At 58.7% G+C, this 84,658-nt stretch carries 69 protein-coding genes, 2 tRNA genes and 1 pseudogene; 36 read left to right on the top strand and 36 right to left on the bottom strand.

The features are described 5' to 3' along the window. Positions 1 to 194 precede the first annotated feature (194 nt). Together GGQ85_RS11660 and GGQ85_RS11655 are read left to right on the top strand one after the other, a co-directional pair. Positions 195 to 539: a hypothetical protein gene (locus GGQ85_RS11660; RefSeq protein WP_139372867.1), complete on the top strand. Its 345-nt coding sequence runs from the start codon at positions 195 to 197 to the stop codon at positions 537 to 539. A gap of 76 nt (positions 540 to 615) precedes the next feature. Beyond that, a complete protein-coding gene (locus tag GGQ85_RS11655) occupies positions 616 to 1,242 on the top strand; it encodes a helix-turn-helix domain-containing protein (RefSeq protein ID WP_079446613.1) in 627 nt (208 codons plus the stop codon). 110 nt (positions 1,243 to 1,352) lie between these two features. On the opposite strand, the gene GGQ85_RS11650 is transcribed toward GGQ85_RS11655, so the two are convergent. The 4 genes from GGQ85_RS11650 to GGQ85_RS11635 all read right to left on the bottom strand — a co-directional run bounded on the left by GGQ85_RS11650 (position 1,353) and on the right by GGQ85_RS11635 (position 5,025). Next, positions 1,353 to 1,667 carry a hypothetical protein gene (locus tag GGQ85_RS11650; RefSeq protein ID WP_309774645.1) on the bottom strand — a complete coding sequence of 105 codons (315 nt, stop codon included), beginning with the start codon at positions 1,665 to 1,667 and terminating at the stop codon, positions 1,353 to 1,355. A gap of 227 nt (positions 1,668 to 1,894) precedes the next feature. After that, a complete protein-coding gene (locus GGQ85_RS11645) occupies positions 1,895 to 2,443 on the bottom strand; it encodes a dihydrofolate reductase family protein (protein ID WP_079446592.1) in 549 nt (182 codons plus the stop codon). A 23-nt stretch (positions 2,444 to 2,466) separates the two neighbouring features. After that, positions 2,467 to 3,396, bottom strand: coding sequence for a polysaccharide deacetylase family protein (locus GGQ85_RS11640; protein ID WP_309774644.1), 930 nt, complete (start codon positions 3,394 to 3,396; stop codon positions 2,467 to 2,469). Between the two features lie 180 nt (positions 3,397 to 3,576). Continuing rightward, positions 3,577 to 5,025, bottom strand: a complete 1,449-nt coding sequence (locus GGQ85_RS11635) for a L,D-transpeptidase (protein WP_309774643.1) — start codon at positions 5,023 to 5,025, stop codon at positions 3,577 to 3,579. 202 nt (positions 5,026 to 5,227) lie between these two features. Between GGQ85_RS11635 and GGQ85_RS11630 the strand changes: the two genes are divergently transcribed. Next, a complete protein-coding gene (locus GGQ85_RS11630; RefSeq protein ID WP_079446591.1) occupies positions 5,228 to 5,788 on the top strand; it encodes a CreA family protein in 561 nt (186 codons plus the stop codon). A 42-nt stretch (positions 5,789 to 5,830) separates the two neighbouring features. Here the strand turns inward: GGQ85_RS11630 and GGQ85_RS11625 are convergent, their stop codons facing one another. The 6 genes from GGQ85_RS11625 to yghU form a co-directional block, all read right to left on the bottom strand. Beyond that, a complete protein-coding gene (locus GGQ85_RS11625; RefSeq protein ID WP_079446590.1) occupies positions 5,831 to 6,076 on the bottom strand; it encodes a DUF6719 family protein in 246 nt (81 codons plus the stop codon). A 127-nt stretch (positions 6,077 to 6,203) separates the two neighbouring features. Then, positions 6,204 to 6,503: a hypothetical protein gene (locus GGQ85_RS11620; protein WP_079446589.1), complete on the bottom strand. Its 300-nt coding sequence runs from the start codon at positions 6,501 to 6,503 to the stop codon at positions 6,204 to 6,206. 337 nt (positions 6,504 to 6,840) lie between these two features. Next, positions 6,841 to 7,518, bottom strand: coding sequence for a DUF2161 domain-containing phosphodiesterase (locus GGQ85_RS11615; RefSeq protein ID WP_079446588.1), 678 nt, complete (start codon positions 7,516 to 7,518; stop codon positions 6,841 to 6,843). Positions 7,519 to 7,567: 49 nt separating this feature from the next. Beyond that, complete coding sequence (gene fabA / locus GGQ85_RS11610; protein ID WP_309774642.1) at positions 7,568 to 8,095, bottom strand: bifunctional 3-hydroxydecanoyl-ACP dehydratase/trans-2-decenoyl-ACP isomerase; 528 nt, start codon at positions 8,093 to 8,095, stop codon at positions 7,568 to 7,570. A 164-nt stretch (positions 8,096 to 8,259) separates the two neighbouring features. Beyond that, positions 8,260 to 8,940 (bottom strand): 3-oxoacyl-ACP reductase FabG, encoded by a 681-nt coding sequence (gene fabG / locus GGQ85_RS11605; RefSeq protein WP_309774641.1) that lies wholly within the window; start codon positions 8,938 to 8,940, stop codon positions 8,260 to 8,262. 48 nt (positions 8,941 to 8,988) lie between these two features. After that, the gene (gene yghU / locus GGQ85_RS11600; RefSeq protein ID WP_309774639.1) at positions 8,989 to 9,861 is read right to left on the bottom strand and encodes a glutathione-dependent disulfide-bond oxidoreductase; all 873 of its coding nucleotides are present in this window, start codon (positions 9,859 to 9,861) and stop codon (positions 8,989 to 8,991) included. 172 nt (positions 9,862 to 10,033) lie between these two features. Here yghU and GGQ85_RS11595 point away from each other — a divergent pair. From GGQ85_RS11595 to GGQ85_RS11585, 3 genes and pseudogenes are all read left to right on the top strand, one after another. Then, positions 10,034 to 10,705 (top strand): annotated as a pseudogene (locus tag GGQ85_RS11595) (ROK family protein); the annotation flags it as partial. A gap of 194 nt (positions 10,706 to 10,899) precedes the next feature. Further along, positions 10,900 to 11,259 carry a hypothetical protein gene (locus GGQ85_RS11590; protein WP_309774638.1) on the top strand — a complete coding sequence of 120 codons (360 nt, stop codon included), beginning with the start codon at positions 10,900 to 10,902 and terminating at the stop codon, positions 11,257 to 11,259. Between the two features lie 162 nt (positions 11,260 to 11,421). Next, positions 11,422 to 11,577 (top strand): hypothetical protein, encoded by a 156-nt coding sequence (locus GGQ85_RS11585; protein ID WP_309774637.1) that lies wholly within the window; start codon positions 11,422 to 11,424, stop codon positions 11,575 to 11,577. Between the two features lie 160 nt (positions 11,578 to 11,737). Here GGQ85_RS11585 and GGQ85_RS11580 read toward each other — a convergent pair whose 3' ends face one another. From GGQ85_RS11580 to GGQ85_RS11555, 6 genes are all read right to left on the bottom strand, one after another. Further along, positions 11,738 to 12,271 carry a hypothetical protein gene (locus GGQ85_RS11580; RefSeq protein WP_309774636.1) on the bottom strand — a complete coding sequence of 178 codons (534 nt, stop codon included), beginning with the start codon at positions 12,269 to 12,271 and terminating at the stop codon, positions 11,738 to 11,740. A gap of 9 nt (positions 12,272 to 12,280) precedes the next feature. Then, the gene (locus GGQ85_RS11575) at positions 12,281 to 13,063 is read right to left on the bottom strand and encodes an LAPAL motif-containing putative phage structural protein (RefSeq protein ID WP_309774635.1); all 783 of its coding nucleotides are present in this window, start codon (positions 13,061 to 13,063) and stop codon (positions 12,281 to 12,283) included. A 179-nt stretch (positions 13,064 to 13,242) separates the two neighbouring features. Beyond that, entirely contained in the window at positions 13,243 to 16,986 is a 3,744-nt protein-coding gene (locus tag GGQ85_RS11570) for a vitamin B12-dependent ribonucleotide reductase (protein WP_309774634.1), read from the bottom strand. A gap of 709 nt (positions 16,987 to 17,695) precedes the next feature. After that, positions 17,696 to 18,247 (bottom strand): BA14K family protein, encoded by a 552-nt coding sequence (locus GGQ85_RS11565; protein ID WP_309774633.1) that lies wholly within the window; start codon positions 18,245 to 18,247, stop codon positions 17,696 to 17,698. Between the two features lie 218 nt (positions 18,248 to 18,465). Next, positions 18,466 to 21,441 carry an excinuclease ABC subunit UvrA gene (uvrA, locus tag GGQ85_RS11560; RefSeq protein ID WP_309774647.1) on the bottom strand — a complete coding sequence of 992 codons (2,976 nt, stop codon included), beginning with the start codon at positions 21,439 to 21,441 and terminating at the stop codon, positions 18,466 to 18,468. Between the two features lie 278 nt (positions 21,442 to 21,719). Then, the gene (locus GGQ85_RS11555; protein ID WP_079446576.1) at positions 21,720 to 22,490 is read right to left on the bottom strand and encodes an outer membrane protein; all 771 of its coding nucleotides are present in this window, start codon (positions 22,488 to 22,490) and stop codon (positions 21,720 to 21,722) included. Between the two features lie 385 nt (positions 22,491 to 22,875). Between GGQ85_RS11555 and GGQ85_RS11550 the strand changes: the two genes are divergently transcribed. Then, on the top strand, positions 22,876 to 23,367 hold the full coding sequence (locus GGQ85_RS11550) for a single-stranded DNA-binding protein (protein WP_309774632.1): 492 nt from the start codon (positions 22,876 to 22,878) through the stop codon (positions 23,365 to 23,367). 37 nt (positions 23,368 to 23,404) lie between these two features. On the opposite strand, the gene GGQ85_RS11545 is transcribed toward GGQ85_RS11550, so the two are convergent. Then, positions 23,405 to 23,481 (bottom strand) — tRNA-Arg (locus tag GGQ85_RS11545). A 475-nt stretch (positions 23,482 to 23,956) separates the two neighbouring features. Between GGQ85_RS11545 and GGQ85_RS11540 the strand changes: the two genes are divergently transcribed. The 5 genes from GGQ85_RS11540 to GGQ85_RS11520 all read left to right on the top strand — a co-directional run bounded on the left by GGQ85_RS11540 (position 23,957) and on the right by GGQ85_RS11520 (position 34,471). Further along, positions 23,957 to 29,179 carry an alpha-2-macroglobulin family protein gene (locus tag GGQ85_RS11540; protein ID WP_309774631.1) on the top strand — a complete coding sequence of 1,741 codons (5,223 nt, stop codon included), beginning with the start codon at positions 23,957 to 23,959 and terminating at the stop codon, positions 29,177 to 29,179. Further along, positions 29,176 to 31,299, top strand: coding sequence for a penicillin-binding protein 1C (pbpC, locus tag GGQ85_RS11535; protein ID WP_309774630.1), 2,124 nt, complete (start codon positions 29,176 to 29,178; stop codon positions 31,297 to 31,299). Before GGQ85_RS11540 ends, pbpC begins: the two co-directional genes overlap by 4 nt. Positions 31,300 to 31,351: 52 nt before the next feature. Further along, a complete protein-coding gene (locus GGQ85_RS11530; RefSeq protein ID WP_309774629.1) occupies positions 31,352 to 33,094 on the top strand; it encodes an ArnT family glycosyltransferase in 1,743 nt (580 codons plus the stop codon). A gap of 299 nt (positions 33,095 to 33,393) precedes the next feature. Beyond that, entirely contained in the window at positions 33,394 to 34,155 is a 762-nt protein-coding gene (locus tag GGQ85_RS11525; RefSeq protein ID WP_309774628.1) for a glycosyltransferase family 2 protein, read from the top strand. Then, a complete protein-coding gene (locus GGQ85_RS11520) occupies positions 34,148 to 34,471 on the top strand; it encodes a lipid-A-disaccharide synthase N-terminal domain-containing protein (protein ID WP_309774627.1) in 324 nt (107 codons plus the stop codon). Before GGQ85_RS11525 ends, GGQ85_RS11520 begins: the two co-directional genes overlap by 8 nt. 29 nt (positions 34,472 to 34,500) lie before the next feature. Here GGQ85_RS11520 and metC read toward each other — a convergent pair whose 3' ends face one another. Beyond that, complete coding sequence (metC, locus tag GGQ85_RS11515) at positions 34,501 to 35,697, bottom strand: cystathionine beta-lyase (protein ID WP_079446569.1); 1,197 nt, start codon at positions 35,695 to 35,697, stop codon at positions 34,501 to 34,503. Positions 35,698 to 36,122: 425 nt separating this feature from the next. Here metC and GGQ85_RS11510 point away from each other — a divergent pair, with 425 nt between their 5' ends. Genes GGQ85_RS11510 through GGQ85_RS11495 form a run of 4 tightly spaced genes read left to right on the top strand, consistent with a single transcriptional unit; the run spans position 36,123 to position 40,653 of the window. Next, positions 36,123 to 37,157 (top strand): amino acid ABC transporter substrate-binding protein, encoded by a 1,035-nt coding sequence (locus tag GGQ85_RS11510; RefSeq protein WP_079446568.1) that lies wholly within the window; start codon positions 36,123 to 36,125, stop codon positions 37,155 to 37,157. Between the two features lie 14 nt (positions 37,158 to 37,171). Further along, positions 37,172 to 38,377 (top strand): amino acid ABC transporter permease, encoded by a 1,206-nt coding sequence (locus GGQ85_RS11505; RefSeq protein WP_079446567.1) that lies wholly within the window; start codon positions 37,172 to 37,174, stop codon positions 38,375 to 38,377. Continuing rightward, on the top strand, positions 38,374 to 39,894 hold the full coding sequence (locus tag GGQ85_RS11500) for an amino acid ABC transporter permease (RefSeq protein ID WP_079446566.1): 1,521 nt from the start codon (positions 38,374 to 38,376) through the stop codon (positions 39,892 to 39,894). The genes GGQ85_RS11505 and GGQ85_RS11500 overlap by 4 nt, the downstream gene beginning before the upstream one ends. A gap of 15 nt (positions 39,895 to 39,909) precedes the next feature. After that, positions 39,910 to 40,653 carry an amino acid ABC transporter ATP-binding protein gene (locus GGQ85_RS11495; RefSeq protein ID WP_079446565.1) on the top strand — a complete coding sequence of 248 codons (744 nt, stop codon included), beginning with the start codon at positions 39,910 to 39,912 and terminating at the stop codon, positions 40,651 to 40,653. 13 nt (positions 40,654 to 40,666) lie between these two features. Here the strand turns inward: GGQ85_RS11495 and GGQ85_RS11490 are convergent, their stop codons facing one another. Continuing rightward, entirely contained in the window at positions 40,667 to 41,707 is a 1,041-nt protein-coding gene (locus GGQ85_RS11490; protein ID WP_309774626.1) for a cysteine synthase A, read from the bottom strand. 516 nt (positions 41,708 to 42,223) lie between these two features. On the opposite strand from GGQ85_RS11490, the gene GGQ85_RS11485 reads away from it, so the two are divergent. The 6 genes from GGQ85_RS11485 (at position 42,224) to GGQ85_RS11460 (ending at position 52,185) form a co-directional block, all read left to right on the top strand. Beyond that, positions 42,224 to 43,639: an efflux transporter outer membrane subunit gene (locus GGQ85_RS11485; protein WP_309774625.1), complete on the top strand. Its 1,416-nt coding sequence runs from the start codon at positions 42,224 to 42,226 to the stop codon at positions 43,637 to 43,639. Beyond that, complete coding sequence (locus GGQ85_RS11480; RefSeq protein WP_309774624.1) at positions 43,629 to 44,954, top strand: efflux RND transporter periplasmic adaptor subunit; 1,326 nt, start codon at positions 43,629 to 43,631, stop codon at positions 44,952 to 44,954. The genes GGQ85_RS11485 and GGQ85_RS11480 overlap by 11 nt, the downstream gene beginning before the upstream one ends. 64 nt (positions 44,955 to 45,018) lie before the next feature. Next, positions 45,019 to 48,141, top strand: a complete 3,123-nt coding sequence (locus GGQ85_RS11475) for an efflux RND transporter permease subunit (RefSeq protein ID WP_309774623.1) — start codon at positions 45,019 to 45,021, stop codon at positions 48,139 to 48,141. Next, complete coding sequence (locus GGQ85_RS11470; RefSeq protein WP_079446560.1) at positions 48,141 to 51,236, top strand: efflux RND transporter permease subunit; 3,096 nt, start codon at positions 48,141 to 48,143, stop codon at positions 51,234 to 51,236. Before GGQ85_RS11475 ends, GGQ85_RS11470 begins: the two co-directional genes overlap by 1 nt. A gap of 48 nt (positions 51,237 to 51,284) precedes the next feature. Next, positions 51,285 to 52,010 carry a tRNA-uridine aminocarboxypropyltransferase gene (locus GGQ85_RS11465; RefSeq protein WP_309774621.1) on the top strand — a complete coding sequence of 242 codons (726 nt, stop codon included), beginning with the start codon at positions 51,285 to 51,287 and terminating at the stop codon, positions 52,008 to 52,010. Positions 52,011 to 52,111: 101 nt separating this feature from the next. Next, positions 52,112 to 52,185, top strand: a tRNA-Cys gene (locus GGQ85_RS11460). Between the two features lie 1,580 nt (positions 52,186 to 53,765). Here the strand turns inward: GGQ85_RS11460 and GGQ85_RS11455 are convergent. After that, positions 53,766 to 53,969: a cold-shock protein gene (locus GGQ85_RS11455; RefSeq protein WP_309774620.1), complete on the bottom strand. Its 204-nt coding sequence runs from the start codon at positions 53,967 to 53,969 to the stop codon at positions 53,766 to 53,768. A gap of 224 nt (positions 53,970 to 54,193) precedes the next feature. Here GGQ85_RS11455 and GGQ85_RS11450 point away from each other — a divergent pair, with 224 nt between their 5' ends. Next, complete coding sequence (locus GGQ85_RS11450; protein WP_079446557.1) at positions 54,194 to 54,412, top strand: hypothetical protein; 219 nt, start codon at positions 54,194 to 54,196, stop codon at positions 54,410 to 54,412. Positions 54,413 to 54,474: 62 nt separating this feature from the next. Continuing rightward, positions 54,475 to 54,681, top strand: a complete 207-nt coding sequence (locus tag GGQ85_RS20855; protein ID WP_374708879.1) for a GCG_CRPN prefix-to-repeats domain-containing protein — start codon at positions 54,475 to 54,477, stop codon at positions 54,679 to 54,681. A 97-nt stretch (positions 54,682 to 54,778) separates the two neighbouring features. On the opposite strand, the gene GGQ85_RS11445 is transcribed toward GGQ85_RS20855, so the two are convergent. The 3 genes from GGQ85_RS11445 to GGQ85_RS11440 form a co-directional block, all read right to left on the bottom strand. Further along, on the bottom strand, positions 54,779 to 55,171 hold the full coding sequence (locus GGQ85_RS11445; RefSeq protein WP_309774619.1) for a hypothetical protein: 393 nt from the start codon (positions 55,169 to 55,171) through the stop codon (positions 54,779 to 54,781). Positions 55,172 to 55,465: 294 nt separating this feature from the next. Beyond that, a complete protein-coding gene (locus GGQ85_RS20850) occupies positions 55,466 to 55,897 on the bottom strand; it encodes a tyrosine-type recombinase/integrase (RefSeq protein ID WP_374708880.1) in 432 nt (143 codons plus the stop codon). Between the two features lie 556 nt (positions 55,898 to 56,453). Further along, a complete protein-coding gene (locus GGQ85_RS11440) occupies positions 56,454 to 56,639 on the bottom strand; it encodes a hypothetical protein (protein WP_079446552.1) in 186 nt (61 codons plus the stop codon). Between the two features lie 426 nt (positions 56,640 to 57,065). Between GGQ85_RS11440 and glmS the strand changes: the two genes are divergently transcribed. Together glmS and GGQ85_RS11430 are read left to right on the top strand one after the other, a co-directional pair. Further along, positions 57,066 to 58,892, top strand: coding sequence for a glutamine--fructose-6-phosphate transaminase (isomerizing) (glmS, locus tag GGQ85_RS11435; RefSeq protein ID WP_309774618.1), 1,827 nt, complete (start codon positions 57,066 to 57,068; stop codon positions 58,890 to 58,892). A 104-nt stretch (positions 58,893 to 58,996) separates the two neighbouring features. After that, complete coding sequence (locus GGQ85_RS11430) at positions 58,997 to 59,770, top strand: DUF502 domain-containing protein (RefSeq protein ID WP_079446550.1); 774 nt, start codon at positions 58,997 to 58,999, stop codon at positions 59,768 to 59,770. A 107-nt stretch (positions 59,771 to 59,877) separates the two neighbouring features. Here GGQ85_RS11430 and recG read toward each other — a convergent pair whose 3' ends face one another. After that, positions 59,878 to 61,977, bottom strand: a complete 2,100-nt coding sequence (gene recG / locus GGQ85_RS11425; protein WP_309774617.1) for an ATP-dependent DNA helicase RecG — start codon at positions 61,975 to 61,977, stop codon at positions 59,878 to 59,880. A gap of 158 nt (positions 61,978 to 62,135) precedes the next feature. On the opposite strand from recG, the gene GGQ85_RS11420 reads away from it, so the two are divergent. Continuing rightward, a complete protein-coding gene (locus tag GGQ85_RS11420) occupies positions 62,136 to 62,423 on the top strand; it encodes an FAD assembly factor SdhE (protein WP_079446548.1) in 288 nt (95 codons plus the stop codon). Next, entirely contained in the window at positions 62,420 to 65,944 is a 3,525-nt protein-coding gene (gene mfd / locus GGQ85_RS11415) for a transcription-repair coupling factor (RefSeq protein WP_309774616.1), read from the top strand. The genes GGQ85_RS11420 and mfd overlap by 4 nt, the downstream gene beginning before the upstream one ends. Positions 65,945 to 65,950: 6 nt before the next feature. Here mfd and GGQ85_RS11410 read toward each other — a convergent pair whose 3' ends face one another. From GGQ85_RS11410 to GGQ85_RS11400, 3 genes are all read right to left on the bottom strand, one after another. Beyond that, positions 65,951 to 67,180 (bottom strand): GGDEF domain-containing protein, encoded by a 1,230-nt coding sequence (locus GGQ85_RS11410; RefSeq protein ID WP_309774614.1) that lies wholly within the window; start codon positions 67,178 to 67,180, stop codon positions 65,951 to 65,953. 85 nt (positions 67,181 to 67,265) lie between these two features. Next, positions 67,266 to 68,768: an AMP-binding protein gene (locus tag GGQ85_RS11405; RefSeq protein WP_309774613.1), complete on the bottom strand. Its 1,503-nt coding sequence runs from the start codon at positions 68,766 to 68,768 to the stop codon at positions 67,266 to 67,268. A gap of 4 nt (positions 68,769 to 68,772) precedes the next feature. Beyond that, positions 68,773 to 70,488, bottom strand: coding sequence for an extracellular solute-binding protein (locus GGQ85_RS11400; protein ID WP_309774646.1), 1,716 nt, complete (start codon positions 70,486 to 70,488; stop codon positions 68,773 to 68,775). 531 nt (positions 70,489 to 71,019) lie between these two features. Here GGQ85_RS11400 and GGQ85_RS11395 point away from each other — a divergent pair. Continuing rightward, positions 71,020 to 71,793, top strand: a complete 774-nt coding sequence (locus GGQ85_RS11395) for an invasion associated locus B family protein (RefSeq protein ID WP_079446543.1) — start codon at positions 71,020 to 71,022, stop codon at positions 71,791 to 71,793. Between the two features lie 71 nt (positions 71,794 to 71,864). Here the strand turns inward: GGQ85_RS11395 and hspQ are convergent, their stop codons facing one another. Further along, positions 71,865 to 72,197: a heat shock protein HspQ gene (gene hspQ / locus GGQ85_RS11390; protein ID WP_079446542.1), complete on the bottom strand. Its 333-nt coding sequence runs from the start codon at positions 72,195 to 72,197 to the stop codon at positions 71,865 to 71,867. A 90-nt stretch (positions 72,198 to 72,287) separates the two neighbouring features. Then, positions 72,288 to 73,514, bottom strand: a complete 1,227-nt coding sequence (locus GGQ85_RS11385; protein WP_309774612.1) for a UbiH/UbiF family hydroxylase — start codon at positions 73,512 to 73,514, stop codon at positions 72,288 to 72,290. A gap of 150 nt (positions 73,515 to 73,664) precedes the next feature. Here GGQ85_RS11385 and pcsA point away from each other — a divergent pair, with 150 nt between their 5' ends. From pcsA to GGQ85_RS11365, 4 genes are all read left to right on the top strand, one after another. Then, on the top strand, positions 73,665 to 74,402 hold the full coding sequence (pcsA, locus tag GGQ85_RS11380) for a phosphatidylcholine synthase (RefSeq protein ID WP_309774611.1): 738 nt from the start codon (positions 73,665 to 73,667) through the stop codon (positions 74,400 to 74,402). Next, positions 74,395 to 75,120: a TerC family protein gene (locus GGQ85_RS11375; RefSeq protein ID WP_309774610.1), complete on the top strand. Its 726-nt coding sequence runs from the start codon at positions 74,395 to 74,397 to the stop codon at positions 75,118 to 75,120. Before pcsA ends, GGQ85_RS11375 begins: the two co-directional genes overlap by 8 nt. A gap of 79 nt (positions 75,121 to 75,199) precedes the next feature. Next, on the top strand, positions 75,200 to 76,174 hold the full coding sequence (locus tag GGQ85_RS11370; protein WP_309774609.1) for a quinone oxidoreductase family protein: 975 nt from the start codon (positions 75,200 to 75,202) through the stop codon (positions 76,172 to 76,174). Between the two features lie 185 nt (positions 76,175 to 76,359). After that, positions 76,360 to 76,515: a hypothetical protein gene (locus GGQ85_RS11365; RefSeq protein WP_309774608.1), complete on the top strand. Its 156-nt coding sequence runs from the start codon at positions 76,360 to 76,362 to the stop codon at positions 76,513 to 76,515. Positions 76,516 to 76,523: 8 nt separating this feature from the next. Here GGQ85_RS11365 and GGQ85_RS11360 read toward each other — a convergent pair whose 3' ends face one another. From GGQ85_RS11360 to pxpB, 3 genes are read right to left on the bottom strand one after another with little or no spacing between them, the layout of a single operon-like run. Beyond that, positions 76,524 to 77,291, bottom strand: a complete 768-nt coding sequence (locus GGQ85_RS11360) for a LamB/YcsF family protein (RefSeq protein WP_309774607.1) — start codon at positions 77,289 to 77,291, stop codon at positions 76,524 to 76,526. A 30-nt stretch (positions 77,292 to 77,321) separates the two neighbouring features. Beyond that, complete coding sequence (locus tag GGQ85_RS11355) at positions 77,322 to 78,359, bottom strand: 5-oxoprolinase subunit C family protein (protein ID WP_309774606.1); 1,038 nt, start codon at positions 78,357 to 78,359, stop codon at positions 77,322 to 77,324. Continuing rightward, positions 78,356 to 79,087, bottom strand: coding sequence for a 5-oxoprolinase subunit PxpB (pxpB, locus tag GGQ85_RS11350; RefSeq protein WP_079446535.1), 732 nt, complete (start codon positions 79,085 to 79,087; stop codon positions 78,356 to 78,358). The genes GGQ85_RS11355 and pxpB overlap by 4 nt, the downstream gene beginning before the upstream one ends. Before the next feature lie 191 nt (positions 79,088 to 79,278). Between pxpB and GGQ85_RS11345 the strand changes: the two genes are divergently transcribed. Further along, complete coding sequence (locus GGQ85_RS11345) at positions 79,279 to 79,689, top strand: (R)-mandelonitrile lyase (protein WP_309774604.1); 411 nt, start codon at positions 79,279 to 79,281, stop codon at positions 79,687 to 79,689. 266 nt (positions 79,690 to 79,955) lie between these two features. On the opposite strand, the gene GGQ85_RS11340 is transcribed toward GGQ85_RS11345, so the two are convergent. Next, entirely contained in the window at positions 79,956 to 80,408 is a 453-nt protein-coding gene (locus GGQ85_RS11340; RefSeq protein WP_309774603.1) for a hypothetical protein, read from the bottom strand. A 745-nt stretch (positions 80,409 to 81,153) separates the two neighbouring features. On the opposite strand from GGQ85_RS11340, the gene GGQ85_RS11335 reads away from it, so the two are divergent. Further along, positions 81,154 to 81,591, top strand: a complete 438-nt coding sequence (locus tag GGQ85_RS11335; protein ID WP_309774602.1) for a hypothetical protein — start codon at positions 81,154 to 81,156, stop codon at positions 81,589 to 81,591. Between the two features lie 291 nt (positions 81,592 to 81,882). Here the strand turns inward: GGQ85_RS11335 and GGQ85_RS11330 are convergent, their stop codons facing one another. Then, positions 81,883 to 82,302 (bottom strand): PRC-barrel domain-containing protein, encoded by a 420-nt coding sequence (locus tag GGQ85_RS11330; protein ID WP_244553465.1) that lies wholly within the window; start codon positions 82,300 to 82,302, stop codon positions 81,883 to 81,885. 364 nt (positions 82,303 to 82,666) lie between these two features. Between GGQ85_RS11330 and GGQ85_RS11325 the strand changes: the two genes are divergently transcribed. Next, on the top strand, positions 82,667 to 82,933 hold the full coding sequence (locus GGQ85_RS11325) for a BolA/IbaG family iron-sulfur metabolism protein (RefSeq protein ID WP_079446531.1): 267 nt from the start codon (positions 82,667 to 82,669) through the stop codon (positions 82,931 to 82,933). 354 nt (positions 82,934 to 83,287) lie between these two features. Here the strand turns inward: GGQ85_RS11325 and GGQ85_RS11320 are convergent, their stop codons facing one another. Further along, a complete protein-coding gene (locus tag GGQ85_RS11320) occupies positions 83,288 to 84,028 on the bottom strand; it encodes a carbonic anhydrase family protein (RefSeq protein ID WP_309774601.1) in 741 nt (246 codons plus the stop codon). A gap of 38 nt (positions 84,029 to 84,066) precedes the next feature. Beyond that, on the bottom strand, positions 84,067 to 84,327 hold the full coding sequence (locus GGQ85_RS11315) for a hypothetical protein (protein WP_309774600.1): 261 nt from the start codon (positions 84,325 to 84,327) through the stop codon (positions 84,067 to 84,069). Positions 84,328 to 84,658 lie beyond the last annotated feature (331 nt).

Here is an 84,658-nt window from a genome sequence, read left to right as displayed (position 1 = left end):
TCCGGCTTCGCTGCTTGCGTGTCCACATCCCAAGTGTGAATCATATTCGCTGCGATACCGGAATCCCCGCCTAGCCCAATTTTCAAACAGGCTCTTAGGTGTGTGCGTTAAGCGGTTTAATCCGAGGAGGATGAGGTTGCGAAGCTTCAGTATTCCCGGAGAGGCCAGATGACCGCCACACGAATGCGAGCGGAATGCTCATTTGTGCCGCCCGTTCGTGTGTGCTGACGTGGGTGATATTAACTTCTACGGTTGCATTGCTCAGAATGACTCTGTCGCAAGACGGTGCATTCTGCGAAGTTTATCGTTTTCTTTTGCTGCCGATTGTGAGGATCACTCCGCTTCGCCAACATATGGTGAAACGACTCTCGATCAATGCATTTGAAATGGTGAAGCCGTGGGAAAAAGCAGTGCCGCTATCATTGATTTTCAACCTTATCTGGAGCGGCGCAGGCGCGCAGCGAAATCCGGAGAGGCTTGTGGTCTGTCATCGGCCAGCCAATTCAACATCCCGTTCGTTCTTCCGTTTATGTGGCTGACGGTGCCTGTCGTCTTCGTTGGGTTCCAAACATGGATATCAAGGCCCAGATCTACGGAGTCCAGCCCGATCATCGCATGAGCAAACTAGACACGAGCCAGATTTACCATCAAGGCGATGGAGGCGGTCTGGATTGCATTGAACTGCCGGTGATTGTCGGAAAGAATCTGCGCCGCATCCGGTTACGGCAAGGCTTGTCGCTTGAGCGGTTGGCCAAGCAATCGGGCGTGAGCCGCGCTATGCTTGGCCAGATCGAAACGGGCAAGAGCACGCCGACCATCGGTCTGCTTTGGAAAATATGCACCTCGCTCACCGTTCCGTTCGCTAGCCTGATCGCCATTGGCAATCCCGAAGGAATCATCGTTCTGCGGCGCGATGGATCGAAACTGTTGTCATCCAATCAGGGACAGTTCACCTCCCGGGCTCTGTTTCCGTTCGATAGCGAACGACGAACTGAGTTCTATGAACTCCGGCTCGCTCCACTCTATTGCGAAAACGCCGAAGCTCATGCGGCAGGGACACGCGAGAATCTGGTCGTTGCCAAAGGGTCTGTCGAAATCGCCGTCGGATCGGCGCGGCCAACGACTCTGAGAGAGGGAGACGCCATGCTGTTCGAGGCGGACGTTCCGCACGCATACCGCAATCTCGGCACAGACGAGGCAGTTCTGTATCTCGTGATGACCTATGCGCAGATGATCGGCTGACGCTGGCACAACCCCGCGATATTTACGGCCACCACTCGCCCAGTCTGAAACAAAAACAAGGGCAGGATCAGCCAGCCCTTGTTCGAACTCAACCGGATCGTTCGATATCGTCAGGCTGCCTTGGCCGGCATGACGCACATCATCGCCATCCCGCCGCAACACATCATCATGGGCATGCCGTTGTTCGCCATGTTCATCATGTTTTGGCAGCACTGCATGAACATGTTCTTCATCGACGCGTCCATGGGCGTCATCTCGCAAGTCATGCCATTGGCCGTCATTGTGCAAGTCATCTGGCACATCATGGTCGGCATCGCCATCATACCGTTCATTGGCATCATGCCGCCCATCGGCGTCATGCCATTCATCATCATGGGCGCCGCGCCGCCCATCATGGGCATCATCATCTGCATGGCTGGATTCATTTTCTATCCCTTCAAGAGGCGAATGATCTCTAACTATCGAGCCAGATGGTAGATAATCCTAACTTGAGCCTCAATTAGAGATTGTTCGCGCTGTTCGCTTTCCTCCAATAAGGTGCCGGACTCTCCAATACAGTAGCCGGGTCCGCTGTGATAACGGCAGTTCCTCCGTAATGTTAGACAAGCCCGGCCACTGAGAGGATGAAGCGTCTTGCGGGAAATCTAATCTGTCAAACGCGGCGCCATGCTGTAACGCGAACGTCGTTCTCCGCATCGAGAATCCGGACCTCGCTAGGCTGAAGTCCATGTGCCGCCAACACAGCTTGCGGAGAACTATCGGGGACGCCAGGAAAGCAGCCTTCGCCTCCGGGTAACCTCACATGCGGAGCTTCCGACAGCCAGAACGTATCATAACGATCGAGAAACATTTCGAATACTGAAGGTCCACCGATGATCGCGGCCACTCCATCGCGCACTCCGGCATGAGCGCAGGCGTCCTCGAACGACGCGCCAGCGGGATTCCATAAGGTAGCCTTTTCGTTTTCGGGATCACGTTCAAGAGCGGCTACACGGCGGGTTAGTCTAACCCTTTTGCGCAGCGGCGAGTTGGGCTGATCCTCGAACGAATTGCGTCCATGAACGACGACGTCCGCATGATCCAGTCCTGCGGTGAAAAACTCAAGATCGCCTCTGAATTTCAGCGCTTGCGGCATCACATGGCTCGCATCGGCGAGCATTCCGTCCGCCGACACGATGACATAGCCCTCGATGCGAAGCATAAGCCTTTCCGGATCGTCGCGCGTTATTCGGAGATCGTCTGGACGACGCTGTTGACCGGCCGGGAACTCACGGTCGGCAGCTTGGTATCCTTCTTCAATTCCTCGTCGTATTGCGCGAGCGTCTCGATCGGCGCCTTTGCCTTCATCTGCACGACTTTGTATCCACCGGCCTTCAGCCTGCGCAAAACCTCGGGCAGCGCCTCGGCGGTATGCTTCTGGAAGTCGTGCATCAAAATGATACCCTTGCCGACCTTGTCGAGCTTCTTGAAGATGTTGTCGACCACCTGTTGAGCCTTGTGCGACTTGAAGTCGAATGAGTCGACGTCGCAGGAAAAGATCGCGATATTGCGCTCGCCAAGGTAGGTCACCATCTCCGGCGGATGCTGTAGCGCAGGGAAACGGAAAAACGGGGCAGGAGCAGCCTCAAGCGCCCATTTGACGGCGCTGAATCCCTTCTCGATCTCGTCCTTGCGCTGCGCCTCGGACAGCTTCTTGTTGTTGAGATTAGCGTGCGACCATGTGTGCGAGCCGACCGTGTGTCCGGCGGCGGCGACATTCCGCAGGATCTCGGGATGGTAGGTCGCGTGCTTGCCGATCGAGAAGAAGATTCCGGTGGTGCACTGATCGGCAAGCGCCTTCAGCACGGCAGGCGTATTTCCGGGCCACGGACCATCATCAAACGTCAGCACCACTTCCTTGTCGCGCAGGAAATCGAGTTGCTTGAAATGCTCGAATCCGAAGCCAGGACCACCGGTCGTATCAATTTGGACCACGCGGGCAACACCGAGTGCGTCGGGGCTTCCGTTACAGGCGACCTGCGCTCCGCTTGCCCGCGCGGGAACCGGCGCGGCCGCATTCTGGACTCCCTTGGGTGCGGGCGTCTGCGACCAGGCGACCGTGGTCGCACACAACGAAACCGCGCCTGCAAAGATCAGCCCTGTCGTCATGCGCATCTCGATCACCTCAAAGGTTATCGCGGTTGAATCGCCCGCTTTCTCATTCTAGCGCAGCTACAGACGACCCCTTCCACGGAAACGGCATTTATCCCCAGTTGGGCTGCTTCCTCTGATACCGCCGTGTGCGCGACCATGGCAATAGCGCCGAGCGAAAGCCCGAGCAATTGAACCGCCACTTTATCGCAGCCCGACGATGAAGTCGGTGCCTTCACCGGTTTCGCTGCCTGCAATACTCTGATCGGAGACAATGATGGAGTCTCCCGTTGAAAAGGCAATAGCGATTTGCGCCATGACGTTCTCCGGGATGGAGATGCGGTTCAACGCGTCGGTGGCGCTATCCGGAACAGGGGTCGGCCTGACCGTTGCGTTGACCACGGTCGTTTTCTGGCCGGACCGACCTTTGAGAACGTGAACTCGGTCGGCGCGACGCTCCAGCGCCGGGAGCGACACGACCGACCAGCGGAAGTCAGCCTTGCTGTCCTTGGCGACTTCCGCGGTGAACACGTGTGTTCCCAAAGGCCGATCGCTCGCGGCGATCGTGATGGGAGCATCGAATATCGGCGTAAAGTTCTGCCGCACATAGATCTTGCTGTCCTTGCCGCTGACAAAGACCGCGATCCGTCCGCTCCGCTTCAGTGCGGAGATCGCCGCGAGCTCAGCCTTCTCCGCGCTCGCAGGAGGGGTTTGCGGTTGATCCTCCGACCCTGCGGGGATTTCGGCGGGGGAAACCACCGTATCGCTGACAGGGTTGGCCGCCGCCGTTACCGTGACGTCGGCGTCCCCCGTGTTGCCTGAATCTGCCTTGATTGGCTCGGCGGCCGCCACCTCAGGCGTCGCAGTGATGGATCCGCCGGTCGCAGGCAAACCGGATGTAAGCGATGAAACTTTGACTTGCGACATCGCGGCGCTGGCGTCGGCTTTCACCTCGGCCGGCACGGGCTCTGGCCGACGGCTTATCAGCACAGGGTGCGAAAAATCAGCGGGTGTCACCTCGCCAGGAGTAATGATGACTCGAGCGCCGATCCTGGTCCAATTCCACATCTTCACCGCGAAGTCCAAGGGCATTCGGATGCATCCGTGCGACGCAGGATAACCTGGAAGCGCGCCCGCGTGCATCGCGATGCCAGACCAGGTGATGCGTTGCATGTAGGGCATTGGCGCGCCGCTGTAGATATTCGAGCGATGCCATTTTTGCTTTTGAATGACGCTGAAAACACCCATTGGAGTTCCGTGGCCGCTCATTCCAGTCGACACCGGGGTTTCGGCGAAAAAGCCGTTGGCGTCATAGACCTTGAGCATTTGCCGCCGGATTGAAATGGCAATGATGATGGGGCCATTTGGCTTCCGCGTGACTTTAGCCGCCGATTCTGGCTTTGGGAGCCGGCGATGTTTAGCTCCATGCGCCTGCGGCCTCGTGACGGGCGGCGGGGGAGATCCTTCGTTAAAAAAGTCCGGATAATCGTCCTGCCAGAAGATCTGGCTGCGCGCGGGTGATCCAAGTCCGGTCAGGACGGCGATCAGCAGTCCAATCCCGAGGCGTACCGACCAAGGATATGTACCCACGCAAACCGAGGGAACATTGGCGGTCCACCGCATCGTGCGCAGGAAGGACAGATATTCACTCACGCCTTTGTCCTCGAATCATGGTTCAGATTTAGCGCTTCCGACTTCACTTCCTACCGGTCTGTGTCGGTTTTCCGGCTGGCTTCCTTTAAATAATGCAAAATCCTTCACACGAATCTAATTCTCGGCTCGCTCGGCGGTCGAGATCTTTTCTCGGGAACTTGAAGAACTTACATAGGTCGGACTCAGCAAACGGAGCTACCTGATGACATTTCGAGCTCAGATTCATGATGAGAAGCGCCGAACGGCTCGGACCTTTTTGGCCTTCATCGTCCTTACGGTGGCGGTGTTCGCCGGAACATACGCCCATGCAGCAGACGAGCCCGACCTGATCTTTCGTCGCTCGACGGTTTTCAAGCTGCTGACACCGAATGACAAGCTTGCGACGTATGGCGTCGATGATCCTGAGATCGAAGGCGTTGCTTGCCATTTCACGTTACCCGAGAAGGGCGGCATCAAGGGGTGGCTTGGAGTGGCGGAGGAAGTCTCGGATATTTCGCTGTCGTGTCGCCAGATGGGGCCGATTCGCTTCAAGGAAAAGATGAAGCAGGGCGAAGACATGTTCCGGCAGCGGCGCTCGCTGCTGTTCAAGAAGATGCAGATCGTGCGGGGCTGTGACGCAAAACGAAACGTGCTGGTCTATATGGTTTATTCCGACCGAGTGATCGAGGGCTCGCCACAGAATTCGACGTCCTCAGTACCGATCATGCCCTGGGGCGCTTCGGACACCACCATCCAGAAATGCGGGGATTTCATTTCCGATTAGAGTCACGTTCGAAGGCGATGTTAATGCGACGGAGGTACGCATTCACCGCTTTGAGCCGACCCGCGATATGCACTTGCGTGCCGGAACAACGCCGGCCGGGGTCAGTTTCGTACCGGAGATTTCCTTAATCTGCCCCGCCGGACAAGATCCATCATCGACAAGAATGCGTTCGCCCAGCCGCAGATTGACGACGTCGGTCTCTCGCGCAACTTGCGAAGCGTGTGCGGCGGGCGCCGCAATGCTCAGTGTGACAACTATCAAAAAAAGCAGGTCGCAACTTTTCGGCATCTGGTATCCTTCGTAGCAGCGACAATTCGCATTCTCGTAGCACGATTTTCAGCGCTGCGAAGAACGTCAGCAGGCAGTCGGAAGAATAGTGCGGTTTGCAGCTAAGCTAATCTCGACTCGACTCGCGTCATAATCGCCTGTCGTTGGCAAATCTGCGAACTACGCGGCGCTCGACCACGACCGAGCGCAACGCGCCCTGCTCACCCGCAATCACGCGCGTCGTAGGCGACCGCGTAACAGCACGAGCGGTCTTCTTGACCTCTGCGTGAACGACATCGAACGGCATTCCAATCAGCGATGCCGCAATCTCCGCCTGCGAGTCGAGATCGTCGGTGATCCCCATGGCCGCGAAGATGGCTTCCTCCAACGTGGGAGGATCGTGGCGAACCCGCCGGATGCCAAATTTTGTGTGCCAGCCTTCGCTCATCGTTCGCCTCAATGGTTGGGCAAACTCAGCCCATGAAAATTGACGTGAAACGCCTCAACGCGACATGACCGTGGTCGTTCAAAGAACGACGGTTCTTCGAACCATTGTCTCCGGCATCCGCACTTTTCGATTCAAAAAGAAGCGGAAAGTACAATCAAACCTCATCCTGCTTTAGGTCAGGAGACTCGGTATGCACCTCATACGGGATCCAAAGTGGCAAAACAGCTATGCATTTTGACGCGCTTTGCACATTGCCAAGTCGCGCATAAAGCAACATGCGACATGCAGCCGCGCTTTGCCTTAAAGACCCTGCATGGGGGTCAGACTTGTCCGGGGGTTATTCGGCGATCGGTACTACTTCGGATGGCCCCTGAGGCCATCGCTTCAGCGCGGTTCTGCCGGCGTCGGTCAAGGCATAAATTCCACGCTCAATGCGGTCGAACCATCCATAGACATTGTGAAGGAGGATTTTTCCGGCATCCGGAGCTTCCACTCTGAGATCCCGCACGCGGCATGGACCGGTAGCCATTGCGGCTGCGCAAACCAGTGCCTGCTGGCGATACGCTGTCATGATCGGCGTCCGCGTGCTGCCGCCGGCAACTGGATCGCCCTTGCGGCGTTGGTGCTCTATGACCAGCCGAGAGCGCTTCTTGGGATTGCGGCGCGGACTGACAGCGGAGGGCGCCACCAGCACTTCAACGCTCCCTTGGTGTGTCACCCCGAGCATTCCGAACCCTAGCCGCCGGCACAGGTTCCGATAGCGCGCGTCGCTCTCGCGTCCCTTGCCGTTCATCGACAGCCTGGCGGCAAGCCAGACCTCATCGCATGCGCCCGCGCGCTCGACGCCTTGAAGGATGAGTTCCAGATTGAAACTCAGCTTCAGCTCGCCGATCACGACGATCGGCGGATCATCGCCGCTGAGCGCAACAAGATCGCAGCCACCGACTTCGCCCTTAACAGTGAAGCCAAGGCTTTCAAGATGACGTTTGACCGGAAGATAAAGCGAGGTTTCCACGTTGCACGCTCAGGCCGACTCAACGGCCCGGATCTTATCAGTCGGTCGGCTAAGTCGGCGACCCTGGAAGGCTCTTGAACAGGCCGAGCCGAAGATCTTTGGCACAATAGATCATATCGCCGTCAACGCTTACCGTGCCGTCGGCAATTGCCATCACCAGCCTCGAACGCCTCACCCGTTTGATGTCCACCGTGTAGGAAAGCCTGCGCGCATGCGGCAGAATCTGACCTGCAAATTTCAAATCGCCGAGACCGAGGGCACGAGCTTTCACATTCCGGTCGCGGCCAAGCCAGACCAGATAAAATCCCACCATCTGCCAAAGCCCATCGAGACCAAGACAGCCGGGCATCACCGGATCGTTCTGAAAGTGGCATTGGAAGAACCAGAGGTCCGGTTTGATGTCGAGCTCAGCGCGCACCAGTCCGCGCCCGTATTTTCCGCCGCCTTCCGTGATTTCCGTGATGCGATCGAACATCAGCATCGGCGGTAATGGCAGTTTGGGTTCGTCAGGACCGAACATCTCGCCACGGCCGCAAGCCAGCAAATCCTCGTAGGAATAGCTGCTGCGGCCAGGCATCTGCTGATCCCTGTAGAAAACCCTAAGGCTGGGAACTTCTTATCGTCGCTACCATAGATAGCATAAATACCATAATTACACGCTACAAGAGAAATGCAAGAGTCGAAGAACCGTAGGTTACTAAAAACCCGGTTAGACCGTTTGCAAGAGGAGAAGGTCGCGTTTCAGACGCGTCCACGCACCGGTATTAGCGCGCCGGTAACTCCGGTTGCCGCATCGCTTGCCAGAAACAGAATGACATTCGCTAGTTCCTGCGCCGTCACCCACGTCGCGAAATCCGCTTTGGGCATGTCCCTGCGGTTGGCTGGCGTGTCGATCGTCGAGGGCAGGACGGCATTGACGGTCACCTTGCCTTTCAACTCGGAGGCAAGCGCTTCGGTCAGCCGATGCACGGCCGCTTTCGACGCAGCATAGGCGCCCATGCCAGCGCCGGCCTGTAATGCTCCGGTCGCGCCGATGTTGACGATACGTCCGGCGCCGGATGCAACCAGATGCGGGATCGCGGCCCGCGAGGTGTTTAGCGCGGTCGTCACGTTGATCGCATAGAGGTGCTGCCATGTTTTGGAGTCGCCGTCCGCGATAGTTTCGAACGCGAATGCACCGGCGATATTGACGAGGGCATCGAGCCGGCCGAAATGCGCAGCCGCCGCATCCACGGCCCGCAAGGCTTGTTCTGAGTCGGTCAAATCGACGCCGTCGAATTCGATCCGGTCAGCGGTAGCACCGCCGTTTACAGCAGCGCGGTCGATGCCGGCCACCTTGGCGCCGCGCGCGATGGCGGCGTCCGCGACGACCTTGCCAAGTGCGCCGGAGCATCCAGTGATGACGATGACCTTTCCATGCATTGAAGGAGCCTCCAGCTCGGATTGGCTGTAAATGAGGAGGGCAGGGCGTCAACCCTGCTTCACGAGCTTGTCTTGCGTCCGGGTGGCGAAGTCGGAGGCGTCGTGACGCTCGTGAAGCTGGCTTGCGGGATCACCGGATGTGCGGTTGACGATGCGGCCGCGCTTCACTGCAGGCCGAGCGGCGATCTGCGCGGTCCAGCGTTGCACGTTCTTGTAGCTTTGGACGTCGAGGAAGGTGGCGCTGTCGCCGTAGAGCCTGCCCTCGGCCAAGCCGCCATACCATGGCCACACCGCGATGTCGGCGATCGTATATTCAGTACCGGCAAGATATTCATTGTCCTTGAGCCGCCGGTCCAGCACGTCCATTTGCCGCTTCGTTTCCATCGCGAAGCGATTGATGGCGTATTCGATTTTCTCCGGCGCATAGTTGTAGAAATGCCCGAAGCCGCCGCCGAGATAGGGCGCGCTGCCCATCTGCCAGAATAGCCAGGACAGGCATTCCGCGCGCGCCGCCGTTGCCCTCGGAATGAAATCGCGGAACTTTTCCGCAAGATGTAGGAGGATCGCGCCGGACTCGAACACGCGGAGCGGCTCGGGTCTCGAGCGGTCAATCAGGGCCGGTATCTTCGAATTCGGATTGACCTCGACAAAGCCCGAGCCGAACTGCTCACCGTCGATCTGGATCAGCCACGCGTCATATTCCGCGCCGGGATGGCCGCGCGCGAGCAGCTCCTCGAACATGATCGTGACCTTCTGGCCATTCGGCGTTCCCCGCGAATAAAGTTGAAAGGGGTGTTTGCCGACGGGCAGCACCTTTTCGTGAGTCGCGCCTGCGGTCGGACGGTTGACGGACGCGAATCTGCCGCCATTCTCCTTGTCAAAGGTCCAGACTTTGGGCGGCGTGTAGGGGGCGTCGGTCATCAAGAGGCACTCCGGAAGAGCGAGTATGCTAAGGAAAAAGGCAGGATACCGCAGCTAGTTAGGCCCGAATGCGAACGGCCGCAAGCGGTGGACGCAACCGGAAAGCTCTGTCGCATTTGATCGGCATCCTGGAAGGAACGCTGGCGTGCATCAGGTGTTTTGAGGACGAACAATGAAATCAGCACGCTCCAGCCAGATGAACCGAGCCATTCTCGCGATCGACATCGGGGGGTCCCACGTCAAAATGATGACCAGCAAGGACCGCATCAAACGCGAATTCGAATCTGGCCCCGATCTCACGGCAAAGCAGATGGTGCGCAAGATCAAGGCGCTGACGAAGGATTGGTCCTACAACGTCATTTCGATCGGCTATCCCGGCCCGATCTGCGGCAATCGCCCGCTGCGCGAGCCCTTCAATCTCGGCGAGGGGTGGAAGGGCTTCGACTTTCAAAAGGCGTTCGGCAAACCGGCCAAGGTCGTCAACGACGCGCTGATGCAGGCGCTCGGCGGATATCGCGGCGGGCGGATGCTGTTTCTGGGGCTCGGCACCGGGCTTGGCTCGGCGATGATTGTAGATGGCGAACTGGAGCCGATGGAATTGGGCCACCTGCCATATCGCAAAGGAAAGACCTACGAGGACTACGCGGGCGAGGCCGGACGGCAACGCCGCGGCAACAAGAAATGGCGCAAGCACGTCACCGATATCGTGATGCAACTCACGGCCGCGCTCGAACCAGACGAGGTGCTGATCGGCGGCGGCAATGTCGCGCATCTCGACAAGCTGCCGCCGAAATCGCGCCGTGGCGACAATGCCGATGCGTTCGAGGGCGGGTTCAGGCTGTGGGGAGAGAATGACAAGGGCCACACCCGCCGCGCATCCGAAGACGATCGCAATATAAAATCAAAAGCAACAAGACCGGTCGCATCGCAGCCCGCAAGGGCAGCGCGCTTGAGCACGCGGGCAGGTGAGGGGGTGCAGCGGCGCGGCGTTCGAGGATTTGAATGGTTACGCCGCCGCCGAATGCTTATGATCGGCTCATGTCGCGCCTCCTGTGTTTATCGATTGTCATCCTCCTTCTGCCGCTGCCGTGGGTTTCCGCGGAGGCGGCGCACCGACAGGGAAAACACCCGCATCCCCCGCACACCTACGGCTTTCTGCCGGGGTATCATCAGCCGCTGAACAACGCGGCTCCGCTGTTCAAGCAGGAGGCATCGGTGCTACGCAATGCGCGCCGTGAGCAGCGTCATTGGTATATCGGGCCAACGCCACACTATTACTGGTATGGCACACCGTATTATTTCGGCCGGCCCGGATTCTATCGCGGCCGCTACAACGGCGGCAGCATCGGCCCGTGCTGGACGCAGACGCCGATCGGACCGGTGTGGACCTGCGGGTGAGTGTGCGCTAGAGCATGATCCCGAAAAGTGGAAACCGGTTTTCGGAAAAGATCATGCTCAAACAAAAAGATAAGCGAAGAGTCTGATTCAACGCAGTTGAAACAGACTCTAGGCGCTGACGATGCATGGGGCTTACGGGCCGAGACAACAAAGGTACGAACAATGAATGATTTTCGGGAATGGCGCAGCTCGACGCGAGAATACAACGGGGCGCCGAATATGAGCAACCGCCGCAAGAACATCTACGTGATAGGCGGCGCAGTACTGTTGATTGCTTTTTTCGCCGGACTGGTGGTTATCAAACAGCTCGGCATTTGATGAGGCTGCTGGGTATTCTGCTCGTCGAGGGAGGAAGCGCGACGGATTACCCTGCGCTAATCCGCCCTACGGGCTAAACGATCATGGAGCAGTCTTGCTGATCCGACGCATACGGTCGGTGGAAGGGCAGAGTAGAAAAGCCAAAAGCTTGTAATGGACATCAAGCCATGTCGTTCTCATCGTTCTCTGCAAATAGCTTTGATGCTCCATTACAATCGCGGTGATAGATTATAATGGAAATTAGGGCTGCCAAAATATAGAGATGGCCTTCCTCCATCTCATCAAAATGTCTTTGCTCGCGGTCCAATGCAGCATGTACACGACCAGCTGCGGCAGCTATCAGGTTTCTCTGATCTAAATCGTCAAATGATCCTTGCTCAAGGATTGTGGGATAGTCTCCTCCGATCCAACGTCCTCCTCTTTTTTGAATAGGCCATTTCAGTTCCCGCACGACACGTTCGGCGAGCACATCTTCATGTTCATGATATTTCAGGGGTCTAGGACAGATCGCAATAAGATCGATTACTTCATTGAGGTCTTCGGCAAAACTATCCGGCTCGGGTTGATATCGCTTTTCATCGTGGTTCCAACGCACTTCCCAATTTCCAGCGATATGACTTAATGGCCGAAGCACCATATGATCAAGCCAACCGCTCCAAGCAAAGAAGTTACGAACGTCGCCGGTTGAATGCATAGGGGTTAACTATACGCGCTCGATAACTTTAGTGATGAAGTGCTTTGTTGTAATTTTATCTCCAAGGTTTTCTTGAACAGTTTTGAGCTTGGCCTGTAATCGGTCGCCATGACTAAAGCTCTCCGTGCCAACTAAGACACGTTGCTTGTAGTCCTCGTCGACCAATTTGGCCGTTATAGACATGCGACCATATTTGAACCGCCACATGCCCTGTCCTTCCAAGACAGGAGCAACAACTTCAAGTATTACCTCGATTTCGCTCTCAAGCGGTTTGTCTTTGGGTTTGATTGCTCGGAAGTTTGATAAGTCGGCCGCGTCATAAGAGCCGATTTTTCGCCTACCCTGTTTCAATTCGAGTTTTTTTGCGCCATGTCGAATCGGTAGTTCGAGCTTTTCAGCATCGCCGCCAATCCCGTTCAGAATAAATGTGTTGTAGACATTCCCGTTTATTATGGTGCTTTGCCCAGTCACGTTTTCAATTTGAAGAGCGTTTCCATTCGTGACATTTTGGACTTTTTGCGGCGGCTGCCCCTTGAGGAACTTCAGAAGATCGAGCCACGCTTTGATAAGGCCCGTAACATCCTTGATCCCAAAGGATAGGGCGGGCAGAGCTGCGAAGGCCGTTTGAGCAGTTGCGGCGACCTCGCATATCCACTGAAGATCAATGGAGCCGGGTTGAACTCGTTCAATACGAACAGAGGCTTTTTTGATTGAACCGTGGTAAGCGCGATTCGCTTTGGTTGTTATTCGTGTGAAGGCGCTTAGAACTTGAATAAGCTCTTTCGCCTCCATCGTTCCAGGATGTGCATGCCTGTGTAGTAGAGTGATAGGCTTTTATTTTCAGCCATGTAGTCCCGCCCCCGCTGCTACACGCTTAGGTTGTCATAACATGATTATTTAGACTAGAAAAAAAGAGGCAGATTCTAGCTGCCTCTTTTTCTGTTGCTCACCCAGATATTAAATTCTGAAATTTACGAACACCCCGTCGTTGAGCCACACGTATCGCACTTCATGCAGGTGCCGTTGCGCACCAAGGTGAAGTTGCCGCACTCGGAGCACATCTCGCCCTCATAACCTCTTGCTTTCGCTTCGGCGCGGCGTTCGGCCTTGGTCGGTGCGGTTGCATGCGCGGCAGCGGCCTTGCTTCTTTGCTGCTGTTCCAGCCGCTCGGTCGGCGAGAGGTCGTGCTCAGTCTCCTGCTTCAGCGCGGTTGCGCCTTCGAGCGTGTCGCCCACGCGCGAGGAGGAGAGGGCGGTGACGTTGGCCCCTCCGCTCCGACTCTCTCCCGCAAGGGAAGAGGGTGAACCCCCGCGCATGACGACAAGATTGTCGGTGCGCGAGCGCGTCAGGCCCTTCGACACGTAGCGGGTGGCATGCTGGCCTTCCGGCGTCTTGCCTTCGGCCACACCCTTGCCGAGTGCGTCAAAGCCGGTCTCCGACGGATCGACGTGGGCGAGGTCGTAGCGGCTCATGTAGCTGACCGCGAGTTCGCGGAACACGTAGTCGAGGATCGAGGTCGCGTACTTGATCGAGTCGTTGCCCTGCACTGGTCCCGCCGGCTCGAAGCGAGTGAAAGTGAAGGCGTCGACATATTCCTCCAGCGGAACGCCGTATTGCAGGCCGAGCGAAACCGCGATGGCGAAGTTATTGATGAAGGAGCGTAGGGCCGCACCTTCCTTGTGCATGTCGATGAAGATTTCGCCCAGGCGGCCGTCGTCATATTCGCCGGTGCGCAAATAGACCTTATGCCCGCCGACGACAGCCTTCTGGGTGTAGCCCTTGCGGCGGTCCGGCATCTTCTCGCGCTCGCGCAGTACGACGATGCGCTCCACCAATTTCTCGACGACCTTCTCCGCCACCTGCGTGGCGCGCGCGGCCATCGGCTTGTCCATCAGCGCCTCGATCGCGTCGTCGTCACCGTCGTCATCGGCGATGAGCTGCGAGTTGAGCGGCTGGGACAGTTTCGATCCGTCGCGATAGAGCGCATTGGCCTTCAGCGCGAGCTTCCACGAGAGCAGGTAGGCCGATTTGCAGTCCTCTACCGTGGCGTCGTTCGGCATGTTGATGGTTTTCGAGATCGCGCCCGAGATGAACGGTTGCGAGGCCGCCATCATGCGGATGTGGCTTTCGACCGAGAGATAGCGCTTGCCGATCTTGCCGCAGGGGTTGGCGCAGTCGAACACCGGATAGTGTTCGGCCCTGAGGTGCGGCGCGCCTTCCACCGTCATCGCGCCGCAGATGTGCACGTTGGCGGCTTCAATTTCGCGCCTGCTGAAACCGATCGCCGTGAGCAGGTCGTAGGTCGGCGAGGCGAGGGCGTCGGTATCAACGCCGAGCGTGTCACGGATGAAGTCTTCGCCAAACGTCCATTTATTAAAGGCGAATTTGATGTCGAACGCGGTCGGCAGCGCCTTCTCCACTTTCGCAATGGCCTCGTCGGTGAAACCCTTGGCCTTCAGGGTGGAAACGTTGATGCCCGGCGCGTTGGACAGCGAGCCGTGACCAACCGCATAGGCCTCGATCTCGGCGATCTCGCTCTCGCGATAGCCGAGCGCGCGCAGCGCCTCCGGCACAGCGCGGTTGATGATCTTCCAGTAGCCGCCGCCGGCAAGCTTCTTGAATTTCACCAGCGCGAAGTCGGGCTCGATACCGGTGGTATCGCAGTCCATGACCAGACCGATCGTGCCGGTCGGCGCCACCACGGTGACTTGCGCGTTGCGGTAACCGTGCTGCTCGCCGAGCGCGAGCGCATCGTCCCACGCCCTGGTCGCGTGGGCGATCAGGTTCGCTTGCGGGCAGGAGGCATGGTCGAGCGGCACCGGATTCACCGCGAGCGCTTCATAGCCGTTGGATTGACCGTGCGCGGCGCGGCGGTGATTACGGATGACGCGCAGCATGTGGCCGGCGTTCTTCTTGTGGCCGGGAAAGACGCCGAGCTCGCCGGCCATCTCGGCGGAGGTCTTGTAGGCGATGCCGGTCATGATCGCGGTCAGCGCGCCGCACAGCGCGCGGCCTTCCTTCGAGTCATAGGACAGGCCCATGGTCATCAGGAGGCCGCCGATGTTGGCGAAGCCGAGACCCAGCGTGCGGAATTCGTAAGACAGCTCCGCGATCGCCTTGGACGGGAACTGCGCCATCAGCACCGAGATTTCCAGCACGACAGTCCAGAGACGAACGGTGTGCTCATAGGCATCGACGTCGAACTGCTTCGAGGCGGTGTCGTGGAACGTCATCAGGTTGGCGGAGGCGAGGTTGCAGGCGGTATCGTCGAGAAACATGTATTCCGAGCACGGATTCGATGCACGGATATCGCCGGATGCCTTGCAGGTGTGCCAGTCGTTCATCGTGGTGTTGAAGTGCAGGCCGGGATCGGCCGAGGCCCATGCGGCGAAGCCGATCTTCTCCCAGAGGTCGCGCGCCTTCAGCGTCTTCGTCACTTTTCCGGTGGTGCGGCCGATCAGATTCCAGTCGCCGTCGGTCTCGACCGCGCGCAGGAAGTTGTCCTTCAGCGACACCGAGTTGTTGGAATTCTGGCCGGAGACGGTGAGATAAGCCTCCGAATCCCAGTCGGTGTCAAAGACCGGGAAGTCGATCTCCTTGTAGCCTTGTCGCGCGAACTGAATGACGCGCTTGATGTAATTGTCAGGGACCAACGCGCGGCGGGCGAGCTTGATCTCACGGCGCAGCGCCGGGTTCTTCTCCGGCACGAAGCAATCGTCACCCGAGCCCTCGCAGTTGACGCAGGCGCGCATCACCGCCTTGAGGTGCTTCTGGTTGATCCTGGAGCCGGTGACGAGAGCGGCGACCTTCTGCTCCTCTTTCACCTTCCAATCGATATACTGCTCGATGTCCGGATGATCGGCGTCGACCACCACCATCTTGGCGGCGCGGCGCGTGGTGCCGCCGCTCTTGATGGCGCCCGCGGCGCGGTCGCCGATCTTGAGGAAACTCATCAGGCCGCTGGAACGGCCGCCGCCCGAGAGACGTTCGCCTTCGCCGCGCAGGCGCGAGAAGTTGGAGCCGGTGCCGGAGCCGTATTTGAACAGGCGCGCCTCGCGCACCCACAGGTCCATAATGCCGCCTTCGTTGACGAGGTCATCCTCGATGCCCTGGATGAAGCAGGCATGCGGCTGCGGGTGCTCGTATGACGACTTCGACTTGGTCAGCTTGCCGGTCTTGAAGTCGACATAGTAGTGGCCCTGGCCGGGGCCGTCGATGCCATACGCCCAGTGCAGGCCGGTGTTGAACCACTGCGGCGAGTTCGGCGCCACCATCTGGCGCGCCAGCATGTAGCGCAGTTCGTCGTTGAAGGCACGCGCATCTTCTTCAGAGGTGAAGTAACCGCCCTTCCAGCCCCAATAGGTCCAACATCCACTGAGCCGATCGAACACCTGCTTGGCCGAGGTTTCACCGACGATGCGTTCATTCTCGGGGAGGGCGGCGAGCGCGTCGGTATCAGGGACCGAACGCCACAGCCATGAAGGGACCGTTTCCTCCTCGACCTTCTTGAGGCGCGCCGCGACGCCGGCTTTCCTGAAATATTTCTGCGCCAGCACATCGGAAGCGACCTGCGACCACGGTTCCGGCACCTCCACATTCTCGAGGCGAAACACCACGGAGCCATCCGGATTACGGATCTCGCTCGTGGTCAGCCGGAAATCGATCCCGGCATAGGGTGATTGACCGTCCCTGGTATAGCGCCGTTCGAATCGCATTGTTTCGTGCCCCGTAACTGTCCGTCACCGCTTCGGCGGCGTTGGCGGTTTCCATTCGCGGACTCTTGCGCCCGCAGTTCGGCCAGTGGTTCCGGCCCTGTTTGGAAGTCCGATTCCAACCAGAGGACCTGCGGCCCGTGGCTATCTCGGACTCAACGCCTCACATCCCCATTTGCGCCAGTTTCGATCTGGTTTTTGGTGTTCCTGACACCTCGGCTCAGAGCAGACACGTCCGCGCTCCGCTGCCCAAACCGGCGGACGAAGTGCCCATTCTGGAACCTTTCAGGAGCGACCGGCGGAACCCGAAACATACTCGCGCCAACCGAAATCTAAGCTAGGACGACTCCCTTGCGCACGTCAAGGACTAGTGCAGATTCTTGAATCAAATACTAAATATGGTGGAAAGAAGGGAAAACCAAGGGTCGAATCGCGCCTTGGATGACTTCAAGTATCGGTGAGTGTTCACGGATTCCGAAACGGAAAAAGTCTCTGATGTCGTCCCACCGACGAATTTCGCCCGCTGTTCACAAGACAGCTATTTATTGCACGCGAGGGGTTGCTTCAGAGACGCGACTCGCTACGCGCGACCAACCGTTCAGCGGATAAATAGCTAAGGTGTGCCGGGAACGGCAAAGCGAAGAAGATAAAAGAAAAAGGAGCGGTGCTTTTGGCACCGCTCCTGACGAGGCCCATGAAGGGGGCAAGCTAGTTACGGACAGCGATGGCGTTTGCCGTCGTGACCCAAATAGGTTCCGGAACGCACATCGTATGATTTGAACCGTTGCTGGCAGTAGGAGGCATCCCTGCCAGAGCCGTTGCTTTGGACCGCGGTGGGACCATCATCGTAATAATCGTCATCGCCGTAATATGGGGAGCCGTAGTAGGGGGAAGAGTACGAGTAATAAGGCGATCCCCAACCACCGCCCCAACCCCAACCTCCACCCCAACCCCACGGGCCGCCCAGCAAGCCGCCACCAATAAAGCCGGGATAAAACCCGCCACCCCAACCTCCACGCCACCCGCGGCCGGCCCAGCCAATACCGCCGCCGCGCCAGCCTCCACCCATGCCCATGTGATGCCCGCCACGCCAGCCGCCACCGCCCATGTGTCGGCCACCTCCGCCCATACCAATGTGTCCGCTGCCACCGGCGAATCCTTGAGCCTTTGTTCCCAATCCTTGTGCATAGCTTGGCGACGCAATGGCCAGCGGTGCTGCAACCGCCAGGACGGCCGCCACCAGTACTGGTTTGAAACTAAACATCTTCACAACTCCATGTCGGATTCGAATTTAGGCTTTCGCTCACGAACAAAACGTGGCGATAGGTGGCGAGTTCCGCAACGGGGCTTTCGGAAATGTTCCATCACCGGAACAGGCATCCATCACAACAAAAACTGACTGAAAAATATCGTTTTGTATCATATACATAAGAACAAATCCTTATAGATGAATTTATCGTTCACAAGTTTGCATCTTGTGCGTCATTCAGCCGCTTCGCTCGCGTTATGTCGCTTCGGCTTTCCTGCCTTCTTCAGCACCGGCTTCAAAAAATTTCCGGTATGACTGCGCGGCGCTTTCACAATGTCTTCCGGTGGTCCCCAGGCAACGATCTCACCGCCACCGTCCCCACCATCGGGGCCAAGGTCGATCACCCAATCCGCGGTCTTGATGACTTCAAGATTGTGTTCGATCACCACAACTGTATTGCCCTGCGCGACCAGCTCGTGCAGCACTTCAAGAAGCTTCTTTACGTCATGGAAGTGCAGACCAGTTGTCGGCTCGTCCAGAATGTAGAGTGTGCGGCCGGTCGCGCGTTTCGACAGTTCCTTCGCGAGTTTGACGCGCTGCGCCTCGCCGCCAGACAACGTGGTGGCCTGTTGCCCCACATGAATGTAGTCGAGGCCGACGCGATGCAGCGTCTTGAAGGTTTCGCGAACGCGCGGTACCGCCTTGAAAAATTCGGCCGCTTCCTCGACCGTCATGTCGAGCACGTCGGAAATCGACTTGCCTTTGAATACCACCTCGAGCGTCTCGCGATTGTAGCGCTTGCCCTTGCAGGTGTCGCAGGTGACGTAAACATCGGGGAGGAAGTGCATCTCGATCTTGATGACTCCATCGCCCTGGCAGGCCTCGCAGCGCCCACCTTTGACGTTGAAGGAGAAGCGGCCTGGCGCATAACCGCGAGCCTTGGCTTCCGGCAGGCCGGCGAACCACTCACGGATCGGCGTAAAGGCGCCGGTGTAGGTCGCAGGATTCGAGCGCGGTGTACGCCCGATTGGCGACTGGTCGATGTCGATGATCTTGTCGATGTGCTCCAGACCCTCGATGCGGTCGTGGGGCGCGGGGGGATCGCTCGCATTGTTCAGCTTCCGCGCGATCGCCTTGTAAAGCGTGTCGATCAGCAGTGTCGACTTCCCGCCACCGGAAACACCCGTGATGCAGGTGAACAGACCGAGCGGAACTTCCGCGGTGACGTTCTTGAGGTTGTTGCCGCGCGCATTGACCACCTTGATGGTGCGGCGATGGTTGGGCGGCCGCCGATCCGGCACCTCGACCGCCAGTTCGCCGGTGAGATACTTGCCGGTCAGCGACTTCGGGTTGCGCATGATATCGGCCGGCGTGCCCTGCGCGACGATATGGCCGCCATGAACGCCGGCGCCGGGTCCGATATCGAGCACATGGTCGGCGAGGCGGATGGCATCCTCATCGTGCTCTACGACGATCACCGTGTTGCCAAGATTGCGAAGCCGCTTCAGAGTTTCAAGCAGGCGGGCGTTGTCGCGCTGGTGCAAGCCGATGGAAGGCTCGTCCAGCACATACAGTACGCCGGTCAGGCCTGAACCGATCTGCGAAGCAAGCCGAATGCGCTGGCTCTCGCCGCCTGACAGCGTGCCGGAAGCGCGTGACAGCGTAAGATAATTAAGGCCAACGTCGAGCAGAAACGACAGTCGCTCGCGGATCTCCTTGAGTACGCGGCCGGCAATTTCGTTCTGCTGCACCGAGAGCACTGTCGGAACGGTCTCGAACCATTCGCCGGCAAGACGAACAGACAGTTCGCTGATCTCGCCGATGTGCTTGCCCCCGATCTTGACGCACAGTGCCTCCTGCTTGAGCCGATAGCCCTTGCAGGAATCGCACGGCACGTCGGAGAAATATTTTCCAAGCTCCTCGCGCGCCCATTCGCTTTCGGTTTCGCGATAACGACGATCGATGTTGGGGATAATGCCTTCGAATGGCTTCCTGGTTTCGTAGGAGCGCACGCCGTCTTCATAGGAGAACTTGATCTCACTGTCGCCCGAGCCATGCAAAAGCGCGGCCTGCGTCTTCTTCGGCAAGTCCTTCCATTTGGTATCCAGAGCGAATTTGTAAAATTTGCCAAGCGCGGTGAGGGTCTGCAAGTAGTATGGTGACGACGATTTTGCCCACGGTGCGATCGCGCCTTTGCGCAGCGTCAATTCCCTGTTCGGGATGACGAGATCTTCATCGACGTGCTGCTCGATACCGAGACCACCGCATTTCGGGCAGGCGCCGTAGGGATTATTGAACGAGAACAGCCGCGGTTCGATCTCAGGAAGTGTGAAGCCGGACACGGGGCACGCGAACTTTTCCGAGAACAGGATGCGTTCAGGACCGCTCTTGTCGTGGATCTTCGCGATTTTCTTCTTTTCGCCCTCTCCGGCGAGAGGTGAAGGAGGCGCGTCCGCATATTCGATCACCGCCAGCCCCTCTGCGAGCTTCAAAGCAGTCTCGAATGACTCAGCCAGCCGCTGGCCCAGATCCGGCCTTACAACGATGCGGTCGACTACCACGTCGATATCGTGCGGAAACTTTTTATCCAGAGTGGGAGCATCGGCAAGTTCGTAAAAAGCTCCGTCGATCTTGACGCGCTGAAAACCCTTTTTGAGATACTCTGCCAGTTCTTTTCGATACTCGCCCTTTCGGCCGCGAACGACCGGCGCCAGCAGATAGAGCCGCGTGCCATCGGGCAGCGCCAATACCCGGTCGACCATCTGCGACACCGTCTGGCTTTCGATCGGCAGGCCGGTTGCGGGCGAATAGGGCACGCCGACGCGCGCCCACAATAGCCGCATGTAATCGTAGATCTCGGTCACGGTCCCCACGGTCGAGCGCGGATTCTTCGAAGTCGTTTTCTGCTCGATGGAGATCGCCGGCGACAGCCCGTCGATCTGATCGACGTCGGGCTTCTGCATCATCTCCAGAAACTGGCGCGCGTAAGCCGACAGGGACTCGACATAGCGGCGCTGACCCTCGGCATAGATGGTGTCAAACGCCAGCGAGGACTTGCCAGAGCCGGAGAGGCCGGTGAACACCACGAGTTTGTCGCGTGGGATTTCCAGATCGACATTCTTGAGGTTGTGTTCGCGAGCGCCGCGAATCGTGATGGCGCGACTCGCGGGACTCAATTGTTGCCGCTTCGCCTTGATGACTTCGTCCATGACAGGCTTTTCCGGATGCAGAAGCCGCACCGCGTTTGGGCGCGCCCCGCCGGGCAATCCCCGGAGTGGCGCCATCTGTAGCAGTCTGTGGAACGTAGATAGAACAGCGGGCGATTTCCAGAGGGCGTCAGCGATCATCCCCGATTTCATCGGGAGGAGCAGCACGGCGTATCAGTAGGCTGCCCGTTGGCGGGGTTGCCTGCGACCCTTGGCTCAAACAAAAAGGCCGGCAAAAAGCCGGCCTTTCAAGTTTTCCAAGAACGTCGGATCAGACGCGATCAGTACCGTGCAATGGCTGGGCCACCCCAGCGGTAATTGATGCGCGCCGTGACGAGATCCACGTCCTGGCCGATATTGTCGGTTCCAAACAGCGTACCGGCGGCCCCTGCAACACCATTGTTGATGAAGGTATATCTGTTGCTACCCATAAAGATGTGATCGTACTCGAATCCGAGCGACCAGTTTGGCGCAAATCCATATTCGAGGCCGACGCCGACCGTAGCGCCCCAGTCGGTATTATTGACGTTGTTGGTCACCTGAACGCCAGTCAGGGTGCCAAGGCTCCGGTATCGGTTAGAGGTCACGGCGGCGCCGCCCTTCACGTAAAGCAACGTGGCATCCCAAGCATACCCGACCTGGCCAGTGAACAGGCCGAACGCACCCAGATGGCTGTCGTTGGTGAAGGCAGGGAAGGCGAGGCTGGCACGGCGACCACTTATATCGGCCCAGTTACCCTGAGCTTCCAGCCCGAACACCCAATTGCTGCTCTGCCAGCGATAGCCGATCTGACCACCGGCCGTGCCGCCGGTTGCGTCATGGCAACCTTCACGCGCCACGACAACCCCTGCGGGCGTCGTGAAGTCCCAGCAATTGCGGCTCGATCCCCAGCCACCGTTCGCGCCGATGTAGAAGCCGCTCCAATCGTAAATCGCGGCCACCATCGGAGGGGCCTTCGTATATGGACGCGGGGCAAGGTCGGCCGCAGTGGCGGGCGCGGCACCAAGGCCAATAGCGAGAGCACCGACGGCCCCAATCAGAAACTTGTTCATTTCAATCCCCGGATTTTTGCTTTAATTTCAACAACTAAAGCGCGAGCGCTGCTAGTTACCCCGAAACTTGTGAATCAGTTATACCCTCAGGCGCGGCAAATTGCCGTCTCTCAAATGCAACACTCTAGGTCAAATTGGTTGTCCCCGCGGGCGGAGTATCTCGGCGAGAGGTCTGCGCGGACTTTTGGGCTTATTCTTGAGAACAAATAAAGAACATTATACCATACTCGATCCGTGGATAACCCGGCGATGAGCCTCTCGGCGCGGCGAGGGGAGTGTAGGCTGCTTGAACGCCGTCACGGCTCGATTTTGAAGCGGCAACATCCGTTTGGGTTAGCACCGGTTTTGAGCTAGCAATCGGGAATTGGGGACATGGAGAACGGCGATGGCGGGTAGCGTGAACAAAGTTATTCTGATTGGCAATCTCGGAGCCGACCCGGAAATCAAGCGGACCCAGGACGGACGGCCGATCGCCAATCTGCGGATTGCAACCTCTGAAACCTGGCGCGACAGGACCAGCGGCGAGCGCAAGGAAAAAACAGAGTGGCATCGCGTCGTGATTTTCAACGAAGGCCTCTGCAAGGTTGTTGAGCAGTATTTGAAGAAAGGCTCCAAGGTCTACATCGAGGGTCAGTTGCAGACCCGAAAATGGACCGACCAAAGCGGTGTCGAAAAATACTCCACCGAAGTGGTGCTACAGAATTTCAATTCGACTCTGACAATGCTCGATGGCCGCAACAGCGGCGGTGGCGGCAACTTCGGATCTGACGATTCCGGCGGCGACTTCGGGTCCGGAAGTCCGTCAGGCGGAGCGCCGCGCCGCGCCGCGGCCGCCGGTAGCCACCGCAGCGACATGGACGACGACATTCCGTTTTAGCGAGTGAAAATAACCTGGTGTTTACTGCGCCGGTTTTTGGCGATCCCGGCAGGATTCGAACCTGCAACCCGCGGAGTAGAAATCCGCTACTCTATCCAGTTGAGCTACGGGACCGTTTAAAGCTTCATCTCCCAAAAGCTTCATCTCACCGCAATATGAAAAAACCGCCTTCGCGCCAAGTCCGATCCGAACCATTTCGATCGGGCGGGCGACAAACAGGTGCGATCCGTTCGTCTCGAGTGCGTACAGACGCCTCGTACGGGCAGTCCGAGGACGATGAATCGGAATTCCTTTGCGCTGGACTTATACTGTAGCGATACGGGATAAGGCAATGAATCTGCTACATTTTGGTGCATTTTCTGGCACGGGCGGTTTGATTCTGACATTCGCATCCCGTTCAGGCCGGTGTCGCGAAGTTAAAAACGAACGACCAACAGCAAGTATAACCTGTTAGTGGAGTTTTGGCCGTGATCGTGTTTCGAACTCGCGGCCCATGGATTGCAAGTGTCAAATTCGATTTCGATCCCGCACAGCGCAGAACTCTGACCCGGGAACACCCCAGCGACATTTATGCGCGCAGGAGCTTTTTATGACCAGGATGGTTCGCGCCGTAGCCCTCTGTGCGACCTTACTCATCGGGCTTGGATCAGTTGCCCTGGCAGCAGATAAAGCCTTCAAGCGGGATGATCTTGCCGACGCGGCAATCAAGCTCGAGGCTCAGATCAAGAGCGAAGCAGGCACTATCACCAAATCGGCCCCGACTTTGCGCGCCGATGCCGACGCGGCCTTCAAACGAGCCGATTTTCGCAGCGGTCTTCAGATACTCGGCCAGATCTCAACGGTCGTACCAGCCGACAGCGGCAACTGGCTGCGCCTGGCACGGACAATCTTCCAGATCAGACCCACCACAAGTCAGGAACAAACCTTTCTGCTCGAACGAGCATCCACCGCCGCCTATCTCGCCTACCAGCGAGCGAACGATTCTGCTGTCGAAGCTGATGCATTAGCGGTTCTCGGGCGCGCATTTTCGGATCGAAAGCTGTGGCGGCCAGCCCTCGACACGTTGCGGCTTTCGCTTGATCTGCGCGAGGTCGCCGATGTTCGCGCGCAGTACGAAAAAATGCGAGACGACCATGGCTTTCGGCTGCTCGATTACACCGTGGATTCGGACTCGGCATCGCCTCGAGTCTGCTTCCAGTTCTCTGAGGATCTTGCCAAGAGGACGGACTTTTCACCATTCGTGACGCTGGCCGGGGTCGACCGGCCGGCGCTGTCTTCGGAAGACAGACAGCTCTGTGTCGAGGGCCTCAAGCACGGTGAGCGCTACAATATCCATCTGCGCTCCGGGCTGCCATCGACCGTGAAGGAGGGTCTGCCGAAATCCGCTGAATTCAACGTCTATGTGCGCGACCGTAAGCCCTTCGTCCGCTTCACCGGACGGGCCTACGTGCTGCCGCGCGTTGGCCAGCGCGGCATCCCGCTGGTCAGCGTCAACACCCAGACGGTGACCGTCAAGGTGTTCCGGATCGGCGACCGCAATCTCATCAATGCCGTTGTCGACAGCGATTTTCAGAAGACGCTCAGCGGCTATCAGTTGTTTAATCTCGGCAACGAACGCGGGATCAAAGTCTGGTCGGGCGAGGTTGCGACGGCCTCCACGCTGAACGCCGATGTGACGACCGCGTTTCCCGTCGATGAAGCGCTCGGAAACCTCCAACCCGGCGTTTATGTGATGACGGCCGCGCCAAAGGGGCCGTCCTCAATGGAGGACGAAGAGTCCAACTCGCTGGCGACTCAGTGGTTCATCGTCTCGGACCTTGGCCTGACCGCCTATTCAGGCAATGACGGCATCCACGTATTCGTCAATTCGCTGGCGACAACCGATGCTGTGGACAAAGCGGAAGTCCGCTTGGTCGCACGCAACAATGAAATCCTTGCAACCCGCAAGACGGATGAGTCGGGTCACGCGTTGTTTGAGCCTGGGTTGGCTCGAGGCGAAGGAGGGCAGTCGCCTGCGCTGCTGACAATCAGCACCGACAAGGCCGATTATGCATTCCTCAGCCTGAAGTCGAATGCATTCGATTTGACCGATCGCGGGGTTTCGGGCCGCGCCGTGCCATCGGGAGCCGATGCCTTCGTTTATGCCGAGCGGGGCGTCTATCGCTCCGGGGAGACTGTGTATCTCACGGCGTTGGTGCGGGACGGGCAGGGTAACGCGGTAACCGGCGGACCGTTGACGCTGGTGGTCGAACGGCCCGACGGCGTCGAGTTCCGCCGAGCCATCCTGGCCGATCAAGGCGCGGGCGGACGAAGCCTGACCCTGCCGCTCAATTCAGCGGTCCCGACCGGGACATGGCGGGTTCGCGCATTTACGGACCCGAAAGGACCGTCAGTCGGCGAAACCACCTTTATGGTCGAGGACTATGTCCCAGACCGGATTGAATTTGACTTAATAACCAAGGCGAAACAGATTGCCGCTGATACCCCGGTAGAACTTAAGGTCGACGGCCATTTCCTCTATGGCGCTCCCGCATCCGGCTTGCAGATCGAAGGCGATTTGCTGGTGGCACCTGCCGAAAGCCGTCCAGGATATGCCGGATATCAATTCGGCGTGCCCGGCGACGACGAGGCGACCAGTAACGAGCGCACGCCGATCGAGAACCTGCCCGAAGCCGATGCAAACGGCGTCGCAACCTTCCCGGTCAGCCTCGCAACACCGTCCTCGTCGAGTCGACAGCAGGCAGCACAGATTTTCGTTCGCATGGCGGAGGCCGGCGGACGCGCGGTCGAGCGGAAAATCGTGCTTCCGGTGAAACCGTCCAGCGCCATGATCGGCGTCAAACCGTTGTTTGCCGACAAGAATATCGCAGAGGGAGACAAGGCCGGCTTCGACGTCGTCTTTGTCGCACCAGACGGAACATCGCTTGCCCGCAAGGGTCTCCGCTACGAATTGCTCAAGCTGGAGAGTCGCTATCAGTGGTATCGTCAGAATTCGTATTGGGAATACGAGCCGGTGAAGTCGACCAGACGGGTGGCCGACGGAGATCTGACGATTGCCGCCGACAAGCCTGCGCGGATCGAACTCTCTCCACAGTCGGGACGCTACCGGCTCGACGTCAAATCGTCCGATCCCGATGGTCCGCTGACATCCATTCAATTTGACGTCGGCTGGTATTCCGACGGCAGCGCCGACACGCCTGACCTGCTGGAAACCTCGATCGACAAGCCAGATCACCAGTCCGGCGACACCATGGTCGTTTCGGTCAACGCCCGGACCGCCGGCAAACTGACGATCAATGTTCTTGGCGACCGGCTGTTGACCACCCAAACCGCCGACGTCAAGGAAGGCACGTCGCAGGTCAAAATTCCGATCGGCAAGGACTGGGGCACCGGGGCCTATGTGGTGGCAACGCTTCGGCGGCCACTCGACGTCGCCGCACAGCGGATGCCCGGACGCGCGATCGGCATCAAATGGTTCGGCATCGACAGGACCCCGCGCACCCTTTCGCTCAATCTCTCGCCGCCGACATTGGCGCGGCCGTCGACGACGCTAAGGCTACCTGTGAAGATCGGTGGCCTAAGCCCCGGCGAAGACGCCAAGATCGTCGTTGCCGCGGTTGACGTCGGTATCCTCAATCTCACTAACTACAAGCCTCCCGCGCCCGACGACTACTATCTCGGTCAGCGTCGTATGACGTCTGAAATCCGAGACCTTTACGGACAACTGATCGACGGCATGCAGGGGACGCGCGGCCAACTCAGGACCGGCGGCGATTCGGCCGGAGCGGAGTTGCAGGGCAGCCCGCCGACGCAGAAGCCGCTCGCGCTCTATTCCGGCATCGTCACGGTAGCAGCAGACGGCACGGCTGAGGTCAGCTTTGACATTCCGGAATTCGCCGGCACTGCGCGAGTGATGGCGGTCGCCTGGACTGCAACTAAGCTCGGCCGTGCGACGGTCGATGTCACGGTGCGGGACCCGGTGGTGCTGACGGCGACGCTGCCGCGCTTTCTGTTGACCGGCGATCAGGGCACCCTGACTTTCGACCTCGACAATGTCGAAGGTCCGCCCGGCGACTACGTTATCAACGTCAAGACCTCGGGGCCCGTGAAGATGGCGGGCAACGCCAAGACCACGATCAAGCTCGCGGCCAAGCAGCGCAGATCGATGGCGCTGACGCTTGGTGCCGGCGGCTCTTCCGGCGCTGCCCAATTCGACATCGATATCAAGGGGCCGAACGGCCTGACGGTCGCGCGGCACTATGATCTCGAGGTCAAGCCGGCGACCCAGATCCTGGCGCGCCGCTCTGTCCGAACGCTGGCAAAAGGCGAGAGCCTGACGCTGACCTCGGACATGTTCTCCGACCTCGTGGCGGGGACGGGAGGAGTATCGGTGTCGGTCGGACTGTCCTCGGCGCTGGATGCGGCGAGTGTCCTGAAGGCGCTCGATCGCTATCCTTTCGGCTGCTCCGAGCAGATCGCAAGCCGGGCGATGCCGCTGCTCTATGTCAACGATCTCGCCGCCAACGCACACCTCGCGATGGATACCAGTGTCGACGATCGCATCAAGAGCTCGATCGAGCGCCTGCTGGCCCGGCAAGGCTCCAATGGTTCGTTCGGCTTATGGTCGTCCGGCGGCGAGGATTCCTGGCTCGACGCTTACGTCATGGACTTCATGACCCGCGCTCGGGAGAAAGGCTTCTCCGTCCCTGACGTCCCGTTCAAGAGCGCGCTCGACCGCATCCGCAACTCGGTTGTGAATGCAGCCGAGCCGGAGAAGGACGGCGGTCGCGACTTGGCTTACGGACTTTACGTTCTTGCCAGAAACGGTGCTGCCCCGATCGGGGATTTGCGTTATCTGGCCGATACCAAATTGACCAATCTGGCGACACCCATCGCCAAGGCGCAACTCGCCGCGGCGCTTGCGCTGATCGGTGACCGGGCGCGGGCGGAACGCGTTTATGCCGCAGCGATACAAAGTCTGGCGCCCAGACCGGCTATCGAATTCGGCCGGCCGGACTACGGCTCGGCGCTGCGCGATGCTGCCGCGCTGGTATCGCTCGCAAGTGAGGGCAATGCGCCGCGAGCCACGGTCACGCAAGCGGTGCAGCGGGTGGAGGCGGCGCGGGGGTTGACGCCCTCAACCTCAACACAAGAGAACGCGTGGCTGGTCCTGGCAGCGCGGGCGCTTGCGAAAGAATCAATGTCGCTCGATGTCGGTGGCGCGCCCGTTAATGCCGCGCTTTATCGCAGCTACAAGGCAGCCGAGGTGGCCGACAAGCCGATCAAGATCACCAACACGGGCGAGGCGCCGGTGCAGGCGGTGATTTCCGTGGCCGGCGCGCCCGCCACTCCCGAACCGGCTGCTTCGAATGGCTTCGTGATTGAGCGCAACTATTTCAATCTCGACGGAACGCCCGCGGATCCGGCGCAGGCCACGCAGAACGAACGGTTCGCCGTCGTTCTCAGGATCACCGAAGCCAAGCCGGAATACGGCCACATCATGGTGGCCGACTATCTTCCGGCAGGATTCGAAATCGACAATCCTCATCTGGTTTCGTCCGGCGACACCGGTACGCTCGACTGGATCGAGGACGGCAAGGAACCGGTCAGCACTGAATTCCGCGACGATCGGTTCACCGCAGCCGTCGATCGCGCTGCTAATGACAAGGCGGTGTTCACCGTGGCCTATGTCGTGCGCGCTGTATCACCGGGCAAATACGTTCTGCCGCAAGCGTACGTAGAAGACATGTACAATCCATCGCGCTACGGCCGCACCGGCACTAGCCGTGTGGAGGTACGTTCCGCGAAATGACCGCGCCCGACACCCCTGCAACGGCGGTACAGTCGCGTCGCTGGCGGCGGGTGAAACTGGCGGCGTCAGCCCTCGCCATCGTCGCTATGGTAACCACCGGCGCTGTCGCGAGCTGGATCGTCTCGTTGGGACCTCTGCCGCTCGCGAACGCGCGCGAGGTTTCGAGGACGGTGCTCGACCGCAACGGCAAATTACTGCGCGCGTTCGCAATGGCCGACGGCCGGTGGCGATTGCCGGTCGATGCCAGCACCGATGTCGATCCCGGATATCTCAACCTGTTGCTAGGTTATGAAGATCAGCGGTTCTATTCGCACATTGGCGTCGACCCGCTCGCGCTTGGCCGCGCGGCGCTGCAACTCTTGACCCGTGGCCACATCATTTCGGGCGGGTCGACCATCACCATGCAGCTTGCCAGGCTGATCGAGCCGCGCCGGCAGCGCTCGATATACGCCAAGCTGCATCAGATGGTCCGTGCGCTCCAGCTCGAATACGAACTCCCCAAAAGCCAAATACTCGACCTGTATCTGACGCTCGCGCCGTTCGGAGGCAATCTCGAAGGTATTCGCGCGGCATCCCTTGCTTATTTCGGCAAGGAGCCGAAGCGGCTGTCGCTGGCGGAGTCGGCTCTGCTGGTGGCCTTGCCCCAATCGCCGGAACGGCGACGCCTCGACAGACATCCTGCCGCAGCGCGTGCGGCCCGCGACCGCGTGCTCGTGCGTATGGTTGAGGATGCCCGCATCGATGCGGACGATGCCAAGCGGGCGATGGCGGTGCCTGTCATGCGGATGCGCCAGCCGTTTCCAATGCTGGCGCCGCATTCGGCGGATCAGGCGATGGCCACGAACAAGAATTCGAACCTCATCAGGCTGACGCTAGAATCCGGATTACAGCGGCAGCTCGAAGCACTGGCGCACGACCGCGCGGCTGCGCTCGGGCCGGAAATTTCGGTCGGCATCGTCGCAGTGGACAACGCCACCGGCGATGTGATGGCCCATGTCGGCTCTGCGGACTATTTCGACGAGCGGCTTGCCGGGCAGGTGGACATGACGCGGGCGGTGCGCTCGCCGGGATCGACCCTGAAGCCATTTATCTATGGACTAGCGTTTGAAGACGGGCTTGTTCATCCGGATAGCCTGATCGACGATCATCCGGTCCGATTTGGCAGCTACGCGCCGGAAAACTTCGATATGACGTTTCAGGGCACCGTTCCGGTGCGCCGGGCTCTGCAATTATCGCTCAACGTTCCGGCGATCGAACTGCTCGATCGTGTCGGCGCCAGCCGCCTGTCGTCGCGACTAAAACAGGCGGGCGCCAGTCTGGTGCTTCCCAAGGACGAAGCTCCGGGTCTGGCGATGGGACTGGGCGGCGTCGGCGTCACGCTCCATGACTTGGTGCAAGTCTATTCCGGCATTCCCCGGCTGGGTAATGTAATGCCTTTACGCGAGTTCGAGCGCCGCGACTCTGGTGTCCGCGAGCCGTTGCGACTGCTGGACCCCGTTGCCGCCTGGCAGGTCGGCAATGTCCTGCTGGGAACACCCCCACCGGAAAACGCGGTTCGGAACCGGATCGCTTTCAAGACCGGTACGAGTTACGGCTATCGCGATGCCTGGTCTGTCGGCTTCGACGGCCGCATGACGATCGGCGTTTGGGTCGGACGCCCTGACGGCGCCCCGGTTCCCGGTCTTATCGGACGTGTCGCGGCCGCGCCCATTCTGTTCGATGCGTTCGCTCGCACCGGCAGCCTACTTGCCCCGCTCCCCAAGGCTCCGCGCGGAACCCTGACCACCGCCAATAATGCAAAGCTTCCACTTCCATTGCGACGGTTTCGTTCTGCTGGTGAACTCATCCGGACGGACAACAATGAGCGCCGGCTCCATATCCAGTTTCCGTTGAATGGCTCGCGGATCGATGCCGGAGCAGGGCAGGGAACGCTGTCTCCGCTGCTGGTGAAAGTAACGGGAGGCAGCCTGCCGATGACCATGCTGGTCAACGGGAAAGCGGTCGGAGCGATCGACGGCCGTCGCCAGCGGATGATCGACCCTCCTGGGCCGGGCTTCGTCCGGCTGACCGTGATGGACGCGGCTGGCACCGCGGACACAGTTACGGTCAGAATTCAGTAGCAGCCGGCTCAGCGGTTGTCCCTGCCTCGGGTTCAGCGTATGCGGAAATCCCATGGCCAAGACCCTTCCCCATCCCCAATTTGGACAACCGCGCGAGCCGAAGAACCCGGTGGGTAGGGGACGGGGTCTGGCGAACGTGCTCGACTCTGTCGCCGCCAGTCAGGGCAGATCGGTATTATTTCTGGCGATTGTTGGCCTGCTGTTCTTTCTGCCTGGTTTCTTCAACATCCCGCCAATCGATCGCGACGAGGCCCGTTTCGCCCAAGCGACCAAGCAGATGGTGGAGACCGGCGATTTCGTCGACATCCGCTTTCAGGACGAGGTGCGTTACAAGAAGCCGGTCGGCATTTACTGGCTGCAGGCAGCAGCCGTCGAGACGGCGTCATCTCTCGGCCTGCCGCGCGCGCAGATCCGCATCTGGCTCTATCGCGTGCCCTCCCTGATCGGCGCGATTGGCGCGGTGCTTCTGACCTATTGGGCAGCGCTCGCTTTCATAACGCGACGGGGCGCTGTTTTGGCTGGACTGATCATGTGCAGTTCGGTCCTGCTCGGAGTGGAAGCGCGGCTCGCTAAGACTGATGCCATGCTGTTGCTGACAATCGTTGCAGCGATGGGTGCGCTTGCGCGAATCTATCTGTCATCTCAGCGGCGCGAGAACCCCGAGCATCCGTCCTGGATACATCCGGCGATCTTCTGGACCGCGCTCGCCGGAGGAATCCTGCTCAAGGGTCCGTTGATCCTGATGTTCGTGGGATTGACGATCGGGACCCTCGCTATACTCGATCGCTCTGCGTCATGGCTTTGGCGGCTACGGTCAGTCTGGGGGCTGATGTGGATGCTTGTCCTCGTCATGCCGTGGTTTGTTGCGATTTTTCTCCGCGCAGGCGACACGTTTTTTACGCAGTCGATCGGCGGCGACATGCTGAGCAAATTCGCGGCTCAAGAATCACATGGCGCACCGCCAAGCATATACTTCCTGCTGTTCTGGATTACCTTCTGGCCCGGCGCACCGCTCGCAGGGCTGGCGGCGCCCGCAGTCTGGCGCACGCGGCGAGAGCCGGAGGTACGGTTTCTGCTTGCGTGGCTGGTTCCGTCATGGATCGTGTTTGAACTCGTTTTGACGAAGCTGCCGCACTATGTGCTGCCGCTGTATCCCGCGGTCGCGATCCTGTCGGTTTGGGCACTGGAGCGCCACGTTCTGTCCCGATCATGGCTGACGAAGGGCACGGCGTGGTGGTTTGCCATCCCTGCGATGACCCTCGTGCTCGCAATCGTCGCAACCATTACCTTAACGCGTCAGCCGGTCTTCCTGGCGTGGCCGTTCGCCGCGGCGGCTTTGATTTCCGGGCTGTTCGCCTGGTGGCTCTACGATGACTATAACGCGGAACGCTCCCTGCTGAATGCGATTTTGGCGGCGCTGTTCCTGAGCGCTTCCGTCTACGGAATCATAGTCGCTGCGCTGACACCATTATTCCCGAGTCCCGAAGTCGCGCGCGCGCTGCGAAACGTCGAGTGTGTTGGACCGAAAGCGGCGGCGGCTGGCTACCATGAGCCAAGTCTGGTGTTCATGACGGGGACGTCGACGCTGCTGACCGATGGCTCCGGGGCCGCCGATTTTCTCAGCTATGGAAGCTGCCGGTTCGCGCTTGTCGAATCCCGTTCCGAAAGAGCCTTCGCGCAGCGCGCCGAGGCGATCGGCCTGCGCTATAATGTTGCAACGCGCATCGACGGTTTCAATTTCTCACGGGGTAAGACGATTTCGATCGCCATCTTCCGCTCTGAGGGAACGCGTTAGATATCAGGGTGGCCACAGGATGTGGCGATAAGCTACCTATGCCGGATGTTGTTCTTACAATTGATGTAGACAGCATAAAATTCTTCGCTCGCCGAAATTTCCCATCTCAAAAGTATTGCCCGCAGCGCTTACGCGCCATAAGAAGCGGACGCGGCTAGTGTCTTTCACCGCTTCGCGGAAACGGTGAAAGACTCTGTCTTTTTGATGACGCGCTTTCTTCACGCGAACCGGATTTCACTTCGCTCGAAAACGCTATAGGCCAGTTTTTCGCGGGCTCTGATTAGCGGACCAATCGGACAATGAACGACGACATGTCCACCAGCACGACTGCGCCGACGATTTCCATAGTTGTGCCTGTGCGCAACGAGGCGGACAATATCGCACCCTTGATCGACGAGATCTCTGCCGCGCTGGACGGCTGGTGGGACTACGAGATTGTCTATGTCGACGACGGCTCCGCCGATGCAACCGCCCAGCGTTTGGCTACGATCATGACGCGGCGGAAGAATGTGCGCCAGATTCGTCACGAAAAGTCATCGGGCCAATCGGCGGCGGTTCGGACCGGGGTGCGGGCCGCGCGCGGTTCGATCGTTGCGACGCTGGATGGCGACGGTCAGAACAATCCGGAATTTCTGCCGGAACTCATAATGGCGATCGAGAAGGGTGAGGGACGCATCGGTCTCGCCGCCGGCCAACGCGTTGGCCGCAAGGATACCGGATTCAAGAAATTCCAGTCGCGAATCGCCAACAAGGTGCGAAGCTGGGTGCTGAGCGACGGGACGCGCGACACCGGTTGCGGGCTGAAGGCCTTTCGGCGGGAGGTGTTTCTGTCCCTCCCTTATTTCGACGGCTTGCACCGTTTCCTCCCGGCGCTGGTGCGGCGAGAGGGCTATGACATCACCTATGTCGACGTGATCGACCGGCTGCGACGTTCAGGCGTGTCGAATTATGGATTCTTCGATCGCCTGTGGATCGGAATCATCGACCTCGCCGGTGTGTGGTGGCTGATCCGCCGTAAGAAATCGACACCCGTGGCAACCGAGGTAATGCGTCATGACTGACATCTTCGAGATGCTGACGACCTATTTCTACGACGTGTTCGTATCCAATTTTGACGGCTGGGTCGTTCTCGGTTTTGTTGCGCAGGGTCTCTTTACCATGCGGTTCGTCGTGCAATGGATTGCATCTGAACGCGCACGAAAGAGCGTGATCCCCGTGGCGTTCTGGTTCTTCTCGATAGGAGGCGGGATTCTTCTTTTGGTTTACGCCCTTTACCGGCGAGATCCGGTGTTCATCGCCGGCCAGGCTCTCGGTCTCATTGTTTATTTTCGCAACGTGTACTTCATCATTCTCAATGGACGCCAATCATCAACGTGAGAAACAACAAAAAGCGCGAGGCAGAAGCCTCATTGCCGGGCGTTGAAGGCCGCAAATCCCCGTTCGAGATCGGCCTTGAGATCGTCCAAATTCTCAAGGCCGATGTGTAGTCGTAGCGTCGGCCCGCCCGGCGTCCAGTTCGTCGCGGTCCGATACGAAGCGCAATCGAAGGGAATGATGAGGCTCTCAAAGCCACCCCACGAGTAACCCATGCCAAACAGCTTCAGCGTATCGAGCAGCGCATCGACTGCTTGTTGTGGCGCGGGTTTAAGGACAATGCTGAACAATCCCGAAGCGCCGGTGAAGTCCCGTTTCCAGATCGCATGACCGGGATCGTCCGGTAATGCGGGATGCAAAATACTTGCAACTTCCGGCCGCCGAGCAAGCCACCGCGCCATGTCGATCGCGGCCTGCTGGTGATGATAAAGCCTTACCGCAAGAGTGCGTAATCCCCGCAAGGCCAAAAACACATCGTCAGGACCGACGCATAGACCGAGCAGCTTGATGGTTTCGGCGAGCGCCGGCCAGGCCTTGGCATTGGCGGCTATGGTACCAAACATGAGGTCGGAATGTCCTCCGATGTACTTGGTCGCCGCCTGGATGCTTATGTCCACGCCTTGTTCGAGTGCGCGGCGGAAGAGGGGGGTTGCCCACGTATTGTCGTCGATCACAAGCGCGCCGCGGGCGTGCGCCGCGGCAGCGATCGCCGGAACGTCGGGCATCTCCAAAGACTGAGAGCCTGGAGCCTCCACCATTACCGCGCGGGTTTCCGGCCTGAACAGCGCGGCGATTCCCGAACCGATCAGTGGGTCGAAATAGGTGGTCTCGATTCCATAGCGCGTCAGAATCCCATCGCAGAATTGTCGCGTAGGACGATAAATGTTATCGCAGACCAGAACATGATCGCCGGCCTTCAGCACGGACAATAGCGCCGTAGAAATCGCAGACACCCCCGAAGGAACGAGGCCTATGCCTGCGCATTGCGGGCCTTCCAACGCCGCCAACGCATCCTGCAACGCGCGGGTTGAAGGGGTGCCGTGCCGTCCGTATTGGAATTCTCCGCGGTGAGCGTAAAGATCGCTTGCAGTCGGGTAAAGCACGGTCGAGCCGCGAACGATGGGAGGATTGACGAACCCTTTCTGGGACGCCGTGTCTCGACCGGAAACGACCAATCTGGTTTCCGCTCGAAGCGAATCCGTGGGTCTGTCGCCCTTCGACAAGGTCATATCTTCCCGCTGCTGAACCAGGCATTTTGTGCTTTCCGGATGGCAGTTCCGGAGTGGTCGGGTAGTAACAGGAAGGGAAAGACCCCCGTCAACCCCCACGTGTCGCGGAGCTGAACGTCAAATTTAAAACCCCACTAGCAACATATATTTGCTAGTGGCTCCTTGATTCCAACCTTCGCAAGGCGGATCGCGGAACGGATGCGGACGCTAGAGTCCACCGCTAGTCGTTCCGTGATGGAATTCAATCCCTGCCGACCGAGGGTGGAGAGCCGCTGCGAGTTTCCATCTGCTCTCAACATCGGTTGATCGACGCAGTCCGTCTTTGGCCCGATTCTGGTGGGAGAAACGAATCGATTGGCCGCACTCAACCGAGCGACTAAACGGCACGAACTGACAATCCATTGACGTTCTTGAAAGGCATTGCCATGAAATGCATACTTGCTGCCATTTTCGCCATCGCCGCTGGTATTACATTACAATCGGCATCCGCACAGGAATCCGCGAAGGCGAAGACCACGCTCGAGGCAGTCAAGGAACGAGGCGTGCTGTCGTGTGGCGTGACTCAGGGGTTGCCAGGGTTTTCCACCCCTGACGACAAAGGAAACTGGACCGGTCTTGACGTGGACATCTGCCGCGCAATCGCAGCAGTCGTGTTCAACGATCCGAGCAAGATCAAGTTCGTCCCGCTATCCGCCAAAGACCGGTTTATCGCTCTACAGTGGGGCGACATAGATGTGCTGTCGCGCGATACGTCATGGACACTTTCACGCGATACCTCGCTTGGAGGAAATTTCACCGGCGTGACTTACTACGACGGGCAGGGTTTTCTGGTCAGGAAATCTCTCAAGGTTAATTCGGCGCTAGAATTGAATAGCGCATCCGTCTGCGTTCAGACCGGCACCACGAGCGAACAGAATCTCGCCGATTATTTCAAAAGCAATAAGATGAAATACGAGGTTATCGCGTTCAGCACGGCCGACGAAACCATAAAGGCTTACGAAACCGGTCGATGCGATGTGTTTACGTCGGATATTTCACAGCTCTACGCCCAGCGGTTGAAGCTCCTTAATCCCGCCGATCATGCGGTTCTGCCGGAGGTGATCTCGAAGGAGCCGCTCGGGCCGATGGTGCGTCAGGGCGATGACCAGTGGTTCGATCTCGTGAAGTGGACGCTGTTTGCGATGATCAACGCGGAAGAGCTCGGTATCACGCAGAAGAATGTTGGCGAGATGGCAAAATCGGAGAATCCGGAACTCAAGCGCATTTTCGGGACCGACGGCAATTTCGGCGAGCAGCTCGGCGTAACCAAGGATTGGGTCTCGCGCATCATCAAGGCCGTCGGCAACTATGGCGAAGCGTTTGATCGTAACGTCGGCGCCGGATCCCCGCTTGGCATCACACGAGGACTCAATAGGCTCTGGACGCAGGGCGGCATTCAGTACGCGCCACCGATCCGCTAGCGTCAGCGTCAGGAATGACCGTCGCGCCTCGAAAACCGCCGCTGCAATTTTTTCTCAGGCTACGACGTGCGCTTGGCGGGCGGGCTGGTTGGGGTGCCCTTGCGTTGCAGGCTGTATTCGTCGCCGTCCTTGCGTGGATCGGCTATGAGATCGTGGCCAACGCAAAAGCAAATCTGGACGCGCAGAATATCGCATCCGGGCTTGGCTTCATGTCGAATACCGCGGGATTCGGCGTTAGCCAGACCCTGATCCCATACTCCGAGACCGACAGTTACACGCGCGTTTTCCTTGTCGGCCTTGTGAATACGCTCGTGGTCGCCGCAGTTGGCATTTTCTTCGCAACGATTATCGGCTTCATGGTGGCGCTCGGCCGGTTGTCGCCGAACTGGTTGATATCCCGCATTTCCGGCGGCTATGTGGAACTGGTTCGAAACCTGCCCTTACTGTTTCAGATTCTGTTCTGGTATCTCGCGGTACTGAGGACGCTTCCAAGTCCAAAGCAAAGCATCTCAGTCATTGACGGCATCTTCCTCAGCAATCGTGGTCTTGTGGTTCCCAAGCCTGTCGGGCAGGAGGGGCTAATCGCGTTTGCCGTCGCGGTGGTGGTTGCGATCATCGGCTGCATGCTGCTGCGAAGCCATTCCCGTCGCAAGTTGTTTCGGAGCGGGCGAGCTTTGGTTGTATGGCCATACGCCCTTGGTCTGCTGCTCGGCCTTCCCGCCGCCGCGATGGTCATTTTCGGTACTCCCTTCGCGTTCGAAATGCCAACTCTCCAGGGATTCAATTTCTCTGGCGGCGCGCGCCTGATCCCGGAGTTTGTCGCGCTAGCGATTGCGCTCTCGACATATACGGCCGCCTTCATCGCGGAAGTCGTGCGCGCGGGGATTCTTTCGGTGCATAAGGGACAGATGGAAGCAGGCGCCGCGCTCGGACTTTCGCGCAGATCGACGCTGCGATTGATCGTGGTCCCGCAAGCCATGAGGGTCATTCTACCGCCGCTGACCAATCAGTACCTCAACCTCACCAAAAATTCCTCGTTGGCTGTCGCTATCGGTTATCCGGAACTGTTCTCGGTGTTTGCGGGGACAACGCTTAGCCAGACCGGTCAAGCCATCGAGATCCTCGCGATCACGATGGGCGTGTATCTGCTGATTTCGCTGGTGACCAGCGGGATCATGAGCGTCTACTCCAGGCGCGTTGCACGGAGCGGGGGTGCATGAGCGTTCGGCCCGCACCATCGTTTATACGCGCCGCTCTCGTTCCGGAACGACACGCACCCATCAGGACTACGAGCCTGGCCCGTGTTCTCTGGATCCGTCTGTTCAGTTCCCCGAGCAACGCGCTGCTTACGGTGACTGGAGCTGCGCTGCTATGGTTCGTCCTTGTTCCAGCAGTTCGATTTTTCTTCGTTGATGCGGTCTGGGAAGGTCAGAATCGAACGTCGTGTTTGGTTACCGATACAAGTCAATCAATCGGGGCGTGCTGGCCGTTCGTCAACGCGAAGATCACCCAGTTCATTTACGGCTTTTACCCAGAACCCGAACGGTGGCGGGTAAATCTGACGTTTCTGTTGGCGGCCATCTTGTTGCTGCCGCTTCTCATTCCTCGGTTGCCGGCCAAACGTCTCAATGCCAGCCTGTTCTTCATCGCTTTCCCGGTCGCAGCATTTTTTCTTCTCCACGGTGGAGGCATCACTGGATTTGGCGTGAGCTGGACCGCCGGGATTCTGTCCAGCTTGGCTGACAGCGTTGGTAATGCCGGGCGGCAGCTCGCCGCGTCAGGGGAAGCAGGCGAATTCGGTTCGATCTTACGACTGTTGGGAAATGCCGTTGCATCAATTGGCGATGCACTGAACTGGCTGGCCTCGCCGCTGAGTTCGCTCCGGGATCGGCTCCAGAGCTCTGGTCAGCCGGTCTGGTACGATTTTGGTTGCACTGCTGCGATCGTTTCGCTGCTGCTCTTCCTTTTCAGCGGCGGCTTCCGTGCAGGCTGGGGAGCGTTACTCGCGAGCCTGACAACATTTGTCGGCATTGGCCTGGTTATCGCCGCAATGCGTCTCGATCGCGGCGGACTTCCGGTTGTCGATACCCGTCTCTGGGGCGGCCTGCTGGTAACGCTGGTGGTGTCGGTGACAGGCATCGTATCGTCGATACCGATCGGAATTGCGTTGGCTCTGGGACGGCGTTCGACCCTTCCGCTGATCCGGATGTTCTCAATCGCTTTCATCGAATTCTGGCGCGGCGTTCCCCTGATCACCGTATTGTTTTTTGCGACCTACATGTTGCCGCTCTTTCTTCCCGGAAACTTCACCGTCGATGGGCTGGTTCGAGTCCTAATCGGCATAGCGCTATTCGCCGGGGCGTATAATGCCGAGGTTATTCGCGGCGGTCTCGCGGCGATCCCGAACGGACAGGCAGAAGCCGCCCATGCGCTTGGACTATCCTATTGGAAGACCACCGGGCTGATCGTAATGCCGCAGGCGGTGCGGCACGTCATTCCAGGATTGGTCAACAGCTTTATCGCGTTGTTCAAGGATACCTCGCTGGTCTCGATCGTCGCATTGTTCGATCTGCTCGGGAGCTTGCGAGCTTCGTTTGCAGATCCCGCGTGGGCGACGCCAACTACGCTGTTTACCGGGTTCGCGTTCACCGGACTCATCTACTTCGCATTCTGCTTCAGCATGTCGCGATATTCCCTATTCGTGGAGCATCGACTGAACGCGCATCGACGAACCTGAGCTTTGGAAATATCAATGACAGATGCGAACGCCATCGTTTCCATCATCGGTCTCAACAAGTGGTTCGGCAGTTTCCACGTGCTGCGGGACATCGATCTCGACGTGGCCCGTGGCGAACGCATCGTCATTTGCGGGCCGTCAGGCTCCGGAAAGTCAACGCTGATCCGCTGCATCAACGCTCTTGAGGAGTTTCAGGAGGGTCGCATCGTCGTCGATGGAATTGAGCTGGGACCCAATTTGCGGCGCGTCGACGAGGTGCGGCGCGAGGTCGGAATGGTCTTCCAGAGTTTCAATCTGTTTCCGCACCTCACAGTGCTCGAGAACTGCACGCTCGCTCCCATCTGGGTCCGCAATACTCCGAAGAAAGATGCCGAGGCTGCGGCAATGAAGTTTCTGGAACGCGTCAAAATACCTGATCAGGCCAATAAATATCCTGGGCAGATGTCCGGAGGCCAGCAGCAGCGTGTGGCGATCGCGCGCGCGCTCACGATGAACCCCAAGGTCATGCTGTTCGATGAACCCACGTCCTCCCTGGATCCCGAAATGGTCAAGGAGGTTCTCGACACGATGGTGGATCTGGCTAGAGAAGGCATGACCATGCTTGTGGTCACACACGAAATGGGATTCGCCAAAGAAGTAGCTAACCGCGTCGTGTTCATGGATGAGGGCCAGATCATCGAGTCCGATACCCCGGCAAGTTTCTTCGCCAACCCGCGACACCCGCGAAGCCAGCTCTTTCTAAGCCAGATCCTGCGGTGAGACCGGAACGGCTTTAAACTGCTGCGAGGGGAATTTTTACGGTGCTTTGTCTCTCGAGCCATTGCGGCACGGGAAGGCCCTTGGAGCGCATAAAGTCCGGGTTGAAAAGTTTCGATTGGTAACGGTTGCCGGAGTCGCACAGGATCGTCACGACGGTGTGACCGGGTCCCAACTGGCGCGCGAGACGAATCGCGCCGGCGACGTTGACACCAGTCGATCCGCCAAGGCAAAGCCCTTCATGTTCAAGCAAATCGTAGATGACGGGCACGGCCTCCTCGTCTGGGATGAGGTAAGCTTCGTCAACTTTAGCGTCGGCAATCACCGGCGTTACCCGTCCGAGCCCGATTCCCTCGGTAATCGAACCTCCCGCGGTCGGCTTGGCCACGCCGTTCTTGAACAACTCATACATGGCCGCCCCGCGAGGGTCCGCAACACCGATGACGATATCCTTCTTTTTTTCCCGCAGGAAAGCGCTCGCTCCGGCCAGCGTGCCACCCGTGCCGATCGAACAGATGAAGCCGTCGACCTTGCCACCGGTCTGCTCCCAGATTTCGGGGCCCGTTGAAACGTAGTGCGCCTTGGGATTGTCGAGGTTGTTCCATTGATCGGCAAACAGGACGCCGTTGGGTTCGGACTTGCGCAGTTCGTCAGCGAGACGCTTTGCGATGTGCTGATAATTATTCGGATTGCTGTAGGGGAGCGCCGGAACTTCGACAAGCTCGGCTCCGCACAGCCGCAGCATGTCCTTCTTTTCGCGGCTTTGTGTTTCCGGGATCACGATCATCGTGCGATACCCGCGCGCGCTGGCGACGACGGCAAGACCAATGCCGGTATTCCCGGCCGTGCCCTCGACCACGAGGCCGCCGGGCTTGAGATCGCCGCGCCTTTCAGCTTCCAGAATCATCTGTTTCCCGGCGCGATCCTTGACAGATTGGCCCGGATTCATGAACTCGGCCTTGCCGAGAACGATGCATCCGGTCGCATTTGAGGCGTGCTTTAACTTGATAAGAGGAGTATTTCCGATCGCTTCTACGACGTCGTTATCGATTCTCATGAGATGCAAAATTCTCATTGGGCTGTTGGAGGATTTCAAGGCAACCCTAGTTGAGGGGCGAGGGAGGTACAAGGGAGCGTAGAATCGCATCCCACAGAGAGACGGTCTCGGACCGAAAAATCCCTGCCGCCAACGGGCGGGACCCCGCAACGCCGCATGAAATCTTCGTAAGATTGTTGGACGCGTATGTAGCCTGAACTTCGAGAAAGGCCCTGAAATCGGGCCTTTTCTGATAAATCAGAGCAGTGACGCCTATGGAACGCATCTAATGTTCTTGGCTGGGCGGGACTGTCCGTCGCCTGTTCGGACAGCTAGAATAAGGACGATCTCAGAGAAAGTATGACTGCCGGTGGCCGCGTCGCTTTATTCCAGAAAAGGTTGGGACTGCGGCGCAATGATATCATGTCAATACCTGTCGCCGTTTCTGTCTTCCCCCAGGGGGCCGGTGTGACTTTTTCCCCTGCTACGGCCTTTAGCCATCCTCAGAGATGCGCGATGTGGATCTGGCGTTCCGCTATGCTCCTCCCTGTGTTGGTGGCGGCCGCGTTGTCGGCTGGCTGCATTCTGACGGCGGATATTCCGGATCCGGCGCTGGAGATCCCTAGCGGGTACAAGGCTGCGCAGACGACCAGGGCCGACGCTCTGCCGAAGCTCGACTGGTGGCGTGGTTTTCGTTCTCCTGAATTGACCGGCCTGATGGAGGAAGCCCAGACCGTCAATCTCGATATCGCAGCGGCGGCGGCAAGGATCGTTCAGGCCGACGAGCAATCCCGGATAGCGGGTGCGGCGCTATTGCCGAGCGTCAGCATCGGGGGACAGGAAGCCTATTTCCGTACGTCGGGGTCGAGCTTAAGCGGCCTGACAAATCGGGGCCGGGAGATCGTGAACTACTCAGGCACGTTGAGCGCCGCCAGCTACGAAATCGATTTCTGGGGCAAAAACCGCGATGCCGCGTTGGCCGCGGTGGAGACGGCCAGTGCCAGCCGCTTTGACCGCGATGTGGTCGCGCTGACGACGCTCGCCAGCGTCGCGAATGCCTATTTTCAGGTCCTTGCCTCACAAGACCGGATTCGCGTCGCCGAGCGCAATATCGCCAGCGCCGTGCGTATCCTGGATGCACTCAAACAGCGGCTGAGTGCCGGTACCGGAACCGACCTCGACGTAGCGCAGCAGGAAAGCGTGTTGGCGAATCAGCGCGCGACCGTTCCGCCGCTTCGGCAGACGCTTGCACAAAACATCAACGCGCTCGCAACACTGGTGGCTCGCCCACCGGAAAGCGTGCAGGTCAAGGGCGGCTCGCTCAACCGGATCACCGCGCCACGTGTGACTCCGGGACTGCCGTCCGAATTGTTGACCCAGCGCCCGGACATCCGCCGTCAGGAGGCGCAACTGGCGTCGGCTACCGCGAATGTCGGTAGCGCCCGGGCGCAGTTTTTTCCGAGCATTACGTTGACCGCGCAGGGCGGCTACCAGAGCCCGGCGCTGGTCGCGCTGTTCCAGCCCCAAGCGGCATTTTTCAACCTCGCCGGCGGATTGACGCAGCCAATCTTCGACGGCGGCAGAATCCTCGGCAATTTCGAAACCACGAGGGCAAGACAGGACGAGCTGCTTCAGACTTACCGCAAGACGGTGGTTTCGGCGTTCGCCGATGTCGACAACGCGCTGATTGCCGTGCGTCAGACCGCTGAAAGACTGCGCATGCAGCGGGAGGTCGTGGCCACTTCGCGCAGGGCATTCGAGCTCTCCGAGCAGCAGCTTCAGGCAGGCACCGCCGATATTATTATCGTGCTGAACACGCAATTGACACTGTTTCAGGCGGAAGACGTCCTAGCGCAAGCGCAGCTTGCGCGGTTACAGGCAATCGTGAGCCTTTATCAAGCCCTGGGCGGGGGCTGGGAGCCGAGAATCGAGAGGGCGGGCAATGCTCTTTAAACCGGGTCTCGACGAAACCGCGAAAGCAGCCGGTGAAAGGATACCTGGTCAGGCGACGGCCGGCGGCCGGCGGCGGCCGGTGTGGATCGTCATTACGCTTCTGATCCTCGGAGGACTCGCCTATCTTGGCTGGATCGCGTTTGAGCAAACGAAGCGTGATGAAGGTCGAGAACATTCCGATCGTGCAATTCCCGTACTGGCTGCAACGCCGCGGATCCAGGATGTGCCGGTCTACCTCGACGGCGTCGGAACGGTCCGGGCTCTGAACACCGTTACTGTACGCTCTCAGGTCAACGGCAAGCTGATCGCCGTCAATTTTACCGAAGGCCAGGATGTTCAGAAGGGCGACGTGCTGGGCGAAATCGATCCCGTGATCTACCAAGCCCAGTACGATCAGACAGTCGCGAAGAAGGCCCAGGACGAAGCGCAACTTGCCAATATGCTCCTCGATCTGAAACGCTACCAGCAGCTGGCCGTCTCCAATGCCGGTTCGAAGCAGCAGGCGGATACCCAAAGGGCGGTCGTTGCTCAACAGGAGGCGCTGGTCAAGGCCGATCAGGCCGCGATCGACAACGCGGGAGCGATGCTCGGCTTCACCAAGATCGTCGCGCCGATTTCCGGTCGCGTCGGCCTGCGCCAGGTCGATCGTGGCAACATCATCAATACCACGGATACGACCGGACTCGTCGTCATTACGCAGCTTCAGCCTATCTCCGTCCAGTTTAGCCTTCCGCAACAGCAAATTACGCGGGTGAATGCAGCAGCAGCCAAGGGTGCTATCGAAGTCGATGTATTCGGAAGCGACGGCACGACACTAGCCGACACGGGTGAGCTGATCGGTATTGATAATCAGGTCGATCCGACGACCGGCACGTTGAGGCTGAGAGCCAAATTTCCAAATGAGCATTTTCAGCTCTGGCCAGGCCAATTCGTGAACGTGCGGATCAAGGTTGAGACGCTATTACAGGCGACGGTTATACCGACGTCGGCGGTGCAGCGCGGTCCGCTCGGAACCTTCAGCTACGTGATCGGAGACGGCGACATCGTAACGGCCAAACCAGTGACGGTGCAGCAGCAGGACGAGAAGGACGCTGTAATCGCCAAGGGAGTTGGTCCTACTGATCGCGTGGTCACGACGGGATTTGCCAATCTCTCCGACGGAGCAAAGGTGACAGTCAGCCAGAACGATCAGGCGCCGACGGCCGATCTCGCGCCGCAGAAGCGGCACGATGAGCACGGCGCTCGCCGAGGCGGCGACAACAGTGAGCGTCGCGGCAAGCGGGGTTCTGGCGGCGGACCGAAGGCTCGGCCATGATTCCGGGGGCAGGGCACTGAGAAGCGGACCCACGGCAGCGCGCTGCCAGACGAGTTGATTAGACATGGGTGTCTCGGAACCGTTTATTCGCCGTCCGATTGCAACCTCCTTGCTCGGGATCGCGCTGATGATCGGAGGCGCGCTCGGCTATTGGGCGTTGCCGGTCTCTGCACTGCCGCAAGTCGATTTCCCGTCAGTGCAGGTGAGGACTCAGCTCCCAGGCGCCAGTCCCGATGTGGTCGCGTCATTACTGACAGCGCCGCTGGAACGTCAACTCGGGCAGATCCCGTCGCTGTCGTCGATGACATCGACAAGCTCGTTCGGGCTCAGTCAGATTTCCTTACAGTTCAACCTGAATCGGGATATCGACGGCGCGACGCAGGACGTGCAGGCGGCCATCAACGCTGCCGCGGGAGTACTGCCGAAAAACCTGCCGTACCCGCCCGTTTATGCCAAGGTGAATCCTGCCGATGCGCCGGTAATAACGCTCGCCCTGACCTCCGACACGGTCTCGCTGCGCACCTTGAGCGATATTGGGGACACCATTCTGAGCCAACGCCTCAGTCAGATTTCAGGCGTTGGCCGCGTTTCCGTGCTCGGAGGTTTGAAGCCCGCGGTACGTGTCCAGGCCGATCTCGCGCGGCTCGCAGCCTACGGCATTTCAATGGAGGACTTGCGGACCGCAATCGCCAACGCCAACGTTTCCGGCCCCAAGGGGGCGCTGGACGGTGCACAGCAAGCTTATACGATCGCAGCGAACGACCAGATCACGACGGCCGACGCATACAGACCGATCATTATCGCCTACCGCAACGGCTCTCCGGTCACGATTGGCGATGTCGCCCGGATCGTCGACGGACTGGAGAACGACCGCACCGGCGGCTGGTATAACGGAACGCCGGCGGTCATCATCGATATCCAGCGCCAGCCCGGCGCCAATGTGATCGAGGTTGTCCGCCAGATCCGGGAGGAGATTCCGAAGGTCCAGAAAGCAATTCCGGCCGGTGTCAAACTGACCGTCGTCAGCGACCGGACCGTGACAATCCGCGCATCAGTCCACGACGTGCAGTTCACGCTCATTCTCAGCATCGTCCTCGTTACGCTTGTCGTGCTGCTTTTCTTGCGCTCGCTCCGGGCGACGTTGATTGCGGGCGTGGCGCTGCCGTTGTCGCTGATCACCAGTTTCGGCATCATGTATTTCGCCGGATTCAGCCTCGACAACCTGTCGCTGATGGCGCTGACGATCGGCACCGGATTCGTGGTCGACGACGCCATCGTGATGATCGAAAACATCGTTCGGCATATCGAGAACGGCGAGAGCGTCATGGAGGCCTCGCTCCGGGGCGCGAGTGAGATTGCCTTCACCGTGATTTCGCTGACGGTTTCGCTAATCGCGGTGTTTATCCCGCTTTTGTTCATGTCCGGGCTGGTCGGAAGAATGTTCCGCGAATTCGCTCTGACACTGACGATCGCGGTCGTCACGTCCGCCGTGGTGTCGCTTACTCTGACGCCGATGATGTGTTCCCGGCTGCTAAAACACTCGGAGGAAGGAGCTCCGATTCCGGGGTTGGCGCCGGTCAACCGCAGTATTGATCGGCTTGTCGCATTCTATCACTGGACGTTGTTATGGGTCCTTCAACATCAGCGGGCAACGCTGGTCGTTGTTTTTGCGACGGTCGTCGCAACAATGATGCTCTATGTCGTCGCGCCAAAGGGATTCCTGCCTCTGCAAGATACGGCGTCGATAACCGCGGTAACTGAGGCGGGTCCAGACGTATCCTTTGTCGAAATGGGAAGGCGTCAAGCCGAGGTAGCGGGCATCCTCGAGGAGGATCCGGACGTCGTGGGCGTTGTATCCGTCATCGGTGCCGGTTCGGTGAATCCGACCACGAATGTCGGCCGTCTGGTGATGACGGTGAAGCCGCGGAGCGATCGCCATGACGACGTCGCTGCAATCATCACGCGTTTGAAGACGCGCGTAGCTTCGATCCCTGGTATGGCGGTTTATTTTCAACCGGTGCAGGATATTCAGATCAGCACGCGGACCAGCCGCTCGCTTTATCAATATACCCTGACGGGAACGGACGCAGCCCACGTTTCGGAGTGGACCCAAAAGCTGGTCAAGGAACTGCGTCGCGATCCGCTATTTCGGGACGTATCGTCGGAAGCGCAAGACGCAGGTCTTCGAGCCGCGCTGAACATCGATCGCGAACGCGCCGGTCAACTCGGCGTTAGCCTTCAGGCTGTTAACGACACTTTGAACGATTCTTTTGCTCAGCGGCAGATATCGACCGTTTATGGACAGGCCAACCAGTATCGCGTCGTGTTGGAAGCCTTGCCGCAGTATCAGAACGACCCCTCAATCCTTTCCAAGCTTTTTCTGCCGGGTGTTGCCGGCGCTCAGGTCCCGCTATCTGCAGTTGCGACGCTGACCAGGACGACGGCGCCACTGGCAATCTCTCATCAGGCGCAATTCCCCGCATTCTCGCTCAGCTTCAATCTCGCCCCGGGCGAAGCGCTGGGCGACGCCGTAGAACGGGTCAAGATCATCGAAACCCGCATCGGCATGCCCTCTAGTATCGTCGGCATGTTTTCGGGCGATGCGGCGGAATTCTCGAAAGCGCTTGCCGGTCAGCCTTGGCTGATCTTGGCCGCACTGGTCACGATCTACATCGTGCTGGGCGTATTGTACGAAAGCTATGTTCATCCAATTACAATCCTCTCAACACTGCCTTCGGCGGGTATCGGCGCCATTCTCGCCTTGATGCTGTTCGGACAGGACCTGTCGGTTATCGGTCTGATCGGCATCATTCTTCTGATGGGCATCGTGAAGAAGAATGCGATCATGATGATCGACTTCGCGCTCGAGGCAGAACGCCGTCAAGGCATGTCTTCGACCGATGCCATCGTGCAGGCGTGTCTGCTCCGGTTCAGGCCGATCATGATGACCACACTGGCAGCGCTGTTCGGCGCGTTGCCGCTGGCGATCGAAAGCGGCACCGGCTCGGAGTTGCGGTTTCCACTTGGCATCTCGATCATCGGCGGCCTGCTGCTCAGTCAGTTGCTCACGCTTTACACCACGCCGGTGATCTATCTGGGGCTCGATCGGCTAAACAAGCGAATCGAGCAAGCCGTTCCTACTGGCGGTTCGAAGCCGCCGCCTGGTGCGACCGAGGACATAAGATAATGGCCTCGATCTCCGAGCCGTTCATTCGAAGACCGGTCGGTACCACGCTGCTCGCCATTGGCCTGTTTCTCATTGGCGTTGTCGCTTACGCCGTCCTTCCGGTAGCTTCGGTTCCCAATGTCGATTTCCCGATGATCAGAGTGTCGGCGAACCGGCCGGGCGCGTCGCCGTCGGTGATGGCTGCTACCGTTGCCGCGCCGCTGGAGCGCCGCCTGGGTGAGATCGCCGGCGTCGAGCAAATCACGTCCACGAGCGCGTTGGGCGCCACGAGCATTCAATTGCAGTTTGCCATCGGGCGCGACATCGATCACGCGGCACGCGACGTGCAAGCGGCGATCAACGCATCGCTCGCCGATCTGCCGACGGATCTGCCGACATTGCCGAAATTCCGCAAGGCCAATCCTGCTGCGTCACCCGTCTTCGTTCTAGCGCTAACATCAAAGACTATGTCGACGAGCGCCATCTATGACGTAGCTGATACCGTTATTGTTCAGCGCGTTTCGCAGGTTCCGGGGGTAGGGGAGGTTTCCGTAAGTGGAGCTGATCAGCCGGCTGTGCGGATTGCTCTCAATCCGGTCGCGCTCTCAAACGCAGGCATCTCGACCGATGATGTCCGGACCGCGATCGTGAACGCCAATCCGCTTGGCCCAGTCGGAATTTTCAATGGCGACCGCCAGAGCGAGACGCTGTCGACTAACCGGCAGATGCGGACGGCCACCGAATTTCGCAACATCATTATAAAGAATTCAGGAGGGAATTTCGTTCGGCTCTCGGACGTGGCCGATGTCAAGGATGCCACGCGAAACAGCCGCTCGATCGCTTGGTTCAACAAGCAGCCCGCGGTGTTGATCCAGGTCACCAAGCAGGGCGACGCCAATGTCATCGACACTGTCGACCGGGTGAGGGCGCTGCTCCCCGAACTCAAGAAGTGGATTCCTGGCGGTGTCGAAGTATCCATCATCGTTGATCGCACAGGCACGATCCGGGCAAGCGTTGAGGACATGGAATGGACACTGTTGGCCACCGCCTTTCTGGTGATGGTGGTGGTATTTACGTTCCTTCGACGTCTTACGCCGACTGTCGCGGCCGGCATATCAGTTCCATTGGCGCTGGCTGGTACATGCGTCGGGATGTGGCTGGCAGGTTTCTCCATCGACAACCTGTCCCTGATGGCGCTGGCCATCTCGGTCGGCTTCGTGGTCGATGATGCCATCGTCATGATCGAGAACATGTACCGCAATCTCGAGCAGGGTTTGCCGCCTTACCGGGCGGCGGTCGAAGGAGCAAGGCAAATCGGCTTTACCGTGTTCTCGATCAGCCTGTCGTTGATTGCCGCATTCATGCCCTTGATCTTTATGGACGGCGTTGCTGGCCGGCTGTTGCGGGAATTCTCGCTCACACTCACCTTCGCGATCGTGGTGTCAACGATCGTGTCGTTGACGGTAACGCCGATGATCTGCGCCCATTACATCAAAGGCGCGACGTCCACGAATGCGACCCGGTTCGACCGGCTGGTTGAAGGCCTGCTTTCGCGAATCGTGGCGTTTTATACGCGCACGCTGCGCGTCGTGCTCCGCTTTCCCGCCCTGACGTTGCTGGTGTTTTTTGCGACTATCGCCCTGACGGTGACTCTCTATATCAAGACGCCGAAAGGTTATTTTCCAATCGACGACAGCGGCTTCATAATTGGTGTCACGCACGCGTCCGCCGACGTTTCCTTTCAGTCCATGCTCGGACTTCAACAGCGCGCTATGGATATCGTAATGGCAGATCCTGCCGTGCAGGGAATCGGCTCTTCCATCGGCGGCGGCACGCTCGGAGGCTCAAATCGAGGATTCATGTACATCATCTTGAAGCCGCCCGCTGAACGGGGAAAACTGACGACCCCGCAGGTAATTAACCGGATGCGCCGAAATCTTAGCGACCTATCAGGCATCAGGCTGCTCATGTTCGCCGCCCAGGACATCCGCACCGGAGGACGCCAGAGCGATTCAAACTACCAATACACGCTCTACAGTACCGACCTCGAGTTGTTGCAGAAGTGGGCGCCCCTTGTCACCAAGCGCATGCAAACGGTCGAGGGAATTACTGACGTGTCAAGCGACCGCGAGGCAGGTGGTCTGCAACTGACCGTGTCCATCGACCGGAAAAAGGCATCCAGCCTTGGAGTCAGGGTTCAGGATATCGACAACGCACTCAACAACGCGTTCTCGCAACGGCAGATTTCGATAGTTTATACCCAGCGCAATCAATACCAGGTCATTTTGGAAATTGATCCACAACTTCAGGAAGACCCATCCAACCTCGAGCGCATCTTTGTTGCCGGAGCCAACGGAGTTCAGGTGCCGCTGTCTGCCGTCGCTCACTATCAGCGTGATCTGTCGCCGCTCGCTGTTGTTCATTCACAGTCGCTCCCGTCGATGACGGTGTCTTTCGACACGTTACCGGGCGTGGAACTTCAGGACGCTACCGCCAATATTCAACGCGCTGTCGATGAGTTGCACATGCCCGAGGGTATTCGTGGAAACTTCGAGGGCAACGCGGCTGATTTCCGCAAAACGTCGGGACGGCAGCCACTACTGATTCTCGGCGCGCTTGCCGCGGTGTATATTGTGCTCGGGGTTCTCTACGAGAGCCTCGCTCATCCGCTCACGATCATCTCGACCCTGCCGTCCGCTGGACTCGGAGCACTTCTGGCCTTGCAGATCACCAATACGCCACTGACGATCATTGCATTTGTCGGCATCATTCTCCTCATCGGCATCGTCAAGAAAAATGGCATCATGATTGTCGATTTCGCGCTGGATGCTGAGCGCCAACGCGGATTATCATCCGCGGACGCAATCTTCGAGGCTTGTAGCGTGCGCTTTCGGCCAATCATCATGACCACCATGGCCGCGCTTTTCGCTGCGATACCGCTGGTGCTCGCGGTCGGTCCCGGCACGGAACTACGACGCCCGCTCGGAATCACCATCATCGGCGGGCTTCTCGTTTCACAAATCTTGACCCTCTATACGACTCCGGTCATCTACCTTCTGATCGACCGGTTGCGACGACGAGGCGAGGCCGTACCCGCTGCCGCGCCGGCCGAATAGGGAGGCGATCGTTGTTGCGGGCTGGATCGGCGCGGCGTATAGCGAGCAATGTCCAGCAACCCCGAGAGCTCCACTGCAGGACGTGACGCGCTCCCGCAATGCCAGCGCTGTCACAAATTGGCAGTGTTATGCGTTTGCGACGGCATTAAGCCGATCAAAATCCGGACTTCGCTGCTTCTTCTGCAGCATCCACAGGAGCAAGATAAGACGCTCGGAACTGCTCGGCTAACCGCGCTACATTTCCAGGACGCCGTGTTGAAGATCGGTCTGTCCTGGCCCAGTCTGTCCAAGGCGTTGGGCCGACCGGTGCATGACCCATCGCGCTGGGCGGTGCTTTACCTTGGCTCGGTCAGGGTCGACCGTTCCAATACCGACCGTGCCATCGTCGCCATCAATCGCAACGGCCAGATGCAGACCGATCAACGCGCGGCTCTTGCGGATATTGAGGGCGTCGTGCTGCTGGATGGTACCTGGAGCCAGGCCAAGGCGCTGTGGTGGCGCAACCCGTGGATGTTGAAGTGCCAGCGCGTTGTTCTTGCACCCGGTTGGACCTCTCGCTACGGCAAACTGCGCAAGGAGCCGCGCCGCGACGGACTCGCCACGATCGAGGCCGCAGCAATAATGCTCGCTAACCTCGAAGGTCGGCCTGACATCGAGACGACATTGCTTGCCAGCTTCGACGGGATGTTGACAAAATATCAGGAGGTGCAGGGTAGGATGCCCGAACTTGCTCCCGGACCAAAACGCCGCCGGAATCGGCGCCAGCGCGCCTGACCCGTCGTCTGGCGCCGGAACTATCAAACCATAGAAGCTCGCGGACTGCAGAGAGCAGGTTGCCTAAGCAGAGGATGCTCTATATTGATCCGGATTCGAGGGGCCACGTGGCGGAGTGGTTACGCAACGGTCTGCAAAACCGTGTACACCGGTTCAATTCCGGTCGTGGCCTCCATCAATACAATCAAATAATTAATCCGAATTCCTCGCGAGTTACTCTGGCCGATAAAATTCATCTGGAGACCCTTTGGGGAAGAAGGCGTCGCCGGAGTGGGCGGTTCCCGGAACCTTGAATGGTCAATCGGACCAACGAGGATGAACTGGGGCGGATAATCGAATTGGTGGCATCGCTACGTCGTCAAAACTGCAGAATCTGACGGAGAACGCTCATGCAGCCGAATCTTTCGAGGGTTTCATCGGATAGACTCCCGCACGTCAAAAAACCGCCGAAGCTACCGGCGGACCCGCACGAAGCTTAGGCTAAAAGAGGGTTTTCGGTAAGTGACCTGATCATCAGATTGATCAGTTGACCTTCGTGCGTTTCTTCCTCCTGGATATCATCGCACCAACAGTAGAGGCGAAGAGCCGTACAGTAGAGGCGAAGAACCGTCGCCAGCGAGGGTGTGTACTTTCTGCCCTACGAAGCGAGGAAGTGAAGGCAAGGTGCCGCCTACAGACCTAAGCCGGACGAAAGCTATCCACCGCCTTGTAGAGGGAGAAGACGGTGACGAAAGTCGTAGAGGTAGCGATTTTGTCTCTGGGCTTCAATTTACTTACTAGCATTCCTGCTTCCACTCGACTTCAAAAACTGAAGCCTCCGCGGCGCCAGATGAACCGTCTCCCAAGAGTGCCGAACCCGCCCCGCAAGCGGGCAAGCCTACATCTACGCATGTAAATTTCAGGGAAAAAGCTCCGTTCTGAAAGTGGACGACGTCAAAAATACTCTGACCTGGCTTGGATCCACTTATCGGATCAAGCAAACGGAATGCGGTCGGTATGGGTGGCATGCCGAGCGTGACGGCATGTCCTTCGATTTCTGCACGGCGACCAAAGGATACGCCTCTTTCGACATCCCTAGCGGCACCGTTGAGTGCGAGCCGCAGTGATGATAGGTCGCGGGTGCGCCAGGTGACTGTGACGCGAACCTCGGGCCGCCTCGGGGACCAGTCTCAGGAAGGCAAATGAAATGAAGAAGCCCGACAAGTTCGAACATCCTAAGCTATCGACGGCAGCATCGAACTGTTCTTGCGGCACGTTGGCGATAATTCGAAGCGGCGTCCCTCGTGACGCACGAGCGATAAGAGGAATGGCCATGCCCAGCACCGGACGGCACTTTTGGACCTTGAGCGGTCGTGGCATGAAGACGATTTTTGCCATTGCCGTTTTGATGTCTGTGACGCCAGCTCTGGCTGATAATATCTATCTTACTGAGAGTGGAACCTGCGCAACTGGTTACGTCCGCGATGGGAGATTCTGCGTAGCTATCGAAACCGGATTCGAGGTTCGCTCATGTCCGAGATCAACATTCCAAAGTGGCACCTTCTGTAAGGTGAAACCCGATCCCGCGTATCATCTTCTTGATCAATGGTTTTCAGATCTCGGCTTTCGGTCTCGATAGCCGAGGGACCAGCCAGCGCTGGCAACCAACTCATCACGCTAGTGTCAAGAGGACCTCGCCGTGACCAGAAAGCAAATGGCCCGAAGCATTGCCCGGGCCATCCACATCGCGAGCGAGCGTACATCCGGCTCAGCTCACTAACCTATCCGCAGGTTCTCCGCGCTTTCTTTACCGCGGTTCGCGACGATCTCGTAGGACACTTTAGCGCCCTCTGCCAGGCCGTTATATCCGGCCTTCTCCACCGCTGAGATGTGGACGAACACGTCCTTGCCGCCACTGTCGGGCTGAATGAAACCATAACCTTTTTGATCGTTGAACCACTTCACAGTACCTGTAGCCACGTTAGTCATCCCCAAAACATTGAGACGCGATTACAGCCTTAAGCTGTGACGAATGCAAGACAGGCCCGCCGGCGCCGTTTCTGGGCGCGGATCTCCCAGCCACCCGGCATCAGAGGGCAGAAAGACCGTCCCGAGCGTAACAATAAAAACGTTATTTCTATTTTGCTATAGCGAATACTGCCTTAGACTTTCTTCGGCAGTATGATGACGTTGATCGCAAGGGCATGAGCACGCGCGTGGTGAAAACTCTTCGTAACGCCGGAAAGTCTTGGACGCCGGATGACGTTGAAACGTTAGAAAAGCTGGCAGCAGAAGATAAGCCAGTACGCGTGATCGCTTTATTGATGGGTCGAACGGCGCTCGCGGTTCAGGCGAAAGCATTGCAAGAGCACATTTTGCTTAAGCGCCAGTCTCGATCGGCACAAGCCCGAATTCCTAGATGAAAAAACCTCGCTGGAGCGGGGCTGAAGGCGAAGCGATAGTTTAGTGTGCGTCCGCGCAAGCGATGTCTATCACGCCGCTTCATGATACCGGTACGGTCACCCAAGTTGGATGGCGATGCGGTGGTCCGGGCTGGCACATGAACCCATGGGGACGGTGTGTTCCAAATCGCGGTTACTACGGTGCACGAGGTTACTACGTCCCACCACGCTACTATGGTCCGCGCCGCTACTATGGCCCGAGAGGGTATTACGGCGGGCACCGCTGGTGACGAAACAGAGCCCGCTGTTTGGCGGGCTTTGTTTGCATCATGTGTTGATGAAAAAGAAGCCAGAGCACCTTGGGTGCCGACCCCGCTTTCCGCGAATTCACTTAGTCGGGAACGGCTCCTTCGTTTCATTCAAGCAAATACTCCAAAAATCAAACGAGCAACCTGAACCCGTAGCTTTGTATTCCAGAGATCTCGTCGCCAAGTCGACGGAAATGCCAAAATGTGCGAACACATCGTAAATCTCGGAGATCGTTAACTCGTTCATTAGCGGCTTGTAGGTTGCGCCGACAATCCCGCCACGCCCAAAAACCAGACCGCTAACGAACGCCTCGAAGTCCTTGTCGGACACTTTCGAAAATGGAGGGGTGTTTCGTAGTTGCCGAACATCGTCAGCGCATCGAGCAATCCAATCAGCGTCACTGGCGAGCAGCTGATGATATTCTGGAATGCCTTTGGCAAGCTTGGCCTTATCAATTGTGGTAGTGTTCATATCTTACCTCGCGATTTTTAAAAAAATTTAAGTTGTAATGCGCAGGTGTGCAACCTACGGACGCCAGCATGGCATAAACCAGTTGACCAACCTAAGCAATTGGCTGGGTCGAAGATCGATCCGGGCGACCAAGCGTCGTCCCGTCTGATCCGTCTGCGATCCGTTTCGAGAAGTCACCAAGCGACCGACCGAATCCTTCTTAGTCTGAACTTACGTCATGATCTGAACTTACGTCGTGACGAGCAAGAAGCTGACCTTTTGGTATGGGAGTCTGGAGAAGCGGAATTATCGACTTCAGAGCCCGGTGGCTCCGTCATGCCGCCAAATCTGCTTGTCTCCGAATATCGTCGAAATGTTGCTGCCTTGTGTTGTCGCGATTTGTAGCCTTGGCGAGACCGTTCGCGGACACCTTGGCGAAACATCTTGATTTTTTTGGCAGGTTTGTGCCTGGGGTCGGAGACCGATTTCCTCTGCAAAGGTGAAAAGCGCGCGCGTCGTGCTGATCGTGTAATTCGCGCGACGTGGCGTGTTCGCCATCGTGGCGTGAAACGCGATGACGTCGCTTTTCGTGACAGCTGTAACGGGCAGGGCGCCGAGACGGGGAATAATCCGGTGCTCGAGCAACCGCTCGTAGTCGGAAATCGTGCGGGGCTTCAGTTTCGGTCGGACATACTCTTTCAGCCACCGCTCCGAGAGGGTCGCGACAGTGGTCTCGCCAGTGGCGATCGCGGCCTGTCTGATGGCTTTTTGTGCGCGGGGATCTCTGCCGTCGCGGATATCCTGCAGGACGCCGTGCGCTTAGGTCCGGGCCGCCGAAAGCGTTTTGGCCGGATAACCCCCAACGTGAGTTTGACGCGCTTGCTGCTGTTCCTGGCCCGCACGATCCAAAGGGCGGTTCCATTAGCGGTGAGGCGGAGTCCGAAGCCGGGGCCAGCGCTATCGAAGACCGTACGTTCCGCGGAAGACCGTACGTTCCGCGCCCGCGGCCACAATCGACGAGTTCTCGCGTGAGTTTTGGCCTAAACCGCGTACTTGGAGGTGGATCCCCAGGGTCAGTTTGGGGTCAATTCCAATCCAGGTAAACGATTTCAAATCAAATTTTAACCAATGAAAACAGGCCTTATCAACTGTCGGAGACCCGCACAAATACCTCCTGACATGCCTGCAAAACCGTGTATACCGGTTCAATTCCGGTCGTGACCTCCACAACACAATCAAAGTCTTAGACAACTAATTGATAGATATTATATTTTACCGATACGTCGGTCCAGCTTAATGTAGTTCAGCAGGCACCGTTCCATCCCTCGGGGAAAGGAAGGAGCGGCCATGCGACTTCATTGTCGTTGGCGGCTTGCAGCGGCCTGATGAAACGCGCGTGGTCGATATCCGGCTGCGCGGCTTCTTCGATGCGCGGAGCGATCACCGCGCTCACTGCGCTAAGCAATCGATCAAACTCGACTTCACTCATGTACGCCTCACTGTTCATGCACACAGAGTGACAAAAGGGACTTGGGCTCCCGTTGCAGAAACTGCTAAAATTGTTTCGATCGGGCGCTAAATTGCCAAGCGGCTTTTAGCCTGCCACAGGAGGCACTCGGCGCGCATCCTCGAGGCCGCGGATTGTCGGCTCGCAAACAATCAAGGTTATCGAATGCTTACCAATGGCTAGGTCGCCGCTGGGGCTCCCGTTTCTTACGAGACATGCTTCGTTCACGAAGAAGCCGGCCAGCTGAATGCGTGAAATGCAGGGGACATTTGTACGCTGGCGGTTTGTGCTCCGGCCGATTTAACACTGTCGCAATCGGCAATAATTATTGTTTCCGTACGTTCCGGGTTTTCGTTAAGAGGGCCCGGTCTTTCGCAATTTTCTGAATTTTTGGGGATATTGATCCGCATGTGCGGCATTGTAGGGATTCTGGGGCGAGGTCCAGTGGCGGATCAATTGGTTGATTCGCTCAGGCGTCTCGAATACCGCGGTTACGATTCCGCCGGCATTGCGACACTAGAAGGAGCGCATTTGGCCCGTCGTCGCGCCGAGGGCAAGCTGCGAAACCTGGCCGGGCGCTTGCTGACCGAGCCGCTGATCGGGCAGGTCGGAATCGGACACACACGCTGGGCAACGCACGGCAGACCGACCGAGAACAACGCACATCCGCACGCAACCGAGCGCGTGGCCGTCGTTCACAACGGCATCATTGAAAATTTTCGCGAACTGCGTGAGAAGCTTCAAAAAAAAGGAGCGGTTTTTGAAACTGAAACCGATACCGAAGCAGTGCTACATCTGGTCGATGGCTATCTTGCCGCCGGCGTCAATCCGGTAGAGGCGGTCAAAGCCACGTTGTCGCAGCTTCGCGGCGCATTCGCTCTCGGTTTTATCTTCGCAGCCAACGATGACATTCTGATCGGTGCGCGCAACGGGCCTCCGCTGGCGATCGGATATGGCGACGGCGAAATGTATCTGGGATCAGACTCGATTGCGCTCGGACCGCTCACCGATTCGATCAGCTATCTCGAAGACGGTGACTGGGCTGTTTTGACGCACAACGGCGCGACCGTCTACGACCACCGCAACACCATCGTTCAGCGCGAGGTCGTCAAGCACAGCGCTTCGACCTCTCTGGTCGATAAGGCGAACTATCGCCACTTCATGGCCAAGGAAATCCATGAACAGCCTGAGGTGGTCGGACACACGCTGGCCCGCTATATCGACATGGCGACCGAGCGTGTATCGCTTCCAGTGGATCTCCCGTTCGATTTTCGCGAGATCAAGCGGGTCTCGATCATCGCATGTGGAACCGCTAACTATGCCGGCTACATCGGCAAATATTGGCTGGAACGGCTAGCCCGGCTTCCCGTCGAAATCGATATAGCGTCCGAGTTTCGCTATCGTGAAGCGCCGCTGGGCGAAGGCGATCTCGCGATCTTCATTTCGCAATCCGGTGAAACCGCCGATACGCTCGCGGCGCTGCGATATGCGAAGCAGCATGGACTGCACACGCTCTCGATCGTTAACGTCACGACGTCGACGATCGCACGCGAAAGCGAGACGATGCTGCAAACGCTGGCAGGTCCGGAGATCGGCGTCGCATCGACCAAGGCTTTCACCTGCCAGTTGATGGTGCTTGCAACTCTCGCGATCGCCGCAGGCAAGGCGCGCGGCGAATTATCCGAAGAGGATGAATCCCGGCTCGTGCATGGACTGATCGAAATTCCGAGATTGATGTCGGAAGCGCTCGCCACCGAACCGCAGATAGACAAGCTCGCGCGCGAGATCGCCAAATCCAGGGACGTCTTGTATCTCGGACGCGGCACCAGCTACCCGCTCGCGCTGGAGGGAGCGCTCAAGCTCAAGGAAATCTCCTACATCCATGCGGAAGGTTACGCCGCGGGCGAACTCAAACATGGACCGATCGCACTGATCGACGAGAACATGCCTGTGGTGGTGATCGCCCCCTATGATCGCGTTTTCGAAAAGACAGTGTCCAATATGCAAGAGGTGGCGGCGCGGGGCGGCAACATCATCCTCATGACAGACGCGAAGGGGGCGGCGGAGGCGACCATCGAGTCCTTGGTGACGATTATCCTGCCCGATATGGCAGCCACTTTTGTTGCGCTGGTCTATGCGATTCCAATGCAATTGCTGGCCTACCATACCGCAGTCGTCATGGGGACCGACGTCGACCAGCCGCGCAATCTGGCAAAATCCGTCACTGTCGAATAAGATAGAAGACCGCAGGGCAGTCCATCACGCGGCATGCAAAGTTTGCTAGAATGCTTATATGAGCAGATATCAGCCTTTTGGACGTCCTTTGATCTGGAACCACGATGACGCGTGACAACCCTTCGAGCGGCGTACCAAGCGACCACCATCCAGATATGCCTCGCGGGCTCATCGCGCGATTCCGGAATTACTTTCTGACCGGACTGATTGTCGCAGGCCCGGTGGCCATAACGCTTTACCTGACCTGGTGGTTCGTAAACTGGGTCGACAACCTGGTACGGCCATTCGTCCCAATCGCATATCGGCCTGAAACGTACCTGCCTTTCGTATTGCCGGGGTCAGGCTTGATCGTTGCGGTGTTCGCGCTGACGATGCTCGGCTTCCTGACAGCCAACCTGATCGGCCGGACACTGGTCGATCTTGGCGAAAAAGTACTCGGCCGGATGCCTGTGGTGCGGGCGATCTACCGTGGACTCAAGCAGGTCTTTGAAACGCTTTTTTCCGGATCTGGATCGAGCCTCCGCAGAGTTGGTTTGGTTGAATTTCCGTCGCCCGGCATGTGGTCCATTGTGCTCATTTCGCAAGTACCAAGCACGAACGTTGCCGCCAGACTCCCCGCTCAGGAGGAACATATTTCCGTGTTCCTGCCTTGCGCCCCCAATCCGACGACAGGTTTCTTTTTCTACGTGCCCAAGAGCAGGGTCGTCGAGATCGACATGACCACGGAGGAGGCGGCAACTCTGATCATGTCTGCCGGCGTCGTTCAGCCCAATTCCGACTCGCAGAAGAAGCTCGCAGCTCTCGCAGGAATGGCCGAAGCGGCGCGCGCTGCAAATACGTCGAGCCTTGCGCCCACAACGGCTGCAAAGGTTGACTGACGCTTGGAGCCTTTCCGCTTCTGACAGAGTCAGAAGCGGGGCTCTATGATTTCGATCTGACGCGTTTTCTTCACGCGAACCGGTGTCCAATTCGCTCGAAAACGCTTTTAACCCGCGCCGAGCAGGGGCAGGGCTTCATCACGCTCAAACAGGTACAGCAGGCATCGCAACGCTTCGCCGTGCGCGCCCGTGAGCTCTGGATTCTGCTTCAGAATGCGCAGGGCTTCGTCGCGGGCCGACGTGATGAGTTGCGCGTGGACATCGGAGCGCGCGATGCGATATCCGGGCAGACCGCTTTGGCGGGTGCCGAGCACGTCGCCTTCGCCGCGCAGCTTCAGGTCTTCTTCGGCAATCCGGAAGCCATCCGTGGTCTCCCGGATTACCCTTAGCCGGGCGGCGGACATTTCTCCTAGCGGCTCCCGGTAAAGTAAAAGACAAGTCGAGGGTTCCGAACCGCGACCGATTCGGCCTCGCAATTGATGAAGTTGCGCGAGACCGAAGCGTTCGGCGTTCTCGATCACCATGATCGTCGCTGCCGGCACGTCGACGCCAACCTCGACAACGGTTGTCGCGACCAGCAGATTGATTTCGGCCGCCGCGAATTGCGCCATCACGCGATCTTTCTCGAGGCCCCGCATCTTGCCATGGACAAGGCCGACCTTGTCACCGAAGCGTGCCTTGAGGCTATCGAAGCGCTGTTCCGCATCGGTCAGGTCGACGGTCTCGGATTCCTCGACCAACGGACAGATCCAGTAAACCAGCTTGCCGGCCTTCACCGCGCGGCCGACTGCGTCGAACACCTCGCTCAACCGGCTGTCGGGGATAGCGCGGGTATCGATCGGCTGCCGACCAGCGGGTTTTTCGCGTAATTCGGAGACGTCCATGTCGCCGAAATAAGTGAGAACGAGCGTGCGCGGAATCGGTGTCGCGCTCAGCACCAAAACATCCACGGCCTCGCCCTTGGCGGTTAGTGCGAGACGCTCGCGCACGCCGAAACGGTGCTGTTCGTCCACTACCGCAAGCGCTAGCGCATTGAACGCGACGTCATCCTGAATCAGCGCGTGGGTGCCGACGAGCAAGTCGATGTCGCCATCGGCGAGGCGTACGGTGATCTCGCGCCGTTCCTTGCCTTTCTCGCGGCCGGTCAAGATCGCAACGCGCAGGCCAGCCTGTTCGGCGAGCGGCGCGATGGTCTTGATATGCTGGCGGGCAAGGATTTCGGTCGGCGCCATCAAAGCCGTCTGCTTGCCGGCTTCGGCCGCCGCCGCAGCAGCGAGCAGGGCGACAACCGTCTTGCCCGAGCCGACATCGCCCTGAAGCAGCCGCAGCATCCGCACCGGCTGCCGCAGGTCGTCGCTGATCGCGGCAGCCGCCTGCTGTTGAGATGCGGTCAGGGCGTAGGGAAGCGCGTCAATGATCCTGTTGCGCAGGTGTCCGTCGCCGGCGTGTCGGCTTCCAGCCGGCCGGCGAAGCTGCGCCCGCACGAGCGCCAGCGCGAGTTGTCCGGCAAGCAGTTCATCGAAGGCAAGGCGTGACCAGAACCGGCCTTCCGGCAGAATATCGGTCAATTCCAGCGGGACATGAACGCGATGGAGCGCTTCCTGAAGCGGCGGGAAGCTGCACCGGCGCAAAATGTCCGGACTGATCCATTCGGGCAAAACGGGAAGCTTTTGCAAGGCTCCCGCCACTGCACGCCGCAACGAACCCAGCGCCAGGCCCTCCGTGAGGGGATAGACGGGATCGATGCCTGAGAGCTTTGCCAGTCCCGCCTCATCGACCACACGATCGGGATGCACGATCTGAAGTGCACCGTCGAACGTCTGAACCGTACCGGACACATAACGCTTACTGCCTATGGGAAGCAGCTTTTCGACATAGCCTGGCTGGGCGCGGAAGTAGGTCAGTACGACGTTTCCGGTCTCGTCGCTGGCATAGACCAGATGCGGCGCGCGCGAGCGCCCGGGCGGCACGGGGCGATGCCGGTCGACGGTCACCTCCAGCGTTACGATAGTGCCGGGGACGGCGTCGCGAATCTTGGGCCGGGCTCTGCGATCGACGACGCTTGCAGGCAGATGAAACAGCAGATCAATCAGCCGCGGAGTTTCATCGCGTGCAAGGAGATACCGGAACAGCTTGTCCTGCTTCGGGCCGACGCCGGACAGGCTGGTCACCGGTACAAAGAGCGGATTGAGCAGCGCAGGGCGCATCAAGCGACTCGACGAAGTGAACTGGATCGGTTGCAAGCCTTGAATGCAAATTTCTGATTATGCAATGCGCGAGACAGGTGCTGACATCCGTTATCGCGAAGGCTATATGGTGCCGGCCCGGCTCGTCCGGGCTTTTGGCGTTTGATTGGAATTGATGGATGACAGGATCGACACGATCAAGCCGTGGCCTGGATGACCGCCGAAAACGGCTGCTGTATCGCTGCTGGCATCGCGGGATGCGCGAGATGGACTTGATTCTTGGCCGATTCGTTGATGAGGAGATTGGTTCGTTGACGGACGCGGAATTAAACGATCTCGAAAGCTTGATCGAGGTTCCGGACCCGGACCTTTACGCAGCACTCAGCGACGGCGCTCCGCTGGCTTCCGAGTATCGGACCGCGCTGTTTGATCGTATAAAGTCATTTCGGCCGGGACAGGCCGCATGAAAGCGGCTCCCCGATCACCTGCGGACTCGCTGTCACCGGGTCGTCCACTGACGCTCGCGAATGTCGCGGAAGGCGCCGAAGGGCTTGTCGTCTCTGACCTCGCGCGAGCCATCAAGGCCAAAACGGGGCGGCAGGTCTCGGCAGTCAGCATAGCGGTAGTCTGCCGGGATGGCCCGCGGATGCAGCAACTGGCGCGCGGGCTGGAGTTCTTCGCGCCTGATATTTCGGTTATGCAGTTTCCGGCGTGGGATTGCCAGCCGTATGATCGAGTCTCGCCGCATGGAGGCGTACTTGCCCAGCGCCTGACAACGCTTGCGCGCTTGTCTCGTCTGACCGGCAGCGACGTGCCTCTGATCGTCCTCACGACGATCAACGCGATCCTGCAACGCGTGCCGGCGCGCGAGATCGTTGCGTCTCAGGCCCTGTCAGTCGCGCCCGGCCATGTGGTGCCGATGGATTCGATCGTCGCATGGCTTGAGCACAACGGCTACAATCGTTCCTCGACGGTTCGCGAACCCGGCGAATATGCCGTGCGCGGCGGCATCCTCGATCTGTTTCCCTCCAGTCTCGACCAGCCTGTCCGATTCGATTTCTTCGGCGACTCGCTGGAGTCGATCCGATCATTCGACCCGGAAACCCAGCGCACACTGTTCGACGTACGCTCGCTCGATCTCGTCCCGATCTCCGAATTCCAGTTTGTCACCGAAACCATTCGGCGCTTCCGAATGGGATACGTCGCGGCTTTTGGCGCACCGGAACGCGATGACCTGTTGTATGAGGCTGTCAGCGAAGGGCGGCGATATCCAGGCATGGAGCACTGGCTGCCGCTGTTTCACGAACGCATGGACACGCTGTTCGATTATCTTGACGGCGCGGCCATCGTCATCGAACCGCAGGGCGAAGACGCCGCAAGCGAGCGTTTCAAGCAGATCACCGATTACTTTGAAGCGCGCCGCGAGGCCCTTGAGCACGCTGGCGGCGGCGCGCCCTACAAGCCGCTTCCGCCTGACCGTCTTTATCTTATGCCAGATGAATGGACGAAACGCATCAATGAAGCGGCGCTGGTGCGACTGACGCCGTTCGCGATGCCTGACGAAACTCTCAATGTCATCGATGCGGGCGCACGGCAGGGGCGAAATTTCGCGCCAGAACGGGCAGACGCTACCCTCAACGTTTTCGAGTCCGTCGTGTCCCATGTGCAGGCCTTGCAGGCCACGCGGAAGAAAGTCATCGTTTCGTTGTGGAGCGAGGGTTCGCGCGACCGCATGGCGAGCATGCTCAGGGATCACAAGCTGCTCAACCTGACGAGCATCAATGTCTGGCGCACGGTTCAGGCAACGCCACGCAATGAGGTCATGCTGGCCGTCGTCGGAATAGAATCGGGATTTGAGACCGAAACCGTAGCGGTCATCAGCGAACAGGATATCCTTGGCGATCGTCTGGTGCGGCCGCGCAAGGCCAGCCGCAAACTCGATAATTTCATCTCGGAAGTAACCAGCCTTGCGGCGGGCGATCTCGTTGTTCACGTCGAGCACGGTATTGGGCGTTTTGTCGGCCTGCAGACGCTGGAAGTCGGCGGTGCGCCGCACGATTGTCTGGAACTGCGTTACGCCAACGAAACCAAACTATTCCTGCCGGTTGAGAACATTGAACTGCTATCGCGCTACGGCTCCGATCACGCCAATGTCGAACTTGATCGGCTCGGCGGCGGTGGGTGGCAGGCCCGCAAGGCCAAGCTGAAAAGCCGCATTCGTGAGATCGCAGGTGAATTGATCAGAATCGCCGCGGAGCGGCATTTGCGTGATGCGCCGAAGCTGCCGGTACAGTCCGGTCTCTACGATGAATTCTGTGCGCGCTTCCCCTACGATGAAACGGAGGATCAGCTCGGCGCCATCCAAGCGTCGCTGGAGGATCTCGAGAGCGGCAAGCCAATGGATCGGCTGGTGTGCGGTGACGTGGGCTTCGGCAAAACCGAAGTGGCCTTGCGGGCGGCTTTTGCTGTCGCACTGGACGGAAAGCAAGTCGCGGTCGTTGTGCCGACAACACTGCTTGCACGTCAACATACAAAAACTTTCATTGAGCGGTTTCGTGGTTTTCCCGTCAATGTCGCGCAGGCATCGAGGCTGGTGTCGCCGAAGGAGTTGACGAAGGTCAAGAAGGGGATTGCTGACGGCTCGGTGGATATCGTCGTCGGCACACATGCCTTACTTAGTAAATCCATTAAGTTCAGAGACCTTGGACTTCTGGTGGTCGACGAGGAGCAACATTTCGGCGTCAGCCACAAGGAGCGGCTGAAGCAACTACGGGCGCACGTACACGTTCTGACGCTGAGCGCCACTCCGATCCCGCGCACGCTGCAATTGGCCCTTACCGGCGTACGCGACCTCTCGATCATCGCTTCGCCGCCGGTCGATCGGCTCGCGGTCCGCACCTTCGTGGCGCCGCACGATCCTTTGATGATCCGCGAGGCGCTGCTGCGCGAACGCTATCGCGGCGGCCAGGCCTTCTATGTCGTACCGCGCGTTAGCGATCTGGCCGAGGTCAAGGATTTTCTCGACAAACACGTGCCGGAAATGAAGGTTGCTGTCGCTCACGGTCAGATGCCACCGACAGTGATCGAGGACATCATATCGGCCTTCTACGACGGCAAGTACGATGTCCTGCTCTCGACAACCATCGTGGAGTCCGGGCTCGACATTCCGACCGCCAACACTCTCATCGTGCATCGCGCCGACATGTTCGGGCTGGCGCAACTTTATCAGTTGCGCGGCCGGGTCGGCCGCTCGAAGCTACGGGCCTATGCGCTGTTCACGCTGCCTTCGACGCACAAGATCACGGCGCAGGCAGAGCGCCGGCTCAAGGTTTTGCAGTCGCTGGAAACCCTGGGGGCCGGGTTCCAGCTTGCGTCGCACGATCTCGACATTCGCGGCGCCGGCAATCTGCTCGGCGAGGAACAGTCGGGCCATATCAAGGAAGTCGGATTCGAGCTCTATCAATCGATGCTGGAGGAGGCGATCGAGAATCTCAAAACCGGCGTGACGGAACTTGCCGACGATCGCTGGTCCCCGCAGATTACCATCGGGATGCCGGTGTTGATCCCGGAAGACTACGTTGCTGATCTGGCAGTTCGGTTATCGTTGTATCGTCGGCTTGCCGACCTCGACACCGATGATGAAATCGATAACTTTGCCGCGGAGCTGCGCGACCGCTTTGGCCAATTGCCGGACGAAGTCCGTTACCTGTTCAAGGTCGCAGCGATCAAAGCCTATTGCCGCCGTGCCAATGTCGAGAAGGTCGATGCGGGACCGAAAGGCGCCGTAATTTCCTTCCGGGACAACAAGTTCGCGCAACCCGATCGGCTGGTTTATTTCATCCGCCAGCATGGACAGGCGGCGAAGGTTCGCCCCGACATGAAAGTCGTGTTCTTCCAGAACTGGGAAACTCCGGAGGAACGCCTGATGGGTACCACCGAAATCATGCGCCAGCTTGCCAATCTCGCGGAGGATCGCAAGGCGGCGTAACGGCTATCATGACGCAGCACGCGCCTTCTCATTCAAGCGGCTGAGAAGCGATGCTACGGAGTCATCGGATCTTGATGCCGTCAGGGCGACCTGGGGATCGATTCGCATTGCTCGTTTAACACTGTGGGTCGTATGCTTCATCACGCTCGAAAGCCGTCGCGCGATCATCTGGGCGTTGCGCAAATCGGCGTCGGCGAAGACCACAACGATCGAGCCGTCGGTTTCGAGCGTACCGAAATCCATTCGCCGCATGAGCGGGCTCAGAGTACGAGCTGCATCGAATAGTGAGCGTTCATGCTTCTGACCAAGTGAGAAGCGAGCAACAGAGATGTTTGCCCCGCTGGATCTGGTCTGATGGATTGCCGAGTTTAGTTCACGGTGGAAGGCATCCAGGGTCAGAAGGCCGGTTCGTGGGTCCAAAAGACCACCCGCATCCATGGACCTTAGCGTACGACGGAGACGGGCTTCGAAAGCTTGCTGTCGAACCAACGGCAGAAATGTGCTTACGACGCGATAGGGCTCGCCTGACATCACTTCGAGATTGGGAAGATCATAATTCGCCAACGAGCCGCCGGACGCAACCGCGATCGGCAAATTACGAAAGCGCGAGTCTTCAGCCAGTACAGTCAACAGCGCGTCAACCACACGCTGAGAGAACCCTTCGCTGATAATGATTCCGTCCAGATCGCGCGCGTTGAGGTGCTTCGCCGCTACCTCGATGCTGAGCGCCCCGACGACGCCGAGCCGTTCGCCAAAAGCAACCGATAGCGTGGGATAAGCGGCGCCGCGCCCAATCAGGAGAACGGTCGCATCCCCGATCGGGTTCGAATCCGGCAGGCGTGGGACCGCCGGATTACTCGCAAGCCGCCGAAGTACGGTCTTGTGAAGCGTTCGCACGCGTAGCGCCGCATTGAGACGCCTATCGAACCGATCGATCCCTCCGTTTAGGAGCGAGAACGGAAGCGCGTTGTCCGGGCAGGGCATTTCGGGATCGGCGACGATCAGGGGAACGTAAGGCTGCATCGCAGCAAGCTGATCAGCAAGGCGATCCAATCCTCCGCCCGCGCCTTCGGTCGTGGGGACAAAGACGGCTGCAGGTTGAAGGAGTTCGATGCCCTCGGAAGCTTCCGACCAATCGATGTCGATGACGGGAAAGATGCTCTGGCATGATGGGATGACTAGAGACGCTCGTCGCTCGCCGTGTGAGATAACGATGAGCGGGCCTTGCTGGGACATCTTTCACGAACCCGGATACGTACCAAGGCTCACAATCCTAGTTTGTTGCCCTTAATGCAGCGTCAATGAATGGTGCCGGATTTGATCAGTCGGCCACCCGACGATCGCGAAACGCTTCCACCATCAACGGGTTCAACCCCAGTTCCGTGAGCGCCTCGCGAGCGCGAGTATTGTCGCTGGCTCGCCCGGCAAGGCGATGGCCGCTCAGACGGTCGGGAAGCGCGGTCAGCATGGCGCTCGGTCCGAGCCGTCGTGCCCACTCCTGGAGATCCGGTTCAAGAAACCTGTAACCACCTACGGCCATGACACCAGCGGGCGGGGCCGTGATGGCGATGGCGCCTGTGGCGCGATCGATCCGTGCCGCATAGCCTGTATCTACGAAGTCCGGCTGGGACAGCGAGCCGAGGGCATCGGACGGCCGTTCCGACGGGGCGTAAGCCGCGACCGGAACCATCGGTCCCCGTAGCCCCAGCGTTCCGTTCGGAGTCAAAACGATTTCGCCGGCCGTCGATGATATGGGAACCTGAGGCGGCGCCCGGTAAGGACCGGGCATGATTGGGGCAGGGGAGCCATCCTCCGCCCGGCGAGCCGCGAAAAGACCCCCTTCGCCGAACAGGTAGACGTCCGTCATCTGACACCCGTTGTCGGGCCAGAGCGCACTCGACCCCACCTGTTCCGGAACCCGCCAGAGCCCGACGACATGACGCAAGCTCGGCATGGATGACAGAACGCCGGCTTCCGCCATCCGCAATGCCAGCGGAGCCGGCGCGACCAGCGTGTCGCAACGTTCGGTCTCGATCTGCTGCGCAAGAACATCCTCGTCGAAGGGATGATGCAGCGCCAGCGTGCCGCCGCTGAGCAGCCACATCACGAACGATGAAGTCAGTCCGGCGAACGACGACGGTGCGAGAGCCGAGAGAATTGTTGCGCTCTGGGGCAATTCACTCTCGAGAAACACGGCGAGCCCGGCGGCGATCAGGTTTACATGGGTTCGTGGCACCGCGAGAAAGCCCGAGCCCGAGGCCTCGAACGTCACCAGCGCGGCGCGGCGCGAATCCTGGATCGCGAGCCGCGAGTTGTCGATTTTCCTATCGACGGCAATTTCCAGCGGAACCATTCCTTCCGGCAAATTGCTGCCGAATCCGCAGACATGACGGACGGAAAAGACCTCTGCAGCCGCATTCATCGCCAGATCGGCATGATCGACACCGTCGATATTGCCCATGGCAACGATCGCGCGCGCTCCCGTTCGGTTGATCGCAACAGTAAGTTCAGCCTGCCGCCAAAGCTGGGGCAATAACGCGACGATCAGACCGGCGCGATAGGCGGCAAGCACTGTCAGCACCAATTCAATGGTGTTCGGCAATTGTACTGCTATGACCGAATTGGCCGGCAAACCGGCGTCGATAAAGTGGGCCGCCAACGCTGATACGGCCCGATCTGCCTGGGCAAAGGTCAGACGCCGCGGCGGTTGTCCCGTAACCCGCAACTTGTCGGGCGGATCAATCAGCGCCGGCTGATCCGGCTGCCGGGCACGGATACGGTCGAATAGCTCATCCAGCGTGGGCGATGGATTGTTCTGGAGCACGAGGTCACTTGCCCGGCTTCGGCGGCCTTCGCCACCATGTTTCAGGGAGATATCCAGTCAACGCGGTCGCTGCTGGTCGTTCTATCCGATTCCAGCGCGCGATCCATTGTTCTCGAACGTTATAGACCGGAATTGCATAAAATCCGGACATCAGGACCCGGTCGAGTGCGCGAACCGCATCTACGAAGTCGGGTCGCTGCCGGGCTTTGAGCATGGCTGCGATCATGGCATCGATCGCCGGGTTCTTCACGCCCATATAATTTCGGGTACCCGGAGTGTCGGCGGCTTCGCTACCCCAGTAGAAGGACTGTTCATTGCCGGGCGACAGCGATTGATCCCAGCGATTCTGGATCATGTCAAAATCAAACCCGAGCCGACGCTGATCGAACTGTACGCCATCGACTGAGCGCACGGACACGTCAATGCCTGCCCGCTTCAGATCACGCGCGTAAGTCAGCGCGATTCGCTCCTGATCACGGGTGGTCACCAGGATTTCAAAGGCGAGGGGCACTTTGGTTGAGCGGTGACGTAAAACCGTGCCGTCAAACTCATAACCCGCTTGCGACAGAAGGGCGAGGGCAGCCCGCAAGGCCTCGCGGTCCCGGCCCGAACCATCGGTCATCGGAAGGCGGTAGCTGCCGTCGAGAATGTCGGGCTGCACGGCCGACGGAAATGGCTCCAGCAACGACCGCTCTCCTTCGTCAGCAGCGCGTGCGTAGGCGGATAGCTCCGATCCTGCAAAGAAGCCGCCAACGCGGCTGTAAAGTCCAAAAAAATAGTTTCGGTTGATCCACTCGAAATCGAATAGCAGCGTCAGCGCCTCGCGGACACGAATATCGGAGAATATCGGCCGTCCCGTATTGAACACCAGATATTCCGAGGGCGCGGGCAGGCCGGTCTTAACGGCTTCGCGAACGAGCTGGCCATTGCCCGCAGCCGGAAAATTGTACCCTTCGTGCCAGCGCAGCGGTTCAGTCTCGACACGAAAATCATACAGACCGCGCTTGAAGGCCTCGAACTGACTATTGGCTTCTCGATAAAAATCGAACCTGATCTCATCGAAATTCCACAGGCCGCGGTTGACCGGCAGGTCGCGCCCCCAGTAGTCCGGGTTGCGCGTCAGCGTAACACTGGCGCCAGGCTTGACTGAGGTCACGCGATACGGCCCAGACCCCAACGGGGGTGTCATCGAGGTCTGTTCGAAAGTAGCGGCATCGATGGCATGTTTCGGCAAAATAGGCATCAAGCCAAGGATCAGGGGCAGCTCGCGATCCACGGTTCCACCGAAATCGAAACGCACCGTCCATTCATCGATCGCCTCTGCCGTTGCAACTTTCGAATAATACTGGCGATGATTGGGGCGGCCCTTGTCCCGGAGGAGTTGCCAGGAAAAGAGCACGTCTTCGGCACGAACGGGTTGCTTGTCGTAAAAACGCGCCAGCGGGTTGAGGTGGAAGGTGGCGTAAGTTCGGGCATCGTCGGTTTCAATCTTGTCCGCCAGCAGGCCATAGAGCGTGAAAGGTTCGTCGTTGCCTCGGGCCATCAGGCTCTCGACCACGAACCCTCGAATTTGCTGGAGAGCGACGCCTTTGACGATGAAGGGATTGAGGCTATCGAAGCTACCGGGAACACTCTGAACCAGCTGACCACCCTTGGGAGCGTCCGGATTGGCATAGGGCATCTGGCTGAAATCAGGCGGCAAGACCGGTTTGCCATGCATTGCGATGGCGTAGCCGGGATTCGCCGCAACTCCTTGGTATCCGGCAGCGAGCAGCCCGACTGCGAGCGCCAGACACACTCCTGTCCGGCCGCGGTAACGCGGTATCGATCGAAAACACCGGATCCGTTTTGATTCGAACTTACGCACAGAAAATTTTATCACAACCGCCGCGACGCGGTTTGAAGGGATGTCAAAAAACGTATGTTGCCATTGATCTTTTTATGCGCCCTAGTATTGAAGGCGGGCAATTGTCCATGATAGTGCGAACCGTCACGTAACCGCCTCATTTCACTAAGAGACAGCCGCCGAATGGTCTGCGCCGACGCCCGCCCTTCGGGGGGCGGGTCCTAGTGGAGTGAATTCGATATTTTCGCCAGCCGACCGCGTCGGGAACGCGAATGTCGAATTCGAAACTCCACCAGCAATTGGGTTGCAAGCGGTCCTTCGATTCTAAACATTCGTAAGGCTCGCTGAAACGAAATGCGAATGTTAGAATCGAGACCGTTGGCGTTCAGGAAAGGGTTTTCCGCAATGAATTTTCGTCTTTTGACCGCGTCCGCTTTGCCTCGCGGACGAGCCTTTGCCTTGTTCGCCGCGGTGACGCTCGTAGCCGCTCCATTTGTGTCGGACGCTTTCGCTCAGCAAGCGCCCGCCTCATCCAAAGGCAAACCGGGGGCCGCAAAGGGAGCGCCAGCGACTCAGGCGGCGCCAGCAACTCAGGCAGCGCCGGCGACTCAGGCAGCGCCAGCCGACCAGCAGGTACAGCTGATCTATGCGCCCTGGACCAAGTTCTGCCTGAAGGGGAAGGACGAGAAGGCCAAGCAGGTGTGTTTCACCGGCAAGGATGGACGGATCGAATCCGGCCAACCTGTGATCGCAGCGGTCATCATCGAGCCCGAAGGCGAGCCGAAGAAGATTCTTCGCGTGACGCTGCCGCTCGGGATGCAGCTGGTCCACGGAACGCGGATCATTATCGACAGTAATCCGCCGCAGCAGAGTCCTTACGTGATCTGCTTCACCAACGGCTGCATGTCTGATTATGAACTGACAGCGGATATGCTCGGCCACATGAAGAAGGGCCAGAACCTGATTGTGCAGGCGATCAATTCCAACGGGGCTCCGCTGACGCTGCCGCTGCCGCTCGCTGAGTTCGCGAAGGCCTATGACGGCCCGCCGACCGACCCCAAGGTGTTCGAGGAGACCCAGAAGAAACTCCAGGAAGAACTGCAAAAGCGAGCCGCTGAGGCACGCGCGAAACTCGAAGCTACTCAGCAGAGCGCCGGCGCACCTACCGCCAAGCAATAGATTTTTTCAAACACGCAAATGAAAAAGCGCTCCTCGCGGAGCGCTTTTTTTGTTGACGAGTAACTACGCCCTCAGTTCAGGGACGGGTTGCGAGGGCGATAGCCCCCGGACTTGTCCTTGACGAAAATTTCTGTGACCTGCGAATGCCGAATTGGTTCGCCAGAATCGTCTGGCAGAAGGTTCTGCTCGGACACATAAGCCACGTATTCGGAATCCGCATTCTCGGCAAGCAGATGGTAGAACGGCTGGTCCTTGTGCGGCCGGACATTCTCCGGGATCGAGAGCCACCATTCTTCCGTGTTGTTGAAGACCGGATCGATATCGAAGATCACGCCACGAAACGAAAAAATCCGATGGCGAACGATTTGGCCGATCTGGAATTTGGCGATACGCGCTTTCATCATCCTTGGTCGAATAGACCAGGATTGCGGCCTAAGCTAGAGGCAAAACCGAGTGAATTGGGTTCCGCTAACCGGGATGGCCGAGGCGGCCGTTCAAGCTGAGCCAAATCCGGTTTCTCCGTATGGACGTTGCCGCCACGACGGCGAAAGACCTTCGCGCATGGCAAGGCGCCGGAGCGGGCCGACCTTGCTGATCAGGTGCAGCCCGAGCGCGCGTGCAGTCTGGATCGGCAGGAAATCGCTCAGCAGCGACCGATTTGCCATGTCGATCGCGAACGTCCGGCTTAGGACGTCGCTGCGCCGCGCCGTTTCAAATCGCGCAAGAGTCTGAGATGCACCCGGATCCTTTCCGGAAGAGAGAGCGTCGCGGACAACGTCTGCGATATCGGCGGCATCACGCAGGCCCAGGTTCAGCCCCTGCGCGCCGATCGGCGGTAGTACATGGGCGGCTTCGCCAACCAGTACAATGCGGTTGCTTGCAAAGCGCGCTGGTTGCTCGATCCCTAGCGGAAACACACTCCGCCCTTGGCCGACCTGAAGCCGTCCCAAGATCGAATGCGATTGCCGTTCGGCGGCTTCGACCAACTCGTCGTCGGTTAGCGCAGCGAGCCGTGCCGCCTCCTTCGGAGAGGCGACCCAAACGACGCTGGAGCGGTCTCCGGGCAACGGCACGAAAACGCAGGGGCCATGCGGCGTGTGAAATTCGGTGGAAATGTTCTTGTGCGGCCGGCTGTGCGCAACGTTGAACGTCAATGCAGCCTGATCGAGCGCGCGACGTGTGACGCCGATGCCCGCAGCCTTGCGGCAGAGCGACTGCCGCCCATCGGCGCCGATAGCCAGACGAGCGGTTAACGTCTCTCCCTGCCGGGTTGTAATGGTGACGACAGTATCGTCCGGCGTGACGTGCTCGGCCTCGCCGTCGATCCGCGTGAGGTTTTCCGCTTCCACGGCTCGCGCCTCCATGGCGGCCATCAGCGTGCGGTTTTCAATGTTATAGCCGAACGCATCGAGCCCGATCTCGTCGGAGGAGAAACGCACCTCCGGAGCCCGGATAAGACGCCGGGTATCGTCGACGAGCCGCATGACACGGAGCGCGGCGGCATCGGCCTCGCAGCGGGGCCATACATCAAGCTGCCGCAAAAGATCGACGGAACCGCCGAGCAGGGCCGTCGTCCGATTATCGCCATAGCCAACGCGCCGCGCGATCAGCGCCGTCCGTGCACCGGCACGGGAGAGGGCGATCGCGGCAGCCAATCCGGCAGGCCCCCCACCCACCACCGCGACATCAAAGATCGCAACCGGTTTCGTACTCTCATTCATGGATCAACAATCGGCATTCGCAGCGACATTTTCAAGCCCGCAGACGAGCATTGCCGTAGCCAGCAGGAGTCGTTTCCAATCACTCGCGCGGCGGAACGCCGCAACGACCATTATACAAACCGGTCCGATTCCTGATAGCAAGATGTGCAAATGAGCCACCCAAGCCGGCAGGCCCCGCCACCCGGACCCGGAACGTCGCGCGCTGCCGCGCTGTTCGTCCATGTCTTCACAGCTAGTGGGGCCGGAATTGCGCTGCTCGCCATGCTGGAAGCGGTGCGAGAGCACTGGACAGCCGTGTTTACTTGGCTTGGTCTCGCGCTCCTGATCGATGGCCTGGATGGGCCGATGGCGCGGCGGCTGAATGTCGAAGCAATGCAGCCAAACTGGTCCGGAGAAACCCTGGATCTGGTTGTCGACTTCCTCACTTACGTATTCGTTCCGGCCTATGCCATTACCGCGAGCGGCCTGCTGCTTCCGCTCGCCGCACCGTTGCTGGGTGTAGGCATTGTGATCAGCAGCGCACTCTATTTTTCCGATCGCCGAATGAAGACAGAGGACAACCACTTTCGCGGCTTTCCGGCGCTCTGGAATGCCGCGGCGTTTTATCTGTTTCTGCTGCGTCCATCGCCGGCGGCGTCGGCGTTCGCCATCGCTGCGCTTATCGTACTGACTTTCGTTCCCTTCAAGGTATTACATCCGGTACGGGTGAAGCGGTTTCGCGGTTTCAATCTGTCGCTGATCGCTGTATGGGCTGCGCTTGCGATGATGACCATTGCCAACGATTTCAATGTGGCAATGCCGGTCACCGCCGTGCTTTGCGCCATTGCGCTCTACATCGTCTGTGGCGATGTCGTGATCCGTCTCCTGAGGCCAGAAATTGATGATTGAACTGCTGACCAGCCCCGAAGCATGGGCTGCACTGTTGACGCTGACTGTGCTCGAGATCGTGTTGGGCATCGACAATGTCATTTTCCTGTCGGTGATCGTTTCGCGTATTCCGCCCAAGCAGGCAAAGCGCGCGCGCCAGATCGGCCTGGCGCTGGCGGTGATCTTCCGCATTGCTCTACTGACCGTTCTGGTCTGGCTGATCGGCCTGACCGAGCCGGTGCTAACGGTGCAAGACTTCGCATTTTCCTGGCGCGACATCATCCTGGTCGGCGGCGGCTTGTTCCTGATCGCCAAGGCCACGCACGAGATTCATGGAGAGGTGGAAGTTCGAGAACACGAGGTGCGCGAAGCACCGAAACCACGCGCGTTTTTTTGGGTCATCGTGCAGATCATTATCATCGATCTGGTGTTTTCTCTTGACTCCATCATCACCGCGATCGGCATGGCGAAAGATCTCGAGATCATGATCGCAGCCGTCATCATCGCATGTTTCGTCATGTACCTAGCGTCGGGGCCGGTTTCCCGGTTTGTCAGCAAACACCCAACAACCAAGATGCTGGCGCTGGCGTTTCTGGTGCTGATCGGGGTCGCGCTCGTGGCCGACGGATTCCATTTCCACATCCCGCGCGCCTATATCTACTTTGCGATGGCTTTCTCCGCGGCAGTGGAAATGTTCAACGTGCTCGCGAGGCGCAATCGCGAGAAGGCGGGCGGCTGAGTTCCTGGAGGCGTTTCGCTGGTTGACAACATCAGTCCAATGTCTTTCGCTCTTGATGCAAAAGGCAGGGAGAGGGACGATGACCAGGGCGGTACGCGTTCATCAGGTCGGCGGTCCCGAGGCGCTTGTCTATGAGGCCGTGGACTTACCCGCGCCGGAACAAGGCGAGGTTCGCATCAAACAACATGCGATCGGCCTGAATTTCATCGACGTGTACTATCGCAGCGGGCTCTACAAGATGCCGGCTACGCCGTTTATCGTCGGCAATGAAGCGGCTGGCGAAGTCGTCTCCGTTGGACCGGGGGTCACCAATTTTCATCCCGGTGACCGCGTCGCTTACTATTTTGATCTTGGCGGTTATGCGACCGACCGCAATATCCCGGCGGACAAGCTGGTTAAACTGCCCGACCACATCACCTACGAGCAGGGCGCGGTGCTGATGCTTAAGGGGCTGACGGTCTGGTATCTCCTGCACAAGACCTTCAAGGTCGAGCACGGTCATCGTGTGCTGATCCATGCTGCGGCAGGCGGCATCGGGCTTCTCGCCTGCCAGTGGGCGAAGGCGCTTGGCGCGAACGTCATCGGCACCGTAGGGTCGAAGGCCAAGGCGGATCTCGCGCTGGCCAATGGCTGCGATCACGTCATCCTCTACGAGGAGGAGGATTTTGTCGCGCGCGTCAAACAGATCAGCCGCAACGAATTGTGCGACGTGGTCTACGACGGCGTCGGCAAGGCCACGTTTCCAGGCTCGCTATCCTGCTTGCGGCCGCGCGGACTATTCGTCAGTTTCGGCAACGCTTCAGGTCGAGTGCCGCCGTTTGCATTGGCCGAACTTTCCAATCATGGCTCACTGTTTGCCACACGTCCGAAGCTGAACGACTATGTGGCGACGCGCAGTGAGCTTCTTGAAGGCGCCGATACGCTGTTCGCCGCCGTCATCAATGGCAAGCTGCACATTCAGATCAATCATGCCTACGCACTGAAGGACGCGGCGAAAGCTCAAACGGAGCTGGAAAGTCGCCGGACGACAGGAGCCATAATCCTCAAGCCGTAAAAGCACGTCTCGCAGCGCAGCATCTGGACCACCCGCGAATTGAATTTTTCGTACAACGGGGAGGGTAGAATTTCTGTCTGGATATGCCGCGTTTTGAAGAATCGTATCGTTATTTTCCTCTACTACCTTGCCTCTGATGGGAACCGTCGTTCATTGTTAGCCCGTGTTGAGCCGGAGGGCCGAAGATGCAACAACGATCTGACCGCCTGAACGTTAGCGCCCGTAGCCTGAATGAGCGAACCGAGCGAACCGTGTTACGGCTCCAGACACTTGCACTCTATGGCTCGCTCGCCCTGATCGCCGCAGTGGTATTCGGCTCGCTCGCTGTCCATCCGTTCTGACGGAGCTATTATTTCATTGCCCTGAACGGCGCGACCGCGATGCCGTTGTCTTTGAGCGCTTTGCGCAATGAACGCGCGATACTGACCGCACCCGGCGTATCGCCATGAATGCAGACGGTGTCCATGCGCATCTTGATCGTCTTGCCGGTGATTGAAATAACCTCTCCGGATTGAAGCATTCTGACAACGCGGCGAGCGATATCGTCCGCGTTGTGCAGCACCGCACCCGGCTTGCGCCGCGACACCAGCGATCCGTCGTCTTCGTAGGCACGATCGGCGAACACTTCATGCACCATCGGCAGACCGGCAGTCTCGCCGGCCGTAACGAGGCGCGAGTTCGCAAGCACCATGAAGACGAGATCGGAGTCGACCGCCTTGATCGCGGAGGCGATCGCGCGCGCGGTCGTGTCGTCCTCGCAAGCCACGTTGGACAGCGCGCCATGCGCCTTCACATGCGTGACCCTGTGGCCGGCCATGGTGGCGATCGCCTGGAGCGCGCCGATCTGGTAAGCGACGAGGTTTTCGATTTCCCTCGACGTAAGACCGACGATCGGCCGCCGCCCGAAGCCGTGCAGATCGCGATAGCCAGGGTGTGCGCCAATGCTGACGCCGTGTGTTTTGGCGAGATCGACGGTCGTCTTCATTGTGTCCGCATCGCCGGCGTGGAAGCCGCAGGCGATGTTAACAGACGTCGCAAGCTCGATCATTGCAGCATCGTCGCCCATCGGCCAAACGCCGAAGCTTTCGCCGAGATCGCAGTTGAGGTCGATCGTCATGGTTCGTCCGATACGAGGAGTGAGAACCCGTTATGGCTCCAAAGGCGGCCAAGTCTGCCACGTCCCGCTGTCGAATGCATTCACCGCGGTTCCGGCGATATTTGCATTTTGCAACACATCATTGATGTCCGTATTGCGTACCTTACAGACACGGTTGGGCAATGCCCGCAATAGGCGCGCCATCGCGCGTGCTTCAGCCTGTGCTTCGGCGATGGTGACCGCCTTGAAACGAAAGCTGCGACCCATGGGAATTTGGGCGAAGCGACCGAGGTCCGCTGTAATGACGGTTGCGATTTTCGGATAGCCGCCGCTGGTGCCGCGATCTGGCATCAGGACGATCGGTTGTCCGTTGCCGGGAACCTGAATGCTGCCATTCACGGTGCCATCGGAGACAATGTTATGGCCGTAAAGATGCTTGATGATGGGACCTTCGAGGCGATAACCCATGCGATCGCTCGTCGCCGAGATTCTCCACTCGCTGCCAAGAAACAGTTCTATAGCCTCGCCAAATTCATCGTCTTGCGGACCCATTACGACGCGGATCGGACCATCGGCTTGAGAAGGAAGTTCGATCCCGTGCTCGACCCCAGCCTTTGCCGCATCCACATCGAGCACGTCGCCAACCCGAAACGGCCGCGGAAACGGACTGCCAAGGCCAGCGCGTGCATGAACGGCGAGGCTGCCAAACATCGGCTCACCCTTCACTCCGCCTTCGATCGCGAGATAGCTGAAGGTACCATCGCGCGCAGCGGCGAGCATCAGGCTGTCGCCATCAGCGAGCGTGCAGGATTCGTTGAACGAAATCGAGCGGCCTGAAACTTCAGCATCCCGCGCAGCGCCCGTGAGCGCGATGCGCACCTTGCCTTCGCGGACCGCGAAGCTTGTGCTGAACGGGCCGATTTCAACCGCAGCGGCAAAGGGTAGATTGCCGACCAGACAGTTACCAGCAGCCAGTGCCAGGCGATCCGCTGCACCGCTTGGCGTCAACCCATAGCGCTGCGCACCATAGCGGCCGCCGTCCTGAACCGAGGTCGCTGGCCCGGCCGCCGTGACAACAAGTTTGCTCACGAAGTCACCAACTGCGCGACAAACTCGCCGCGCTCGGCAGCGCGATCCTGTTCCGCGAATTGCTTGCCGTCGACCGCATAAAACGTGATGGCGTCTCCCGGTTCGAGCAGGAAAACAGGATTGCGATGGAGCTGATAGGTACGCACAGCGGTTCGTCCCAACAGGCGCCAGCCGCTGGGTCCAGCGAGGCACTGGATACCCGTCTGAAAACCGCCAATCGAAACTGCACCGGAAGGCGTAAGTAAGCGCGGGTTCTGCAACCGTGGCATCTGTAGCGAACGGTCGAGGCCACTAAGATAGGACCAACCCGGCGTAAATCCGATCATGGCGACACGATAGTCGCCGGCGACATGACGCGCCACGATATCCTCAGGCGTGATGTTCAACGTCTTCGCGATATCTTCCAGATCGATGCCGTTCTCGCCACCATAGACAACGGGGATGCGCCAACGCCGCGCCGGGGTGGTCGGAGGCACGGGCAATCGCGCGAGTGCCGACAGGCGTTCCCCAAGTTCTTCGAAACCGATCCGAACGGGATCGTAGTGAACAAGCAGCGATCGATAGGTTGGCACCGTTTCCGTAACGCCGTCGATTGGTGTGTCTGAAAGCGCGCGATCAAGTGCAAGCACACGACGGTTCGTCTGCTCGTCGATGTTGCGGCCGAATTCCACCGTGATGGCGGCGTCGCCGCTTGGCAGAAGGCGAGGCGGGGACAAGGATGCGTCCATGACCAATCAATAAGTTCGCCAGCCCGGTTGGCCCCGAGCGGAAGCTCAGGAATGCCGAGTGGAATCTCAAGAATAGTGTATGCAAATTCAATGAATTATTGATGGCGAGCTCACAGGATGCTGTAATCAGCGAAGAGGCACGACAGCGCTCAGAGCGCCGTCGCGTGCGCGGCAACCCAGGGAGGATCACCATGGATATCCATCAAGCAGGGTCGCGGCCGGCAAAACCTGGACCCAAGGAATACTTCTCCGGCACGGTTTCGGTCGAGCCGATCATCGCTACCGTGAACGCGCCCTCTCGTGTCCTCGCCGCGAGCGTCGCGTTCGAGCCGGGCGCGCGCACGGCATGGCACACCCATCCGCTCGGCCAGACGCTATACGTGGTTTCCGGCGTCGGGCTGGTCCAGACCGAGGGCGGACCGATCCGCGAAATCCACCCCGGCGACACAGTATGGTTCTCACCGGGAGAAAAGCACTGGCACGGCGCCGGGCCGACTGCCGCCATGACTCATATCGCGGTGCATGAATCCCTTGACGGAAGTGCCGTCACCTGGATGGAGCATGTCACTGACGAGGAATACGCCGGCAAGGTCAGCAGCTGACGACATCAAAGCCCCGCCCATGCGGCGGAGCTCAATAGGTAAAACAAGAAGATCGATCGAAATTATGATCTAGAAGTTCAACGGGGTCCAGGATGGCCCGCCGGCAGAAGATGCCTGTCGGAATTGTATGCGCGACCTTGGGAGTTCGAGGATCTCCGGAATGTAATCCAAGTCACTCACAATGCGCCGAAATGGAAGCCGCTCGCCTTTCGACGGAGCCGCACGGCGTTCGGCTCAGAGAGGTCAGTACTTCAGTCGGCCGCCAACTATTCGCTAGCGCGCTGCCCGGTTTCTCCGCCAGCCATCTCACTTCGCAGAGTTTCAAACCGCTGGCAGGCGTCACGTTCGCGGTCGTCGACGAACTTGATTGCGGCTTCGTGTGTCATCGGACCGCTGACAAGCGGGTAGGAGCTTTCTCCGATCGTTTCATCAACGAAATACTCGTCTTTGTCGCCGCGGCGTGTCGTCCACTTGAACCGAACGGCGACGAGCGGGCCGGGGCCGAACTTCGTGTAGCTGTCATCCTCATTGAGGTTGGAAGGGAGTTCGGGGACATCTGGCTCCGCCGTTAGTATGTCCTCCTCCGGTTCAAAGCCGGGCTCTTCTGCCGTCTCAGCCTCGGGTACACCCCCGGCGTCTGCTTCGTTGGATGTTTCCGGTTTGTTGAGGTGAACCGCAATTGCCGCGAGAGCGTAGTCGGTCGGGTCGTTTTCACTCACCTGCCTGTTCCCCCTGTTTAGGTGGGGACGGCGGTGTGGCCCAAGTCCGCGCCTTACCGACGCATCCGTTCCCATACACGTCTGGGTATGGGGGCATATGGGCGGTTTTTTGTCTATTCAGAACGCCGTCTGATGGGATTGAAAATCATTATTTATCAGTCTATTAGATAAAGTTTGATATCCTTCACTTTAACATGGAAATGTGCTTCGCCCTCCGCGATCAGCTTCACGCGTCAAGAAAGCGCTATGCGCGGCCGCTCAATCGCCTTTCGCGATCTCTTGAGGTGCATCTTCAGGTGCCTCTCGCTCTTCCCGCATGGGGGGATGAGATCGCACGTAGCGATAGCTGACATAAAAGAGCAGGCCGCAGCCAAGGATCGCGCTAAACATCAACACGGGCATGGGTCTTACGCGCCTCCAAATAGCGAAACGAAACGTTTTTTGCCGGTCACGAAAGCGACCAACACCTCCGCGACTCCGTATCGCGAGAGATGAGGGGTAATATTGGAATGCGTCGTCTCCACCGGGAGATGGAGCAAGCAAATAAATCTGGGACGGACGAGGTAGCCCCCGAATGCTGTTGCGCGAAACGCTCAACAGCGACCGTCGCCCAAGGTGACGGGCTATCCGCAAACGATTTGTTTCCACTGCCCTTGAACCCCTGGAGCGTTGTCACCGTCAGATGAGAAGTCTCACGTCGGTCAAGGACCGGCGATCTGTCGTAAGTAGCCCCGGAGGAACGAAGATGATCAGACGTAGTCTCGTTACAGCAGCACTCTTGATTTTCGCCTCGGCCGCCGCGCTGGCACAGCCCATGACCAAGCCGGACCCAGGGGCGACGATACGCTCCGAACCGCCGCCGACCTCAGCCGGACAAGCTGTCGGCAGTTGCAACAGCAAGGGAGACAAACCCAACAGCAATTTCAGTTGCGCCCGGCTCAAGGCGGCCTGCGAGGGTGCCGGCTATAAATATTCGCCCAGCAAGCCGGACGGTTCGTCAGGCGTCTGCACCAAACCATCACAGGCCGGCCAGCAGATGGGATTTGCCGCCGACATCGGTCCGCAGTCGGACGCTTTCTGCAACGATAAGGCCCTCTGCGCCAAGCTGAAAACGGGCTGCAATGCTAATGGCGGCACCTACAAGCGGGGCACCGGGCAGTCAGGCACCTGCACCCAGAAGTAAGGCCGGAGTATTCCGCGCTGAGCAATGACGGCCCCTGTACTTGAGTAGCCTGAATTCTCAGAACGAACTCGCAACGGAGACGTCATTTGTGCATCTCCGTTGCGTGGCGGGCGAAAGTGGCGCGTCGCGAGCGGGAGCAGATGACAGAACCTCGCTCGTTGTGGAAAGGCACATGGAGCTCTGGTGCCGTATCAGGTCATTGCATCAGAGTTTGTAGAAGCCCTTCATTGGCTCATTGGGTGCGCGCAAAGGAGGGCTCCAAAACAAATGCTTTGGAGCCCTGATTGAGGCTTAGTACTTGAACTCAGGCATCGCCTTCAGGTTGTCTTTCGTCACGTTCAGGACGGCCCGGTCTGGATACCATTCTCTCTTAGTCTCAGACGTTTTTCCTGATGATGTCTTTCCTGCCTCGTTGGAAAACTTCAAGCTGTTCATGGCGACCAGTACATAGTGCTTTCCCATTCCCAGGAAGCCGCCAGCTTCGATAACGACGCCTTTCACCTGCCCTTGCTCAGTGATGATCACATCAGAAATCTCACCGATCTTGTCGTTAGCTTCATTGTAGACGTTCACACCTGACATCTTAGATGCGCTCCAGTCGCCGGCAGCTGCAATAGGAGCTGCGGCTTGCGAAGGCGTGTGCGCAGGTGTCTGGGCGAACGACGCAGTCGACATCACGAGAAGTGCAAGTGCAGTAGCGAATGTTTTCAAGGTGGCCTCCATTTGTAGACCTTGGAAACAGCGAACGTGCACATTCGTTCCAGGGGCCACTTACTACTGGTTGCGTCTACCGCATCGGGGAGAATTGCGCAGGACTGCGAAAGCCCAGCATACGCTCCGACCAGGCAGTGGCTGCGCCAACGTCCAGATTGGTACAGAGCCCGGCAAGCAGGAACCAAGCTCCTGTCATTGACGGGACGGAATTCTGCGACCAGCGGGGACAGTCGCCGGGAAGGCAGCGCGGTTGACGGGCAATTTATCGGGGGCTACGGACATCATCCGAGATAGATACGTCGTGAGAGCTCCAGAGTTTCATTGGCGCAGATCGCGGCATTTGCCATATAAAAGGAGCACTATGTCATCCCACCCAACCGACTTTCAGGGTTCCGTCATCGACGCGGTGCGCGAGGCCATCGAGCAGCAGATTCAAAATTCACGGGCCACAGTCAACGGCGGCGGGGGACACTTCAGCATCGAAGTGACGTCGCCCGTGTTCGCCGGCATGAGCAAGCTCGAGAGCCAGCGGTTGGTATACAGCGCAATCGCCCACCTGATGCAGGGTGACATGCCGCCGGTGCACGCCGTCGACAGTCTGAAAACTCAAACGCCAGCTGCGTCTTGAGCCGGATTTCAAGCATGATCCGGCCGTCGCGGTCGTAGTTGAGCGGAAGATTCTGACCCTTCGCGGCACACGCGTGAAACTTCGCGCGAGCTGCCCGGCGGCGAGATCGAGTTCACAATGAAGCGGCTGCTCAGTACAAACCCGCCGGCGAGGGGGATCACCGGCGGGTCAGGGCAGAAGCGCGAACGGATGGCTAATCCGTCCGAAGAACCAATGCGGGGCGTGAGGTCAGAGTTCCACAAAAAAGCGCCGCCTTGCGCGCATGCGCCAGTTAGCATCCGGTTAAAATGTTCCAGCAATCTTGAAATTGTGATCGGTATCCTATCGAGCCGATCCGGTTTTCTGAGCCGGAGATCATGGAAGAAATTCCACCGCGCCAGTTTTGAGATTGTATATTGCTCCCGCAATCTTAATGGCGCCGCTGGATTCAAGACCGACGAGGACGGGACTTTGCTTCCGAATATTAGCGATGGTCATACCGACATTCGTCCGAGCGACAGCGTCCACGAAATCGTAATTTTTAGCGGACCGTTCACCCGCGTAAGACGTGGCTTGCACCGCTGGCTTGATCTTGGCGAGAAGTCCAGTCAGGTTTCCTAATTCGACGTTGTCGATGGCCCCTTTGATCGCGCCGCAGGATGTATGGCCCATCACAAGCACGACTTTAGCACCAGCAACTTTGCAAGCGAATTCCAGGCTTCCAAGGATGTTGGCAGATTCTATGTTGCCGGCCACTCGAGCATTGAAGATATCGCCGATGCCGAGATCCATGATCACCTCGGCTGGCGCGCGCGAGTCGATACAGCTGAGCAGGGCTGCTTTTGGATATTGTCCCTCCGCGCTAGATTCCTGCTCTCGCAGGTAGTTGCGATCCTTCCTTTCGCCGCTGCGAAACCGAGCATTTCCATTCTTCATCGCTTCAATGATTTGTTGAGGCGTAAAGTTATCGCGCTGCTGCTGTGTCAGGGAAGCGGCAAAAGTATTTTTTGTCAGGAGCATACCACCACCGAGGGCGGTCGCCGCGCCAGCAAATTTGAGGAACCCGCGGCGTCCCCAGCAATGACAGTCTTTGGAATGACCTAACGTCTCGTGCATCAAAATCTCCTGGTTCAGCGCGAACCTACGCAATTCATCTAGCCGGGGCCCATGATACCAACGGCGAGTTCCAGCCACACGACAAAGAATGTGGCTACGATCGCGAGGCCGCCGGCGATGCGATAGCGAGCGCGGTTTGTCAGGGCCGTCATCGCCTCGAAGGCGAGACACGCTGCGATCAGCATGCCGCCGAATATGACGAAATCAGCGGTATCCCACCTCACTTCATTGGTGATCTGCATGGCCGCGGCGGGCACCAGCAATACCACCGCGGCGATAAACCAAACCAGATGTCTCATTTGGAGTTCTTCGCCTTCAACCCGGTCTCTAAAGGCGGCGGACGGCCTCGGAGCGGCCGGGTCGATCTTTCTGATGGGCCGCCCAAGCATCGACCTTCTCAATGAACTCGTCTGATAGCTGAAATGCGCGCGCCGGATTCTTGCCTGTAACCGGCCGCCCCGGTCTGCATCGATTGGTGCTTATGGTCCAGAGTCCTCTTAACAGCGTCACGGAGCGCCGCCGCCAGGCCGAAAGGGCTAGAACCGATCGGCATTCATCGCATCCATATCATGGCTGCTGCGAGCTTGATGAAGCCTGTGAAGTGTTCTGTTCGCCTGTCGTATCGGGTGG

The organism is Nitrobacter vulgaris, from assembly GCF_031453995.1.
GTDB lineage: Bacteria > Pseudomonadota > Alphaproteobacteria > Rhizobiales > Xanthobacteraceae > Nitrobacter > Nitrobacter vulgaris.
This window is presented reverse-complemented; position numbering and strand designations above follow the sequence as displayed.

What these genes read in the sequence shown, in the direction of transcription:
- pcsA (WP_309774611.1), top strand. Translation starts at nt 73,665, where the DNA reads ATGAGCCACCCAAGCCGGCAGGCCCCGCCACCCGGACCCGGAACGTCG.
- yghU (WP_309774639.1), bottom strand. Translation starts at nt 9,861, where the DNA reads ATGACCGACGCCCCCTACACGCCGCCCAAAGTCTGGACCTTTGACAAG.
- GGQ85_RS11565 (WP_309774633.1), bottom strand. Translation starts at nt 18,247, where the DNA reads ATGTTTAGTTTCAAACCAGTACTGGTGGCGGCCGTCCTGGCGGTTGCA.
- glmS (WP_309774618.1), top strand. Translation starts at nt 57,066, where the DNA reads ATGTGCGGCATTGTAGGGATTCTGGGGCGAGGTCCAGTGGCGGATCAA.
- GGQ85_RS11550 (WP_309774632.1), top strand. Translation starts at nt 22,876, where the DNA reads ATGGCGGGTAGCGTGAACAAAGTTATTCTGATTGGCAATCTCGGAGCC.
- GGQ85_RS11585 (WP_309774637.1), top strand. Translation starts at nt 11,422, where the DNA reads ATGAATGATTTTCGGGAATGGCGCAGCTCGACGCGAGAATACAACGGG.
- recG (WP_309774617.1), bottom strand. Translation starts at nt 61,977, where the DNA reads ATGCGCCCTGCGCTGCTCAATCCGCTCTTTGTACCGGTGACCAGCCTG.
- GGQ85_RS11530 (WP_309774629.1), top strand. Translation starts at nt 31,352, where the DNA reads ATGGCCAAGACCCTTCCCCATCCCCAATTTGGACAACCGCGCGAGCCG.
- GGQ85_RS11540 (WP_309774631.1), top strand. Translation starts at nt 23,957, where the DNA reads ATGACCAGGATGGTTCGCGCCGTAGCCCTCTGTGCGACCTTACTCATC.
- pxpB (WP_079446535.1), bottom strand. Translation starts at nt 79,087, where the DNA reads ATGGACGCATCCTTGTCCCCGCCTCGCCTTCTGCCAAGCGGCGACGCC.
- GGQ85_RS20855 (WP_374708879.1), top strand. Translation starts at nt 54,475, where the DNA reads ATGTCTATCACGCCGCTTCATGATACCGGTACGGTCACCCAAGTTGGA.
- uvrA (WP_309774647.1), bottom strand. Translation starts at nt 21,441, where the DNA reads ATGGACGAAGTCATCAAGGCGAAGCGGCAACAATTGAGTCCCGCGAGT.
- GGQ85_RS11655 (WP_079446613.1), top strand. Translation starts at nt 616, where the DNA reads ATGAGCAAACTAGACACGAGCCAGATTTACCATCAAGGCGATGGAGGC.
- GGQ85_RS11400 (WP_309774646.1), bottom strand. Translation starts at nt 70,488, where the DNA reads ATGCATGGCAAACCGGTCTTGCCGCCTGATTTCAGCCAGATGCCCTAT.
- GGQ85_RS11590 (WP_309774638.1), top strand. Translation starts at nt 10,900, where the DNA reads ATGTCGCGCCTCCTGTGTTTATCGATTGTCATCCTCCTTCTGCCGCTG.
- GGQ85_RS11410 (WP_309774614.1), bottom strand. Translation starts at nt 67,180, where the DNA reads ATGTCCCAGCAAGGCCCGCTCATCGTTATCTCACACGGCGAGCGACGA.
- GGQ85_RS11470 (WP_079446560.1), top strand. Translation starts at nt 48,141, where the DNA reads ATGGCCTCGATCTCCGAGCCGTTCATTCGAAGACCGGTCGGTACCACG.
- GGQ85_RS11485 (WP_309774625.1), top strand. Translation starts at nt 42,224, where the DNA reads ATGCTCCTCCCTGTGTTGGTGGCGGCCGCGTTGTCGGCTGGCTGCATT.
- mfd (WP_309774616.1), top strand. Translation starts at nt 62,420, where the DNA reads ATGAAAGCGGCTCCCCGATCACCTGCGGACTCGCTGTCACCGGGTCGT.
- GGQ85_RS11370 (WP_309774609.1), top strand. Translation starts at nt 75,200, where the DNA reads ATGACCAGGGCGGTACGCGTTCATCAGGTCGGCGGTCCCGAGGCGCTT.
- GGQ85_RS11360 (WP_309774607.1), bottom strand. Translation starts at nt 77,291, where the DNA reads ATGACGATCGACCTCAACTGCGATCTCGGCGAAAGCTTCGGCGTTTGG.
- metC (WP_079446569.1), bottom strand. Translation starts at nt 35,697, where the DNA reads ATGACCTTGTCGAAGGGCGACAGACCCACGGATTCGCTTCGAGCGGAA.
- GGQ85_RS11495 (WP_079446565.1), top strand. Translation starts at nt 39,910, where the DNA reads ATGACAGATGCGAACGCCATCGTTTCCATCATCGGTCTCAACAAGTGG.
- GGQ85_RS11315 (WP_309774600.1), bottom strand. Translation starts at nt 84,327, where the DNA reads ATGAGACATCTGGTTTGGTTTATCGCCGCGGTGGTATTGCTGGTGCCC.
- GGQ85_RS11430 (WP_079446550.1), top strand. Translation starts at nt 58,997, where the DNA reads ATGACGCGTGACAACCCTTCGAGCGGCGTACCAAGCGACCACCATCCA.
- GGQ85_RS11320 (WP_309774601.1), bottom strand. Translation starts at nt 84,028, where the DNA reads ATGCACGAGACGTTAGGTCATTCCAAAGACTGTCATTGCTGGGGACGC.
- hspQ (WP_079446542.1), bottom strand. Translation starts at nt 72,197, where the DNA reads ATGATGAAAGCGCGTATCGCCAAATTCCAGATCGGCCAAATCGTTCGC.
- GGQ85_RS11580 (WP_309774636.1), bottom strand. Translation starts at nt 12,271, where the DNA reads ATGCATTCAACCGGCGACGTTCGTAACTTCTTTGCTTGGAGCGGTTGG.
- GGQ85_RS11490 (WP_309774626.1), bottom strand. Translation starts at nt 41,707, where the DNA reads ATGAGAATCGATAACGACGTCGTAGAAGCGATCGGAAATACTCCTCTT.
- GGQ85_RS11385 (WP_309774612.1), bottom strand. Translation starts at nt 73,514, where the DNA reads ATGAATGAGAGTACGAAACCGGTTGCGATCTTTGATGTCGCGGTGGTG.
- GGQ85_RS11660 (WP_139372867.1), top strand. Translation starts at nt 195, where the DNA reads ATGCTCATTTGTGCCGCCCGTTCGTGTGTGCTGACGTGGGTGATATTA.
- GGQ85_RS11335 (WP_309774602.1), top strand. Translation starts at nt 81,154, where the DNA reads ATGATCAGACGTAGTCTCGTTACAGCAGCACTCTTGATTTTCGCCTCG.
- GGQ85_RS11375 (WP_309774610.1), top strand. Translation starts at nt 74,395, where the DNA reads ATGATTGAACTGCTGACCAGCCCCGAAGCATGGGCTGCACTGTTGACG.
- GGQ85_RS11500 (WP_079446566.1), top strand. Translation starts at nt 38,374, where the DNA reads ATGAGCGTTCGGCCCGCACCATCGTTTATACGCGCCGCTCTCGTTCCG.
- GGQ85_RS11365 (WP_309774608.1), top strand. Translation starts at nt 76,360, where the DNA reads ATGCAACAACGATCTGACCGCCTGAACGTTAGCGCCCGTAGCCTGAAT.
- GGQ85_RS11450 (WP_079446557.1), top strand. Translation starts at nt 54,194, where the DNA reads ATGAGCACGCGCGTGGTGAAAACTCTTCGTAACGCCGGAAAGTCTTGG.
- GGQ85_RS11480 (WP_309774624.1), top strand. Translation starts at nt 43,629, where the DNA reads ATGCTCTTTAAACCGGGTCTCGACGAAACCGCGAAAGCAGCCGGTGAA.
- GGQ85_RS11570 (WP_309774634.1), bottom strand. Translation starts at nt 16,986, where the DNA reads ATGCGATTCGAACGGCGCTATACCAGGGACGGTCAATCACCCTATGCC.
- GGQ85_RS11520 (WP_309774627.1), top strand. Translation starts at nt 34,148, where the DNA reads ATGACTGACATCTTCGAGATGCTGACGACCTATTTCTACGACGTGTTC.
- GGQ85_RS11420 (WP_079446548.1), top strand. Translation starts at nt 62,136, where the DNA reads ATGACAGGATCGACACGATCAAGCCGTGGCCTGGATGACCGCCGAAAA.
- GGQ85_RS11440 (WP_079446552.1), bottom strand. Translation starts at nt 56,639, where the DNA reads ATGAGTGAAGTCGAGTTTGATCGATTGCTTAGCGCAGTGAGCGCGGTG.
- GGQ85_RS11475 (WP_309774623.1), top strand. Translation starts at nt 45,019, where the DNA reads ATGGGTGTCTCGGAACCGTTTATTCGCCGTCCGATTGCAACCTCCTTG.
- pbpC (WP_309774630.1), top strand. Translation starts at nt 29,176, where the DNA reads ATGACCGCGCCCGACACCCCTGCAACGGCGGTACAGTCGCGTCGCTGG.
- GGQ85_RS11510 (WP_079446568.1), top strand. Translation starts at nt 36,123, where the DNA reads ATGAAATGCATACTTGCTGCCATTTTCGCCATCGCCGCTGGTATTACA.
- GGQ85_RS11645 (WP_079446592.1), bottom strand. Translation starts at nt 2,443, where the DNA reads ATGCTTCGCATCGAGGGCTATGTCATCGTGTCGGCGGACGGAATGCTC.
- GGQ85_RS11525 (WP_309774628.1), top strand. Translation starts at nt 33,394, where the DNA reads ATGAACGACGACATGTCCACCAGCACGACTGCGCCGACGATTTCCATA.
- GGQ85_RS11445 (WP_309774619.1), bottom strand. Translation starts at nt 55,171, where the DNA reads ATGAACACTACCACAATTGATAAGGCCAAGCTTGCCAAAGGCATTCCA.
- GGQ85_RS11505 (WP_079446567.1), top strand. Translation starts at nt 37,172, where the DNA reads ATGACCGTCGCGCCTCGAAAACCGCCGCTGCAATTTTTTCTCAGGCTA.
- GGQ85_RS11650 (WP_309774645.1), bottom strand. Translation starts at nt 1,667, where the DNA reads ATGAATCCAGCCATGCAGATGATGATGCCCATGATGGGCGGCGCGGCG.
- GGQ85_RS11575 (WP_309774635.1), bottom strand. Translation starts at nt 13,063, where the DNA reads ATGGAGGCGAAAGAGCTTATTCAAGTTCTAAGCGCCTTCACACGAATA.
- fabG (WP_309774641.1), bottom strand. Translation starts at nt 8,940, where the DNA reads ATGCATGGAAAGGTCATCGTCATCACTGGATGCTCCGGCGCACTTGGC.
- GGQ85_RS11620 (WP_079446589.1), bottom strand. Translation starts at nt 6,503, where the DNA reads ATGAGCGAAGGCTGGCACACAAAATTTGGCATCCGGCGGGTTCGCCAC.
- GGQ85_RS11325 (WP_079446531.1), top strand. Translation starts at nt 82,667, where the DNA reads ATGTCATCCCACCCAACCGACTTTCAGGGTTCCGTCATCGACGCGGTG.
- GGQ85_RS11465 (WP_309774621.1), top strand. Translation starts at nt 51,285, where the DNA reads ATGTCCAGCAACCCCGAGAGCTCCACTGCAGGACGTGACGCGCTCCCG.
- GGQ85_RS11630 (WP_079446591.1), top strand. Translation starts at nt 5,228, where the DNA reads ATGACATTTCGAGCTCAGATTCATGATGAGAAGCGCCGAACGGCTCGG.
- GGQ85_RS11395 (WP_079446543.1), top strand. Translation starts at nt 71,020, where the DNA reads ATGAATTTTCGTCTTTTGACCGCGTCCGCTTTGCCTCGCGGACGAGCC.
- GGQ85_RS11345 (WP_309774604.1), top strand. Translation starts at nt 79,279, where the DNA reads ATGGATATCCATCAAGCAGGGTCGCGGCCGGCAAAACCTGGACCCAAG.
- GGQ85_RS11625 (WP_079446590.1), bottom strand. Translation starts at nt 6,076, where the DNA reads ATGCCGAAAAGTTGCGACCTGCTTTTTTTGATAGTTGTCACACTGAGC.
- GGQ85_RS11640 (WP_309774644.1), bottom strand. Translation starts at nt 3,396, where the DNA reads ATGCGCATGACGACAGGGCTGATCTTTGCAGGCGCGGTTTCGTTGTGT.
- fabA (WP_309774642.1), bottom strand. Translation starts at nt 8,095, where the DNA reads ATGCCTGGCCGCAGCAGCTATTCCTACGAGGATTTGCTGGCTTGCGGC.
- GGQ85_RS11555 (WP_079446576.1), bottom strand. Translation starts at nt 22,490, where the DNA reads ATGAACAAGTTTCTGATTGGGGCCGTCGGTGCTCTCGCTATTGGCCTT.